Origin of the sequence: Shewanella gelidimarina (genome assembly GCF_023283945.1) — a bacterium.
Taxonomy (GTDB): Bacteria; Pseudomonadota; Gammaproteobacteria; order Enterobacterales; family Shewanellaceae; genus Shewanella; species Shewanella gelidimarina.
The window spans coordinates 57,672-173,014 of record NZ_JAKIKW010000001.1; the positions used below are offsets into that span (position 1 = coordinate 57,672).

101 protein-coding genes, 1 pseudogene and 1 riboswitch (1 of these 103 only partly in view) are annotated in these 115,343 nt (G+C 43.0%); of the genes and pseudogenes, 59 read left to right on the top strand and 43 right to left on the bottom strand.

The features are described 5' to 3' along the window. Positions 1–278: 278 nt before the first annotated feature. From L2729_RS00265 to L2729_RS00285, 5 genes are all read left to right on the top strand, one after another. Positions 279–476: a twin-arginine translocation signal domain-containing protein gene (locus L2729_RS00265; protein WP_101090110.1), complete on the top strand. Its 198-nt coding sequence runs from the start codon at positions 279–281 to the stop codon at positions 474–476. 18 nt (positions 477–494) lie between these two features. Next, positions 495–3,350 carry a molybdopterin-dependent oxidoreductase gene (locus L2729_RS00270; protein ID WP_248986435.1) on the top strand — a complete coding sequence of 952 codons (2,856 nt, stop codon included), beginning with the start codon at positions 495–497 and terminating at the stop codon, positions 3,348–3,350. 29 nt (positions 3,351–3,379) lie between these two features. After that, entirely contained in the window at positions 3,380–3,949 is a 570-nt protein-coding gene (fdh3B, locus tag L2729_RS00275) for a formate dehydrogenase FDH3 subunit beta (protein ID WP_248986436.1), read from the top strand. Between the two features lie 81 nt (positions 3,950–4,030). After that, positions 4,031–5,014 (top strand): formate dehydrogenase subunit gamma, encoded by a 984-nt coding sequence (locus L2729_RS00280; protein WP_248986437.1) that lies wholly within the window; start codon positions 4,031–4,033, stop codon positions 5,012–5,014. Between the two features lie 277 nt (positions 5,015–5,291). Next, complete coding sequence (locus L2729_RS00285) at positions 5,292–6,620, top strand: coproporphyrinogen III oxidase family protein (protein WP_248986438.1); 1,329 nt, start codon at positions 5,292–5,294, stop codon at positions 6,618–6,620. Positions 6,621–6,746: 126 nt separating this feature from the next. Here L2729_RS00285 and L2729_RS00290 read toward each other — a convergent pair whose 3' ends face one another. Continuing rightward, positions 6,747–6,926, bottom strand: coding sequence for a hypothetical protein (locus L2729_RS00290; protein ID WP_101090105.1), 180 nt, complete (start codon positions 6,924–6,926; stop codon positions 6,747–6,749). A 372-nt stretch (positions 6,927–7,298) separates the two neighbouring features. Here L2729_RS00290 and L2729_RS00295 point away from each other — a divergent pair, with 372 nt between their 5' ends. The 4 genes from L2729_RS00295 (at position 7,299) to L2729_RS00310 (ending at position 11,179) form a co-directional block, all read left to right on the top strand. Then, positions 7,299–8,162 (top strand): PfkB family carbohydrate kinase, encoded by an 864-nt coding sequence (locus L2729_RS00295; protein ID WP_248986710.1) that lies wholly within the window; start codon positions 7,299–7,301, stop codon positions 8,160–8,162. 239 nt (positions 8,163–8,401) lie between these two features. Continuing rightward, positions 8,402–9,859 carry a sensor domain-containing diguanylate cyclase gene (locus L2729_RS00300; RefSeq protein WP_248986439.1) on the top strand — a complete coding sequence of 486 codons (1,458 nt, stop codon included), beginning with the start codon at positions 8,402–8,404 and terminating at the stop codon, positions 9,857–9,859. Between the two features lie 229 nt (positions 9,860–10,088). Next, a complete protein-coding gene (locus L2729_RS00305) occupies positions 10,089–10,787 on the top strand; it encodes an MOSC domain-containing protein (protein WP_248986440.1) in 699 nt (232 codons plus the stop codon). Positions 10,788–10,831: 44 nt separating this feature from the next. Next, positions 10,832–11,179, top strand: coding sequence for a DUF4870 domain-containing protein (locus tag L2729_RS00310; protein ID WP_248986711.1), 348 nt, complete (start codon positions 10,832–10,834; stop codon positions 11,177–11,179). A gap of 57 nt (positions 11,180–11,236) precedes the next feature. Here the strand turns inward: L2729_RS00310 and L2729_RS00315 are convergent, their stop codons facing one another. Together L2729_RS00315 and L2729_RS00320 are read right to left on the bottom strand one after the other, a co-directional pair. Beyond that, a complete protein-coding gene (locus L2729_RS00315; RefSeq protein WP_248986441.1) occupies positions 11,237–13,153 on the bottom strand; it encodes a methyl-accepting chemotaxis protein in 1,917 nt (638 codons plus the stop codon). A 327-nt stretch (positions 13,154–13,480) separates the two neighbouring features. After that, positions 13,481–15,130, bottom strand: a complete 1,650-nt coding sequence (locus L2729_RS00320) for an electron transfer flavoprotein-ubiquinone oxidoreductase (protein ID WP_248986442.1) — start codon at positions 15,128–15,130, stop codon at positions 13,481–13,483. 251 nt (positions 15,131–15,381) lie between these two features. After that, positions 15,382–15,518, top strand: a riboswitch (molybdenum cofactor riboswitch). On the opposite strand from L2729_RS00320, the gene moaA (L2729_RS00325) reads away from it, so the two are divergent. The 16 genes from moaA (L2729_RS00325) (at position 15,506) to L2729_RS00400 (ending at position 27,845) form a co-directional block, all read left to right on the top strand. Beyond that, positions 15,506–16,486, top strand: a complete 981-nt coding sequence (moaA, locus tag L2729_RS00325; RefSeq protein WP_248986443.1) for a GTP 3',8-cyclase MoaA — start codon at positions 15,506–15,508, stop codon at positions 16,484–16,486. (Overlaps the previous riboswitch by 13 nt.) Positions 16,487–16,572: 86 nt before the next feature. Then, on the top strand, positions 16,573–17,097 hold the full coding sequence (gene moaB, locus L2729_RS00330) for a molybdenum cofactor biosynthesis protein B (protein ID WP_248986444.1): 525 nt from the start codon (positions 16,573–16,575) through the stop codon (positions 17,095–17,097). A 143-nt stretch (positions 17,098–17,240) separates the two neighbouring features. Then, positions 17,241–17,672 (top strand): cyclic pyranopterin monophosphate synthase MoaC, encoded by a 432-nt coding sequence (gene moaC / locus L2729_RS00335; protein WP_428848205.1) that lies wholly within the window; start codon positions 17,241–17,243, stop codon positions 17,670–17,672. A gap of 6 nt (positions 17,673–17,678) precedes the next feature. Beyond that, a complete protein-coding gene (gene moaD / locus L2729_RS00340; RefSeq protein ID WP_101090097.1) occupies positions 17,679–17,930 on the top strand; it encodes a molybdopterin synthase sulfur carrier subunit in 252 nt (83 codons plus the stop codon). 1 nt (position 17,931) lies between these two features. Beyond that, positions 17,932–18,381 carry a molybdopterin synthase catalytic subunit MoaE gene (gene moaE, locus L2729_RS00345; protein ID WP_102044905.1) on the top strand — a complete coding sequence of 150 codons (450 nt, stop codon included), beginning with the start codon at positions 17,932–17,934 and terminating at the stop codon, positions 18,379–18,381. A 35-nt stretch (positions 18,382–18,416) separates the two neighbouring features. Beyond that, positions 18,417–19,196: a molybdate ABC transporter substrate-binding protein gene (gene modA / locus L2729_RS00350; RefSeq protein WP_428848204.1), complete on the top strand. Its 780-nt coding sequence runs from the start codon at positions 18,417–18,419 to the stop codon at positions 19,194–19,196. Next, positions 19,196–19,876: a molybdate ABC transporter permease subunit gene (modB, locus tag L2729_RS00355; RefSeq protein WP_101090094.1), complete on the top strand. Its 681-nt coding sequence runs from the start codon at positions 19,196–19,198 to the stop codon at positions 19,874–19,876. The genes modA and modB overlap by 1 nt, the downstream gene beginning before the upstream one ends. Then, positions 19,857–20,972, top strand: coding sequence for an ABC transporter ATP-binding protein (locus tag L2729_RS00360; RefSeq protein WP_248986445.1), 1,116 nt, complete (start codon positions 19,857–19,859; stop codon positions 20,970–20,972). Before modB ends, L2729_RS00360 begins: the two co-directional genes overlap by 20 nt. 111 nt (positions 20,973–21,083) lie before the next feature. After that, positions 21,084–21,434, top strand: a complete 351-nt coding sequence (locus tag L2729_RS00365) for a NirD/YgiW/YdeI family stress tolerance protein (RefSeq protein ID WP_248986446.1) — start codon at positions 21,084–21,086, stop codon at positions 21,432–21,434. Positions 21,435–21,477: 43 nt separating this feature from the next. Continuing rightward, on the top strand, positions 21,478–21,999 hold the full coding sequence (locus L2729_RS00370; protein WP_248986447.1) for a PepSY domain-containing protein: 522 nt from the start codon (positions 21,478–21,480) through the stop codon (positions 21,997–21,999). A gap of 3 nt (positions 22,000–22,002) precedes the next feature. Beyond that, positions 22,003–22,680, top strand: a complete 678-nt coding sequence (locus L2729_RS00375) for a response regulator transcription factor (RefSeq protein ID WP_248986448.1) — start codon at positions 22,003–22,005, stop codon at positions 22,678–22,680. A gap of 49 nt (positions 22,681–22,729) precedes the next feature. Next, positions 22,730–23,986: a sensor histidine kinase gene (locus tag L2729_RS00380; protein WP_248986713.1), complete on the top strand. Its 1,257-nt coding sequence runs from the start codon at positions 22,730–22,732 to the stop codon at positions 23,984–23,986. 56 nt (positions 23,987–24,042) lie between these two features. Next, a complete protein-coding gene (locus L2729_RS00385; protein ID WP_248986449.1) occupies positions 24,043–24,717 on the top strand; it encodes a TIGR01621 family pseudouridine synthase in 675 nt (224 codons plus the stop codon). 431 nt (positions 24,718–25,148) lie between these two features. Then, a complete protein-coding gene (gene coaD / locus L2729_RS00390; protein ID WP_248986450.1) occupies positions 25,149–25,631 on the top strand; it encodes a pantetheine-phosphate adenylyltransferase in 483 nt (160 codons plus the stop codon). A gap of 10 nt (positions 25,632–25,641) precedes the next feature. Further along, complete coding sequence (locus L2729_RS00395; RefSeq protein ID WP_248986451.1) at positions 25,642–27,135, top strand: capsule assembly Wzi family protein; 1,494 nt, start codon at positions 25,642–25,644, stop codon at positions 27,133–27,135. A gap of 35 nt (positions 27,136–27,170) precedes the next feature. Then, complete coding sequence (locus tag L2729_RS00400) at positions 27,171–27,845, top strand: TVP38/TMEM64 family protein (protein WP_248986452.1); 675 nt, start codon at positions 27,171–27,173, stop codon at positions 27,843–27,845. A gap of 28 nt (positions 27,846–27,873) precedes the next feature. Here L2729_RS00400 and mutM read toward each other — a convergent pair whose 3' ends face one another. Then, positions 27,874–28,689, bottom strand: coding sequence for a bifunctional DNA-formamidopyrimidine glycosylase/DNA-(apurinic or apyrimidinic site) lyase (gene mutM / locus L2729_RS00405; protein WP_248986453.1), 816 nt, complete (start codon positions 28,687–28,689; stop codon positions 27,874–27,876). A 55-nt stretch (positions 28,690–28,744) separates the two neighbouring features. Continuing rightward, positions 28,745–29,197, bottom strand: a complete 453-nt coding sequence (locus tag L2729_RS00410; RefSeq protein ID WP_248986454.1) for a hypothetical protein — start codon at positions 29,195–29,197, stop codon at positions 28,745–28,747. Between the two features lie 585 nt (positions 29,198–29,782). Here L2729_RS00410 and L2729_RS00415 point away from each other — a divergent pair. Beyond that, positions 29,783–30,304, top strand: a complete 522-nt coding sequence (locus tag L2729_RS00415) for a DUF4823 domain-containing protein (RefSeq protein ID WP_248986455.1) — start codon at positions 29,783–29,785, stop codon at positions 30,302–30,304. A 163-nt stretch (positions 30,305–30,467) separates the two neighbouring features. Here the strand turns inward: L2729_RS00415 and L2729_RS21590 are convergent, their stop codons facing one another. After that, on the bottom strand, positions 30,468–30,590 hold the full coding sequence (locus L2729_RS21590) for a hypothetical protein (RefSeq protein ID WP_283104077.1): 123 nt from the start codon (positions 30,588–30,590) through the stop codon (positions 30,468–30,470). A 729-nt stretch (positions 30,591–31,319) separates the two neighbouring features. On the opposite strand from L2729_RS21590, the gene L2729_RS00420 reads away from it, so the two are divergent. Continuing rightward, entirely contained in the window at positions 31,320–32,009 is a 690-nt protein-coding gene (locus tag L2729_RS00420; RefSeq protein ID WP_248986456.1) for a hypothetical protein, read from the top strand. 210 nt (positions 32,010–32,219) lie between these two features. Here the strand turns inward: L2729_RS00420 and moaA (L2729_RS00425) are convergent, their stop codons facing one another. The 6 genes from moaA (L2729_RS00425) to L2729_RS00450 form a co-directional block, all read right to left on the bottom strand. Beyond that, complete coding sequence (gene moaA, locus L2729_RS00425; protein WP_248986457.1) at positions 32,220–33,206, bottom strand: GTP 3',8-cyclase MoaA; 987 nt, start codon at positions 33,204–33,206, stop codon at positions 32,220–32,222. 20 nt (positions 33,207–33,226) lie between these two features. Next, entirely contained in the window at positions 33,227–35,023 is a 1,797-nt protein-coding gene (locus tag L2729_RS00430) for a bifunctional molybdopterin-guanine dinucleotide biosynthesis adaptor protein MobB/molybdopterin molybdotransferase MoeA (RefSeq protein ID WP_248986458.1), read from the bottom strand. After that, positions 35,020–35,634 (bottom strand): molybdenum cofactor guanylyltransferase MobA, encoded by a 615-nt coding sequence (gene mobA / locus L2729_RS00435; protein ID WP_248986459.1) that lies wholly within the window; start codon positions 35,632–35,634, stop codon positions 35,020–35,022. The genes L2729_RS00430 and mobA overlap by 4 nt, the downstream gene beginning before the upstream one ends. Before the next feature lie 94 nt (positions 35,635–35,728). Beyond that, positions 35,729–36,457: an ABC transporter ATP-binding protein gene (locus L2729_RS00440; protein WP_248986714.1), complete on the bottom strand. Its 729-nt coding sequence runs from the start codon at positions 36,455–36,457 to the stop codon at positions 35,729–35,731. Beyond that, positions 36,457–37,164 (bottom strand): ABC transporter permease, encoded by a 708-nt coding sequence (locus L2729_RS00445; protein WP_248986460.1) that lies wholly within the window; start codon positions 37,162–37,164, stop codon positions 36,457–36,459. The genes L2729_RS00440 and L2729_RS00445 overlap by 1 nt, the downstream gene beginning before the upstream one ends. Then, entirely contained in the window at positions 37,161–37,973 is an 813-nt protein-coding gene (locus tag L2729_RS00450) for an ABC transporter substrate-binding protein (protein ID WP_101090078.1), read from the bottom strand. Before L2729_RS00450 ends, L2729_RS00445 begins: the two co-directional genes overlap by 4 nt. A gap of 279 nt (positions 37,974–38,252) precedes the next feature. Here L2729_RS00450 and L2729_RS00455 point away from each other — a divergent pair, with 279 nt between their 5' ends. Together L2729_RS00455 and L2729_RS00460 are read left to right on the top strand one after the other, a co-directional pair. Then, entirely contained in the window at positions 38,253–39,635 is a 1,383-nt protein-coding gene (locus tag L2729_RS00455; protein ID WP_346347748.1) for a sigma-54-dependent transcriptional regulator, read from the top strand. Positions 39,636–39,657: 22 nt separating this feature from the next. Next, on the top strand, positions 39,658–41,793 hold the full coding sequence (locus L2729_RS00460; RefSeq protein ID WP_248986462.1) for a sensor histidine kinase: 2,136 nt from the start codon (positions 39,658–39,660) through the stop codon (positions 41,791–41,793). A gap of 1,016 nt (positions 41,794–42,809) precedes the next feature. Here the strand turns inward: L2729_RS00460 and L2729_RS00465 are convergent. Together L2729_RS00465 and L2729_RS00470 are read right to left on the bottom strand one after the other, a co-directional pair. After that, complete coding sequence (locus tag L2729_RS00465; protein WP_101090075.1) at positions 42,810–43,469, bottom strand: 7-cyano-7-deazaguanine/7-aminomethyl-7-deazaguanine transporter; 660 nt, start codon at positions 43,467–43,469, stop codon at positions 42,810–42,812. 219 nt (positions 43,470–43,688) lie between these two features. After that, complete coding sequence (locus L2729_RS00470; RefSeq protein WP_248986463.1) at positions 43,689–45,047, bottom strand: isochorismate synthase; 1,359 nt, start codon at positions 45,045–45,047, stop codon at positions 43,689–43,691. 430 nt (positions 45,048–45,477) lie between these two features. Here L2729_RS00470 and L2729_RS00475 point away from each other — a divergent pair, with 430 nt between their 5' ends. From L2729_RS00475 to L2729_RS00515, 9 genes are all read left to right on the top strand, one after another. Continuing rightward, entirely contained in the window at positions 45,478–47,538 is a 2,061-nt protein-coding gene (locus L2729_RS00475) for a TonB-dependent receptor plug domain-containing protein (RefSeq protein WP_248986464.1), read from the top strand. Between the two features lie 17 nt (positions 47,539–47,555). Then, a complete protein-coding gene (locus L2729_RS00480; RefSeq protein ID WP_248986465.1) occupies positions 47,556–48,929 on the top strand; it encodes an ATP-binding cassette domain-containing protein in 1,374 nt (457 codons plus the stop codon). Continuing rightward, complete coding sequence (locus L2729_RS00485; protein ID WP_248986466.1) at positions 48,919–49,605, top strand: energy-coupling factor transporter transmembrane component T; 687 nt, start codon at positions 48,919–48,921, stop codon at positions 49,603–49,605. The genes L2729_RS00480 and L2729_RS00485 overlap by 11 nt, the downstream gene beginning before the upstream one ends. Then, positions 49,602–50,147 carry a core component of ECF transporter gene (locus tag L2729_RS00490; RefSeq protein WP_248986467.1) on the top strand — a complete coding sequence of 182 codons (546 nt, stop codon included), beginning with the start codon at positions 49,602–49,604 and terminating at the stop codon, positions 50,145–50,147. The genes L2729_RS00485 and L2729_RS00490 overlap by 4 nt, the downstream gene beginning before the upstream one ends. Before the next feature lie 40 nt (positions 50,148–50,187). Next, positions 50,188–50,943, top strand: a complete 756-nt coding sequence (locus L2729_RS00495) for a DNA-binding protein (protein ID WP_248986468.1) — start codon at positions 50,188–50,190, stop codon at positions 50,941–50,943. An 8-nt stretch (positions 50,944–50,951) separates the two neighbouring features. Then, positions 50,952–51,176 (top strand): hypothetical protein, encoded by a 225-nt coding sequence (locus L2729_RS00500; protein ID WP_248986469.1) that lies wholly within the window; start codon positions 50,952–50,954, stop codon positions 51,174–51,176. A gap of 259 nt (positions 51,177–51,435) precedes the next feature. Beyond that, on the top strand, positions 51,436–52,632 hold the full coding sequence (locus tag L2729_RS00505) for an HD-GYP domain-containing protein (protein ID WP_248986470.1): 1,197 nt from the start codon (positions 51,436–51,438) through the stop codon (positions 52,630–52,632). A gap of 253 nt (positions 52,633–52,885) precedes the next feature. Continuing rightward, positions 52,886–53,587, top strand: a complete 702-nt coding sequence (locus tag L2729_RS00510) for a DJ-1/PfpI family protein (protein ID WP_248986471.1) — start codon at positions 52,886–52,888, stop codon at positions 53,585–53,587. A 118-nt stretch (positions 53,588–53,705) separates the two neighbouring features. Beyond that, positions 53,706–53,855 carry a hypothetical protein gene (locus L2729_RS00515; protein ID WP_248986472.1) on the top strand — a complete coding sequence of 50 codons (150 nt, stop codon included), beginning with the start codon at positions 53,706–53,708 and terminating at the stop codon, positions 53,853–53,855. 17 nt (positions 53,856–53,872) lie between these two features. Here L2729_RS00515 and L2729_RS00520 read toward each other — a convergent pair whose 3' ends face one another. The 4 genes from L2729_RS00520 to L2729_RS00535 form a co-directional block, all read right to left on the bottom strand. Continuing rightward, positions 53,873–54,805: a YeiH family protein gene (locus L2729_RS00520; protein ID WP_248986473.1), complete on the bottom strand. Its 933-nt coding sequence runs from the start codon at positions 54,803–54,805 to the stop codon at positions 53,873–53,875. Positions 54,806–55,201: 396 nt separating this feature from the next. Then, on the bottom strand, positions 55,202–58,012 hold the full coding sequence (locus tag L2729_RS00525) for a TrlF family AAA-like ATPase (RefSeq protein WP_248986474.1): 2,811 nt from the start codon (positions 58,010–58,012) through the stop codon (positions 55,202–55,204). A gap of 344 nt (positions 58,013–58,356) precedes the next feature. Further along, positions 58,357–59,775 (bottom strand): UvrD-helicase domain-containing protein, encoded by a 1,419-nt coding sequence (locus tag L2729_RS00530; protein WP_248986475.1) that lies wholly within the window; start codon positions 59,773–59,775, stop codon positions 58,357–58,359. Then, positions 59,775–61,520, bottom strand: a complete 1,746-nt coding sequence (locus tag L2729_RS00535; protein WP_248986476.1) for an ATP-dependent nuclease — start codon at positions 61,518–61,520, stop codon at positions 59,775–59,777. Before L2729_RS00535 ends, L2729_RS00530 begins: the two co-directional genes overlap by 1 nt. 391 nt (positions 61,521–61,911) lie before the next feature. Here L2729_RS00535 and L2729_RS00540 point away from each other — a divergent pair, with 391 nt between their 5' ends. From L2729_RS00540 to L2729_RS00550, 3 genes are all read left to right on the top strand, one after another. Continuing rightward, positions 61,912–63,525: an AAA family ATPase gene (locus tag L2729_RS00540; protein WP_248986477.1), complete on the top strand. Its 1,614-nt coding sequence runs from the start codon at positions 61,912–61,914 to the stop codon at positions 63,523–63,525. A gap of 1 nt (position 63,526) precedes the next feature. Next, positions 63,527–64,408, top strand: coding sequence for an HNH endonuclease (locus L2729_RS00545; RefSeq protein WP_248986478.1), 882 nt, complete (start codon positions 63,527–63,529; stop codon positions 64,406–64,408). Between the two features lie 515 nt (positions 64,409–64,923). Beyond that, positions 64,924–65,301: a hypothetical protein gene (locus tag L2729_RS00550; protein WP_248986479.1), complete on the top strand. Its 378-nt coding sequence runs from the start codon at positions 64,924–64,926 to the stop codon at positions 65,299–65,301. Here the strand turns inward: L2729_RS00550 and L2729_RS00555 are convergent. From L2729_RS00555 to L2729_RS00565, 3 genes are all read right to left on the bottom strand, one after another. Then, positions 65,294–65,632, bottom strand: a complete 339-nt coding sequence (locus tag L2729_RS00555; RefSeq protein WP_248986480.1) for a hypothetical protein — start codon at positions 65,630–65,632, stop codon at positions 65,294–65,296. The two genes, L2729_RS00550 and L2729_RS00555, sit on opposite strands and share 8 nt — an antisense overlap. 250 nt (positions 65,633–65,882) lie before the next feature. After that, complete coding sequence (locus tag L2729_RS00560; RefSeq protein WP_248986481.1) at positions 65,883–67,283, bottom strand: DEAD/DEAH box helicase; 1,401 nt, start codon at positions 67,281–67,283, stop codon at positions 65,883–65,885. A gap of 5 nt (positions 67,284–67,288) precedes the next feature. After that, positions 67,289–67,828 (bottom strand): response regulator, encoded by a 540-nt coding sequence (locus tag L2729_RS00565; protein WP_248986482.1) that lies wholly within the window; start codon positions 67,826–67,828, stop codon positions 67,289–67,291. A 129-nt stretch (positions 67,829–67,957) separates the two neighbouring features. Here L2729_RS00565 and L2729_RS00570 point away from each other — a divergent pair, with 129 nt between their 5' ends. Beyond that, positions 67,958–68,164, top strand: coding sequence for a helix-turn-helix domain-containing protein (locus L2729_RS00570; protein ID WP_248986483.1), 207 nt, complete (start codon positions 67,958–67,960; stop codon positions 68,162–68,164). A gap of 378 nt (positions 68,165–68,542) precedes the next feature. On the opposite strand, the gene L2729_RS00575 is transcribed toward L2729_RS00570, so the two are convergent. Next, on the bottom strand, positions 68,543–68,761 hold the full coding sequence (locus L2729_RS00575) for a hypothetical protein (protein ID WP_248986484.1): 219 nt from the start codon (positions 68,759–68,761) through the stop codon (positions 68,543–68,545). Positions 68,762–69,125: 364 nt separating this feature from the next. On the opposite strand from L2729_RS00575, the gene L2729_RS00580 reads away from it, so the two are divergent. Next, positions 69,126–69,620, top strand: a complete 495-nt coding sequence (locus L2729_RS00580; RefSeq protein ID WP_248986485.1) for a hypothetical protein — start codon at positions 69,126–69,128, stop codon at positions 69,618–69,620. 412 nt (positions 69,621–70,032) lie between these two features. Here L2729_RS00580 and L2729_RS00585 read toward each other — a convergent pair whose 3' ends face one another. The 8 genes from L2729_RS00585 to L2729_RS00620 form a co-directional block, all read right to left on the bottom strand. Further along, on the bottom strand, positions 70,033–70,356 hold the full coding sequence (locus L2729_RS00585; protein ID WP_248986486.1) for a hypothetical protein: 324 nt from the start codon (positions 70,354–70,356) through the stop codon (positions 70,033–70,035). 136 nt (positions 70,357–70,492) lie between these two features. Continuing rightward, complete coding sequence (locus L2729_RS00590; RefSeq protein ID WP_248986487.1) at positions 70,493–70,951, bottom strand: hypothetical protein; 459 nt, start codon at positions 70,949–70,951, stop codon at positions 70,493–70,495. A gap of 2 nt (positions 70,952–70,953) precedes the next feature. After that, positions 70,954–72,993: a hypothetical protein gene (locus tag L2729_RS00595; RefSeq protein WP_248986488.1), complete on the bottom strand. Its 2,040-nt coding sequence runs from the start codon at positions 72,991–72,993 to the stop codon at positions 70,954–70,956. Beyond that, positions 72,993–74,744: a hypothetical protein gene (locus L2729_RS00600; protein WP_248986489.1), complete on the bottom strand. Its 1,752-nt coding sequence runs from the start codon at positions 74,742–74,744 to the stop codon at positions 72,993–72,995. Before L2729_RS00600 ends, L2729_RS00595 begins: the two co-directional genes overlap by 1 nt. Further along, a complete protein-coding gene (locus tag L2729_RS00605) occupies positions 74,737–76,059 on the bottom strand; it encodes a tyrosine-type recombinase/integrase (RefSeq protein WP_248986490.1) in 1,323 nt (440 codons plus the stop codon). The genes L2729_RS00600 and L2729_RS00605 overlap by 8 nt, the downstream gene beginning before the upstream one ends. A 152-nt stretch (positions 76,060–76,211) precedes the next feature. Further along, complete coding sequence (gene gorA, locus L2729_RS00610; protein ID WP_248986491.1) at positions 76,212–77,570, bottom strand: glutathione-disulfide reductase; 1,359 nt, start codon at positions 77,568–77,570, stop codon at positions 76,212–76,214. Between the two features lie 320 nt (positions 77,571–77,890). Continuing rightward, entirely contained in the window at positions 77,891–78,358 is a 468-nt protein-coding gene (locus L2729_RS00615) for a hypothetical protein (RefSeq protein ID WP_248986492.1), read from the bottom strand. A gap of 112 nt (positions 78,359–78,470) precedes the next feature. Then, a complete protein-coding gene (locus L2729_RS00620) occupies positions 78,471–79,256 on the bottom strand; it encodes a hypothetical protein (protein WP_248986493.1) in 786 nt (261 codons plus the stop codon). Positions 79,257–79,529: 273 nt separating this feature from the next. Here L2729_RS00620 and prlC point away from each other — a divergent pair, with 273 nt between their 5' ends. Beyond that, positions 79,530–81,569 carry an oligopeptidase A gene (gene prlC, locus L2729_RS00625; RefSeq protein WP_248986494.1) on the top strand — a complete coding sequence of 680 codons (2,040 nt, stop codon included), beginning with the start codon at positions 79,530–79,532 and terminating at the stop codon, positions 81,567–81,569. A 496-nt stretch (positions 81,570–82,065) separates the two neighbouring features. Here the strand turns inward: prlC and L2729_RS00630 are convergent, their stop codons facing one another. The 6 genes from L2729_RS00630 to L2729_RS00655 form a co-directional block, all read right to left on the bottom strand. Continuing rightward, positions 82,066–83,073, bottom strand: a complete 1,008-nt coding sequence (locus tag L2729_RS00630; protein WP_248986495.1) for an FAD:protein FMN transferase — start codon at positions 83,071–83,073, stop codon at positions 82,066–82,068. Positions 83,074–83,172: 99 nt separating this feature from the next. Beyond that, complete coding sequence (locus L2729_RS00635; protein WP_248986496.1) at positions 83,173–84,927, bottom strand: flavocytochrome c; 1,755 nt, start codon at positions 84,925–84,927, stop codon at positions 83,173–83,175. A 29-nt stretch (positions 84,928–84,956) separates the two neighbouring features. Continuing rightward, complete coding sequence (locus tag L2729_RS00640; RefSeq protein WP_248986497.1) at positions 84,957–85,703, bottom strand: outer membrane protein OmpK; 747 nt, start codon at positions 85,701–85,703, stop codon at positions 84,957–84,959. Between the two features lie 354 nt (positions 85,704–86,057). Continuing rightward, positions 86,058–87,269: a sensor histidine kinase gene (locus L2729_RS00645; protein ID WP_248986498.1), complete on the bottom strand. Its 1,212-nt coding sequence runs from the start codon at positions 87,267–87,269 to the stop codon at positions 86,058–86,060. Further along, positions 87,259–87,933, bottom strand: coding sequence for a response regulator transcription factor (locus tag L2729_RS00650; protein WP_248986499.1), 675 nt, complete (start codon positions 87,931–87,933; stop codon positions 87,259–87,261). Before L2729_RS00650 ends, L2729_RS00645 begins: the two co-directional genes overlap by 11 nt. 2 nt (positions 87,934–87,935) lie before the next feature. Next, a complete protein-coding gene (locus L2729_RS00655; RefSeq protein ID WP_248986500.1) occupies positions 87,936–88,682 on the bottom strand; it encodes a response regulator transcription factor in 747 nt (248 codons plus the stop codon). A 477-nt stretch (positions 88,683–89,159) separates the two neighbouring features. Between L2729_RS00655 and L2729_RS00660 the strand changes: the two genes are divergently transcribed. After that, the gene (locus L2729_RS00660) at positions 89,160–89,690 is read left to right on the top strand and encodes a thioesterase family protein (RefSeq protein ID WP_248986501.1); all 531 of its coding nucleotides are present in this window, start codon (positions 89,160–89,162) and stop codon (positions 89,688–89,690) included. Positions 89,691–89,776: 86 nt separating this feature from the next. On the opposite strand, the gene L2729_RS00665 is transcribed toward L2729_RS00660, so the two are convergent. Continuing rightward, a complete protein-coding gene (locus L2729_RS00665) occupies positions 89,777–90,403 on the bottom strand; it encodes a glutathione S-transferase family protein (protein WP_248986502.1) in 627 nt (208 codons plus the stop codon). Between the two features lie 228 nt (positions 90,404–90,631). On the opposite strand from L2729_RS00665, the gene L2729_RS00670 reads away from it, so the two are divergent. The 3 genes from L2729_RS00670 (at position 90,632) to L2729_RS00680 (ending at position 95,989) form a co-directional block, all read left to right on the top strand. After that, on the top strand, positions 90,632–91,321 hold the full coding sequence (locus L2729_RS00670) for a DNA-3-methyladenine glycosylase I (RefSeq protein WP_248986503.1): 690 nt from the start codon (positions 90,632–90,634) through the stop codon (positions 91,319–91,321). A 345-nt stretch (positions 91,322–91,666) separates the two neighbouring features. Next, positions 91,667–92,824, top strand: coding sequence for an efflux RND transporter periplasmic adaptor subunit (locus tag L2729_RS00675; protein ID WP_248986504.1), 1,158 nt, complete (start codon positions 91,667–91,669; stop codon positions 92,822–92,824). A 9-nt stretch (positions 92,825–92,833) separates the two neighbouring features. Continuing rightward, on the top strand, positions 92,834–95,989 hold the full coding sequence (locus L2729_RS00680; protein ID WP_248986505.1) for an efflux RND transporter permease subunit: 3,156 nt from the start codon (positions 92,834–92,836) through the stop codon (positions 95,987–95,989). A gap of 371 nt (positions 95,990–96,360) precedes the next feature. Here L2729_RS00680 and L2729_RS00685 read toward each other — a convergent pair whose 3' ends face one another. Beyond that, complete coding sequence (locus L2729_RS00685; RefSeq protein ID WP_248986506.1) at positions 96,361–97,980, bottom strand: AbgT family transporter; 1,620 nt, start codon at positions 97,978–97,980, stop codon at positions 96,361–96,363. Positions 97,981–99,642: 1,662 nt separating this feature from the next. Between L2729_RS00685 and L2729_RS00690 the strand changes: the two genes are divergently transcribed. The 3 genes from L2729_RS00690 (at position 99,643) to L2729_RS00700 (ending at position 102,004) form a co-directional block, all read left to right on the top strand. Continuing rightward, the gene (locus L2729_RS00690; RefSeq protein ID WP_102039933.1) at positions 99,643–100,212 is read left to right on the top strand and encodes a LemA family protein; all 570 of its coding nucleotides are present in this window, start codon (positions 99,643–99,645) and stop codon (positions 100,210–100,212) included. A gap of 83 nt (positions 100,213–100,295) precedes the next feature. Next, entirely contained in the window at positions 100,296–101,318 is a 1,023-nt protein-coding gene (locus L2729_RS00695; protein WP_248986507.1) for a DUF3137 domain-containing protein, read from the top strand. After that, entirely contained in the window at positions 101,315–102,004 is a 690-nt protein-coding gene (locus L2729_RS00700; protein ID WP_248986508.1) for a lytic transglycosylase domain-containing protein, read from the top strand. The genes L2729_RS00695 and L2729_RS00700 overlap by 4 nt, the downstream gene beginning before the upstream one ends. 4 nt (positions 102,005–102,008) lie before the next feature. Here L2729_RS00700 and L2729_RS00705 read toward each other — a convergent pair whose 3' ends face one another. Beyond that, the gene (locus tag L2729_RS00705) at positions 102,009–103,400 is read right to left on the bottom strand and encodes an MATE family efflux transporter (RefSeq protein ID WP_248986509.1); all 1,392 of its coding nucleotides are present in this window, start codon (positions 103,398–103,400) and stop codon (positions 102,009–102,011) included. Between the two features lie 96 nt (positions 103,401–103,496). On the opposite strand from L2729_RS00705, the gene L2729_RS00710 reads away from it, so the two are divergent. Together L2729_RS00710 and L2729_RS00715 are read left to right on the top strand one after the other, a co-directional pair. After that, positions 103,497–104,378, top strand: coding sequence for a LysR family transcriptional regulator (locus tag L2729_RS00710; RefSeq protein ID WP_248986510.1), 882 nt, complete (start codon positions 103,497–103,499; stop codon positions 104,376–104,378). A gap of 172 nt (positions 104,379–104,550) precedes the next feature. Then, positions 104,551–105,937: pseudogene (locus tag L2729_RS00715) on the top strand (M28 family peptidase). Positions 105,938–106,064: 127 nt separating this feature from the next. Here the strand turns inward: L2729_RS00715 and L2729_RS00720 are convergent. Continuing rightward, positions 106,065–106,907 (bottom strand): 23S rRNA (adenine(2030)-N(6))-methyltransferase RlmJ, encoded by an 843-nt coding sequence (locus tag L2729_RS00720; protein ID WP_102039929.1) that lies wholly within the window; start codon positions 106,905–106,907, stop codon positions 106,065–106,067. 140 nt (positions 106,908–107,047) lie between these two features. Between L2729_RS00720 and L2729_RS00725 the strand changes: the two genes are divergently transcribed. Beyond that, positions 107,048–107,809 (top strand): class I SAM-dependent methyltransferase, encoded by a 762-nt coding sequence (locus tag L2729_RS00725; protein ID WP_101090162.1) that lies wholly within the window; start codon positions 107,048–107,050, stop codon positions 107,807–107,809. A gap of 127 nt (positions 107,810–107,936) precedes the next feature. On the opposite strand, the gene L2729_RS00730 is transcribed toward L2729_RS00725, so the two are convergent. Continuing rightward, on the bottom strand, positions 107,937–109,139 hold the full coding sequence (locus L2729_RS00730; protein WP_283104090.1) for a dicarboxylate/amino acid:cation symporter: 1,203 nt from the start codon (positions 109,137–109,139) through the stop codon (positions 107,937–107,939). A gap of 727 nt (positions 109,140–109,866) precedes the next feature. Between L2729_RS00730 and L2729_RS00735 the strand changes: the two genes are divergently transcribed. The 5 genes from L2729_RS00735 (at position 109,867) to L2729_RS00755 (ending at position 113,411) form a co-directional block, all read left to right on the top strand. Then, on the top strand, positions 109,867–110,193 hold the full coding sequence (locus tag L2729_RS00735) for a hypothetical protein (RefSeq protein WP_248986511.1): 327 nt from the start codon (positions 109,867–109,869) through the stop codon (positions 110,191–110,193). Positions 110,194–110,278: 85 nt separating this feature from the next. Next, positions 110,279–110,881: a hypothetical protein gene (locus L2729_RS00740; protein ID WP_248986512.1), complete on the top strand. Its 603-nt coding sequence runs from the start codon at positions 110,279–110,281 to the stop codon at positions 110,879–110,881. A gap of 55 nt (positions 110,882–110,936) precedes the next feature. After that, positions 110,937–111,620, top strand: a complete 684-nt coding sequence (locus L2729_RS00745) for a metallophosphoesterase (protein WP_248986513.1) — start codon at positions 110,937–110,939, stop codon at positions 111,618–111,620. An 82-nt stretch (positions 111,621–111,702) separates the two neighbouring features. Beyond that, positions 111,703–112,290 (top strand): ECF-type sigma factor, encoded by a 588-nt coding sequence (locus tag L2729_RS00750; protein WP_248986514.1) that lies wholly within the window; start codon positions 111,703–111,705, stop codon positions 112,288–112,290. Beyond that, positions 112,287–113,411: a serine/threonine protein kinase gene (locus L2729_RS00755; RefSeq protein ID WP_248986515.1), complete on the top strand. Its 1,125-nt coding sequence runs from the start codon at positions 112,287–112,289 to the stop codon at positions 113,409–113,411. Before L2729_RS00750 ends, L2729_RS00755 begins: the two co-directional genes overlap by 4 nt. A 402-nt stretch (positions 113,412–113,813) precedes the next feature. On the opposite strand, the gene yidZ is transcribed toward L2729_RS00755, so the two are convergent. Both yidZ and L2729_RS00765 read right to left on the bottom strand, forming a co-directional pair. Continuing rightward, complete coding sequence (gene yidZ, locus L2729_RS00760) at positions 113,814–114,767, bottom strand: HTH-type transcriptional regulator YidZ (protein WP_248986516.1); 954 nt, start codon at positions 114,765–114,767, stop codon at positions 113,814–113,816. Beyond that, a protein-coding gene (locus L2729_RS00765) for an MFS transporter (RefSeq protein WP_248986517.1) crosses the window boundary here: on the bottom strand, positions 114,742–115,343 show its end. It continues 613 nt past the right edge of the window; only the last 602 of its 1,215 coding nucleotides appear in the window; its start codon lies beyond the right edge, outside the window — the gene reads right to left on this strand; its stop codon occupies positions 114,742–114,744. The genes yidZ and L2729_RS00765 overlap by 26 nt, the downstream gene beginning before the upstream one ends.

Consider the following 115,343-nt stretch of genomic DNA (forward strand, 5'->3'; position numbering starts at 1 on the left):
GTCTAAACACCGCCATTATATAAAACATGATTAAGCTAACACTTTAGTGGTATTGATGATGTTTTCCGCAGCTGAATTGGATTCAGATCAATTTTTCTGCTGCCTTTTTCTCATATATTGTCCGCGAAACTTATGGATGTTTTTAATAACAATCACCTTATTTTGACTAGCTCCTTTAATGATAACACTTGAGTAACAAATGCCCGTGTTATGAGTTCGTAGAAAAGGTGCCCTGATAATTTCTAATAAAAAATATTCCTTCCATACCAGGAGCAAAAATGAAGAAGCAACAGCCTGATCTGAACCGCAGATCTTTGCTGAAAGCGCTCACAATTGGTGGCACCGCAGGTGTCGCAATCGCCGCAACAGGCGTGAGTGTAGCTCAAGCAAGTGAAAATAATGTCAGCACTAAGAGTGCTAATGGCTATCAAGAAACTGCTCACGTTCGCAGTTATTACAATAGCTTACGCGGCTAGTTTAGGAGAATTTAAGCGATGCAATTAACTCGTAAATCCAACGCGGCACCTACTGTAGAGAAAAAAACTCTAGGTATTAGCCGTCGTCAATTTATGAAGCAAGCTGGTATCACATCTGGTGGTATTGCTGCAGCTTCGTTGTTGGGTACAGGCATGATGCGCCGAGCAGAAGCCAAAGATGTCCCACATGATGCACCCACTGAAATCAAGCGTACAGTATGTAGTGCTTGTGCTGTTGGTTGTGGTTTATACGCAGAAGTACAAAATGGCGTATGGACAGGTCAAGAGCCTGCTTTTGATCACCCATTCAACAACGGTGGACACTGTGCTAAAGGTGCTGCGCTACGTGAACATGGTCACGGTGAGAAGCGTCTTAAGTACCCAATGAAACTTGTTGATGGCAAGTGGAAGAAACTATCTTGGGAACAAGCTTTGAACGAAGTTGGTGACCAGATGCTAGATATCCGTAAGGAATCTGGTCCAGATTCACTTTACTTTATGGGTAGTGCTAAGTTTTCGAACGAAGGCTGCTACATGTATCGTAAATTTGCGGCAATGTGGGGCACGAACAACGTCGACCACTCTGCACGTATTTGTCACTCTACCACGGTAGCCGGTGTTGCTAACACTTGGGGCTACGGTGCGCAAACTAACTCTTTCAACGATATTCAGAATGCAAATGCAATCTTCTTCATTGGGGCAAACCCTGCTGAAGCGCATCCTGTTGCAATGCAGCATATCCTGATCGCGAAAGAGAAAAATAACGCAAAACTTATTGTAGTTGATCCACGTTTCTCTCGTACTGCTGCGCATGCTGATTTACATTGTGATCTGCGTCCGGGTACTGATATTCCATTCATCTACGGTATGCTTTGGCACATTTTTGAAAATGGCTGGGAAGATAAGACGTTCATTCAAGAGCGTGTTTTCGAGATGGAATCAATTCGCGCAGAAGCGAAAAAATTCCCACCAAAAGAAGTGGCGAACATCACTGGCTGTCGAGAAGAAGATGTTTACCAAGCAGCTAAACTGATGGCGGATAACCGTCCAGGTACTGTTGTTTGGTGTATGGGTGGTACTCAGCATCACGTGGGTAATGCTAACACTCGTGCTTACTGTATCCTTCAACTTGCCCTTGGTAACATGGGTGTTAAAGGCGGCGGAACAAACATCTTCCGTGGACACGATAACGTACAGGGCGCGACTGACTTAGGTCTATTGTTCGATACGCTACCTGGTTATTACGGTCTAAAAACGGGTTCTTGGAAACATTGGAGTCACGTTTGGGATCTAGATTTTGATTGGGTTAAGAGTCGTTTTGACCAAAACTCATATCTGGGTCGCATTCCAATGAATACTCCGGGTATTCCTTGTTCTCGCTGGCATGACGGTGTGTTAGAAACGCCTGAAAAACTCGCACAGAAAGATCGTATTCGTATGGCATTCTTCTGGGGACAATCAGTTAACACTGAAACTCGTCAGCGCGATGTCCGTGATGCACTTGATAAGATGGATACGGTTGTTGTTGTGGATCCATTCCCAACAATGGCAGGTGTAATGCACCGTCGTAAGAATGGTGTTTATCTTCTTCCTGCAGCCACTCAGTTTGAAACTGAAGGTTCTGTGTCTAACTCTGGCCGTAGCCAGCAGTGGCGTGAGAAGGTTATCGAGCCATTATTCGAATCTAAGACTGACCTTGAGATTATGTACCGTCTATCTCAAAAGCTTGGGTTTGCTGATGAGTACACTAAGCGTATCGCTAAAGACGAAAAAGATGTTCTTGTCATTGAAGACATTACTCGCGAAATTAACCGCGGTATGTGGACTATCGGCATGTCAGGCCAAAGCCCTGAGCGTTTGAAGCTGCATACTCAAAACTGGGGCACATTTAGCAACACAACTCTTGAAGCTCTTGGCGGTCCAGCTAAAGGCGATACTTATGGTCTGCCTTGGCCATGTTGGGGTACACCAGAGCAGAAGCACCCTGGTACACAGATCCTTTATAACACAAGCAGACATGTTCTAGAGGGCGGTGGTAACTTCCGTGCTCGTTTTGGTGTTGAGTATAAAGGTAAGAACCTATTGGCTGAAGGTAGCTTCTCTAAAGGCGCTGAAATTCAAGACGGTTACCCAGAATTCACCGCTGACATGCTTAAGCAGCTTGGCTGGTGGGATGACCTAACAGCAGAAGAGAAAGTAGAAGCTGAAGGTAGAAACTGGAAGACTGACGTTTCTGGCGGTATCCAACGTGTAGCAATGAAGCACGGTTGTATCCCATACGGTAACGCTAAAGCTCGCTGTATTGTTTGGACATTCCCTGACGAAATACCAATTCACCGTGAGCCGCTTTATACGCCACGTCGTGATCTTGTGTCTAAGTATCCAACATATGATGACATGCAAGTTCATCGTCTACCGACGCTGTACAAGTCAATTCAAGAGAAAGACTCAGCAGCTAAGTACCCGCTAGGTCTGACTTCTGGTCGTCTAGTAGAGTATGAAGGTGGTGGTGAAGAGTCTCGTTGCAACCCTTGGCTTGCGGAGCTTCAACAAGAAATGTTTGTTGAAATTAACCCTGCTGATGCTGCTGATCGCGCAATTCGCGACGGAGACACTGTATGGCTTGAAGGTGCTGAAGGTGGCCGAATCAAGATTAAGGCTATGGTCACTCCACGCGTTAAGGTTGGTGTTACTTGGATGCCTTACCACTTCGCGGGTCATATGCACGGTGAAAGCCTTGCAGCTAACTACCCAGAGGGCACTGTACCTTATGTTCTTGGTGAGTCTTGTAACACAGCATTGACTTATGGTTATGACCCTGTGACTCAGATGCAGGAAACCAAGGCATCGTTGTGCCAGATCGTTAAAGCGTAATTGCAGTATTAGCTAGGAGAATTGCCAGAATGGCTACAATGAAATTTTTATGTGATACCAAGCGCTGCATCGAGTGTAACGGTTGTGTCACAGCATGTAAGAATGAAAACGACTCTGCTCTTGAGTGGGGAATTCAACGTCGTCGCGTAGTGACAATCAATGATGGTGTGAAGGGCGAAGCGTCAATTTCTGTCGCTTGTATGCACTGTAGTGATGCACCTTGTATGGCTGTTTGCCCTGCAAACTGTTTCTACAAGACTGAAGATGGCATCGTACTGCACGACAAAGATACTTGTATCGGTTGTGGTTACTGCTTGTACGCTTGCCCATTTGGTGCTCCTCAGTTCCCTCAAGGCGGCGCTTTTGGTGCTCGCGGTAAGATGGACAAGTGTACTTTCTGTGCCGGTGGTCCTGAAGAGAACCATTCTGACGCAGAACGTCAGAAATATGGTTCTAACCGTATCGCTGAAGGTAAGCTACCTATGTGTGCCGAACTGTGTGCAACTAAATCGCTACTAGCGGGTGATGCAGAGATGGTTTCTGCTATCTTCCGTGAGCGTGTTGCATACCGTGGTTCTAAAAACGCAATTTGGGGTTGATCAACTTAGGTTGAACATCTTCCAACATACTACTTGTTGGCCTGTTTAGTTGGGCCAACAAGCGGTAACAGAGGACGTATTATGAACAAATGGTTTAAACACATAGGTATTGCTATTGCACTGTTATTCAGTGTGACGGCTTTTGCTCATGATGGTGCTGATCATGCTGATGATGCCAAAGCTAATAATGGCCAAATTTGGTCACAGCTTAAAGCGGGTGCAGAAGGTCGTACAACATCGTTAAGTGAGTTTCATGCTCAGCCAATCAATACGTATGATTTACGTGTCCTTGAGCTGCGTAGTGACCTATTAGCGCCAGCGTTAATGGCTGCGCTATTTGGTATGATCATTATCTTTATCCTGTTTATCAAAGTGAATGGCATCTCCAAGCTGCACGGTGGTTTCTCAGGTAAGTTAGTGTATCGCTGGTCTAAGTTTGACGTGTCAATTCACTGGTTAGGCGCAATTCCATGCCTACTATTGATTTTGACTGGCCTAACACTATTGGCGGGACGTTTCTTCTTCCAGCCATATATCGGTGAAGGTATATGGTCAAACCTTGTCTATGCTGCAAAGCAAGTGCACGACTACATGGCGATCCCGTTCATGCTTGGTTGGGCGTTAATGACAACGCTTTGGGCTAAAAATCAGCTACCAAAGATGTACGACGTTAAATGGATGATGGTTGTTGGTGGTTACATCAACTTCGGTCCATTTAAAGGCAAGCATCCTGATGCTGGTTTCGCTAACGCGGGTGAGAAGTTATGGTTCTGGGCCTTTGCTTTATTTGGTCTAGTGATCTCTGCTTCAGGTATGTTGCTGCTATTCCCGAACTTGTTCGAGCCTAGCCGTACATTGAGCTTGATTGCATTGGTACTTCACTCTATCAGCGCTATCATCATTACTGCTTTCTCAATCGTACATATCTTTATGGCTACGGTTATGTCTGAAGGTGGTATGGAATGTATGGTTTCAGGTTACTGTGATGAAACTTGGGCAAGTCAGCACCACAATCTTTGGTTCGATGAGATCAAAGAGAATGGAACGCTTAAATACAAAGAGTAAACTCTTTGGTATTTAAGGCTTGAACGGCAAACACCTCAGTTGATTTATTCACTGAGGTGTTTTTGTTTTAAATGGACAAATGACAAGTTGGTCGATTTATGCGCTTTTGCTAAAACATGACTTACTTAACAAAATGCTCTACATTTCCTTGATAGGAAACGTTAAGTTATAACCAAATCACGTTTTACTGCGATTTAAAGTGTTAATTTTGCTCTCCGCTGGTTCATTTTGATATTTCTCTTTTACTTTTGAACAGCCATCTTTGATAGGAATCTTTATGTCTTCAATTATTTTGCCCGATAGTGCTCAACCTTATAAAGCAAATATCACCACGCCAGATTGGATGATTAGCGGTATGGAAAAGGTGATGCAGTTCTATGTCGATCGCAATCTAAGGTTAGATACGGTTTCCGCCGAGATGATGCCAAATCCTGTTGAAGGTAAGAAATACATGCTTTATGCGCATGTGCCTTTCTGTCATACCTTGTGCTCATACTGTACTTTCCACCGCTTCCTATTTAATGAAGACAAAGCCCGCAGCTATTTTGTCTCTTTGCGTAAAGAGATGGATATGGTGAAAAATCTCGGTTACGACTTTGAGTCTATGTATATCGGCGGTGGTACCACCACGGTATTAGAAGATGAATTAGCTCGCACCATTGAGCACGCTAAAACCTTGTTCCCAGGCATTAAAGAGGTGTCGTGTGAGTCAGATCCACAGCACTTAGATAGCCCCGGCTTTAAACAGTTGAAAGGGCTGGTCGACAGAATGTCTATCGGGGTGCAGAGCTTTAATGATGACATCTTGACCATGACTGACCGGATTGAAAAATTCGGTACGGGTCAGCAGACGTTCGACAAGATCATGGCGGCTAAAGAGCTGTTTCCTATTATTAACGTTGATCTTATTTTTGGCTTTCGTGGTCAAACAGATGAAGTTATTCAGCATGACTTAGATATGGCGGCAAAGTTAGACCCACGTCAAATCACCACCTACCCCTTGATGATCACTCATCAAACGCGTAAAAGTGTTAAGGGGACATTGGCTGCACCGCATGGCGACATGGCACGTCAATACCGTCAGATCCTAAATAGTTTGAATGGCCAATATAATCAGCTTTCTGCTTGGGCATTTGGAAAGACGCACAATGAAGGTTTTGATGAGTACGTTATTGATTATGATGAATATTTAGGGGTTGGTTCAGGCTCTTTCAGTTTCTTAGATGACACGCTTTACGTGAATACCTTTTCGTTGAAGAAGTATCAGGAGCGTATAAGAAATGGGAATATGGGTGTTGAACAGCAAAAAAATTATGGTCGTAAAGAGGTGATGCAATATCGCTTTTTATTGGGCATGTTCTCAGGGCGTTTATCACGTAAATACTTCCGGGAGACGTTTGGCGTCAATCTTGATACTGCGTTATTTAAAGAGATGACGTCAATGAAAGCCATGGGTGCCATCAAGAATGACCCTACCGATCCAGACAACTTAATCGTGACTGACAACGGCAAAATGATGGGGCTGTTGATGATGAAAGAATTTTATTCAGGCATGGACAATGTACGAGCCCAGCTGCGTAAACCATTAAAAGAGTGTGATATGTAATCAGTTAATATTGGCTAAGCTAATATTATCAATTGGTTTGATTAGGTCCACTAAACTCTCCCCACAACAAAGGCGGTAACTACTTTAGAGTATTTACCGCTTTGTTTTTTCACCCCGATAAATTTCTTATGTCTGCAGCGAAATTAGGTGCTCTAAACGAACGATATCTTCCCTAATTTGTACGATATACGTATCGGTATATCGCATTTTATCAAACTCATAAAGACACGCTTTATAACGTTTGAGACGAGTCTCGAGCGACTCCTGGAACTCCGTGAGTTCATCCATACTAATAATTGAGTCCATTCAACTATCCTATTCCGTTGGGATGTGGCCATAATATACGCAGTCAAGCCGTGACTGTGTAAGTGTTTTAAGTATAGTCAAAATGGGTGGAATAACAGAAAAGATTTATAATTCATTATTACGAGGTTTTTCTGAAGCTTAATACTGACGGCAAATGCATATTTAGTTATAAATGTCGTCAAGTCTCACAACTGCTTGAGATATGTCTTACATGAAACGACTATAAAACGCCCAAAAGTACGCTAGAGCATTCTCGGAAATGTAAAATTGAACAGTTTCTCAAGATAAAAGCTAATGACTTACGCATTGGGCTTGGCGCACGAATACAAATCTCTTACTATCAATGTATCGCACTCTATTTATCGGGTTGTCATGGGCAGTATTTTACTTGTTGCAAACTTAAACTGTGATCGTATCTTTAACCTCAATAAACCGCTGAAAACAGGAGGTCGATTTCATTATCAAGATGGCGGCCAGCGGCTTGGTGGCGGTGGTGCTAATACGGGGATCGGCTTAGTTTGGGCTGGGCATCAAGTGACGTTAGTGACTGAAGTCGGGCGTGACGACGTCGGTGATTGGTTGTTAGCAGAAGCGAGTACTCAGGGAATTAATTGCAGCTTAGTGCAGCGTCGAGCGGGTCCTACTAACGAAATGCTATTGATGATGACGCCTGATGGTGAGCGAACCATCATTCGTCCCGAGCGACCAACATTTGAGTTACCCATTCCGCCTCAATGGGGCACGATTGATGCTTTTTATATTAATTCATCATCTGAAGGTGCTGCTAGCTGGGCGAAAACGGCGATTAAGCATTGTTGGGTGATAGCCCAATTGGCTAAAGATGAGCGAGCTCGACCTTGCCATATTTTATTAGCCTCCTTAAGTGATATGCATGGACGTTGCGGACAGCTGCCATGGGAGTTTGCCAAGTCGATAGCGGGCGAAAGTTTGCAATATTTTATTGTGACGGATGGTGAGAATGGCGCCACGCTCTACAGTGGATCTGAACCCGTTGATGTGGCGGCGGTGCCGAGTGTGGTGGTTGATACCACTGGCGCGGGGGATGCCTATGCTGCAGGCCTTATTAACGGTCTGGTTAACAACTTGACCATGGTTGAGTCGATGCAAGAGGCTTCGACTTGGTCTAGCTACGCAGTGGCCTGTGAGAGTTCAATCCCAGGAAAAGGCTTAAAAGAGTATTTAACTGCAGGAGCTCAATCTAAATCGTCATCTTAATGTCACTATTATCAAGTAGCTTTAGCTATGGATTGGCGTTTTCTTTGGTTGATTAACCTCTTTTTAAACTGCTTTTTGCCCTGTTATCCTACAGGGCCATTTTTCTTCAATAATCCCCTCTCTTATCAATACTAATAATCAATGCGAGCCAATCGGATTTCAGTTAATATTAACACTTAGTTAACAAGTCAGGCTTGTTTGAGTGAGTTCAATTTAATGGCGTGAAGTGAGCATCATATATGGGTCATAAAGTGTGGAACGATAAAAAACGGTTTATTTGGACCCTGACGGTTTTGTTACTAGCAGCTTTTGTTGTCACCAGCGGTATCAGTTATCAAGTGGCACATGATTCATTAAGTCAGCAAATCGAAGAAAATACTCTACCGTTAACCAGTGATAATATTTATTCAGAAATACAACAGGATCTACTCAAACCTATCTTTATTTCATCGCTGATGGCGCAAGATACTTTTGTACGTGATTGGACCCTAGATCAGGAGAAATCACCAGATAAGGTAGTACGCTATCTTAAAGAGATCCAAGAGAAGTACGGTACTGTCACTAGCTTTTTTGTTTCTGAAGCTAGCCGCAACTACTACCATTCGAGCGGTGTGCTAAAACAGATCGATGATCTTGACCCAAATGATGCTTGGTATTTCAGGGTGCGCTCGCTGCCTAAGTCTGAACATTATGAAGTGAATATCGATCAAGACACGGCTAACCGTAATCGAACCGTTATTTACGTCAATTATAAGGTGTTCGACTTTGACGGTAACTTCATAGGGGTCACAGGTGTTGGCTTGGCAGTTGAAAGTGTAAAGAAAATGGTTGAGCTCTATCAAACCCGATATAACCGCAGTGTCTATTTTACCGATAGGCAAGGCAACATCACTTTGCATAGCGAAGGTTTCTCTGGCGGCGATACTTTACAAACTACCCCAGGGCTAGAGATGCTCGCCACCCGCATTTTAACCAGTCCTAGCGCTGCTTTATCATATGAACGAGATGGTAGAACCATTTTTCTTAATAGCCGTTTAGTCGCAGATTTTAAGTGGTACTTGCTGGTGGAACAAGATGAAAGCTTAGGGAAACAGAAACTGCTTACCACGTTCTGGGCTAACTTAGGGCTGAGTATCTTTGTGACGTTGGCCATTTTGATAATAGCCAATATGACTTTGGGTAAATATCAACGAAAACTAGAGTTGATGGCGTCGACTGATAAGCTGACGGGAGCTGCCAATCGTCAAGCTTTTGAAGAGTACTTTGCTAAATCTCTGGCTCGTTCGGTGTTGGATAGTACTCCAATGTCGGTGTTGATTTTTGATATCGACTATTTCAAACGCGTTAATGATCTCTATGGCCACAACATGGGCGATTTGGTGATTCAGACCGTCAGTAACATGGTTAAATCTCAACTTAGGGATGAAGATATGCTGTGCCGCTGGGGCGGGGAAGAGTTCCTAATTCTACTGCCAAATATCGATTTGAGTCGTAGCCACGATATTGCTGAGCGAATTAGAGAATCTATAGAAGCTCGGGTTATTCGAGTTAATGGCAATGAAATACGGGTAACAGTGAGCGTTGGTGTTGCAGAACATCGCACTTCAGAAAAGCCTGAAGAGTTGATTAACCGTGTTGATGTGGTGCTATATCAAGCAAAAGAACAGGGCAGAAATAGAGTGGTATTGTCCTATTAACCCGCCATTGTCAGCACCAGCCGAGCATCTTATTTTGTGTGAGTTTACCTTGTCTGATGCAAGGACGGTTATCTGCTTAATCAAGATCTAGCAGCCCTAAAATATACTGGTAACAATACTTTATTTTAAACCCGCCCGGATGATATTCATCATTGTTGATGAAGCTAGGGTATCGCTATCACAATAACGAATGATAGGATAAAAGCACGATAATTAAGAGCATTTTTTGATGACAGCGCAAATACTCATTAAGCAAATTTCAGGTTTATATCGCGGCAATGACCGGACAGAATTTGGCGCCGTGCAAAGTGGCATTAATCAAAAACACGATTGTAAGCAGCTGATTGTCGCTGAAGGAACGGTTGAAGGCGATAGCCAAGCAGATCCCAAGCATCACGGTGGGCTCGACAGAGTATTGCACCATTTCCCTCGAGAGCATTATGGTCAATATCGCCGCTGGGATATGATCACCGGCTTTAAAGATGCTCCTGCGATGGGCGAGAATATTAGTACTGTCGGACTGGATGAAACCCAAGTCAATATTGGCGATATTGTCCAAATAGGCGAGGTGATATTACAAGTGACACAGCCTAGGTCGCCATGTTTTAAACTCAATCTGCAGTTCGGTCACAATGAGTTTGCGTTAGCGATGCAACAGAGTGGCCGTTGTGGCTGGTTTTATCGAGTACTGAAAAGCGGCACAATTGATGATGCTGACACCATTACGCTGATTGAAAGGTGTTCTGATATTAGTGTTGCAGAAGCGATGCATATTTATTTCTTGCCCGAGTTCGATGCAGTGCAATATCAACGTTTAGCGAATTGCCCTGGACTTGCGGCATCTTGGGTTGGAAGTTTACAGCGTCGAATGGCAAATAATGCCATTGAAGATTGGCAAATGCGTTTATATGGCGTACAACAAGCTTAGTTTTTTAACTGACTATTTAATAAGTATTTTCAAGGAATGGAATGATGACTCGAGATGAGAAAAACATGGGGATCGTTGTACATGTGGCCAGTTTTGCCGGCTATTTGATCCCGTTTGGCAGTATTTTAGGGCCATTGATCGTGTGGTTGATGAAGCGAGATGAATTGCCATTTGTTGATAGTTGCGGCCGCAACTGCCTGAACTTTAAGATCAGCATGGCGATCTACGCGATGATCAGCGCGGTGTTGATGTTAGTGGGTGTGGGCTTCATTTTACTCGGGATTTTGGCGATCGTTGATATTGTGTTTACGATTATTGCAGCGATGAAAGCCAGTGAAGGCGAAAGTTATAAATACCCAATGTCGATTAAATTTATCAAGCCACGTACATAAGTTTAGCGGTTAGAGTTGCCTACCGAGTGACCTCGGTAGGCAACGTCATTACTCAGGTTAAACCTTAAAGTTAGCCACTAATGAATCGAGTCGATGCGCAAGCTGGCTGAGTGATTGGCTGGCTTTAGCAGCATCTTCAGCGGTATCTGCAGTGCGCTGGGTAATATCGTTAATATCACTCACGTTACGATTAATATCTTCAACGACGGTTGATTGCTCTTCAGTGGCGGCTGCAACTTGTATATTCATGTCACTGATTGAACCAATGCGCTCACTAATGCCGGTCAGTGATTGACTCGCTTCGTCCACAGCATTAACTCCCTCAATAGATCGAGAGCGGCTTTGTTCCATCGCTTCAACCGCACGACTCGCTTCGGCTTGCAGCTTATCAATCATCACCTGTACTTCATTGGTTGAAGTGGCTGTGCGTGATGCTAAATTACGCACTTCGTCGGCAACCACTGCAAAACCACGACCGGCTTCACCGGCTCTGGCGGCTTCAATTGCAGCATTTAGCGCTAATAAGTTTGTTTGTTCAGACACCGCTCGAATCACATCGAGGATACTTTCGATAGATTTAGTGTGAGTTGCTAGTGACTCAACGACTTCACCGACTTGTTCGACATCATTGGACAGTTGACTAATGGTTTCGCGTGCTCGAGTCACAACGACTTGACCGTTAGTTGAATCCGTATCTGCGGCTCTTGCTGTATCTGCTGCTTGCGCGGCATTACTGGCAATTTCATTAACCGTAGCGCCCATTTCATTAATAGCGGCAACGACCATAATGGTTTGGTCTTTTTGCAGCTGGCTGTCTTCTAAAGTGCGCTGTGCCTGGTGAGATACATCGATGGCAGAGCAACCGAGTTGTTTACTGGTTTCAGCCACTTCAATCATCGAAGCTTGAATTTTGCTGATAAAACTATTAAACCCCTTGGCTAGCTGGGCTAATTCGTCTTCTCCTTCAACTGGCAGTCGTTGACGCAGATCGCCTTCACCTTCACCAATATCGCGCAGCATGTCAGCCACTTTGGCGATGGGGCGGCTAACTGAGCTGGCGACTAAGCTTGATAAAGCGATGAATATCGCAGCAATAATAATGGTCCAGATAAGGATTTTATAGGCTGACTCTTCGAGCAGTGAAAAAATCTCGCTTTCAGGTACTTGCGCAATTAAGTACCAATCCATTGACGGAATATAGCTGCTAGCAATGAACATAGCTTCGCCATCGATATCTGTTTTCAATAGGTTGAAATCAGTACGCCGCATTAGGCTTGAAGTGTCGGTGCCACGATATAGATTGTTTAAATCCGCCTTACCTATTTGTGCCGTGTCTGGGTGTAATTTTACTTGCCCCTTGCTGTCGACCAAATAGACAAATCCTGATTGTTCAATTTTAAATGAGCGTAATAACTGCACCATATCATCGAGAGATTTACCTAAACCGACTAAGCCACGACCATTGGGCTGCTGATAGTTAATAAATAGCTTCACATCGCCATTGTCTTCAGTGAATACATTCAACATCGTCTCTTGGCCGCTGTTCTTGTAATCGAAGAACCAAGCATCTTGAGTCGGGTTTAGCTCTCGCAGAAAACCATCTTGAGTATAGTAAGCCGCGCTTTCTTTATCCGCAAAAGAGGCTTGGGCTAAATCATATTGGCGGGAGATCTCGTTTAACTGGCTCACCAGCAAAGGTTCACCGGCTGCGGGGCGCTCCTCTTCTAGCCATTGGAGTAGCATTTTATTGTTGGCGAGTTGCTGAGCTGCATTCATTAATGTCGAAATGTTGAGTTCGAGCTTATTGCGGATCTGCGCCAACATATTGGGCATCTCCGAGGTCAACATGCGTTGTTCTACCACTTGTTTAGCGCTTTGTTGGCTAAGCATGCCGACAAGGGCTGTGGAGAGTAATACTGTTAGGGTCACAGTAAGCAGAATTTTCTGTTTAATGGTGAGCATATTCAATTTCATAAAAATTAGATTGCCTAATACAGCCAATATCGATGGCCGAAAGTAGTGGATTGATAACAGACTCGGCACAGTGGTCGAAAAACCTATTTTTAGGCTGAGCTTTGTGAAGAGGGATCTGTTTTGTAACGTGTAGGAATAAAGGCAGGTATCTGAATTTCAGTCTGAAATCTGTACTCTTATATTAGCGCGGAGGATTATGTCTATTTTTTGTTATTGGTGCAACTAAAAATGCACACCTTGTGGCGTGCATTTAGTTTTAATATCGTAATCTACACTGATATCAATTCATTAAGAAGTTGCATTTTATGAATTGAGTTTCAATGGCATTTACATGTTTGGATAGTTAGGACCGCCACCGCCTTCAGGCGTTACCCAAGTGATATTTTGGCTTGGATCTTTGATATCGCAAGTCTTACAGTGAATACAGTTTTGGCTGTTAATCACAAACTTATTCTCGCCAGCCTCTTCAACAACTTCATATACCCCTGCTGGGCAATATCGCTGTGCGGGTTCATCAAATTTAACCAAGTTGAAATCGATTGGGATCCGCACATCCTTTAAACGAAGATGGCACAGCTGATCTTCCTCATGGAAAGTATTCGACAAATAAACCGACGACAGCTTATCAAAGCTGAGTTTTCCGTCTGGCTTAGGGTAATCAATTTTGCTGTAGGCGCTTGATTCCGCCATCTGTGCGTAATCAGGTTTTTCATCTCTAAGGGTGACCGGAAACTTACCGCCAAACCAATTTTGGTCAATAAAGTTAAATGCACCGCCAAGGTATGTTCCAAACTTGTGCATAGCAGGGCCAAAATTACGTGAACAATAAAGTTCCTCTTTTAGCCAGCTCTCATCAAATCGCTCTTGCAGACAAATAAGATCTTTGCCTCCATCCACTCCCGCTAGCATCGCTTGTGCTAGCGTTTCAGCTGCTAACATTCCGCTCTTCATCGCGGTATGTGTGCCTTTAATTTTGGCAAAATTTAAGGTGCCAGCATCACAGCCAATGATCATTCCACCAGGGAATGAGAGTTTTGGTAAAGAGTTCAAGCCACCTTTGGTGATAGCTCGAGCACCATAAGAGACACGTTCGCCGCCGGTGAGCGTTTTAGCAATGACAGGATGAGTCTTATAACGTTGGAATTCGTCAAACGGACTTAAATGCGGATTCTTATAGTTGAGATCAACAATCAAACCAACGGCAATTTGGTTGTTTTCGAGATGATACATAAAGCCACCACCCGACGCGCCTTCAGTTAAAGGCCAACCACCAGTATGCACCACTTTGCCGAGCTCATGTTGTTCGCTGGGAACGGTCCAAATTTCTTTAAAACCAAGGCCATAATGCTGTGGGGTTTTACCATTTTCAAGTTGGTATTTTTCAATGAGCTGTTTGCCTAAATGGCCACGACAACCTTCTCCAAATACGGTGTATTTAGCGTGAAGTTCCATGCCAGGCTCATAGCTACCTTTTGGCTGGCCATCTTCGCCAACACCCATGTCACCGACTTGGATCCCTTTAACGCTGCCATCAGCATTAAAAAGCAGTTCGCTTGCAGGGAAACCTGGGAACACCTCAACACCAAGCTCTTCAGCACGCTCCGCTAACCAGCGGCATAGATTACCAACACTAATGATGTAATTGCCTTCATTGTGCATGGTCTTTGGAACCAAAGCATTCGGCATAATACGGGCGCCAGTTGCTGAGCTCAACATGTGGATCTCGTCGTGAGTTACCGCAGTGTGCAGCGGTGCGCCGGACTCTTTCCAGTCGTGAAAAAGCTCACCTAATACTTTGGGTTCAAAAACGGCTCCAGAGAGAATGTGGGCGCCGACTTCAGAACCTTTCTCTACTACACAGACAGTGAGTTCTTGACCACTGTCCTTGGATATCTGCATTAAACGACAAGCTGCTGCTAATCCTGAGGGCCCGGCACCCACGATTACAACATCGAACTCCATTGATTCGCGTTCCATCAGTTCATCTTCCTTTATTTCCCCCGATGATTACAGTGGCAAAAAGCTCACGCACTATAAACGGGTGTTTTAATCTTTAACTTCACTTTACCTCAAAATAGGGCTACGGCACAGAGTTTAAACTGTTCTAGTGCAGCTATTTTAAGCACATTTTTGGGTGATGGCGGTCACACATATTCCACATGCGCTGTTTTTTAATGCGAATAGTGACGATGAAGCTATGGTTTGTCGCCGAAAAACGCCTATAATCAAGTTTGACGGTTCTCCGAGCTTCTAATCCTACGTCGAGACAGATAAGGGTTTTTAGCCGTGGCAATAACGCCACCGGGGTGAGAAAAGAAATGATCTCACCTCCCCTTACTTGGAAAGGTGATCATGTCCCAACTACAAGACAATTTTGGTCGACGGTTTCATTATCTGCGTATGTCAGTGACTGACGTATGTAACTTTAAATGCACTTATTGCCTCCCTGATGGTTATCGTCCCGACGGTAAACCCAAGTTTCTCGATCTCAATGAGATAGAACATTTAGTTTCTGCCTTCTCTGAAGTCGGCACGCAAAAAGTTCGGATCACCGGTGGTGAACCCTCTTTGCGTAAAGATTTCACCGATATTATTCGGATTGTTAAAGATAACGAAAAAATCAAAACTATCGCCACCACAACTAATGGTTATCGCTTAGCTAAGCATGCCCAAGAGTGGTATGACGCTGGGCTCAGACGCATCAATATCTCTGTCGACAGTCTCGACCCGAAGATGTTTTATCAAATTACCGGTGAGAATAAGTTTGATGAAGTGATGCGCGGTGTCGATGCAGCGCTAGAGGCGGGCTTTGAGCGCGTAAAAATCAACGCTGTATTGCTTAAGGGTCTCAATGATAAGGACTTGCCACGCTTCCTGCATTGGATTAAAAGTACGCCTATTGATTTGCGTTTTATTGAGCTAATGGAAACAGGTTTAGGCCACGACTACTTTAAAGCGCATCATTTAGCTGGCGCCGATATCAAAACTCAGCTGCAACAAGAGGGCTGGCAGTTTGATACTCCTTCGGCGGATGATGGTCCTGCACAAAACTTTAGCCATCAAGACTACCAAGGTCGTATTGGGCTTATCATGCCTTATGCTAAAAACTTTTGTGCCAGCTGTAATCGCTTACGTGTTTCAGCCAAAGGTAAGTTACACCTGTGTTTGTTCACTGAAAATGGGGTCGACTTACGTGATTTGCTGCAAACACCCGATCAACAAGCTGAGCTTATTGAGCGTTTGCACGGACAGCTCGCACAGAAAAAAGAGACGCATTTTCTGCACGACGGTATCACCGGCGTGACGCAGCATCTTGCTTCTATCGGTGGCTAAATTTAGATCTGACGCAAATCTATTGCGTCAGATCCCCGCTATAATCGCCGCATTGACTGCTATTTAGTTAAATTAAAGAGACCGTTATGGGACATTGTACTCAGAGCCAATTTTTGCCACTCAATATTGCTGTATTAACCTTGTCAGACAGCCGTAATATCGACAACGACACCTCCGGTCAGTTTTTAGAAAGTGCACTGCTTGAAGCGGGGCATAACTTGGCCGACCGCCAGATAATTAAAGATGACAAATATCAGATCCGTGCAGTGGTCTCGCGGTGGATAGCCTCAGATAACGTCCAAGTGATTATCACGACAGGCGGCACCGGTTTTACTGAAAGAGACAACACACCTGATGCCGTCAAGCCACTCTTTGATCGCGATATCGAAGGTTTTGGTGAGCTATTTCGTCATATCACCTATACCGAGCTCGGCACTTCAACCGTGCAGTCTCGCGCACTCGGTGGCATTGCTAATAAAACCGTTATATTTTGTCTTCCTGGTTCAACCGGAGCATGTAAAACCGGTTGGAATAAAGTGCTGAAAGAGCAGTTGGACGCTACGCATCGCCCTTGTAATTTTGTGATGCACGTTAAGAAAATAACAGACTAACTTGTAGATAACGCCATGTGTTAACGCAATATATTGCGTTAACAGGCTATTCTATAAGGTGTTTTGATAAATATGTTGATTAAGAAGGTTTAACCCTAATGACAAATGCTTTTACCCATATCAATGCAGACGGTAACGCACACATGGTTGATGTTACTGATAAGTTAGTAACTGAACGTGAAGCTAGAGCAGAAGCTTATATCGAGATGGCGAGTGAAACGCTCGACATGATCATGAAAGGCAGCCATCACAAAGGTGATGTATTTGCCACGGCGCGTATTGCTGGTATTCAAGCGGCAAAGAAAACATCTGATTTGATCCCACTGTGTCATCCTTTGATGCTGACGAAAGTTGAGGTTGAGCTTGAAGCGCAACCTGAGCATAACCGTGTTTGGATCCGCAGCTTGTGTAAGCTTTCGGGTAAAACCGGTGTTGAAATGGAAGCGTTAACCGCGGCATCAACTGCAGCACTGACGATTTACGATATGTGTAAAGCGGTACAAAAAGATATGGTGATTTCTCAAGTGCGTTTACTTGAGAAGCGTGGCGGTAAATCTGGTCATTTTAAGGTATAGAAAGAGATGATAAACGTACTGTTTTTTGCGCAAGTAAGAGAGCTACTTGGCACCGCAAGCATCAAAGTCGAAGCGGCCGAAAATACCCAAACAGCTGAAGGGTTGCGAGCAACATTAGCGGCTACAGATGATAAATGGGCCAAGATTATGGCGTCAGACAAACTATTGGTGGCGGTTAATCAAACCATTAGCCAGTGGGATAGTGCTATTGAAGATGGCGATGAAGTTGCCTTTTTCCCACCAGTGACTGGAGGCTAAAATGATCCGCGTACAAACTGCAGATTTTAGTGTTCCAGAAGAGTATCAGTTAATTAGCCAAGAAAATGGTGATGGCGCAGTGGTCACTTTTGTGGGTAAAGTACGTGACTTCAATGATGGCAGCGCCGTTACTGATCTTACACTTGAGCATTACCCTGGCATGACCGAAGCGGTATTGAATCAAATAGAAGCTGAGGCGCGTGAGCGCTGGCCACTCAACCACGTTACGATTATTCATCGTGTTGGTCGAATGGCTTTAGGTGAGCAGATTGTATTTATTGGTGTTACCAGTGCGCATCGAAAAGCAGCATTTGCAGCGTGTGAGTTTTTAATCGACTTTTTAAAGACCAAAGCCCCATTTTGGAAACTTGAAGCGGGTGAAGAAGGTGCAAGCTGGGTTGAAGCGCGTGATTCCGATGAACAAGCGGCGAATGTGTGGAATAAAAAGTAATAGTATTTAAAATTAAGTGTATAGGGAGTTACTTGATGAAGCTTAGCGTGGTCTTGCTGTCGGTTCTAATGCCATTGTTGCTACTAAGCAAAACGGCGGTTGCGACTGAGGATGTGCCGGCAATAGCGGCAGCATCGAGTATCAAATTTGCCTTAGATGATGTGGCGAAGCAGTTTAATCAAGATACGGGTGGAAAAGTACGGATCACTTATGGTTCGTCGGGTAATTTTGTTGCCCAGATAAAGCATGGAGCCCCGTTTGAAATTTTTCTTTCGGCTGACGAGCGCTACACCAATCAACTTGCGAGTGCCGGCCAAACTCAAGGCGAAGGGATCGTTTACGCGGTAGGCAAGCTTGCGCTTGCAGCCCCTAAAACCTCACCGCTGGTCTTAGATGAAAATCTCGATGGACTTAAGCTGCTCATCGACACTCAAGCACTTAAGCGTTTTGCTATTGCCAATCCTGACCATGCACCTTATGGCGAACGAGCCAAAGAAGCGTTGCAAAACTTAGGTTTATGGCAAAAGATTCAACCACAACTTATTTTTGGTGAGAATGTATCGCAAGCGGTACAGTTTGCGTTAAGTGGCTCTACTCAAGGTGGCTTAATCGCATTATCGCTGGCGTCAGCAGAGCGCTTTAAGAGCCGAGCAAATTATGTGGTTATCCCCCAATCTTTATATAGCCCACTGAAACAACGCATGGTGTTGACCCTAAAAGCGGGTCAAACAGCGAAAGAGTTCTATCACTATATTCAAACCGATAAAGCGCAGCATATCTTTGCTGAGTATGGTTTTGGCAAAGCGGTTAACTAATGGATTGGGAAGCACTTTGGCTATCAATTAAACTCAGTACTGTCACCGTCGTCATATTGGTGCCAATGGCTATTTTAGCCGGACGTTTCTTGGCTTATCGTCAATTTCGCGGTAAGTCTTGGGTCGAGGCTTTGGTTATGGTGCCGTTAGTGTTGCCACCAACAGTGATTGGTTATTATCTATTGGTCGGTTTGGGCAGTGAGTCCTGGCTAGGACAAATGCTAGAGCAGTTGCTCGGACATCAATTAGTGTTTCATTTCTCAGGGTTGGTAGTCGCTTCTATTTTTATCAATATCCCGTTTGCTATTCAGCCTATTCAACGTGCTTTTGAAGCCGTACCCGAAGATGTGCGTGATGCCGCCGCTTGCTGTGGTATGAGCCGTACTAAAGCGCTATTTAAAATTGAGTTGCCTATGGTGTGGCCGGGCGTATTAACGGCAATGGTGCTGTGTTTTTCCCATGTATTAGGGGAATTCGGTGTCGTGTTAATGATGGGTGGTAATATTGCGGGTGAAACTAAAACCATTGCCATCTCTATTTATGACAGCGTACAGGCATTTGATTTTGCCAGTGCGGGTAATATGTCATTGGTGCTATTACTATTTGCGATTACGGTATTGGCACTGACCACCAGTTTGTCACGACGAGTCGGAGGTAAGCATGTCTCAAGTCGTCGCTGATCTATTTTGTCGAATTAAACAAACCGAGCATATCACTATAGATGCCGAATTTACCTGTAAAGCGGGTGAAGTGCTGGCTGTGGTTGGACCGTCGGGTGGCGGTAAGTCAACATTGTTGCGGATGATAGCTGGCTTAAATAAGCCGCAGTCTGGTGAGATCCGTTATGGACAAACCAGCTGGTATTGCGATAAAAAGTCGATTCAGCTAAGTCCACAACAACGGCATTTAGGCTATGTGCCGCAGCACTTTGGTTTGTTTCCCAATCTAACCGCGTTAGAAAATGTGATCGCAGCATTAGACCATATTCCCAAATCTGAACGTGCGCCGCGGGCTAAAGATTGGTTAGAACGGGTGAATCTACATGGGTTACCCGACAGGCTGCCAGCGCACCTTTCTGGCGGTCAGCGACAACGGGTGGCATTGGCGCGTGCATTAGCACGTGAGCCCTCAGTTTTGCTGCTTGATGAACCCTTTTCTGCTGTGGACAGAGAAACTCGTGAGCGTTTGTATTTAGAGCTTGCTCGCTTGAAAGAGCAGTTAGCGATCCCAGTCATTATGGTCACTCATGATCTTAATGAAGCATTGTTATTGGCTGATAACATGATTTTGATCAGCCAAGGAAAAATGTTACAGCAAGGCCATCCACGAGAAGTGCTGACTCGGCCGCGCGACGAAGCCGTAGCAAAACAGATGGGATTGCGTAATATCTTTGATGCCTATGTTATTGCACAGGAAGAGGAGCGGCAGATCACTTGGCTTAAGTTTGGTGATCATCTTATCGCCAGCACTTACTTTGAGAGCCTAAATGTTGGCGCAAAAGTGCGCTGGGTGATCCCCAATCAAGGCGTTAGATTTAATTCGATTAAAAAAGGCCGTTTGTGTCGTAGCTTTAATAAGCTCGATATTACCATTGATTCGATGCTGGTGATGGGCGAAACGGTACGTATTCTGGCGAGTGTTGTGGGCGTAAAGCATAAAATTAACGCCGAAGTGCCATTACATTTAGTCCAAAAACTGGAACTTGTAGAGGGTGGCGAAACGACGGTGGCGCTAAAATCCGAATTGATCCATATTTTGGAAGCTCATACGGAATAAACCGCTGAGCAATAAGCGCCAACGTATGATCAAAGTTTAATCTTTACGTCACCTTGGTGTTATGTGTTTTGTCATAGTATGGGCTCCTAATCTAAACGAGGTGTTTATCTGATGACAAAATGGTTAACCGGTTCAATTATTCTTTCTGCTGTATTAACCTTGCCTGCAGTGGCTGCTTATAATGGTCCTGGAGTGGCAAGTCATGCTACAACGGCTGCTGATGCAGCTAAAGCAAAAGACGATACACCCATTGAGTTGACGGGCTATCTAGTTAAAAGTTTAGGTGATGAAAAATACCTATTTCGTGATCAAAGCGGCGAAGTAGAGGTCGAGATAGACAATGCATTGTGGCGTGAAATAGAAGTCACTAGCGACACTAAGGTCACATTGATTGGTGAAGTTGATGATGAATGGAAAGGCATTGAAATAGAAATTGACAGTATGCGTCTGGTTTCTCAATAATTGTTTATTAGTATGATTTAGCGTTTTATTTTTCGGAGGAGCCATGGCTCGTTGGCTGGTGGGATTGTTATTAGTATCAGGTAGTGCATTGGCAGGCCAAGGTCTGTATCCGCTCATGTCGACGGGAGATTACCCATCGCCGATAGAAATGATGCAAAAGCTAGAGCTACAGCACCCTGGCGTGATCTCTGAATTTGAAGCTGAACTCGATAATGGAGAACTCATTTACGAGTTTAAGATGATCGATCCGCAAGCAAAAACAATTACTGAATATGAATACCGTGCAATTGATGGCAGCCTTAAAGAGCGTGATATCGGGCGCTTAAAGAATGATGATAAGGACGAACTTGCTGGCATAATGATGCTACAGCAAAGTGGACTAACATTTTCTGAAATGTTAACCCTTGTGTGTAAAGACAGCACGGGGCATTTGGTGAAGGCTGAGGTCGATAATGACCTTGGAATAAGCTATATCGAGTTGGAAATGTTAGATGCCGAGGGTAAACGAAAGTTAGCCTTCGATATGGAAAATAAGCAATTACTACCACTGCTCAAATGGGATTAAAGCATGAAAATACTCATGGTTGAAGACGATGCGACTACCATCGAATACGTTGTAAAAGGATTTATTGAGCAGGGGCACAATATTGAAACGGCCACCGACGGTCATCAAGGATTACTGCTAGCGACCAGCATGAAGTATGACTTGATCATTTTAGACCGCATGCTACCCCAACTCGACGGGCTTAAACTATTAGCAGCATTGCGTGCGACGGGCAGCCAAACACCAGTACTTATTCTATCGGCGTTGAGTCATGTGGATGAACGCGTTAAAGGTTTACGCGCTGGTGGCGATGATTATATGACTAAGCCGTTTGCGTTTTCTGAGCTATTGGTGCGTGCTGAAAAGTTGATGCAACGTGGTGAGTCACAACCCATGGTGACCAACTTAAATGTTGGCCCATTAGGGATTGAGCTGCTGACCCGAAAAGTCACATTGGACGGGCAAGAGATCTTGCTACAGCCTAAAGAGTTTCAGTTACTAAAATACCTTATGGAACATGAGAATCAAGTTATCAGTCGTACACTGTTATTTGAAGCGGTATGGGATTATCACTTTGATCCACGTACCAATGTTATCGACGTACATATTGCTAAGCTTAGACGTAAATTTGAAGAGTTAGGCCATGGTGAGTTGATTGAAACCGTCCGAGGGGCTGGTTATCGCCTACGCCAAGGGCATTAAGCCATACCAAAGTAGTGCGTGGCGCATTACGATTATTTTCTCTGCATTGGTGACGGTGATTATTGGTACCTTGCTATTGGGGATGTATCGTCAGTTGATTAATGAACAAGAGTTTCAACTCGATCAACACCTCAATGCCGAGAAAACCCGCTATCAACAGATGGCACTCACGCTTGATAGGCACAGTTTTGCTACGCAAGTCCGCAGTGCCGACCCTAAAGTCGCCTTAATTGTATGGCGCAACTCCTTAGATCTTATCGGTTCATTAAGTATGATCCCCAAAGACATGCCTATGCTGCCTGAAAAACGTGAGTTTCCCGTTTTTAAGGGCGGAGCCGATAAATTGCACATTCTTACTGGTGGCATGGTGATGACACGTTATGGCCCAGTATTGGTTGCAACTCGAGTGGATCAGTTAGGGACGTTAATCGACAAATTCACCAATGCGGCGATTACCGCGTTAATGTTAACGGTGGTATTAACGTTAGCGCTTGGCTATCTGTTTTCTAAGGCTATTTTGCGGAGATTAGTGCAGTATAATCGACTGAGTGAACAGGTGGAACAAGGGCAATATTCGACACGATTACCTGTCAGTTGGCGGCAAGATGAGTTCGATATGCTGGCACAACAATTTAACCGAGTGTTAGATACTTTAGAAAAAAATCTCGCGGCAGTGCGCGGCGTGACGGACAATATTGCACATGATCTGCGTACACCGCTATCTCATTTGCGTATCGGCTTAGAGCAGTTGCCAGAAAAGTCTGAAGAGGAATTAGCTGAGGGTTGCGCTATCATCACTGAAGAACTTGATCACTGTTTGGCGACATTCGACGCCATGCTGTCGCTCACTCGAATAGAAGAGGGCCAGCAAACATTAGAACTACAGTCGCTAAGTTTGCAACATATCTGCCGAGATCTATTCGAGATGGCAGAGGTGATGGCCGAATATAATGGCCAGTCGCTTAAATTAATGGCCGGTGAGGAGTTTAGCGTTAGCGGTGATAAGTATTTACTTTTCCAAGCATTATTTAATTTGGTCGACAACGCGATTAAATACTCGGGTGAAGGCGCAACGATCATTATCTCGCAAAACCGCAATGTCATTTCAATTCAAGATAATGGTCCAGGGATCCCCGCAGGCTCACGCGATAAAGTCTTTGAGCGTTTAGTCCGCTTAGATCCAAGCAGACATCATAAAGGTACCGGTTTAGGTTTATCTATGGTTAAGGCGATTCTGTCGCGCCATAATGCTAAAATCGCCTTAATGGATAACCAACCGGGGCTTAAAGTACAAATTACTTTTTGATACCCGTACCTCTTGGTTGTTAAAGTACTTTGTCTGTTTGGTAGGGTTTTCTCTTTATGTATCAAGTTATTGCTGACGAAGCCGATTTTATTATTATCAATAAATCGGCCAACGTCCATTTCCACAGTCAAGATGGTTCCGCTGGGGTTGTTGCTCAAGCTGAGTTAGATCTGGGTATAAAATTGTATTCGGTACATCGCTTAGACACCTTGACGTCGGGCTTGCTCATTTTAGCCAAGTCATCGGCAGCAGCAGCTGAATTTACCCGTCAATTCAGTGAACACAAAATTCAAAAATACTATTTGGCACTGGCACAAGGCAAACCCAAAAAGAAGCAAGGTTGGGTTATTGGCGATATGGCCAAGTCACGCCGCAGCATGCACAAATTACTACGCACCACGGTTAATCCTGCAATCACTCAATTCTTTTCACAATCGGTAGCTGACGGTTTACGCCTCTATTTACTCAAACCGTTAAGCGGTAAAACTCACCAACTTAGAGTGGCATTAGCCAGTATTGGGGTGCCTATTTTAGGTGACGAACTCTATGGTGGTGCGGCGTCAGATAGAGGTTATCTGCATGCCTACAGTTTGTATTTTAACTATAAAAATAAAGCCTACCAGTTCAGTGTGCCTCCTCAATCCGGTGCTGCCTTTAATAGTGAAGCGTTTTCTAAGCAGTTAGCACTGTGGGCGCAGCCCGGGAGTTTGAACTGGCCTAAGGCGAAGTAAATTTACTTGTCTTTCAACGTTAAGTTTGAAATATGCAGGACTTAAGGAATATCTAAGCTTACACATTCACAATCTAGTGGATTACGAGTAGGATAGTGCCCTGAAAAGTTAAGCCTTAATACCAATTGCATTAAAAGTTTGACCATTCAGCGGGAGTTCAAAGCCCTGTAGGCGAGATGGGGGATTGAAGCTAATAGTTATTCTATATCAAAAGCCCACAACGAAGCTTAAAGGGCTTTGAAACCCGCACTACGTGAGCGACTCAGACTTTCCACTTCTGCTTTGCATTGGCTTAAAAGGGAATAGCCATTTCTTCACCAATGCGCCTTGAATTGAAAAGTCTGAGGCGCTCTGAATTGGTCAAATACTTAATGCAATTGGTATAATAGGCGTATAACGAAGATTTTTGACTAAATTATGAGTAAATAATTGTGCATAAACGAGCCATATACCCAGGAACATTTGATCCCGTGACTAATGGTCATGCTGATCTTATTGAGCGTGCTGCCAAATTATTTAAACATGTCGTTATTGGCATTGCTGCTAATCCGTCTAAGAAGCCGCGCTTTACGCTGAGTGAGCGAGTTGAGCTGCTTAAAACCGTGACTGCACATTTGGATAATGTGGAGGTGATTGGTTTTACAGGGCTATTGGTGGACTTTGCCAGAGAGCAGCAAGCCAGCGTGTTAGTGCGAGGACTGCGAGCAGTCTCCGATTTTGAGTATGAATTCCAATTGGCGAACATGAATCGCCGTCTTAGCCCAGATCTAGAAAGTGTATTTTTAACCCCAGCAGAAGAGAACTCGTTTATCTCTTCGACGCTGGTTAAAGAGGTTGCCCATCACGGTGGTGATGTGAGCCAGTTTGTCCATGCTGAAGTTGCTAATGCACTAATGAATAAAGAAAAAGGTTAAGACTCAGACCATGATAAAGCGTGTTTTATTGATCAATATTAGGCTGTTGGCACTTTTTGCCGTTTGTTATTCTGCCATCATTAGCGCAGCCCCTTGGGTGGATACATCCGACATCTATTTACGAGCCGATATTCAAGCATTGGCCGATGCCGGTGTGATTACCGTCCCCGTCAATACCTATCCATTAATGTGGTCGGGTATTGGTGATGATTTGGCTAACATTGAGCCATCAACACTTTCGCCAGCCTTGGTGGATGCTTTTTCTCGGGTGAACTTCAACTACCGTAATGCCGTCGGCAATCGTGGCAATACCAGTATCAAGTTTGCTGCTGCCAGTGATGCAGCGAGATTCCAACATTTTGGCTCTGATTATAGAGAACAAGGTGAGGCGACTGCATCATACGAGTATTTAGGTGATAGATTTGCTTATAAAGTTTCCGCGTCAGCAAACTACGATCCTGCCGATGATAAATCGCTACGTTTCGACGATTCCTATCTTGCGATGGTCATGGGTAACTGGATGGTGACACTTGGCGCTGTTGAGCAGTGGTGGGGACCTGGATTTGACTCTTCACTGCACAAGTCCAACAACGCCAGACCGATGCCTTCGCTTATGTTGAGTCGCAATAACGCCCAAGCGTTTGAAACGCCGTGGTTGTCTTGGATTGGGCCGTGGAACTTTACTGCGGGTGTTAGCATGATGGAAGAGGAGCGTGCTGTCCCCAATACACTGATGTGGAACTTGCGCGGCTCAGTGCGTCCGTTTCGTCAGCTAGAGCTTGGTGTGTCTTGGACAACGCAGTTCTGTGGTGATGGGGAAGAGTGTTCTTTTGAAAGTGCCTTTAAATCGATTACGGGTCAAAAAGATTGCCGTAATGAAGGCGCAGGTGGCTGTACCAATTATGGTAACCAAATAGCGGGCTACGATATACGTTTCAGTGATACCTGGTATAACGTTCCGTTTGGCCTTTACTACGAAAGAACTTGCGAAGATTCAAAGGGCTCAATGCCTTGGGATATCGTCGACTGTGGCTCTATGTTTGGCGCAGATACGCGTTTCAACTTAGATGGTCAACAGTACAAATTATTTTTTGAATATACTGACACCATGGTTTTTTGTGGTGAAGATGAAAACGCATTTAACTGTTTTTATGAGCATTCAACTTACAAAAGTGGTTCACGTTATTATGGCCGTGCACTGGGTAGCACTTATGACAGTGACGCCAACGTGTATGTATTAGGTTTAATTGGCCAATTCGCCAATAGCAAAGGCTTTACCTCGTTATTACGCTATGCACAACTTAATAAAGATGGTGCTAATGCGAATATCGATTGGGCTCCTCAGCCTCCGAAAGAGGATCTGCTGATGCTAGAGCTTAGCTATCGCATGCCTATGTGGCAGGGCATGATGAGCGTAGGTGGAACGGTATCTCAATCGGAATTTGAGACGCAAGACAACGACACTGACGCGACGGTATTCGGCGCTTATGAATACCGTTTCTAGCGGTATGACTGACGTCTGTTGCATTGCGAAAAATCGTGAATATTAAACTGGCCGTCAGGCTGCTTGGACTGTTATTTATCGCCATTTTAATCGGCGTTGCAGTGCAGCAAGGTTTTTTTCAGCGTTTAAGCGATAGTCAGTGGGTGACTGATTACGTCGAACAGCACGGTTCGACGGCTGTCTCTGAGCTGGTATTAATGGGCGCGCTGTTCTCCTGTATTGGCGGGCCTAGGCAAGTACTGGCATTTGCTTTCGGTTATGCGCTCGGTGGTATAAATGGTGCCATCTTTGCCACAATCTCGGCCTTAATGGGCTGCATTATTTTATTCTATTTTTCCCGCTTTGTTTTTCGCGAGCAGATTAAACGTCGCTTCGAGCAAAAATTAGCACGGCTTGAAGCGTTGATCATCCACAAAACCTGGCTTAAAGCATTGATGTTCCGCTTGTTGCCACTCGGCAGTAATTACATTACCAACCTCTTAGCTGGCACCACTTGTGTTAGTCCATGGCAGTTTTTTGTTGGCAGTGGCATTGGTTTTTTACCACAAATGTTCATTTTTAGTTTTGCAGGTGCTGGGGTTAGCCTTAGCGATGAACATCATCTGCAATTGAGCGTGGGTTTATTTGTCGCGGCGTTGTTGATCGGCATATACCTTTATCGCACACGCCTAGGCAAAGAGCTTAATCAGGCGGTAAAAGGGCAAGACTAAGCGACTCGGATACCCAAGTCGTTTGGTATTACCGCTGCTGGCAGATGCTACAAAACACCGTGGCCCGCTGGCCTAAGCGCACTTCACTCAGCAAGTGACCACAATGAGTACAGGTTTTGCCCCCTCGCCCATAGACATGTAGCTTTTGCGCAAAATATCCTGGTTTGCCATCGGCATTAGTAAAGTCTTTTAAGGTGGTGCCACCTTGCTCAATGGCTTTAGCAAGGATCTGTTTCACTTCAGCAACGAGAATGGTGATACGTTCAGGATCCACTTTACCCGCTTCAGCTTGTGGGTGAATACCCGCAGCAAATAGCGCTTCATTGGCATAAATGTTACCCACACCCACTACAATATGATTGTCCATCAAACACAGCTTAATCGCTTTTTTCTTATTCTGTAACGCCGCGATTAAATAATTAGCATGAAAGCCTGACTCAAGCGGCTCAGGCCCTAATTTTGATAACAACGGATGGGCCTCTTCTGGTAGTTCGCTCCATAACCAGCAACCAAAACGCCTTGGGTCGTTATAACGCAGTACTTTACCGCTTGCGAGCACCAAATCGATATGGTCATGCTTTTCGACCGGACTGTTAGCGGACAGTATGCGTAAACTGCCAGACATACCTAAATGGACGATGGTGGTGCCTGCGTCGGTGTCGATCAGTAAGTACTTTGCCCGACGGCGAACATTACGGATGGTTTGGCCAATAATCTGTTTAGCAATCTCAGGCACTGGCCAGCGAAGTGATGCATTTCTGATAATTAAGTCGGTGACTTCATTATCAACTAAATAGGGTGATACACCTTGTCTAGTGACTTCAACTTCAGGTAATTCTGGCATTTAGGCTCTCTTGTTTTACGCTGTGAGGTCTCGATGAGTGATTATACTCATCGTATTAATGAGCTTGTGCACGAATGATGGGGCTGAGTTGTTCTCGTAAGCTGGCAGGAATTTGATACCAGTTGCCTGCGGGAGACTTTAGTAAGCCTTGGCTGCTAAATAGCACCCAGACCTGGGCTGTATCGATATCGTCGATTTGGATTACTAACTCTATTGGTTCACCTACCGTTTCAGGCTTATCAACGAGAGCAGATATATGCACCAGCTCCCATGCGTTAGCCCATTCGAGGCAATTGAGTATCTCTTCGCTACATTGCCAACCAGATTGACGTTTCTGTAACCAATACTGACCCAGCTGTAATTGCGATAATGGTGCAGATTGATCGAATAGCGCTTGGGTTTGCAACGGTTTCACACGGCTATTATCTTCGACCACAGTCAGTACTGAGATCATAAAAATAGAAGCTAGAATGATAATGGTATTCCATTTTCTTCTGGATAGGGCCATGGCGATGTAATTCAATTGGTTATCTGATTATTAAGTGTATCTGCAAGTTGGTATAACCACAAATTTGGCTGACTTCTTGATCATCAGGCTGCGCCTGACCTCTAAGTTAGACTTCGTCTAACAACTAACGTCGTGGCGCTTCGCCCACACCCGAGCCAAGGGGCAAAGCGCTTGCGCCCCTTGACAATCCCTCAGCGCCCCGGCGAAATGTAAAAAGCGAAATTTCCAACGGGGGAGATTTAATTCTGCACATTTGGTTAATGTCATTAAGCCATGAAGTTTGCTGAATGATTTTAATTTTCAATTTGAAATCTAAAACACAAATGTCGAGATTTTGCGCTTTTATAACCCTGTGTTAGTACGGGCACATTTGCACTTACGATTTTGCTGTAGGCAATTAGAACCACAAGTACTAGAAATTGCGGTGAACTACTTTCAGTCGATAAAGATATGCCTTTCTTAACTTTTCTTGTAAGAGTATAAAGAGTGAAGTTGAATACTTGGCTGGCATTTAAGCTAGCTAATTACTGCTAAGCGTTAATCACACGGTATGCGGTCGTTATCAGTAAAAATGGAGTGATCTATATGAGTCGTAATATTCTATTTATGGGAACTGCCTTACTCGTTTTAGGCGGGTGTAGTTCTTCATATCAGCATAATGAATTTCAAAAACCAGAGGTGAAGCTCGACAGAAGCGTTGGTGTTTTAATTTCAACGCCTGAAAACGGGTGGTATAGCGATAGAGAATATAATAACTCCGGACGCATGACAGCTAATGCGGTTAGAAATTCATTTTCGAAGAACTCTCGTAAAGTCGCAATCACGACCAAGTGCAAGGGAGAAAGTTGTTTGGATACTGTCGACGCCAATATTTATGGATATTACGTCCAACCTATTATTCTCCATTGGGAGGATCGAGCGACAGAGTGGTCAGGTAAGTCAGATAAATTAGAAATTCAAATCATTACTTATGACACTAAAACTAAGAAAGAAATTGGAAACTCAACATATTCAGGCAAAAGTAAGTGGGCTTCTTTTGGTGGTGATCATCCCCAAGACCTTTTAGAAGAACCAACAAATGCGTACGTAGAAAGTTTGTATAAATAATGATAAGTGAAGGTATTAGGCACCTGAGCTGATACACCAGGCTTAGCTTTCTGATCAGGCTACGCCTGACTAACGTCGTGGCGCTTCGCCCACGTCCGTTTGGGCCTTACAGTTATTTCTTCAACTTACTTCGGCAACTTCGATGGGGAATCGGTGTTTTATGTTAGTTTTGCGGTGCTTTAGCGTTTTTAAGGTTAAGCACAAATTCTGAGAGTGTAGGCTTTTCGAAACCAGTGTAGATGCGGTAGTGACCATCCATGACATGGATGTCATGGCGAGCTTCCATGGATGGACTTGCAGCGCGTCACTGCAGCATCTGCACATACGCCTGCCGCAGGCAATTGGAACCACTTTAGCTTAAAGGTAACCTCATCGTTTGTTAGTCTGCATGCAAATTTATCAAACTCCGTTTGACCAAGGTCGTGGCGCTTCGCCCATTCTGGTAATCAAGAGCAGAGCCAAGGGATAAAGCGCTTGTACCCCTTAGCAAACCCTCAGCGCCCCGGCGAAATTTATAAAGCGAAATTTCCAACGAGGGAGATTTATGTCTGTAAGTTTGGCTACTTAAATGCAAATGTGATGTTCACTGATGTGTGGTTAGCTAATTAAAAAGCATTTATTGGTAACTGGAATGCCAAATTAATACGCTTTTATAACCCAGTGTAGATGCGGCTGAGGCCGTCGAAAACAGGGATGTTTTCGTTGAGCCCACAAGGATGTGCTTGCGGCGAGCCTCAGTAGCGTCTGCGCATACGCCTGCCGCAGGCAATTGGAACCGGAGATGCCACAAGGTACTAGTTAGTCTCAAGAAAAGTCAAAGTCGTGATACTTCGCCCATTCTTAATTGACCCATAGGGTTATGGTTAATGAAGCTAAGATGTAATCTTTTAAAACAATAGGTTATATTCAAATAAAGCACATTATTAAGACGCACTGATAATATTTAAAAGTGCAGCACGGATAACAATGTTATCGCTGCTGCTGTTTAATAGGCTGTAAAATTGCTAATGGAGTTTTGAGTATCCAAAATATTTTAGTAACTGATCGCTCAGTAGCAGAATTCTGCTCAACTTTCGATTCAGAAATAACTGTGATTACTAATTTACTTAAGCAAAGTGAATCATGCTTTGAACATTACTTTAGTGAACCTGAAAAACAAAAATATAAATGGGTGCAGGAATTCACATTTATGACCATAGAGTCCCTTGTGACAGCAACAAGGCTTTTGATTGAAGGGCATATTAATGCCTCTGGAAATACTATGAGAATTTCCTATGAATCTCTATGTTTAGCAATACTTCTTAGTGCAGAGAAGAATGTAATAATTGATAAGGGTAAAAATGCAAAGCCAGTCAATTTTTACAAGTCCTATGAACAAGGAAAGAATAATACAAAGGCTCATAGAGCCATCGATAATGTTTTATTGAACGCTGATACTTTAGGTTTAATAGAGGGGCATGAGTGGCTCAAGCAAGCTAAGAATTTTTATAATGGTTATAGCCACGCATCAATAATGACAATGGGTTCATTGATGTTACCTTCTGGCAAGCCAATTATTGCAGGTGGTTTTTATAAGGAGAAATTAGACCTATATAAAGACCATCTAAAGTTTATTGTTCGATACGCAAATCATCTACCTAAACTTGTTGAGGTAATCGCGTTGCGCAATTTAACAAGTGCATTAAATGGAACAAAAAACAGTTGATTCGGTTCAGCTTCGTTCCACATTATAACCAACAATTTTAGTCCGCTTAAGTGGGCGTTAATGCCACGTACTCAAACAATCCAAATCTGCACTCCAGATAAACAAAACCCGACGCTTTTGACGTCGGGTTTCGGTTTGATAACTCATCGAAACGGCCAAACACTAACGGCGAATACAAACACCATCAGCGACATTGCTGTTCAACAAGGGTTATCCGCCTGTAGCATTCATAAACCGCAGGATCTGGGTTTCACCATTGGGATCAAAATGATGCTCTTTTGGCTTATGTTGTATGCCATCTAGAATCGCTGTTTTGAGTTTTTCGATATCACCGGGAAACTCTCGCAAAATGGCTTTTAAATCAACAGAGTTCTCATTGCCTAGGCAGAGTAATAAGCGGCCTTCGACGGTAACGCGGACGCGGTTACATTCGTGGCAAAAGTTATTGCTATGCGGTGAAATAAAGCCAACGTGAATATCACTACCCGGCGTGGTGTAATAGCGAGCTGGGCCGCCAGTACGGCGATTAGATATGTTTAACTCGTAACGCTCTCTAATGAGCTTTTTGATTTCATCACTGCTGCAATGACGACTGCGTTTGCGCTCATCAATGACGCCTAAAGGCATCTCTTCGATGAATGCAATATCGAGTTCCCGTTCGCGGCAAAACTCAATCAAGTCGAGTACTTCGTCATCATTTTGGCCACGTAAAATAACGGCATTGATCTTAATCTTTTTAAAGCCTGCAGCGCGTGCGGCATCAATACCTGCAATAACGCGGTTTACCTTGCCGTTACGCGTAAGCTCAGTGAACAGATCCGGTTTTAGCGTATCGAGACTGATGTTGAGGCGGTTAAGCCCTGAATCATGCATCTCTTGGGCAAAGCGGGTCAATCGTGAGCCATTGGTGGTCATCGAAAGCTCTTCAAGACCAGGCAGTTTACCTAGCAGTTTGACCAACTTGTCACAGTCGGTTCTTACCAAAGGCTCACCGCCAGTTAAGCGTATTTTCTTAACGCCTAGCTCGGTAAAGGCTTGTCCAATCCAGGCTAATTCTTCAAGACTTAGCACATGTTCTTTGCTTAAAAAGCAGGGATCTTCACTCATGCAATAGACACAGCGAAAATCACAGCGGTCAGTTACAGACAGCCGTAAGTATTCGACTGTACGGCCAAAGTTGTCAACGATCAAACTCATACTACTTACCTATATGACCCTTAAAGAAGGTCGGAAAAAGGTTGAATGTAAACTGTGTCACCTGGATTCAACTGGTCATCTTTTTCACCTATTACGATGAGACAGTTTCCTTTTACCATAGAGCTGAGCATCCCTGAGCCTTGAGCACCTGTTGTGGTTACATGTAACTTACCATCTGCTGCCAGATGGTAGATCCCGCGCATAAATTCGGTTCGACCGACTCGGCTGCGCAGTGGTTTTTCTGTGATTGCTGGCACCATAGTAGGTGTCCAGTTTTGCTCTCCAGCAAGTTTGCGGATAGCAGGTTGTACAAATTGTAAGAACGACACCATTACCGCGACAGGGTTACCTGGCAAGCCAAAGAACAGGCTATCGTCGATTTGTCCGAAGGCTAATGGACGACCCGGGCGCATGTTGATACGCCAAAAGTTTATCTGACCAACTTCTTCCAATACGGTTTTGATGTAGTCGGCATCACCAACAGATACGCCACCTGAACTGATCACGATATCAGCTTGCTTAGCAGCACTGGTTAACGCCTCTGCCAGTGCGGCTTCACAATCTTGAATAATGCCCAGATCGATGACTTCACAACCGAGCTTCTTCGCCATCGATTTGATGGTGTAGCGGTTGGAGTCGAAGATGCAGTTTGGCTTTAACGGTTCGCCTGGCTGGCAAACTTCATCACCGGTAGAAAATACGGCAATGGTTGGACGTTTGAAAACGGGGAGTTCGCCAAAGCCTAATGACGCGAGTAAACCTTGTTCGGCGGCATGCAGGCGAGTGTTAGCGGCCAGTGCGGCTTCGCCTTGCGCTATATCTTCGCCCGCTTGTCTTACGTGTTGGCCTAACGCCATTGCACCTTCAAACTCGACTTGGCCATCTTGCTCGTTGGCCAATTCACGCAGTTGAATGGTATCGGCTCCAGCAGGCACGGGTGCACCTGTCATGATACGCACGGCTTCGCCGTCTTGCAGCGTGCCAGCATAAGCATGGCCGGCCATGACTTCGCCCATCATGGTATAGGCCTGGTTCTCTTCGCCTAACTTAAAGGCGTAGCCGTCCATTGCCGAATTGGTGTGTTGTGGCACGTTTACAGGGGAGATAGCATCGGTCGCCAAAATGCGATTTTCGAGTTCGTCTAAATCCACTGATTCAGTGGCACTGATCGGCTTGACGTAAGAGAGAATTTTATCGATGCCTTGGCGTACAGACAAGGTGGTGCTGTTATCGAGTTCGCAACCACAAGTTGGTGCCATAGGCAGGTCAATTGGGCATGGTTTCCACGCCGTAATGTAGTCACTGACATAATCAGCAATCTGTACCACATTATTAATATCTAAGCGCTGCAGCTCACTCGGCAATTTGGTGTCATCGCAACACGCCACGGCAAGAATATTTTCATCATGGGTGTGAATAAAAGGCTTACCATGCGCGGCGCGGTGGAGTTCAATTTTAGGCAGTTCTAATTTTTTGAAACCTTCAACCAACACAATATCAACACTGTCTGTTTCAATCTGCTTGAGCAGGTAAGGCAGTTCAGGATCTGAATCTCTGGCATCTTCGGTCATCAACGCCCAGCGTATATGAGAGGCGACTAACATCTGCTTGGCGCCGGCTTTACGCATCTCAAAGCTATCTTTACCCGGAATATCAACGTCAAAGTTGTGATGAGCATGCTTGATGACGGCAAGTCGAATTCCACGGCGATTAAGCTCAGGGATTAATTGCTTTAATAATGTGGTTTTACCGGTGCCACTATAGGCACAAAATCCGAGAACAGGGATAGGTAGCGGATTCGTAAAAGGTATGCTCATTTACACCTCTGGTTGTTCTTTTCGCTGGCGATGGCTTCGCTAAGCTGCTGTTTTTGTTCTGGCGTATTCACGTTAATAAAGGCATTTGGTTGGTCGCTAAAGTCTGTCACAACATAATTGTGTTTGGCGTACCAAAAATCTATCTTGCGTTCGCCAGCATCTAAGAATGCTTTCATTGACGTGCGTAAGCTGGGCTTTAATAACATGACGACGGGTTGCTCACGTTTACCGTCACTAGCCACTGCAAGCTCTGCATCTTCAGCGATTAACTGCGCTAGCATTCTGGCCACCAAATCTGTTGGTAGCAATGGGCAATCACAGGGAACAACCATCAAATAGTCTGCTTGAGTGTGACTCATCGCAGTGATCATACCTGCTAATGGGCCTAAGTAACCCGTATCTTGATCACTTATCACCTGAAAGCCAAATTCAGAATACACCTTTTGATTACGGTTTGCGTTGATCAGGATCTCCTTAACTTGAGGTCGAATCCTATCAATTGTATGTTTAATCATCGGTTGGCTTTCTAATTCAACTAAGCCTTTATCATTGCCACCCATACGTCTGGCCATTCCGCCGGCGAGGATCACTGCATCGATCTTTGTCATCACATATTCCTGTTATTAGTTGCAGCTTACGTAACAATAGCAATCATACTCCGTCGCTCCATAACTTAATGCTGGCGCGGTAGCAATTTTAGCAAGGCTATTTGACCATACTGTTTAACATGTTGGGATTGATATGGACTGCTAAAGTCGGTGCTGCGGCATGCACCATGTCATTGGTGCTAATTTTGTTATTGTCGATTAGCCATGCATGATCGCAGATTTGCGTCAGCATACATGATTGATGGCTACTAATAATCATTCCTGTGCCTTGCTGTTTTAGATCTGAGACCATCTGCAACACAAGTCGTTGAGAATGCTTATCCATATTTGATGTTGGCTCATCGAGCATCAACAGCTTGGGTTCGACAATCCAGGCTCGAGCTATCGCCAATCGTTGTCGTTCACCGCCAGATAAACTAGAGGCAGATTGGCCTAATAGATGGCTTAACTGGGCCATTTCAATTGCTTGTTCAGTGCGTGCACTCAGCTTTGCCTTATCTTCGCTTGAGAATGCTAAAGGATAAGTCAGGTTATAAAGCACACTCCCATCAAAAAGGTAGGGGTGCTGATGCAGATAAAGCGCTTTACCAACAATAGCATTACTACGCCACCATGGGGCCAGTGAATAACCGACGGCCTGTACTTGGCCGTGACTGGGTTTAATCAGTCCTGCAAGTAATTTCATTAATGTGGTTTTCCCGCTGCCATTATCACCCTGTAGGTGGATCACTTGCTTCTGCGGAAAAATAAGCTCTTGAGCGCTAAACAGATGCTTATCATCGAAACGCATCTCAAGATCTTGTGCAATAATTTTTGCCATGCTAATTAATGACTCCTCGGCTCGGCCTTGCCTCTTAAGCTTCCTAAGGCAAAGTTTAGCACTAGTGCTAATACTAACAGTACCAGCCCAAGCGCTATCGCTTGAGCAAAGTCGCCTTTGCTGGTTTCTAAGGCGATAGCGGTTGGAATATTTCGAGTGACGCCAGCAATATTACCACCGACCATCATCGAGCAGCCTACCTCGGTCAGGATGCGGCTAAATGCGGCGATTATAGTTAATAATAGTGGCACTTTAAGCTCTCTGCAGACGGCCCAAATGGCGCTGTACCAAGGCGCACCCAATGTTCGAGAGGTTTCCCAAGCGCGGCGGTCAACACTGGTGAAAGCGGCTTGGCTCATGGCGACAATCACGGGTGCACAAATCATCATCTGCCCTAAGATCATGCCTTGTTGGGTAAAAAGCCATTTTAGATCGCCAAGCGGTCCCATCCTCGTTAACAAAAGATAGACCAATAATCCGATGACAACAGTAGGAATGGATTGCAGGGTTTGAATCAAGTTAGTGACGAGCCAGCGACCACGGAAGCGAGAAAAGGCCAATATGAAGCCGAGCACCATTGAAGGCAGCAAAGTAATCACTAATGCTGCCAATGATACTGAAAAGGATACCGATATAATGGACCAGACTTCTGGATCCAATGAAAACAGCAGGCTTAACGCCTGCTGTGTTAGGGCTAACCAGCCTTCATTCATTCGCTATATGTTGCCTTGAACAATTGCTCACCTTTAACTTTATAGTTATTGATCATTGTTTGCGCTTCAGCGCCGATCAGCCAGTCGCTTAATGCTTTAGCCCCTTTATGATTTAAGTCAGGGTACTTGTCAGCATTAATCAGCATGATTTGGTATGGATTCGCTAGAGCTTCACCACCATCAAAGTCTACTGCAAGACCTATTTTACCTGAGTATGCTACGAAAGTACCACGGTCAGATAAAGTATAACCTTGTAATTCGTTTGCCATTAATAGCGTTTTACCCATACCTTGGCCTACAGAAGTATAACCTGCAAATTCTGGCTTAACATTGGCTTTTCCCCAAAGAATAAGTTCTTTCATATTGGTGCCTGAGTTGTCACCACGTGAAATGAACGGTGTATCTGATTTAGCTATCTTGGCAAATGCCGCTTCTGCTGACTTGCTAGAACGGATGTTAGCGGGATCGTTTTTTGGGCCTAGGATAACAAAATCGTTTTCCATTATCCCGCGTGGAAGTCTGCCATAACCTTCAGAAACGAACTTGGCTTCTGCTGCAGGGGCGTGTGTCATTACAACATCAACATCACCTTGGCGAGCAAGCTTAAGGGCTTTACCCGTTCCGGTTGCAATCACCTGTACTTTATAACCGCTTTCGGCTTCGAAAGTCGGTAAAAGGTTGTTTAACAAACCTGAGTTTTCAGTACTGGTTGTGGTTGCTAGCTTAATAACTTCATTGGCTTGAACTGGCATTCCAACAAACAATGCGGCAGTCACAGCAAGACCAATAACGCGTTTAAGGTTTAACATTTTTACTCCTTGGCAAATATATATGGGTCACTCTATACCTGAGTCACCGCTGGGAAGTGAAATCACTTGTCTGTTTAAGAGCAAGTTTAATGCCATTTTTAAATTCGAGTATTTTGTATCACATCAGTCGCTTAAGTGTGAGCTTGCTCCCATGCTTATCCAAAATCATTCAGACAATATGTCCCAACATCACTAAACCGTGGTTCATAGTGACCTATTTTTACCACTTAGGTGTTAGACTTTATTCATTGTGAGTCAAAATGTCCTGTTTAAGACAAGATGAACCAGAGAGTAAATGATATGAAGCCAATTCCTTCCGCTGTATCGGTACTAATTGTTGACGATGAGCCTGGTATGCGCAGTTTTTTGAAAAAGGCACTCGCCAAGAAATTTGCGTTGGTAGAAACCGCTTCCAGTGTTGAGGATGCAGAGCAACTGCGCTCGCGTTGTCATTTTGATCTGCTGATTGTCGATATTCGCTTGCCTGGCCGATCAGGTATTGAATGGCATGAAGCGCTCGATGATCAAGAGAGGCGTTCTGACATCATCTTTATGACGGGTTATGCCGATATGGACGTAGCCATCAAAGCGCTTCGTGCTGGCGCGTCAGACTTTATTATGAAGCCCTTCCATCTCGAGCAGATGATGAAAGCGGTTGACCGCTGTATTGAGCGACGCTTATTGAAGCGTGAAAACTTAATGCTGCGCCGTGAAGTCTCCTTCAATCAGTCGTCCACCATTATTGGCCAAAGCGATGCCATGACTGAGGTAAAAGATGTTATTGCACGCGTAGCACCGACAAATGCCGTGGTGTTAATTGAAGGTGAGTCGGGAACCGGCAAAGAGCTGGTGGCTAGACAATTACACATCTTAAGCGGACGCCAAGGGCCATTTGTACCGGTCAATTGTGGTGCGATTGCGCCAGAGTTGCTTGAGAGTGAACTCTTTGGTCATTCTGCAGGCGCGTTTACGGGGGCAAAAGGGAACCGTGAAGGATTGTTTAGTTTTGCTTCGGGTGGCACTCTTTTCCTTGATGAAATCGGTGAGATGCCGTTAAAAATGCAAACGGCTTTACTGCGCGTATTAGAGCAAAAAACCATAAGACCCGTGGGCAGTGAGAAAGAGATTAATATTGATGTCCGAGTGCTTGCGGCGACTAACCGTAAGTTATCTGAAGAGGTCGAGGCGGGTAACTTTAGACGTGATCTCTATTATCGCTTAAACGTCCTCGATATTGTCATTCCGCCACTACGAGATAGACCCGAAGATATCGTTGAGCTGACACATCACTTTACCTGCCAATTGGCCGCGGAACTTGGGGTTAAAGAGGTGGTTTGGAGTCATGAAGATTTGCTTAAACTACAGCAACACGAATGGCCTGGTAATATCCGCGAGCTGCGTAATATGATTGAACGCTGTATATTACTCGGCAAACCACCTGCCGAGTACTGGAAAGCCCAGCCTAAGGCTGAGATGGTTGTCGAATCAGGCTATCCGCTGCAATGGGCCTTGAAGGATGTTGAGCGTGACCACGTGACTCGCGTTGTGGATATACACGGTGGTAATAAATCAGCGGCAGCCAGAGATCTTGGCGTGTCGCGTAAAACGCTAGACCGCAAGTACAAAGAGTGGTTTGGCGGCGAAAAGAACATTGAAGAATAACGCGTTAGTCAGGAGAGTTTAGGTGTCATTTTTTTCCAATATATTCGGTGTTAGCTGGCAGCAGATGCAGGCAAAGGTGCGCTATCGCATTCTTATTCTGACCCTGCTACCGATTTTGTTAACACTGGTTAGCCTAGTGTTTATTACCATCTATTGGAATATAAGCTACACAGGAAAGCAGCTCTTTATGAAAGTAAAAGCTGATTTAACGGTGGCTAACAATACCCTTATTTCAGTGCAAACCATTCAAGAGAAGCAACTTGAACTGGTAATGGAATCCTGGGCATTTCAAAATGATTTCAGAAAGCTAAATTTCAATGGAAAATTGACTAGAGAAGAGCTGAGACAGCAACTCACTTTGGCTAAAGTTGATATCGATTTAGACTTCTTACGTTTGATCACTGTCGCTGAAGCGGCGGCAGACCCTGACATACGCCAAATGTTACCTCATATTGAGGGTCACGAACCATTTTCTGGGTTAATGGTGTTATCACCCAGTCACCTTTCTCGCATTGATCCTGTTCTGGCGGAACAAGCCAAAGTGACGGTGATGAAAACGCAAAGAGCGATGGAGCCAGTCAAGACGGAAGAGAAGCGCGGTTTATTAAGTCGTTCATTGCTGCCTATCCCGGACGCATCAGGCAATGTGGCTTGGTACTTAGATGGTGGTATTTTATTAAATCGAGATAGTCGTATTGTCGACCATATTCGTGATCTCGTTTATGACAAGGGAACATTGCCCGAACGTTCCATCGGCACAGTAACCATCTTCCTCGACAATATCCGTATTAGCACTAACGTCCCGTTGCACTTTTTCCCCAAAGGAGATGAAGAACGTGGCAGAGCACTAGGCAGTTTAGTGTCATCAGAGGTACGTGAAAAAGTCTTAAATCAAGGCCTGTTATGGGTTGATCGCGCCTTTGTATTTAATGATTGGTTTATCTCGGCTTATGCCCCTTTAAAGGATGTGCAAGGTAAACGTATCGGTATGATCTATACCGGATTTTCTGAATCTCCCTTTATCCATAACTATTTACTCAATATTATCGAACTCGGCACTATTTTAATGTTGGTATTATTGGTTTCTGGCTGGTTGGTTTATCGCGGAGCCTACAGTTTATTACAACCCATTGAGCGCATCCACCATGTTGTAAAAGCGGTGCAATCTGGGCGTGATTTACGTATTGGTTCATTGGGCCTAGATAGCGGCAATGAACTGTCGAATCTTGCAGAGCAATTCGACCGAATGCTGGATCTATTACAACGACGCAATACTCAGATCCAAGCCGCTGCAGAGCAGCTGGAGGTCAAAGTTGAAGAGCGCACTCGCAGCCTGCAGGAAAAAACGGAAGAGCTACAAGCGAACGTTGCCTTGCTTAATGAAACCCGCCAGCAGCTGGTGATCAATGAAAAATTAACCGCGTTAGGTGAGTTGACTGCGGGCATTGCCCACGAAATTAATAACCCTACCGCCGTGATCCTCGGCAACATGGAGCTATTAAAATACGAATTAGGTGATAAGGCTGAAGCCGTCGAAGAAGAGATCGAATTGGTGATTCAGCAAGTAGGACGTATCAGTACCATTATTCGTAGTTTGTTGCAGTACAGCCGCCCTGGAGAGTTCAACGCACCGCTGGAAATGCATCAAATTACCCCGATTATTGAAGAGATGTTAGTTCTGGTGCGTCACTCTATACAAACTCAAAAAGTAGTTCTAAGGCAGGAGCTTAATGCGAGTTACCCTGTTCAAGTTAACCGCCCACAATTATTGCAGGTATTAATTAATATTGTGGTCAACGCCGCCCATGCAATTGATGATAAGGGTCAAATATGGATCCGTACATACGACTGGGTACAACGTGGTGAGCTTGTTGGAGTTAAAATAGAGATTGAAGATGAGGGTAAAGGTATTCCTGAAGAGGAACTTAATCGCATTTTTGACCCTTTCTACACCACGCGTAAAGATGGTACTGGTTTAGGACTATCATTAAGCTACGGTATTATTAAGCGTATTGGCGGCACTATTGAAGTGAGTTCAACGGTAGGTAAAGGCAGTTTGTTCACTATTGGTTTGTATCATACCGCGGTAGAAGAGCAGACAAATACCCCCTACGAAGGTTTGCAATTACACGGCCATCGCCCCGAGTTAGAGGAATAATCTGCTCAGAGCCAGCATTAAATAATGAAAGCCGGGATAAAAATACTGGCTAATCAAAAGTGTGTAGCAATGTCGTGCCGTTTCGGCCCTGTTGGGCTAGATATTGCGTTGGAATAGGGTGTAAGTCGTTATTCACATAGCCAGATAGAAATTTGAGACAAAAAAGCCGGGATAAAAATCCTGGCTAATAAAAAGTGTGTGAGCAATGTCGTGCAGTTTCGGTCCTGTTGGGCTAGATGTTGCGTTGGAATAGGGTGTAAGTCGTTATTCACATAGCCAGATAGAAATTTGAGACAAAAAAAAGCCGGGATAAAAATCCCGGCCACAAAAGAGTGTGTGAGCAATGTCGTGCTTTGCAAACTCGAGCTCAAAGGAGATGAGATTCCTTATCGCTTAATGAGTTCTTGGAACGCATGTGAATAATAATCATTATCACTTAGGTCTGCAAGCTTTATTTCAACTCTGTGGTTAATTAATTTAGACAACCCTACTGCACTCTAACTATATTTATAATTAACAGTGGTTTATGTAAGTATTGGTAGTCAATGTATTAACACATAAGAATTTAAGGCAAAAAAAAGCCGGGGAAAAATTCCCGGCCACTTAAGAGTGTGTGTGAGCAATGTCGTGCTAAAAACTAATAAAAAACTCGTTGCAGTATAAAGATGATGAGAACTTTATAGATTAACCTGAGTTTTGGAACGCACATTAATAGTAATGATTCTCATTTGTGTTTGCAAGTTTTATTATCAATTTTTATCTCCGAGCCGTTCTTGCAAGTGGGTTTTATTTTACTCAATACCGTTATCTGAGATCCGCTGGCAACATTCCGCTCAGTCGACTGTAAAATATACCTGCAATTTACTCGTCAATTCAAAGTCAGCGACTTCGCCATCGAGCGAGCATATTATCCACACCCATTCATTGAGCCTGTTCACCGATAATATCTCTCAAAAAATGAGGCGAAGGTGAATTAGCGGCTAAATGATAGTCAGCCTGCTGAGCCGAAAGTGGCGCTATAGCAGGGTTTTACGACCCGTCTCTTGCAAGATTTTCTCTTGTAGTACTTTTAATAGCAGACCGTAAACCGGTAAAAATAGACCCAGGCTAACGATGAGCTTGAAACCATAATCAACACTGGCAATCTCAGGCCAGTTAGCAGCCATAAAGCTATCTGTTGAGGCGTAAAATGCCAGAGAGAAAAAGACGATCGTATCAACAAGGTTGCCTATGATGGTTGAGGCTGCTGGCGCAACCCACCAAGACTTCGTTTGTCTTAATTTGGCAAATACAAAGATATCCATAAGCTGACCTATAAAATAGGCTGCAAAGCTTGCAAAGGCGATACGAAATACAAAGCTGTTGAATTCTAGCAAGGCTGCTGCACCTTGAAAGCTGCCTTGATGGAACACCACACCCATCAAGTAAGAGATGACGAGTGCGGGCAGCATGGCCAGAAAAATAATCTTTCTGGCAGCCTGCTGACCAAAAATTCTGACGGTAAGATCGGTCGCAAGGTAAACAAATGGAAAGCTAAAAGCGCCCCATGTGGTATGCAGTTCGAAGATCTGAAAGGGTAATTGCACCAAGTAATTACTGGTACAAATAATCACTATGTGAAAGCCTGCTAAAAGCAGTAACGCGCGGCGAACCTGCGTCGGAGATAACATCAACATCTTGTGGCCTTTTTTAATAAATCGGGCGGGGTGAGGGAACCCGCAATAGCGATAATCGCTATAATTTTACAATTTTTGGTTAGTAAAAATAGTGCGAACCCATAATATGGGGCGGCAAATTATAGAGCAGAATTTTTACAGAGCAAGCAGAAAAGTAATGTGGCGGCTAATTTCCTGCCACATTCGTTGTTAAGTCACTACTTTTGGTTGGCTGTGGTGTTATAACTCGGTCAATATTGACAAAATAGTGGCTAACTTGTTTTCAAGCTCAGTCCACTCTTTATCCGGTTCAGATCCTGAAACAATACCCGCACCCGCAAATAGGTTAATGCGCCCTGGTTCGATAAGTGCACTGCGGATAGCGACGGCAAACTCACTTTCATGCTTATTGAAGTAACCACACGCGCCAGCATACCAACCTCTAGCATAGCCTTCTTGTTGACGAATAAAGTTCATTGCCGGTTCTTTAGGGAGGCCACCAACAGCGGGGGTGGGGTGTAGCGCTTGGATCAGTTGAAAGTCATTAACGCCCGCTTTTAACTCCGCTCTAATTGAGCGGTGTAGATGCTGGATATGACTTAGCTTAAATATGGTTGGAAACTCTTCTGCGCCAACGTAATGGCTTAGTGGACTGAGTACATCCACAATTTGCTGTCTAACCAACTGGTTCTCGTGACTGTTCTTGGTATCGTCCAACAACTCTTGTGCCAGTGCCTTGTCCTGCTCTTGATTGATCCCTCTCACTGTTGTGCCAGCAAGCGCTTCGGTAAACAGCTCTCGTTGTCTGCGTCGATATAGGCGTTCAGGTGTACAAGAAATAAAGGCACTTTCAGGGGTAAATTGAAAACCAAATTGAAAACTATTTGGGTTTCTTCCCTGCCAGCAGGCAAGTAGCATCCAAGGGTCGACTGACTCATTAATTTCAAGTTGAGTTTGACGAGATAGCACGACTTTGGGAGTGTCTTTAATAAATTTTGGATGAGTAACTTGATTAACGAGCTCATTCCAGCGATAGCGATCAGGTTTATCGCTGCGACTCATTAACGCCACTTTATTGGGGGGGGTTAGTGGTTTTGGGTTATCAAGCGCTGCAACCGCTTGCAGTGCAATCGCAATCTCTTCTTCGAGACTGTTATCGGTAAAGCTAAGATTAATGAGTAGCTTATATTCATTGCCGCTGCGGCGTAATTCAATGCGTGGCAAGATAAAACGTGCCTTGCCAAATTCTGGCCAACTCTCATTTTTGCGATCAAAAGCGACGCCACCGTAATAACGAATGTCTTGATTACTGGTGAGGGCACGTTGCTTTTGGTATTCCGCTGACATTTCCAGATCATCAACATCATCACCAAAAAAGAAATCTTTACAGCTGCCAATGGCGGCGACTTCCTCTTCGGTGTCACGCCCTTTCCAATAGACTCTAGGATAAGTTGATTGCGCTGCTAGCCAAGCAATAACAGGGATCGCCGAAATCGTCACCGACAGCTGAATAATGGGGTCGCTGTGTGGTTGAAGAGTAAAAGATGAAAGCTTGTCTGTTAAAGACTTAATAGCATGAGACAGCAAAGGGGCGGCCAATAAATACTCCAAATAGCATTTCGTGTGGGCTGTTTAGAGGTGCTGACCTCTACTTATTAATTAACCCAGTTTCAAATTGGTAATAAGAATCTTTACACAAAGTAATATCCAGTGGGAAGAGTGTCAAGTCGGTTGCTCTACTGCTGTGAGCTATCACTGACTATTTAATCATCATGCTTTAGTTTAGCACTCAAGACTTGCCTTGGATGGAGGGTTAGAGATCCTAGTTTATTCCATTTATGGGATTTGCTGCGTCTTTTTGTCTGACTCATCATTAATCATGGTCAAAATGTCACAAGCGGCTTCCGCGTTCTTTTCTATTTGTTCCAATTAGTCGATCTAGGTTGCTATTCCCCTATCTGTCACTTGTGTACGCAGGCCCTCTTTCTGACAATAGGCGCCATTAATGTCGTTAGGATAATGAAAACCAATGAGAAACAAAAATAAAGCCCTGAAACTATCTTCTATTGCACTGGCACTTAGCGTTAGCTATCAAGTGCAAGCAGATGAGATGGAGCGGGACCCTATTCTGAATGTGACCGAAGTGATTGTGGTTCATGGAGAGAAAGCTGCGGTTACAGAATCGGCAACAACTCATTGGAGTCTTAATGAAGATGACATCAAGGCAACTGGTGCTCAGAGCTTAGATCAATTGCTAAAAAATGTACCAGGGTTATATGTTCGCGTTGGCGGACAGGGCACTCCTCGTGTTGATGTTCGCGGTTTTAAAGCGCGGCATGTTATCTACCTGATTAATGGTGTGCCAGCCAATGGCGCTGAAGATGGTCAGTTTGATCCTAGCTTAATTCCAGCAAGTCAGATTAGCTCTGTAGAAGTATCTGTTGGGCCAACATCAGTACTTTATGGCCCTGGTGGCGCGGGCGGTGTGATTAACATTATTACCAAACAAGGTGAGGATGCTCCTCGTTTATCAGGACGCTTAGAAGCGGCCCAAGACAACACGTTCAACGGTGACATCAGCGCTGCAGGCAGCGGTGACAACTGGCAGGGATTAATCAATTACAGTCGGCAGCAAACTGATGGTTGGTCTATGTCGAGTGATTATGATAATACCGAGTATCAACAAGGTGATTTACGCGAGAATGCCGATAAAACCTTAGATAATCTCTATGCTCAAGCGAGCTACTTGCTTAATGATAATACTCAGTTCATGGCGAATATGAGTTTTCGTCAAGGTGAGTGGGGTAAGCCTAGTCGAGACGGTACCGGTACTGGCAGTGTAAAATTCGAAAGAGTTGATGACTATCAAGCTAAGACATTCCAACTAGGTCTAGCACATAAATTCAATTCAATGTTCACATTGCGTGGCTTTGCTTATCACAATCAGAGTGATGTATTAGAAACCCAATACAAAGATGATAGCTATCAAGCAGTCAAAGCTCAGCAAGATGGCCGATCTACTGTCCAAGGGGCTAATCTGCAGTTTATTTCTAATTTTGACGAAGCGGGTATTTTAACCACAGCATTCATTGCTGAGAAGCAGAGCTGGGAATCGAGTGCGATCAAGAGTAGCAAAACGGATAAAGCCACAAGGAGTGGCGGAAATGGTGGTGGCGGTGGCAATGGCGGCGGTAACGGCGGTGGTGGTAACGGCGGTGGAAATGGCGGAGGGAGCGGTGGCAGTAGTGATAATTTCGATGATGAAGCTTGGCTATACACCACAGCACTAGAGTATCAATACCAAGGTGATAATTACGGCGTCACATTGGGCGGTGCATTTCACGACCAAGACCGTGTCTCAGAAGTTGAAACGGATTATTCGGGACAATTATCAGGCTATTGGCAGGCGCTAGAGCATACTCGTATCAATATGGGTATCGCCCGCAAAGTACGCTTCCCGTCTATGCGCAACCTGTATGCACAATCATCAGGTAATGCTGATCTCGAAGCCGAAGTGTCAAAGCATCTAGAGTTGGGGCTACAGCAAGATCTTGGATACTCAACAGAGCTCAATATTGCAGGCTTTTACACCGATACTGAAGACTATATTGCCAAAGATTTAACCAGTGTTTATCAAAACATGGGCGATTATAACTTCAAAGGGGTCGATCTGGAGCTAAAGAATAATAGCGTTGATGATCTCTCTATCACCTTTGCTTATAGTTTTTTAGATACAGAAGATAAATCGGCAGTTGATTCGATGCAGACTCTGGAGTATCGACCGCGCCACAAGCTGCGTTTCCAAGCGCAATACGAGTTGCCTTTTGCGATGCGGATAAATCTTAATGCCGAGCGGATCATGGACCAAATCTACTACTCACAACAAAAAGTGGCTGGTCAGAAAATCTTGGTTGAGCAGTCTCTAGGTGATTACACCTTGGTTGATATCAACCTCGTTCAACCTTTGCTTGATGACAAACTGGAGCTTTACCTAAGAGCCACCAATCTACTCGACGAGAATTACTACCAAAGTGAATCTTTACCGCAGGCCGGTCGCCAAGTGTTTATCGGCATTAATTGGCAGATCTAGGTAACGGGAGCAAATAGATGAATTTAATCGAGCTGAAAGGGATCCATTTTGGCTATGACACTCACCAAGTGGCGATCTTGGATGATCTTCATTTGTCAGTAAATCACGGAGAATGCCATTGTATCAGCGGCGCAACGGGCTGCGGTAAGTCTAGCTTACTGCATCTCATTGCGGGTGAGTTATCGAGACCCTTTGAAGGAGAGATGATTCGGCACCCGGCGCTAATGGTGGGGTTAGTGATGCAAGACCCCAATGTGCAGGTGTTACGCCAGAGTGTAGGAGCTGAAATTGCCTTTGCTCTGGAAAACCTCGGCACGCCATCGGTAAAAATGTTAGAAAAAGTACAACAAGCACTCAGGCGCGTGGGGCTATATATCAGCATCGACACGCCTGTCGATGTGCTGTCCTTGGGGCAAAAATACCGTTTGATGTTGGCTGCGCAGTTAGTATTTGAGCCAAACTTACTGTTACTCGACGAGCCTTGGACTCAGTTAGATAACCATGGGGTACAAGAGCTGTATTTTGTGCTTAAAAGTTTATTGAGTGACGGGGTAGCCATTGTGATGGTAGAACATCACCCCCAAGCCTTTGGCACGCTAATTTCTCATCTATGGCAGTTAGAACAGGGCAAATTGGTGGCGGGTTTATATTTACCGTCGGTACCACGCGAACACAAGCTCAATGTGACAGCAGCAAAAGCGACGACAAGTGAGAGCTGCGCAGAAGAAAGGGTGCGTATTTCACCGCATCGTTTTCAATTTACTGGCCGTGAAACCTTGTTCCGTTGCGCCAATACGTTAAGCCTTGCTGCAGGCGAAATCGTGGCATTGGTGGGGGATAACGGTAGCGGTAAAAGTAGCTTATTAAAAGCGCTTGCAGGGATCCAAGCTGATATCGGTCAACTGCCGTTCTCGGTACTTGGCAAGCGCCCTAAGCTGGGCATATACGGGCCTAACCTATCCTTGCTGCTGCAAAGACCGAATCGACAGCTGTTTGAACAGACGGTGTTGACCGAAATGCAATTTAGTTTACGTCGATTCAAGCTCCCACTGACTCGTGCAGAGCAGATGTTAGCGCAGCTCTCTTTAATGGGGTTAGCCGCGGCATCGCCTCATAAACTGAGCTACGGACAACAACATATCATCGCCCTAGCTTCGCTTGCATGTTTAACGCCTAAGGTGTTGCTGCTTGATGATCCTTTTGCAGGACTGGATAGCGTGCATTGCGAGAAAGTGTGGCAACTGTTGCTGCAATTGCGACAACAGGGCTGTGCCATCTTACTGTCGAGTCACCGAGAAATGTCATTGGATGATGTGGATCGAGTCTGGCACATCGAATCAGGTTTTTTGTTAGACAGGTCTGAGTCGATGGAGCAGTCCTATGCGGGTTAACCCCCTAAGAAGGTTGGCGGTGGGTAAGCGCCGTCGATTTTTGGGGCGGCTGAACAAAACCCACTATTGTGCGCTGGCATTACTATTGAGCTTATTGCTTTCGACCTCAGCATTTCTGCTGCCAAGCAGTGCACTGTGGATATTGGTGGCCCTTAATGGGGGCTTGGTCGTTCATGGACTGCTGCTTAAGAAAAAGATCAGCGCGTTACTGAAAATAGCGACAGTGCAATTGGTCACTACAATGGGACTTTACTACTTGTTTCACGGAGAGAGCCAGTTACTTGAAGGCGCCGTTGTGGTGCTGCGGGTGTTATTGGCAATGTTACCCGGCTGGTGGCTTTCAAGCACTCAACCTCCTGAGCGGCTTGGAGAAGTTTTAAGTTGGGGTTTACCCCATCAATGGGCATTTGTCGTTGCAGCGTCACTCAGCTTACTGCCTTTTATGTCACGAGAGCTAAAAGAGATCTATCAGATCCAATGTATGCGTGGTGCAAGGATCACCCCTAAAGCACTGCGTAATCCCAAGAACTGGCCGGAGTTTATTTATTGCGTGCTACTGCCGCTGCTGATCCAGTTATTAAAGCTTTCCAAGCAGATGGCAATCTCGGCAAAGCTGCGCCATTTTGGCAATGCTGCTAAAGCCACCCATTGGCCATCAACAAGAGACTCAGAATGAAATCGCATTTCGAATTAGAAGACGCGCTGTTTATCGGATTTTGCGCCACCTTATTGGTGGTCTTAAAAAGCATGTTACGACTCAAGTTAGGGCTAAGTGGTCACTCGATGTTTTTGATGACCTTTTTTTACCTACTTTGTTATGGCGCTGTCGGTAGAGTCGGTTGTATCACCGCTTGCGGATTACTGGCTGGCATTGTTGCCATGATGCTCAGTGTTGGCAAGGGCGGTCCACTCATTTTGCTTAAGTTTGGCCTGCCAGCGGTGGCAATGGATCTTACGTTATTGATGATTGCAGGCGTGTTTAAACTGCGCTGGCAATGCGTGATTGTGGCGTTAATTGGCTGTCTTGCTTGGGCGAGCAAAGGCTGGGTTGAGAATATGCTCGCAGGCATGACACACCAGATTGCGTTAACCAAGTTTGCACTTAATTTTCTACAAGGTGGAGTGTTCGCCATCGGCGCCGCACTCATCGTTCCCACGGTACTTCGGCGCTTGCAATCCCATGACTTATTGCAAGACCACCACAAACAATACAAGTAACAAACCGCCATTTAAAAATGATTACAGCTTAGGAGCATAAATGAAAAGTTGGCTAATCTGCATCGATGATACAGACGATATAGCAACCAAAGGTACGGGAGAGATAGCGGAAGAGATCGCAAATCTGTTAGCGCAAGCGCATTTGAAAACAAAGGCAAACAGCGACAGATGCTGGGTGACTCGACATCAACTATTTGTGCATCCAGATATTCCCTACACCTCACACAACAGTGCCATGTGTTTTCGCATTGAAACCCACCTTAGTGTTGAAACCATTAAACAAATATGTGTAACCCATTTATTGAGTGAATCAGCAGCGGCGGCAGATCCGGGTCTTGCGATTTTGGATATGACCTCAATGTATGACATTAACGCTCTGATTGCTTTTGGTCAGTCCGCGAAAGTGGCGGTTAAAACTAAACAACAAGCGTATGAACTCGCGGCTGAGCTAGGCATCGATTTAACGGAACACGGAGGGACAGGTCAGGGCGTTATAGGGGCATTAGCGGGATTAGGCTTACGCTTAAGTGGTCAAGATGGACGAGTAAAAGGGCAACTAGATCTCGGTAATTATGCTGCTGGAGTGGCCGCAGAGCTCAGTGTTGCAGATATTTTATCAATGAGTTCGCTGCAAGCGGTATTAAGTGACAATGGCGATATCTTAGCCATTGATGAACGTGTATTACTGAGTGGTAAGGTTAAAGCCGTTTATCGCCAGCATATGTTTGCCTTGCTCGTTAGCCAGCATGAGAGTGGTTGGGTGAATGCCTCTAAACAAACTCTTAAAGCATATTAGAGGCGAGTATGGATAAGTGGTTTACCTATATTGATGGCGTGTGGCGATTTAACTTTGATAGTGAAGCATATTTAGTCTCCCGTGAGGCTGCGCAACAATGTAACCTCTTTTTGGAAGACGATGAAGATGAGCAGATCGATGACCATTTACGTTCGTGCTACAACTGCCTTTATCGTCGTTGGCGTCAAAATGGGTTCGATTGTTATAAAAAAGACTACGCAACTAAGGAGTGATATGTACTAATTTCAGTTCGATATATAGCGTATCTAACTAATTAATAATTGTTTTTGACTTCACCCCATATTACCCGAGTGTTTTAGTTGGCTTTAACTGTGGTGCTTTGTTAGCACTCAGAATAGAATGTGCGCCTCTACGCAAAATAATAATTATAAGCTGAATGTGACTTCAGCAACATTCAACCAACAGTCAGTAGAGGAAGCGCTTTTAAACTCGAGTGCTTTGAACATTTTGTCATCCGGGGACGAAGAGATAATGGGTGATTCAATTGAATCAAAAAACCTAATTAAAGTAGCTGTCGCAAAATTAAGCGTAGGTATGTTTGTCGAGTCTATCGACAGCGACAAAGGACACGTGAGTATTGCTAACGCAGGTCAAATCCGCAGCAAAGAAGCGATTACCAAATTGCTACGCAGCGGCATTACCCATGTGTGGGTTAATGCTGAGCGTTCGTCAGTTGAATGTGGTTTGAATCGGCCAAATTTGAAGTCGACTTCCGTGGTCAAGCCGGTCGCTAAAAGAGTCATTAAAGACCGAGCTAACACTCAAAAGAAAGCAAAAGAGTTAATGGTTGAGGCTAAAGATCTCATCCAAAAAGTGCTGTCTGAAATCTTTGAGGGCAAAGCGGTAGAGGTTGGGCCTTTTGAAGTGCTGGCCGACAACATGATTGAATCGGTATTGCTCGATGCCGATGCTTTAAAATGCGTATCAGCCCTTCGTTCAAAAGACGCTTATCTGCTAGAACATTCCATCAATGTAGCATTTTTGCTGGTGACGTTTGGTCGTTATCTGAAATTCGATACTGACATGCTACGTAAATTAGCAGTGGGTGGTATCTTGCATGATATCGGTAAAATCAAAGTCGATAGCGCCATTCTCAATAAGCCTGGTAAGTTAACCGCCGAAGAGTTTGAGCACGTCAAATTACATCAAACGTTTGCGGTCGAGATCATGAATAACACCGCTGGCCTTTCGCAGGTGAGTAAAGACATCAGCTTGATGCACCACGAAAAACTCGACGGTAAGGGGTATCCGCGCGGACTTAAGGGCGATGAGATCCCAATTCATGGCCGTATGAGTTGTATCGTCGATATCTTCGATGCGTTAACTGCGACTCGCTGTTATAAAGAGGCGATGAGTCCGGCTGCTGCGTTTAAAATTCTACTGAGTTTAACGCCGTTCCATTTAGATCAAGCCCTAGTGTACGACTTTATTCGTTGTGTTGGTGTCTATCCCGTAGGCTCATTGGTTGAGTTATCCGATAGTCGGATCGGTATTGTATGGGAAGCTAAAAACCGCGATGCACTGCATCCAAAGGTGAAGTGTTTTTATTCAAATAAACATAAGCACTACACTGGAGTGACGATGGTTGATTTGCTTAAATCCGATCTCAATATTGAGAAAGGGCTCTCGCCAAGTAGCTTAGAGATAGACCCAACGCCTTTCTATTAAGCGATGCCCCACTTTTAAAGAGCTAAAAAAGCGCCATTAATGGCGCTTTTTTGTGACCAGAGCTTTACTTAGCTTTCGGCTTTTTTGATCTACCTCCGCTATTTGTTATTTAAGCCATTCTTTACTTAACGATCATTGAATTAAGTCACAAGCCGACATTCTAACAAAAAGAATGGATAGCAGCGGGTGGCAAACAGATGCTTAAACGTAAAAATATGTACATCGATCTTTTTGGCTTTAGGGTGATAAACAGATGCTTAAACGTAGACAATTTCTAAAGATGAGTTCGGTGGTCGTTGCGTCGAGTTTATTCGCTTTTCCAGCGGCAGCAACCACGACAACAGCGCTATTTCAAAAAAACCGCTATCGTGTATTGGCCTTGGTATTTGACGATTATGAAACACTAGACCTACATGGCCCCATCGAAATGCTTGGGCATATGCCAAATGTAGAGATAAAGCTGGTGGGGCCGACTGAGTTGGTTAGAAGTTATCAAGGGCCAAGGGTGGTGGCTGATGCTTTAATAGATAGCACTTATGATTGTGACTTGTTATTAATCCCTGGCGGACTAGGTACGCGAAAATTAGTTGATGATGAGCCTATGCTCCAATGGCTAACCGCGCAGTTTGCTTGCAGTAAAAAAGTATTTTCGGTTTGTACGGGGTCAGCATTGTTGGCAAAAACATCAAGCTTAGATGGCGTTAAGGCGACCACTAACAAAATGGCCTTTAAGTGGGTGACCTCATTGGGCGATAAAGTGCATTGGCAGCCAAAGGCGCGTTGGGTCGATGACGGGAAGTTCTTAACTTCGTCAGGCGTCTCCGCAGGTACTGATGCGGCTCTGTATTGGGTAAAACAATTACATGGCGAAGCAGAGGCTAGACGCATTGAAACGCTAACCGAGTACCATTGGGTTGATGACAGTGAGAATGATCCTTACGGTGTTACTTTATAAACAAATGATATAGCCTTAGCTGAAAAAGCTATTAAATAGTAATAAAGGATATTGGCAGGAATTGCGAACGTCCTCAATAATTGCGATTGGTTCAGAACGCAAATTGGGGGGAGTTCGCATGAATAAAGGGTTAATCTTACTGTGTTGTCTGCTATTAATCAGTGCTTCACTCATGACGTCTGGGTTGACGCGAGCACTCATTGATCTCGGTGCTTTTAGTGGTCTACTTTGGATTGTATTTCGCCGTCAAAATAGTATGCCGGACTAATATCATCTGCGATGGGCTTAATAGAGAATATATCCTAACGAACTCGCACCAATTGCCAGCCATAACAGTGACCCCAACACCAATGGTTTTGGGCCTGTGGCTTTCATCTTCTTGACCGTAATCCCCGCACCAATTAAGAATAAGCACACCACCAATAAGCGTTTCGACGCCTCAAAGGCGACCTCATAAAAAGCCTCTCCTTGAGGAATCCAATAAGCTATTGAGATGGTTAAACAGTAAAAACCAATGAAATAGGGAATGGTAATTTTTTTCTTATCGCCACTAAAGAACATTGCGCTGAGTAATGCGATAGGAACGATCCATAAGGCCCTAGCAAGCTTAATCGTTGTCGCCGTCGTGAGCGCTTCATTGCCATAGGCGGATGCCGCACCAACCACTGAAGATGTATCGTGTATCGCTATTGCACTCCATACGCCAAACTCATGTTGCGTCATCGATAATGCATGGCCAATGGCAGGAAATAAAAATAGCGCAACAGAGTTAAGAATAAACACGGTAGCCAACGCTATCGCCGCTTGTTCGTTCGTTGCTTTAATGGCGGGTGCAACTGCCGCTATCGCACTACCGCCACAAATTGCCGTGCCTGAGGCGATCAAATAGCCGGTTTTACTGTCCATCTTGAGAATGCGAGTCAGCGCAACACCTAATACTAAGGTGAAAACAATCGAACCTATAATCAAAGGGAGATTGTCTAAGCTGACCGTCATCGCGGTATCGAGTTGAATACCAAAACCTAGGCCGATAATGGAATAGGCTAATAGCTTCTTTGTTAAATTAGCGAGAATAAGCTGATTGGGTGCCCAGCCAATACTGGCAAGGGTAAAGCCCAGAATAAGTGCAACAGGAGATGAGATAATTGGCAGTAGGCATAGTAAGGCCACTAGAATAAATAGAGCGAGTTGTGCTCGTGGCTGATTTAAGAGGGTCATTAAGCAGAACTTACGTTAGGTATCAGTGGTAATTTAGCCGCTGAGTATAACGCTTATTTTGATTTTGATAAATTAAATACTACTAAATGTCAGTTTAGCAACGTTGAATGTAAGTGTGTTGGGGCCATAAAAAATCCGAAGCTGTGGTCAACTTCGGATTGTTATTTATAGGTAGTGGTAATAGCGTTGCTATCTTGTTATTGCCTTTTTATTCAGTAGGTTATCGCATAGTAATGAAGTACTGCCACACGTGGAATCTGGAAGATTTCTGCAAAGCCTTTAACAACAAGGTGCGTGTGTACTTTCCAGAAAAATGAGTTTTGGCCGTCATTATTCCTAAAAAAGTAGATATCAACATATCATTTTCCAGAGTTTCAATCATGCACAAAACTCAAATTAAAGTAAGTTATATTTCAGCTCTCGCTCTTTGAAGGCATTAATACCGCCCTCAAGGATATGACAAACATGCTGTCGAATACCTAGCTCATTAAGTGATTGGTAGTTGTAACAGTTATCAAACTTCAAGCTATGCTCTAAACTACCGCCTAGATATTCAAACTGATATGTTCCCGCTAACCCAGATTGATCGCGTTGGTTTGCAACTACTACACACTCAGCATCTGCTGCGACTACAAGGTTTGCATTATGCGTTACCATAATAATTTGCCGCTTATTCTTACACTTGCGAACGAAGTCTTTAAGTTCTGAGTATATCGTTCTGTTGTCCAAGTTATCTTCTGGCTGATCAATCAATATTGGGTGCGTAGAATTACTTAACTCAAGCATCAAGCTAAGCAAGACTAAGCCACGCTTGCCAGGCGACATATGTACAATACTGTCATTCTTGTAGGTAACAATGAAGTTGATACTAAAGTAGTCAGCATATAGGTACCTGTATGCGTCCTTAAGGTCATGATTTTTACGCAGAGTTGGGGCATTTTTACCCTTAATTATATTGGCTGTTGTCTCTACAAAATCTGCATGGGTGTCTGTGTCAAACTTGTAGTCGCCGTTGTCGTTTTGAACGTCACTAACAACTGAACGAATAGCTCCGGATTTGTGGTAGCAACTTACGAACGAATCAAACTTTAGTGGATCAACAATAACCTTTGCTTCAATCTTTATGTCGTCATCCATTTGATGTTTGCTGATTTCATCACAGTGGGAATTATATAAGCTTATCAATAAACAATATTGCTCATTAAGCTCCTTGATGCATTCTTCACCTTTACCTTGGATTGACTTAAGCTCTTTCAGTTTCACGTTTATTTTTGCAAACTTATCTCTCTCGAACTTGAGTTGATTGTTTAGTTTTTCTAGCGCGGCCTTGTCTTTTACGCCTTCTTCAAGAGGGGTAAGCTCTCGATCTATGGACTCTAATTTGTCACCTAGTGCTTCTAGTCTCTCTGGAATTGATTGTAATTTTTCATTTGCTGTATGTTTGGTCTTGTCAAACCCGATAGTAATCTCATTTTGCATTGAACTTAAAAGTTGATTGAGTACTGTTGAATGAGCAGTTAGCCCTGAGTCCTGTGCGAGTTGACTTTTAATTGATTCAAGCCACTGAGCTTGTCGATTATCAATGCTTTCCGTGAATTTTATTAAACCAGATTGAATGTACTTAAGCTTGTTTATAGCCCTAACAGTGCACTGCCTTTTATGGGTTAGATTTGAGTAAATGCTCTCTTGTTCTGCTGTCCATTGAGATTTGTCTCGAATTCCCTTTGATTTTGCTTCAAGTGAAGCAATCTCACCCTTAACAGATGTCAGATTACCAATTTCATTTAGTTCGGTAAGAGTCTTTTGGAATTCACTAACTAATAAAAAGCGAGTGTCGATCTTGTCATTAATTGATGAGTTTACTGTGCGAATCCTGTTTTCTACAGCGTTAACGAACTCTTGATAGGTTTCACCTTGTAGAAGTGTTTTCGACACTAATTCGTTTAAGTCATCTCTACCGTCTATATCTGCTAGTTGGTTGATATAGAGTTGAGGTATATAGGTAATTGCCTTAATTTGATTTTCAGCATCAGAAAGCGTCGATACTTCGTTGTTTGACCACTCAACCTCGAAATCTAAATATGGAATATCGCTGTATGTAGATGATTTCGATAGCTCAACTCTAGTTGATACTTCGTTGGGATTGATAGTCTTTGCAATGTGGTACAGGAGCATCGATTTACCAGAAGATTTACCACCAATAATCGTATTCAGGTCTTTGTTAAGTGGTATCCATTTATTAGGGAATTTATTCTTGCCTGAATTATCAATGTATCTTACTCGCTTGATGGTCTGATATTCAGACTTTGTTTCGGGGGAAAGTTCACCAATAAATGCTCTGTCAGGCTCATAGACAACCTGTTTAAGACCATTGAATGTAGGGTCTGCTTTAATCCAACAGTATCTCTTGTGGTCAGGCTCAAATAATTTATCGATAGAGTGTGCATCTGAACCGTGAACACAAGGAACTAGACGGCCAATCTCTCTTACAATATCCTTTTTGCTTTTAGTTCCTTGACCTGTAAAGTAATTAATGTCGCTTGGTGTCGCAGAAAATACCATATCGATAAACTGGTAGATGTCTTTTTTTGTTCCAGTAAACCCACCATCTTTAATGCCAGAAACTCCATCATTAGAGCCATTTGCTGCCACAACAATAGAGTTTTCCTTCAGCCATTTTTCTTCGTTGTACCATTTCTTAAATACGTCATATGATGGTTTAAAGTTATTGATTCCAACCTTGAGAGAAGCGACTTTGCAACTTTCCGTCTGTGGTGATATAGCTTGGCCATATGCCCTTAACTGGTCTTCTACACAAGCATAGTTCTGGCCGTGGTAATTGATAATTAATCGACTTAATGCGATTTTAATATTGTCCACGTGGTTAGGATCATCTGGATCAATCAGAATATGGATGTTGATCCCTTTGTTTTTATCTGTGGTAGGTGTAATCCTGAATTCAATATTTGGGATGACTGTTGTGATGTTACCCATTCTTCCAGCTTGTCGGTATGCAAGAACCTTTTCATAGCCAGATATGGAGTAGTAATCAGTGATACCAATTACAGAAATATCAGAGTCATTGTCTTCGATTGCTGTTATATAGGCATCCCAATCGCTTTTAAATTGTGTTTCTAAAACTGAATCAGGAGTGTGAACATGAAGGTCCCATCGCCTCCATTCCGAACCATGTTCAAATAATTGCATATATCAACCGTGAGAATAAAGTATGTGCACATAAGTTACATTGAAAAGCTATTGATTAAAATGCAATTTCCCAATGATTGTATGCGATATTGCACTGTTATCTAGGCTTATAGCTATTCTTGGTAATAAGGCATGAAATTAGCAATTAAATCAGTCGCCTTAAGGTTGGATCGAACAGATAGTTTAGTGTTTGTTGAGTGACACCATTTCAGTCCAACAAGCTTAGTACGACCTGATTAAATGTTAAGTTGGACGCACTCGCCTTTAGCTTCAGTTATTTTGGTTTTTACCATTCTATCTGATAAAGAGATTTAGCCATTAAACATCACTACATTAGTGAGCTATTACGGAATATAAACATCCCGAGAGAATATCGTGACGGTTTTAGCCCCGCGTGAAAGTGCTACATATAAATGGTTGGCGTTCATTCCTCGAGCTTGCGCATCAAGAATCATGCAATGATCGGCCTCTAGGCCTTTGAGTAAAAGGGTCGAACCAATCGCTCGACTTGGTATCCGTTTATCTCCTTGCTGGCGTAAGCGTTCTCTTATTGAAGAAGCTGCTTCAAACATACTTACTGTTGGAGAAGTGACTGCAAGAGATAAAGAATCTTTTAAAGCGTTGTATGCGCCTTTACGGTAAACACGAGTACCAGTTTTTAGCTCTAGTAGCTGTAGAGCTTCAAGGATATTTGATCGAGAACTATCAATAACAACGTTACAAAGTGCTTGCTCACTATTGGTTACAGCAGTCCTGCTTCTACCATTGAGAATACTGTCTACTCGTTGCGATGTTTTTGCCATTTCGACATGAGTCATCATGGTACTAGCAACCTGCATAATAGTGGTTGAAAGAGCTAATCCTGTATTGTCATCAAATTGGCTAGCAGCATTGGTAACACTGGCAAGCTGTACAGGTTCAACGACCTCTATTCTAGAATTACTTTGAGCATAGTTGTGCCTTGAACGGTCGCATACTGAACTGCCAATGACTAATAATGAGTCCGTTGGGTGTTGGTTTAGAATAGTGTGTTGAGCATTATGCTGATTTGTCAGGTCAGATTGAGCAATGTCTGTTAGTGGGTGTAATGTTATATGTGCAGGACAAGTTCGCAGATCAACCCTTGCTCCCTGTTTTAGAGTCTCTCTTGCTGCAAGTATCCACTCACCAAGAGCTGGCGCTCCAACATTATTCCAACGCCATGGCGTATCTAATTCTTCGATAAGTGGAAAGTGCTGAAGGACTCCATTGTCCCAATCGGGCATTGGGCCTCCGAAGTTAAAAATACATTGCATTGGGTCGCCAAAAATAACTGTCGGAAGTACTTCTGAAAGTGAAGTAATTAGATTGTGTTGGTTAACGTCACAATCTTGATACTCGTCAACAAGCAGCCTTGAATAAGATGCTCGTAGAATGTCACTAATGCTACCAGTAATGAGCAACCTCAATACTGATTGCCTGATTTCTGGATAGAAAAGTCGAGGAGTTTCTGGTGAAGAATGAATAGGACAGGTTACAGGGAAACTATTGGCTATACGCAATGCCCAGCCATCAATGGTAGTTACAACGTAGTGCGACGTTGGCACTGAAAGCTTACGGAGTCTTTTCTTTAGTGCGGAAACACCAGCAGTAGTGTGAGTGAGTACTAAAATAGGCTTGGTGTTTTTTACGGACAATGTTTCCGTGATTAAATGTGTTTTACCACAGCCCGCGGGAGCAACAATTGCACCTCGCTCGGTATCAAGAACGGCTTCTACTCTCATTATGCCTCACCTTGGCTACTAGCCCATAAGAGAAGGTTGGTTAGATTGCTAATGAGTATCGGGGAGAAACCTTGAAAGTTAGGGCCGATTATATATCGAGCCATATCCTCTGCGGGTTCAATGTCTTTAAACCAACCTTTTTTATTTGCCGCTTTTGCTAATACAGACCTATGGCTATCATTGAAGCGTTCTCGACAGTCATCTAAGGTAATTTGGTTATTTGAATAGTTACTTATGTTTGCTCTAACAGAGTCTTCGCCCTTACGGCTGATTGCTAACGCTAAGAGGTTTGGAATTATGTTTAATGGGCATGCTAAAAATAGAGCATCTTCAGTTGCATTGTCGTTAAGCCATTCAAAAATAGGTATTCCTAGACCTACCATTTCAGTGGTTAGTAGCTGGTGTTGTTGTGCTTTATCGGAATCTTTAAAAAGAGACGTCGGATAACCAAGAGATTTGAACACTCTTGCTCTTGCGAACATACTATCGCCACCGCCATCGGCACAATAGACTCCTTTAGCAATAATTGTGGGGTAACTGTAATCTTGATTGTAGAGATCAATTCCTCTTACTAATCCAATTTCAGTTTTACCTTCACAAACGATTACAGCTTTACTCAAAAAAGCTTCTGCACAGACTCTTAGTGTTGATTGCTGGTCTTCTCCACTGTTAAGAGAGAAAATATAGTGCGAATATATCGGAAGTGGTGCAGTCGGATTTGGCAACGGTGGCGGAGGACTAAGCTTACGAACAACATGCAACTGATTAGCCTGTAACTCGCGCAAGACGTAAGGTGAATGAGTTGTAATAAAAACTTGCTGTGTTGGTTCAGTATCTTTTGAACCTAGCTCGTTAAGTAATCTAGTAATACGGTATGGCTCAAGACCATGTTCGGCTTCATCTACGATAAGAATGCTAGAACAACTGGCAGCCTTTTGTAGACCGCTAATGAGAAGGCGTGATGATCCAGTTCCTAATTGTCTTAGAGGTGTTCCATCACTATTGTGAAGGCTTATAGCACCATTGGACATGGATATTCCATTTACATCGAGAAGCGCGCTAAGTTGTCCAACCGGTACACCAAGTCCGTTGGCAATTTGCTGGACTTGAGTCAAAACCTCTGTGACGCCTTGTACTTGTTGTGTAGCAAAGGCTTCACGGGTTTGCCGTCCCAATTGAGCAAGAACTGAGGATACATCTAATGTCTCTTCAGAAAGCTTGTTCAACACAGACCGATTTCCCCATGCGAGGTTTTGATGTGAGGTCGTGCCAAGTCGGGCAGGCGATAATAGCTCTCGGTGTTTCCAAGGTAATCTACGTTCGAGACCATCAGCATCAGCTCGGTCAGAATATAATTGCCAATCAGGCGCTAAGTCAGCATCTACGTGAAGCTTAACAGTAAGAACCGTTTCCCAATTTGGTTGTGGCTCATCGGAGATATCTTTGGTCTCAGAATTGAAACCTCGAAGAAAAAAACCGTATCGCTCAACATTTTTTAACTCATCATGAAGCTCGCCAATTGTGACCGTGATAGTTAATGGTGATGAAGTGTCTAGTTGATAGAAGTCAGCATCGTTGAAAGAGTATGAACGCCTTGCACCTAGAGCAAGATCGATAGCATCTAAAATTGTCGACTTACCAGAGTCTCCTGGACCTATTAGGCAATTAAGCCCTGGCTGAGGTTTCCAAGATAGATTTTTAATAGATCTAAAGTTTTGTATTTCTATGTGGCGTATAACCGACATGTCAAATCCCTTTGCTCAATAAAAAATATGAAAACATCGATATAACATAACAGTTAATTAGTGCTAAAAACATGCTGTAGAGCATTGTTTTATAGGTTGTCAATATGATTAACTACTATCAACAGTCGTTGCAATTGTGAAGAGAATGGGTCGTGAATCTAGTCTGTAAGATGATTGTCTTATATTTTAAGATAAAAACAAATTCTGACACTATATTTTTGAGAAAAATATGTCCGGAATCATAGCTTACATGTATCAATTATGGTTATCTATTGAAAATAGGTCAGCTTTAAATGTCTATTGTGAATCAGGAGGATGTATCAGGTAGAACTTTATAATTTTCATGTGAATAGTGTTGCTAGTTATTAATAATTTATTCGGAGAACCTCCAATGGAAGGTCAGAAGTTAGAAGTGGTTTTTGGGAATTATGGAACGTTTCCTTCCCCTGGTCAAATCACTATTGATATAGATAGCTACGAGAAATCAGATGCTAGCCTATACCGTTTTATGTTTTGCTATCCCGATAGTGAAAAGTTTATAGAGGGTTATCTAATGATAGGTTTATTACCTGCGTTAGATGTTCCCCTCGAATCTAAAAAGCTGCACATTGAAAATGATCGTATGTTGTTTGAAGGTTTATATAAAAAAGATAAGGAAAAGAGAACTCGTTTCTTTACTCTTTTACCAAATATGCAAGAGTATCGTAATATTGTAAGAGAAAGTGGTCCAGAATTAGCTGGTTTATTTTTAATGTCTATCAATGACTTGGTTTACTATAAGCAGTCACAAACAGATTGGTTTGATGAGGCGTTAAGTAGCAGAGTTTTTAAACAAAAATTTATGCGTAAATCTGAATCATTTTTTGCATTTCATAATGCTGATACCTTACTCTCAGGCCTAGAAGATGAAGATGTCTCAGTAATATCGAAAAATTTATTACTGAATTTTAAATTGGATGGTTTTAATAACGAACATGAAATTAATTTACGCTATGAATCAGACAGTTTAATACCTAAGCGTATTAATGTATTAATAGGGAAAAATGGTGTAGGTAAGAGCCAAGCACTTAGGAAATTTAGTCGGTTAGCGTTGAAGATGACTGACGAAACTGGTGTGTTGCGAGATATAGACCAAAATTTTGATAGACCTATGATAAATAGAATGATTGCAATTAGTACTCCTGGTGAAACAAGAAATACATTTCCTGGAGAACGGATTAAACAGCAAAAACTATTTTATCGCCGTCTAAATTTTACTCGAAGCACTAAATCTAAATTATCTCGTGGGATTGCAGAAACATTAATTCAATTGGGGAGAAATAGAGATTCGGTGAAAGAAAAAAGCCGATGGGACTTTTTTTGGTCTGCTATATCTATGAGTTTACCGGTCGAAAAAATTGCTTTTAAAACTAAATCTAATACTGTTGAAATGATTAGTAAATTTGGAACTTTGGATGATAGCTTGTCCACTGTCGAGTTTATTGATCAATTTGATCGAAATGAAGAGCCTAAATTTTATGCAGAAGAAAAACTTCATCCTCTAAGTAGCGGACAATTAACATTCTTCAAATTTGCTTTGCAGTGTAGTTTATACATTGAAAATGGTTCATTTGTCTTAATGGATGAGCCTGAAACACATCTTCACCCTAATATGATTACTGATTTTGTTGGTATGCTTGATAGCTTACTTGAAGCTACTGGTTCACAAGCGCTAATAGCCACACATTCAGCATACTTTGTAAGAGAAGTTCCGAGAGAACAAGTACATATTTTTAATAGGAGTGACGATGGTAATATTGAAATCATTTCTCCTCGACTCCGCACTTTTGGGGCCGATGTTGACTCGATATCTCAATTTGTTTTTGAAGAAGATATTAATAGTAAATTAACAAAGAAAATATACAAAAACATAAAACATCTAAGTTTTGAATCTGTTAACGAAAAATTGAACAAGGAACTGTCTTTATCAGCGTTAATGGATTTACAGACAATGATGGATGGTTAGAATGAAAAAATTACCAATACCTGTACAAAATGATGATAGGCATTTAATAAGGCTGACGAGTAACGATGCTCTGACATCTATCAACCCTTGTTTGAGAATCAACCAAAACTCAATAAAAATGCAGTATAGAAATTATATACAAGAGCGGGGGAATGCTTGGAACATCATACCAAATGTAGTTTCAGAAGAACTAAAAAAGTCTCTTATAAATAGCTACGAAAATAGGCAAGAAGATGAATTAAAATTTATTAAAAACATGAGAGATACGCATGATGAAATCTGTTCAATGTGTGGAGGGAAGTTCCCCTGGTCTTTAGATCATGTGTTGCCTAAATCTGATTATCCTGAGTGGGCTATTTTCTCAAAAAATCTAGTTCCAGCATGTAGGTGTAATATTAGACGTGGCACTGCTTTAAAAGGGAATCCAATTACCAGAGCGCGAGTCCTTCATCCTTATTTTGATGATGCATTTGAAACAAGGCAAATTTCATGTTTAATCTCTACTAATAACGACTTCCGTTGGGTAAAAGTTGAAATAGTATATCTACAACCAAATCACCCAGAAATTAATTCAATAAAGTATCATGTAGAAAATATCGTCAAACGATCTGGAATTGAAAAGTATCTATCTCGTACTCTGTGGTGCAAATTAGTGAATCAACCTGGATTAGCAATAAGAGGCCTGTTTGAAAAAGGATCTTTGACGGAGTTAAAAATAAAGGAGTTGATCGAGCAAGATTTAAGGTGGAATGATTCTAGTTCTGGAACTTTAAATAACTGGGATTCTATTTTTTTATATGGAATATTGAACTCACCAAATGTACTTGCTTTTATTACTCAACATCACAACAAATTTGTTAGAAATGGTGGTGTCCCTACTTGAACTTTGTTGTCCGATGGTATGTTAAATGATGTTTAAATGGAGTCGATTTTAAACATATTCCTTAAATTTAATAGTAGTTTAAAGCTTATTTGTGGTTATACCATGAATAAGCATTAAACTTCAAAATGGCGAATCGAAAGTCGAAATAACCTTCTCCCTAAACTTTCCTAAGATCTCTATTGAGAGTGAGATCGCCCTTGGAGATTGAACGTCTTCAATTTTTCGATGCTGTAAAGAACTTGCCAGTTTTTTATCGAATATATCGCCGAAGTTAAGCGTAAAACTGTGAGATTTGTTTAAAAGCATACTTGCTCTTTTATCGGATAAAGGGGTTGGAACTAATTAGGGGTTTCTGATAATTTAAGATACTTTTCTAATCATAGTCAGGCTTATTCGACTCAATGATCTAAAACTTTTCTGTCCAATAATTTGTTGATTGAGATATTATGATAGCATTTAGTTATAGTTGAAGTTTTCTCTTAATTTATAGTGTAATTTGCTGGCTATGAGGTTCTATGAAACAAGTTAATTTACAAGATCCTCATGTTGTAAGAATCGGAGTGACAACTGTTCTAAATATCTTGGCTAAATGGCAATGTAGCAAACAGCAGGTTAGATGTTTGCTATTACTACCCGCTGGTTCTGAGTTTCAAGACATAGAGTCAATGATCTTTAGTCATGAACAACAAGAGCGGGTTAGTTACATATTGAATATCCATGCCGGTTTAAGGACTGTTTTTAACAATCCCAAAAACATTTATGGTTTCATGAATATGAGTAACCATAACAGTCCATTCAATGGTGAGAAGCCAATCGATTTTTTAACTAATGGCGAGAATGCAGAATTTGAACCTGTTATTAGCTCCATTGATAGTCTAGGCATACCTAAGTGAAACTCGGCTTTTTCTGAAGTCCTGATATGACAAATGTAGTATTTTGTTTTAATAGGTTCATCAATAGCTCAGAGTTTTGTACTATCACGGTTTGATCTTGTTGTGTCTTACCGAATTGATTGAGAAATTCAGAGTCGACTACCTCGTAAAGTCTCTTTAGCCAAAAGCGTTTTGTTTCAGGTCGTAGCTGCTGACTACCAACAACCAAGTAGCCTTTGAGAGCTAAATGCGCTATTAAACTACTTGATATGCCCTGCAATGCGGGTTCATGTTTGCTAAATAGAGTTCGGTACACTCCAGTCGTGATGTATGGGGTTGTATCTTGATTCATATAATATTTTTCAGTTATCAGCTGGTATATAAAATCTGTATTTCGATAAATAAGCGAGATATTGGAATGTGATTTATCAAGATTTGAAAGCAATAATTTATACTCAGGTGTTGCTGAATATCCAGCAACAGTAATGTGCTCATGGCTTTGTAGTAAGACCTGCTTACCGGCTTCTCTATTGATTACTGGTAGATGTAACTCTATAGCCGAATCAACCTGTTTAAGTGTTTTTGTATACGCATATTCCGTGTCAAAATGGTGAGTCGAAGGTTGAAACGACTTGCTCTCTAAATCCGCCTGAAAAATCTAATGAATCGAAGCGTGGGCTGTTGTTACTTTGAGGGTTGGGATCTGACTCTTTGTTATTGTGAAACTCCGTAAAGGTGATTGAGCTGTCATCAAAGGCGGCGGATGCCTTAATCGTTTCGAGTTTAGACTCTTTCTTTTGACGTGATTGATCAACTGATTTAACTGGATCTCTTATGATCACATTTGAATCTGGTAGTTCGATATCAATTCGATATGCATAATTTACAAGCTTTGGTTCTGCAAAGGTATAGAACCAAGCCTCTTGATTAGAAGCTTGGCTTACCCGTAAAGTCCGACCTAATACCTGTCTAAAATAGAGCTCAGTTTTAACTCTACTAAGGTGGCAACAAACTTGTAAGCGAGGGATATCTGTACCTTCGCTAATCATTCCTACACTGACAATCCAGTTCGTTGTACTGCTTCTAAATGCATTGATTTTGAGCGAAGCTCGGTCTTCTTTATAGGTAACTATTTGGACGGTTTGAGCATATTCATTCCTGAGAATATTTAGAATATATGAAGCGTGATTTATCGATGATGCGACGATAAGCCCTGCGGCATTAGGGTTGTCCTGTCTTATATCTTCAAGTTTTCTTGTCGCTAGGGTTAGGATATGTCTAATAGCTTCATCATTTTTGATTACCGACAGGTAAGACACTGATGAACCTTTAAGTAAATCTTCCAGACAATTGAACATTTTGGTTTCATTTTCTTCGTCAGTAACTGAAATGTTTTCATTATCAATCAACACTATCTTAGGGCTGCGACATACACCGTCTGTTATTGCTTCTCTTAAGCCGTAAACATAGTCGCACTGTATTTGGTTGTCGGGATAAACATATCGAGATAGGGCAATTGGTGCCTTATCTGAGCGCCAAGGCGTACCAGTCAACGCTAAGGTGTAAGCTGCTTGATCTTGTATGTTGAGTAAGATCTCTTCCCCCCAAGCATTGGCATCTTCAAGAGTACTACCAGAGCAATGATGGATCTCATCAAAGATTACCAATACTCGATTTCTTTTAAGTAATTGCCAGAAATCCCCTTTAAAAGAAAGCATTCCTTGATAGGTATAAGAACAACCTACAGATCCAATTACACCATCAAAGCGGCACTCCAACCGGTGTGAAAATGTTTTTTGAATACCTTGCGAGATGTTTACTGAAGGTGAAAAGCACAATACAAAATCGATAAGGTCTTGCTCAAACAATTCAGCTGCGACCTCTGCCCCCATAATCGTCTTACCAGCTCCAGGAGTTGCTAGACAGAGGAAGTGCCTTTGATTGGCATTAAAGTGTTCCAGAGCGCGATTGACGCACTCTGATTGCCATTGTCTTAATTGCATTGGAGTTACTTCTGCTGATGCGTGATTACGGACTTGATAGCTTTGATCTGCCCAAGTAGTTTTGAGCTGTTTTCACGAGCAAGCATGTATTGAGACTCAAGGTGTTCCTTCATCTCTGGGAAGGATTTGTATAGCCGCATATATTCTTCTGACTCTCCAATGCAGGCTAGCAGATCAACTTCAGATTGCTTGAGGCGTTCTTTTAGCAACTGGATAGCGTTTTTTTCGACACTATTAATCACCTTCGGTGTTTGCCCGACTTGACTGTGATTGGGTTCGATAGAAAAATTTGTTTGGTAGAACTGTTCTGACTTCTGGTATGTCGCAATTTTTGAATTAGCGCGTACATTTTTTTTCAGGATGCCTTTCTTAGTGAATCTGGTTACCTGTCGATAAATATATTTATAAGTTTCGCTAACACTTTGTTTACTCGTTGACGCAGTTTGAAAGGCATCGCGTAACTGCACCACTTGGAAATTATTAAAGCTCTCGTCCTGGAGAATAGTATGCAACGTAGCGCATATTTTGATTGAAACTTTCGGCATGACTTTCTCACAAGGGGGTTAATCACTAGTTCTTAGGTGTAGAAGAACATTATAAACTAAATGCGGATTATAATCCGTGGCTTTATAAGCCGCAACTTTGGATAGTCTTTATCTTTAACGAGATGATAAATGAAAGACTTAGCGATCCAATTTGGCTTGAAATTACGGAGCAAACGTAAAGAAATGGGAATATCTCAAGATAAATTGGCACTTTTAGCTGAGATTGATCGTAGTTATGCAGGAAGAATCGAACGTGGTGAAGTCAATATCACGCTAGAAAAAGCATACCAGTTGGCTGAAGTATTGGAGTGTGATGTTAGAGTGCTCTTGCCTTAAGATTTTTACACTTGTATGTACCCAGATAGTTGAGCTAGATGCTGAGATATCGAAATGAATCTAGCTGATTGAATTTCGCAAACTCCCGAGCTTCACCTTTTGTCCTGAAAGGATGTATATCAAGCTCTCGTAATTGTTCAATTGCTTTTCTTGGGCAAGAAACCATCCAATCATTTTCACCACTCATGAAGCTTGTGGATGCTAATTTTACTGTACGAACTTCACCGTTATGAATAAACGTCTTTGTGAGCGATTCAATGTAATCTAATTCAGGGAGAACTTGCTGGCATTTAAGATCGTAGAATCTAGGGTCCGAGTGCATAGTAATCAAGAAGTACATAAATTAATTCTCAGTTACTATATCGTTATCCAATGATCCTACCGCGATTTGCTTACCCTGTTGGCTTCTAATACTTTTTTGAATGGTTTTGCTTGGTCTGGGAGTTTATGCCATCCCTTAAGAACACGTTCGGATGAGATGTCGAATTTTGCTAAAAACTCATCTGAATCTGCGCGGTAAATCAAGTAACCAAAGAATGGAGTATGTTCATCCACACCTAAGTTTTTTCGTATCGTCTTAATATTCGGTTCGTCCATAAAAACCTCTCAAAAATTCAAAAGTTTGAGCTAGCAAAGTTACATTAATTGGTTGATGTGAATGAGGCAAGCTTTAAGTGGTAACCTCCGTTTTCTAATTAATTTAAAGATTAGTGAGATTTAATGCTCTAACAAGCTTTTGCACCAAAACGAGTAAGAACGACGACTCTGCTATACTCAATGTGTTTTAGTAAAATCTGGCTAATCAATTAGTATTTCCTTTAAGTACACTTGTATTTTGATAATCCGCAGTGGTAACTAAAGCTATATCATTCATAGTATTAACATAAGATTAATTTTGTTGACTAATTTTTTTTTGTAAATAGACTGAATAAATTCAGATCAACGATCTATAGAGATATATATGACATTATTAGAAGCCTTAACAGACTTAGCTGGCCTAGAATTGTTTATCTTAAATACTGCGTTTGAAATTGGTGTAAGTGAGGAATTCGAATCTAAGCCATTCAAGAGGCTCGATCTATTAGATAAGCTTGCCGAAGATCCGAGTTTTGCCATTGATAAATATAGAAACTTCAATTTTTTCAGAACTTTGATTGAGCTCGAAGTGTTAAAGAAAAGTAAAGGTAAGGATGTGTTTAAATTCACTAATAAAGCATTACGTATAATTTCAATGTTAAAAAATAAACAGATTATGTCTGAAAACAATTATCTTCATGAAGAAATATCACGAAATGAGGATCGTATTAAAGAGCTCCAACAAATACCCATAGAGTATAATAAGTTGTTAGCTCGACTGGGAGGTATGTTGAGTACTGAAAAGGCTAATATTAAACCTGTTGACTATGACCGCATCATGAACATTTTTAAACCATATGAAGGGGGGGCTCCGCAGTAGTAAATAAGCTCTATAAGATTGTACTAGATTGTTCAATCAAGACTCTGAGGTCGTTACTTTTGTAGCTTACGTAATTGTTTGCATGTGTACAAATTGCATACAAATAAAAGTGAGCGAATGAGGCAAGCTAAGATTGCTTTTAACACCGTAATCTCTTTAATGATTATTGGTGTTTTAATGATATTTTCAAGTTTGGGTTAAAGATAGAATTGAGTATAAAGATATAACCTCTATGTTTAAATTGCTTAGGTTTTTCATGTGGATTAACAATGGACCCGATAACTGTTCTTGCTCAACTTCGCGAAGTGGTTAACCAGAATGTTACAAAAAGATGAGGGTTACCCTTTAATATCAATATGTTATATTGATATGTTCGTAAACTCCTAGCAAGGGTGCCAAAACTACGCGAGCGTTACAAAATTTGATTTAAGCGACCGTTGTTTAATGAAGAAAGATCGACCTGCAAACGTTCTACACCCAACCCCATTCGTTTCTTGTTAACACGTAACGTGGTCACTAATCGCTGTTGGCTAATCTTTGAGAGGTGAATAAAGATAAAGTGTTCTAAATCTGCATCAGCAATAATGAGACCCGAGTTTAATTTATCGAAAGCCCGTTCAACCACTTCATTTTTACTACTGAAAGAACGATTGTTACGGCTAATGTTATCTAGCTGATTGCTCAACCACCGTAGCTGAACAGAGTGTTCTGTTTTTAGTAATTCAGCTTTTTTCATATAGTCTCTAATAAATAGTTACACTGTAATTAATGATTTAGTACTAACACCCCTAGTTACACTGTAACTATAAGCCATTTCTATTGAAAATCTTTTTAGCCCACCTTAGATTCTCCAAGTATGGGCTTCAGTTATGTTACTTAATAGGTACAATGATACTTCGCTTTAATTTAACAAGCCCATCCCTAAGACTCGCATTTTCAAATTCTAAGTCATCAATTCTTGCTAAAGATTGCACTAACTTATCATTGAGGTGATGCTGTGCAGCAGCAAAGCTGGCGAGCTGTTCTCTTACTGCTAAGTACTTCTCTTTGTAGTTTTGTTTAATACGCTTCTGTTCATTGAGTTTAAGGCGTACTGATTGAATTTCAGGTTGAACGTATTCGCCTTTTGCTTCAGCAATATCAACTTTGACCTGTTTAACTTTATCAACAAACTCAGGGTAGTAATAACCACTGCCATTACCTAGGTTCGCTTCTTCTTCAACAGCTCTAACACTTAGCTTTCGTGTAGCCAGAATGCGCTTAGGTTTACCCTGCGAAATACGCTCTAGTGCTGCCTCTAATAACAGTAATGTGTTTTCGCTCTTATTCATAATTAAGTGACCTTTAATTCAGCCTCAAAGGGTGTAAATTCCATATCAAAATCGGACATCACGATCTCAGCGGCTCGAATTTGGGTGATGTAATGGCTTCTATCTGTCACCGAAATATCATCAGCTAACCCCATATATGCAACTAAACTTTTGTGTTTTTTCTGCCACCATCTAGCTTGTTTATCATCAATAATGCTGCTACCTGATGAACAATCAACGCAGAATTGTGGAGTGATAATGCCATCCATATCGCAGTCATATCCAGCCTTACAATAACTGTGTGCAGTACTATGTAAGGTTAATCTTCCACCTTTTATCGCTTGATAGATAACTTCCCAAGAGCTGTAAATGTGTGGGACATTATCACGCATTTTTATAATAGTTTTGCCGTGAGAACCAGATAAGTGAGCATCTGAGTGCCATTGATTAAAAATCTTATTGGCGGTTGTTTCTGCATTAACAATATCCAAGGCTTTTTGAATTTTATCATCGACCCTTAAACCTCGAATACTAGCCAATTTACCTCCATTGGTGTACCACTCAGTCATGGCTAAATATAAATGTTTAAATTGTTGCTTTAGGGCAATGGCTGTGCCGAATCTGTTCTTAATACAATAGAACGCTAGAGATCTCCTAAACTGATGTGTTGCTATGGGCCAAGGCTCTCCTACGTTAACAATCTCTTTTATCTTGTTGAGTGATGCTGGGTTGGAATCTATGCACTCCTGATAGTCCTCTTGCGTGACGACAAAATCAAACTGCTTGCAGAAAAGTTGAAGGCGTTTGTTCCAATAGTTGATGAGACGAGGAGCTTTAGATCTGTAAGGTTGATTTACCCAAACTGTATTGTTGTACTTTGTATGAGGGTAACTAACCTCTTTACGCCAATATTTTGTGAGGGTTGTTACTAACTCGATAGCCTGTTGTGCTGCCGGTGCTACTACCCAGGTTTCTCGCTTTTCACCTAGCTTAAAGGTGTGTGATTGCAACATGTGATAGTCTCGACCCTCAAAGGTATCCTTGTAGTAGCTATCCGGTGTTAACTTATCAAGTTCGGAATCTCGCATCCCACTAAACCCACCACAAATGATGTAGCATGACGTGATTAGTTGCCCAAGGTAACGATGAAAGTCATTTCCATTATTAAGCTGTGTATTTTCTACTTTCCTTGCCAGTGGCGCAATGATATCACTTAGGGTTTGTGGTAGGTTATCTGCAATTGCCATGACATATTTTCGGTGATCGACTATATTTTTACTTTCGCCCAAAAACGTAAATGTGGAGCCGTTCTTAAGTTTCTCATCAAGGGTTCGTTTACCCTCAAGGTAGTTGTCCTGCAATGCTTTTTCTGTTTCCGCAATTAACTCTTTGTGAGGAAGTGCCTCATTAACTAATTTAATAGCTTGACCGTAAATTACATCAGAAAGGCGTTCAGGAATAACCAGTGTTTGTTGGAGTATTTTGTCACTTAATTTTGAGGATAATGCTTTTTTTATTGGGTTGAACTCTAGTTTTAAATGGTGCCAGCCTGATAGTTTTAGTAAGTTATTTATCGCTACAAACATTGACTCTAAAGTACGTTGAGCATACGAATTACAGATTAAGTACTCTTCAAATTTCTGCCAAGTCTTAGGATTTGATAGTTGTGATAAAGATGTGTAATGGTTTTCTAGTAAAAAACGATAGGCTATTTTATTTTTTGACAATTCACTCTCTATTGCAGAGAAAGAACAGGCTTTGCGCCCTTGTGGGTTTTTATTAAATAACCGCCCGTAGGTGACTAATTTTAGTTCATTCATTAATCTAGGAGAATGTTTGAACTCACTAAAGTCAAAACTATTCTTAATTTTTCGTCGAGCAAATGGCATTAATTTCCAAGTCTCTTCCTCAAATGTTGCGGTTATATCGCCGTTGCTGTCTCTGCAAACGGTAACCGCATCAAGCTCCTCAAATCGGTTTTGATGGTAAAGCGTCACAATATCAAGGTCTTTTATTTTGAGCTCTTCAGGAAAGTCGACAAGATAAAGTTGTGAAGTATCCATTATGAATGCCCCTTATTGGATTGTGATGGGAGTAACTCAAGAATTGAGTCCGAATCAGACCAAAGAGGATGTTGGCCCTCATTACATATGCGTAATTCAGCTTGTTTAATAAGTTTTTTCTTTAGTTTTGGAAGGATTTTATTTTCAATAAAATGAATGACACTCTCAAAATTTTTACGATAGTGGTGAGCATCTAGGTGTAGATACATAGCCTCTTCAATACAAAGCTTAAATGAGAGCAAACACCAAATATTGTGAACAGATTGAACAATTACTTGTTCTGGGCAGCCAAAACAAGCTAGTAAATCCGCACAAGCAAGCCTCTCACCTTTTTTAGCTAGTCCGTGACGTAAAGCCTTTCTTGTATACTTTTCGGCTTTTTTATTAAAGGGGTTGGCGCAACTTCCGCCATTTGGAGTATTACTGAGATTAGGTATATGGGCTTTGTACTCTTGCTCGATGACTAATACTTTAATAGCTATGTTTTGTTGTGCTTCTTTTGTACTGACCTTTGCTTGTGCTTGTTCTTGCCTTATTGAAAGCGTATCTTGCATCATGCCAATATTGGTGTATTTATTGCCCGTTGAGTAGCTTTTTTTGCGGGTATTAGGCGTATTATTCAGCATAATATCATTAGCCAACTTTCCCTGCCGATAAGCTGTAAGTTGAGAACCGGTTTCACGAAAGCGACTTATTACGGGCCTAAGTCGTCTTCCTGTTTGGTCAGTAAAGGTAAAATGTTTTTCTATCCATAGTCTTATAAAGTCCTGGAGTGTCGTTGCCTTCATAGGCCTTAGTTGTTTATCGGCGATAGTTTTAAGCAGCAATGCGTCATCACCTTTATTTAAAATTCTTGAAGCTTTTAGTAACCTGTCAAAAAAGGTTGTTGAATGCTTAGGTATTTCTAAGACACCATGCTCACCCATTTCAACCTGAATCATTTTAAATGCTCTACGCTTATAAACTGGCATGGTGTACCAGGTTTCGCCTACAGAGAATGAGGTGTTTTTAGGTTGTTTTAATTTGAACAAATCACTTGTATTAGTGTATGTGTAATAAGCCAGTAAAAAGGTTGCCGAGGACATCATTTTCGATATGCCACTACGCAGCTTGAATGTATCTCCTTTCCACCGAAACACCATTGTTTGAGTGAACTTGTGTGCTTCAATGTGTTTGCTGGGGTTTTCTATAAATTGTTCATAAGTTTGATTAAAAAGCTTTATTAAAAAAGGAAGTAATTGATTTAAATCGCTTCGTGAGTATGCTTCAAAGGATTCTGTATCACTTGAATCCAGGACTGTAATGTTCACGAACCAATTTGCAGGTAAATCAAGGTTTTGTGTAAAGGTGGTAAATAATCGTGAGCGATTCTTTTTATAAGTACTTTTCTTTAGTGAACCTAAAAGAACTTTTTGATACAACGCACCCATGTACTCTTCAATGGATAATTTTGTAAATGCTCTAATGTTTTCTTTGTCGCACCATTTAAGGTATTGATAGGTCGTATTAAAGGTAAAATACAGTGAATAATGGCTACCCCCTTCATCAATGGATTCTTGAAACCGGTCTCTCATGTTAAGAACAATTTCTTTTCGATTAGCATCGATAAAATAATTTTCTTGTTGTAACTCCTTAGTGCTTGGTAGGTTCTTCACTAAGAAGCGGTTAAAATCGGCTCTGCGATTATGATCGTCATGCAGCTGAATACACAACTCTGGTTTCCATCCAGTCAAGTAGGTTATCTCAGTCATCACAACTTCCTAGTGCTTCGTGCATGATGCTATCTAAGAGGCCAAACTTAACTTTGAAGGCTTCTTTGCGCTTTAAAAACTTTAGATATTTCCAGGTTGTACTCTCATTATTATGTCCCATCCACCCCATTAAGAGTTCCATGCAATCGGCTACAGGTAGTTTCGCCTCTAGCAAACCACTCATACGATATGTTCCGTAAGTAGAACGCAAGTCATGAAACCGATGTGTAAATATGGACCCAGCACTTACTAAGTTAGCTCTGAATTCGCCCCATCTAGCTCCTAAGGACATGGAGGAGACAGGGTTGCCTTGCTGGCTAACAAAGAGTGGTTCGTGACGTTTACTTTGCTCTAATAATTCAACTAGAGCTTGCTTAAATTGGTGGTTTTCAGTGTTAAGCTTTCTAATTTTTTCATTTAACTTACTCACACGATTGAGCCTACGTTCTGAAATTTTGTAATCTTTTAATGAGTGCAATAATTGAGCTGAGATTTCAACATGTCTAGTTTTACCGTATTTTGTTTGAACCCCTGTCATTTGTGGGCACAACAATATTTCAAAGCGGTGCTCGCTTTCTGCAATGGCTGTAGCGGTCTCCAAAGCATCAAGTGTTAATGTTGCTATTTCTTCAATTCGCATGCCTGAATCAATTGAAATCAATACCTGTAGGCGTAATTCTTCTGAGACTTCTGGGAGGAATTGAGTCAGAAGTGATAAAGAATCGCGGCTAAGAGGGGATAACGGACGTATATTCTGACAATTGGCATTTCTTGGTGCTTTTATGCGCAAGTCGCTGGTTTGTATAGCAAAGGTTGGGTGGATATGTGCTAATAGTCCTTGGTTTTTTACTTGTACGAACTCTATTTTAAAGGGGGCTTCTTGCTCTCGATGAATAGTTAGATATCTTTCGTGCATCGTCCACAAGTAAAAATTTTTAACGTGATTCATGTATGCGTTAGCAGTGCTATGTGCCAGATCACCTTGTTTGACTAATTTAAGTAAGTGCGATCGGAACAGATAGGTGGGTTTTAGTCTTTTTATAGGAGGGGTATGATCCCATGCTAGTAGTTCATCTTCTAGGAACTGATAGTATTTGAGGAGAGCACGACTGGATGGGCTGAGGTCTTTAGCTCGTTTTATGGCTTTTAGATAAAAAAAGTAGCTGTTTGGTTCACAAAGGAATAGGCCATCCTGACTAAATAAAGTTGGAAGGGAACCAATGTTATGTTCAGATGGAAGGCAATGATATGAACCATTATTATGGATTTGTAAATTTGTTTCTTTAAAAACAGAACTGGAATGGATTAATTTCACTATAAAACCTCTTTATTAAAACGAAGAAGACCCCTGTTCTTTAAAAAGAACACGAAAACACCTCGTTTTAAAAAAGCTGTCGCATAGCTTTAATATGCGATAGCTTATAAGATTTTCCTGAAAAGTGAAAGTAGTTGGGTAGCTTTTCTACACTAACGTGTCATAGTAACGAATTCTTCAGACCCTGTTGGATGAATTGCAACAACAGAATCAAAGTCTGCTTTGGTCGCGCCCATCTTCATCGCGACGCCGAATCCTTGAAGGATTTCATCCATACCAAAACCAATGCCATGAATACCCACAACCACTTCATCTTCGCCGGCACAAATAAGCTTCATCTTACATGCTTCACGGTGAGCGGTAATGGCAGTGTACATTGAGGTAAAGCCAGAGGTATAAACGGTGATGTTATCTTTACCAAATTGCGCTTCAGCTTCAGGTTCTGTTAATCCCATGGTACCAATTGGCGGATGACTGAATACTACCGTTGGAATAACGCTGTAATCCATTTTGGCATTCGGCATATTGCCAAATAGACGCTCTGATAATAGGCGGCCAGCTTTTACTGCCACTGGAGTCAGCTCTACGCCGCCTTCCATAATGTCGCCAACACAATAAATACCTTTAGCGGTGGTATTTTGCTGATCGTCAGTGACGACATAACCTTTCGGGTTTAGCTTTACGTCAGTGTTTTCTAGGCCGATATTTCCAGTAGAAGGTGAGCGTCCAATCGCCCAAATTAGACTATCAACGGTAATACTCTCACCATTTTCAAGCTCTAGTGTTAGGCTGCCATCTTCATTTTTAAGCACTGCTTTTGGCGTGCTGTGGGTATGTAATGTTGGCCCGTTGATATCCATTGCTTCAACAAGGGTATCAATTAAAATGGGATCAAAACTACGTAGCGGCGCATGTTTACGCACTAATAAATGGGTTTCGCTGCCTAATGCGTGTAATACGCCTGCGAGCTCAACGGCAATATAACCAGCGCCAACAACAGCAACACGTTTAGGTTGTTCGCGCAGTGCAAAGAACCCGTCTGAATCAATACCGTGCTCGGCACCAGGAATATTCGGAATGGTTGGTGCGCCACCAGTGGCAATAAGGATATGGTCAGCGGTGTAATGCTCGCCATCCACTTCAATAGTGTTCGCATTAACGAACTTACCGTAACCATTTAGCAGTGTGACGTTATTACTGGCAAAACCGCGTCCGTAGGCATCATGTATGCGGCTAATATAAGCTTCGCGGTTATCAACTAATGTGTTCCAGTTAAAGCTATTGACGGTAACGTCAAAACCATAATCTTTAGCAAATAAATGCATAGATTCAGCGATATGAGCGCCATACCACATCACTTTTTTAGGTACACAGCCTACATTTACGCAGGTGCCGCCAACGTGCTTTGCTTCAATAACCAATACTTTTGCGCCACGCATAGCAGCACGATTACCAGAAGCGATACCACCACTACCAGCGCCGAGGCAGATATAGTCAAAATGTTGAGCCATGTGTATCTCCAAAAAAGTTACTTACTGACAAAAGCAAAATAGGGTAGAGGCTTTTGTTCTTGTGTATACGACTAGGACTAACGTCGAGTGAAAAGACCCTCGTTTATCTAAGGTTTATAGGCTGTCGTATTGATATGGAAGCTATTGTAGATTGAAATATTTATTTGAACCAGATCAAATATTTCAACTTTTTAGCTTATCAATTGATATGGGGGCTGATAAGTCATATTTCAATCTATTGTCGCCAGCTCAAATTTAACTGATGAAGTGTCGCGAGTCGCTGACATCGAACAACAAGGCCTGCATGATTACCGCGACTCCTAACGCCGATATTGGCAGCTATGATGATCACTTTGATTTGGCCCTTCGATGCCACACTTCAGGCATTCCCATTCATCTTGCCTAGCATTCAGTTCTTGCTGGAGGTGCATATTACGGTGATTGATACCAAGGCTTACGTTTTTCTCTAGTAAAGTCATGCGGCTATGCAGCCAGCGACAACCGGCGTCATTAGCCACCTTTTTACGGCTCGCCAATTGTTGCTTGCGGCTAACCTTCTTGGTTTTAGCTTTCGATTTTGGTTTTGATGGTTGACTCACGCGAGTTGTTTTTGTTTGCTTAACCGGCGTATAGCTCAGTGCTGTTTTAGGCTGTGTGGGGATTAATAATGGCTGACCTTTATCGTCCAGCACTGCGCCTAAAGGCAGTGGTGGTGAGTCATTAGCAAAACAATAAGGGCTGAAAAGGATGAGTGCACAGGCGATGTGTCGATAGGGGCTGAGTAACATTCCTTGTCCTCTGAGTTAGACACCATTTTCAATCCTTTGAAGATGGTCATTTAGGTTGGTTTTTATCGGGTCATTAGCAACAAACTATAGTTCAACTTTACGCTTTCAGGCGTTAGAAGCTCCAGCTTAAATGAATACCTGCATAGGTTTCGTCTAAGCTAGCAGTTGTATTGTTATTTCGTGCTTCGAGTTTTATGTCTTCTTGAGCAATACTGTGGCTGACATGGCCTGATAGCACCCACTGATTAGGCAGCTGATACTCAGCTTCAATACCCAATTGGAAGTGATTAGCACCGTCATGTTCTTCGCTGACATATTGAAAATCAAATCCTTGGCTGATGTATGGAGACACGCTGAAGTTTGGTGTCAGCTCCCAATTACTGTGTATGCTGACTTCGACAAAATAGCCCGCAGCTTCTGTAGAATATGTATAGCTCACCGAAGGCACTAACCAATCAACGGCGGCGTACTCCAATATGCCAAAGAGTTCGTTATCATGGGCGCGTTCGTCACCGTAAAACTCTAAACGTTGGTAACCGACACTGCCGCCTAGGTTATCGGTTAAGTTGAAAGCATACTCTACACCCACGTTCCACTCGGTATAGTGCTGGCTATCACCACGCCCGACGGTTGCGTATAGGTTAAAATTGTTTCTTTGTACTGCAGCGGTTGCCCAGTAGATACCGCCTTGGTCGAGATTATTTCGACCTTCTGAAATGTAGCTAGAATCCCAACCAAGATCAAAAAGCGCATGCACTTGTCCACTATCATCTAACGGCAGTTTTTCAATAATCTTAGTATTGTGTGAGTCATCGATATTAGACGCAGCATCGGCTAATACAACAGATGATCCGATTAATAATGGGATCATGGTGATAAGTTGCAGTGCTTTTCTCATTACAAGACTCAGTATTTAGCAGGAAGTGGAAATCCCGTACATCATAATTTTTACGCTGTAAATGTAAATGATAACAAGTTGTATTTGCGAAGTGGTTTGCAATACCAATACAGAGCGGTGTTTATACGGTTGGAATATGACCTTCATCAAGGAAATGAGTGTTTTTTACTGCTAGAAAACCCTCGAAGCATAAGTTTTATTGCCAATTCATTGAATATTGCCTTCTTAACCCCTATCTCTTAACTATCAACATAGAATGTTAAGGACTCAACCATGAGCAACCCCTTGCTAAATAGCACTAAGCTTCCGCCTTTTTCTAGTCTTAAACCTGAGCATATTCAGCCTGCTATTGAACAAGGTATCGCGAACTGTCGAGCGCAAATAGAACAAGTGTTAAAGAATGAGGGTAACTATTGTTGGGATAATTTAGTTGCTCCACTTGATGACACTGATGATGAACTAGGAAAAATATGGTCGCCTATATCGCATATGAATTCGGTTGTCAGTAATGATGCATGGCGCGCTGCACATGATGCATGTCTGCCTTTGTTATCTGAGTACGGCACCTTTGTCGGCCAGCATCAGGGGCTGTATCAAGCCTATAAGTCACTTGCGGCATCAGCAGAGTTTGCTGATTATTCACAAGCGCAAAAGAAAATGATTGAAAATAGCCTGCGTGATTTTGAACTATCAGGTATTGGTTTAAGTGATGACGACAAGCTGCGTTATGGTGAATTGGTTAAGCGCATGTCAGAACTGACTAGTGGTTTCTCTAATCAACTATTAGACGCAACTCAAGCCTGGAGCAAACTGATCACTGATGAAGCAGAGCTAAAGGGTTTACCTGAATCTGCTGTGGCGGCTGCGGCGGCGATGGCAGAAGCCAAAGAGTTAACCGGCTGGCTGTTTACCTTAGATTTCCCCTCTTACCTACCCGTGATGTCTTACAGTGAGAATCGTGCGCTGCGTGAAGAGTGTTATCGTGCGTTTGTCACGCGAGCATCTGATCAAGGGCCCAATGCCGGCGAATTTGATAATGGTCCATTAATGGATGAAATTTTATCATTACGCCACGAGCTGGCTAATCTATTAGGTTTTGACAGCTTTGCCGACAAGTCATTGGCAACGAAAATGGCCGAGACACCGGCACAAGTATTAGCGTTTTTAACGGAGCTTGCAGCGCGTTCTAAAACGCAAGGCGAAACCGAACTTAACGAGCTTAAAGATTTTGCTGCCAGCGAATACAGTGCAGTCGATCTTGCGGCATGGGATCTTGGTTTTTATGCTGAGAAATTGAAACAGCATCGCTACGAGATCTCCCAAGAGCTACTGCGTCCCTATTTTCCAGAAGATAAAGTCCTCTCTGGGCTGTTTTATACCGTATCGCGCCTATTTGGCCTTAAAGTCGAAGAGCAAAAAGAGTTTGATAGTTGGCATAAAGATGTCCGTTTCTTCCATATTAGCGACAGTAAAGGCGAACACCGTGGCAGTTTCTATTTAGATCTTTACGCCCGTGAAGGTAAGCGCGGTGGTGCATGGATGGATGATTGCCGTGCTCGTCGTGCCACTGTCGCAGGTTTGCAAGATCCGGTTGCTTACCTAACGTGTAATTTCAATGCGCCTGTGGCTGGTAAGCCCGCGTTATTTACCCATGATGAAGTGACGACTCTGTTCCATGAGTTCGGCCATGGCATTCATCATATGTTGACTAAGATTGATGTTGGCGGCGTTTCTGGGATCAGCGGCGTACCTTGGGACGCGGTTGAACTGCCGAGTCAGTTTATGGAGAACTGGTGCTATGAAGAGGAAGCTCTGGCTGAGATTTCAGGCCATTTCGAAACGGGTGAGCCGTTACCAAAGGTGATGTTGGATAAAATGCTGGCGGCGAAAAACTTCCAATCAGGCATGATGATGTTGCGTCAGCTTGAGTTTTCACTGTTTGATTTTAAGATGCACTTAGAGTTTGACCCTGCCAAAGGCGCAGAGATCCAAGCTAAGCTAAATGAGGTCCGTGAGTTAGTGGCGGTCGTTAAAGCACCTGAATTTAACCGCTTCCAACATGGCTTTGCGCATATCTTTGCTGGTGGCTACGCTGCAGGTTACTACAGCTATAAATGGGCTGAAGTGCTCTCTGCTGATGCGTTCTCTCTATTTGAAGAAGAAGGGATCTTTAACGCCGAAACGGGCAAGCGTTTCTTAGAGAATATCCTTGAGATGGGTGGCAGTGAAGAGCCTATGACCCTGTTTAAACGTTTCCGCGGGCGAGAGCCTAAGACTGATGCTCTGCTAAGACATTGCGGTATTCATGGCTAATTGTTAAGTCAATTTTTATCATTTTAAAGGCGCCTAGTGCGCCTTTTTTGCTATTTGATATAGTCTTGATGCCTAAATAGAGTGAAAATTTTATCTTTTAGTCGCTGGATCTTTTAGTGTCATTTTGGCTAAATCGAAGCATAAAAGACTAATGGATCTGAGTGCAATAAGGCATTCGTTAACTGGAGAGTGCTAACCTTCCTCGAATTATACTTGTCCCCGTAAACGCTACTGACAATGAAACTCTGCCTACATTGTTCAACCGGTAGAGAATAGTATTAAGCCTGTGCTATGTTGATTATGCATATTATAAGCTGCTTAGTTCGCTGGAATGCTTAGTATGATCACATTCCAAGTTAGTCTTTGGTCGCCAGCACCCTGATTAACCTAGGGCAGTTAGCAGGATTAGAAATATACAGCATAGTAGTAACACCAGAGAGCTGAGGCCAACAATCATACGCATTGTTTGTTCAAACTTCATGACAGCCTATCACCCTCATTGAGATAGATACTGATAAATACTGCCACTGTAATGGGTTTGAAGGCCGCTATCTGTCTGCTCGATTAATATTACAGGAAGGTCTAGTGTATTGGCAATTTGCATCGAACGTTCCACACTTAAAACCATCATGGCAGTCGCAAAACCATCGGCGACGGCACATTGCTGGTGCAGCACTGTTGCTGAGATCACACTACTTTGAATAGACTGCCCGGTGGTGGGATCGATAATGTGACTTAACCTTTTACTACCACTGTCGATATAATTGACGTAACTCCCTGATGTCGCCATCGACATATCTTTGAGTTTTATCAACGCCTGTATTTCAAGGCTAAACTTCTCTGGACGAGTTACAGCAACCTGCCAATCTCGACCTTTTTCAGCTACTCCTCGAGTTCGCACCTCTCCGCCAATCTCGACCAGATAATGTTGTACACCTAGGTTGTTGAGCAGCTTGGCGATACAATCAACACCATAGCCTTTCGCAACTGCAGAGGGGTTTATCTCTAGCCCCGGGATCAGTTTTGTCACCGATGTTGATGCTAAACTAAATCCGTTCATACCTGTTTTAGAGCGGGCAAGTTCTAACTGACCACGATTTTTATGCTGTAAATCTCGTTGTTTAACGCCAAAACCCCAGAACTCGATCACTGGCCCCAACGTCACATCAAGCGCGCCATCTGTTTGCGCCGAAATACATTTAGAGATCTGTAACACATCCCAAAGATAGCTAGATACGGGGATAGGCTCACCAATGTCATTAACGTTAAGGGTCGATATTTCGGAGTCTGCGCGGTACACCGATAGAGAATCATTAACCCGCTCCAACTCTTGCTTTACTAATGCTGTTATCTCTGACTTCGTTGCGATCGTATCCTGTAACCGTAACTGTATGGTGTAAGTAGTCCCCATGGTATTACCGGTTATCAGCCCTATGTTGATATGAGCCCAAGCCTTGGGGACGCATAACAGCAACATTAGCCAGATCATCGTCAGGCGTTTCATAATGGACCTCATGCTAAAGTTAAAAACTATCTCATTAGTACTAATAAAAAGCCGACCACATCAGTGATCGGCTTATCATCTTTATATAGGGATTACTGCTTATTGTGCCGCAGCTTCTTTACCCGCAATTCGTCCAAAAACTGTAATATCTGTAATCGCGTTACCACCTAAGCGATTAGAACCATGAGTCATACCAGTAACTTCACCTGCAGCAAACAAGCCTGCTATAACTTTACCTTGAGTATCTAGCACACGAGTATGAGTATCAGTGACCAAGCCACCCATAGTGTGATGAACCGATGGCTTAGCAACCAGCATATAGAAAGGGGGCTTCATAATAGTCTTGAGCCCACCACGATGGTTAAACTCCTTATCTTCACCTGCCGTTGCAAACTGATTAACACGCCCAACCTGAGCCATTAGTGCCTTTTCATCGATACCAAACTTGCCCGCAAGCTCTTCGATCGAATCAGCCTTGAACATCATGCCTTTACGATTAAGCTCACCAAACTCATCTTTGTGGACACCGACAACACCAGCAATATCCTCAATCTCGCCGCCCCATAGTACATAAGCTTGCTGCTCAGTCTGGGCTAAGATTGCACGACTGATCACATCACGACGTTCCAGCTCTTCAACAAATCGGTTACCCTCTTTGTTGACAACAATTGCGCCAAAGAAACGTGAATCGGCGATTAAAGAGATCACGCCAGTATCAATATGACAGATAGGGTAAGTCTGAATCGACTCCATGTTATGCGTGCCAGCGTTGAGCTTTTCAGCCATCACGATACCGTCACCCATAATTCCACGAGCATTAGTGGTGCCATAACGGTTATCCAGTTCTGGGACATATTTGGTACGCATTTCAACGTTTGCACCAAAACCACCGGTTGCCATGATCACGCCACGCTTGGCGTAATAGGTGATGACCTGACCATTCTTTTCAGCTTCCACACCGATGACACGTCCGTTCTGATCTTTAATCAACGCAGTGGCTGTAGTACGAGTATGGATCGGGATCTGTAGTTCATCGGTTTTAGCCATAAACTTGCTGATCCATTCGGCACCAGTGTGGTTACGGGGGATTAAGGCACGCTTAACGCTGTGACCACCAAATTGAAACAGTTGATCTTGGTAAAAATCGACCTTGATATAGTCTCTAAGCCACTCAGCTGCAGGCAGAGCTTGCTCGGCCAAGATCTGTACCATCTCAGGACTGCCTAGATAGTCGCCCCCTTTAAGGGTATCTTTAACAAACAGTTCGATACTGTCTTCAATGCCCATCTTCTTCTGAACCCAGTTACCCGGCACGTTCATCTGACCGCCAGTGATTAAACTGTTGCCACCAACCGTTGGCATCTTCTCAATAATCACCACGTTAGCACCGGCATTTTTTGCCGTTATTGCGGCACTGAAACCGGCGCCACCAGAACCAATGATCACTACATCGAAGTGCTGTTCACTTGCTAGTAGTACTTGTGGTTTATCATTACTTTTGCTCAAGCCTGCGACCAGGGTGACACCAGCAGCAGCCAAGGAGCTTTCAACCGCCTCTTTGAATGCACTACTTGTGACAGTCGCGCCACTGATCCCATCAACCTTAGTACTGTTATTAGCAATCATCGCATCTTTCATTTCGGTAAATACTGATGCTGCCAATACCTTATTTTCGTTTTGCTTAAGAATACTGATATCAACCAACTGACCATTTTTAGTCTCGGTCTGAACTTGAATTTCACCATGTTTACCGAATGCAGATCCTTCAGTCTTAGTTAACTGATCGTTCTCTTTTACTGAGCAGCCCATAACCAATGCCACGATTGCACTGGCAAGTATTGTTTTTTTAATCATTGTGTTATTCCTATTTGGTCACTCTGATGCTAGAAGGTAAAGCCAACCGCTACGCCATACTCGATGCCATCATTGGGCGTAGAGCCCCAGCTATCGAAATGCGTCATATGTAATTTGGTATAGAAAGAGTCGGTTATACTTGTTTTCAACGTTGTGATGATCTGATGACCATAACTGGCGTAACCTAAGGTACTCATATGCTCCTCATCACGATCAAATTGCCCTTCATAATTTACCGATAAAGAGTGTTTAAGTCCCATGGCTGAGAAAGGATAGCGGGCATTAATAACCGCGGCATAACCACTGATCCCATCGAAGTTAGCCCCGGTGGGTGCTAGGCTTGCAGCGGTATAATTCACACCTACGCCAGCATTGATAAAGAGGCCGCCATACTTACGATTTGTTGTCACACCCAGATATAAATTGTCTTCCATCACCGTACGGTTAGAGACAAGAAAGTTTTGCATCCAGTAATTATATTTTGAATCTGAGATTTGTTTATCGACAATAATTAAAGACTTAACCGTTAGCTTGCCATCAGCATCATTCTGGGCATCTTTTATCTCTCCGGGATTTTCTAATTTAATATACGCAAGCAGCGTTCCCCAATCTGCTTTTTCGAAATGAGTTAATTTAACAAAAGGCTGATCGTAAGCGCCGCGATTATCATCCTTAGTATCTGAGGTATAGGCTTTATAGCCAATATCCAATGAGGTTGCAGACATCGCTGGTGCCGCCAGAAAAACTGAGAGGGCCGCAATAAGTTGCTTATTCATATAAAAATTCCTTAATCATATTATTTAGCAACAGATTAAAGAACCGAGCAATATACTTTGTGAGCGGTCTCTCCATCTGCTCAATATTTAATAAGTACTGTGGTTTAAGGAAGGATAAATATAAAAAAACAAATAAAAGATTAGAAATTGATGAAAATAGATATTCTTCAAAGTGAAAGTCACGTCAAAATATTTTTTATATAAAATTTTAAACGTGAAAGATACGTCAAATATTATAATGGTAAAATAAATAATGGAGTAAAACTGCAAAAGTTATAAATAAAAAGTGGTAGATGATATTAAAATCATCTACCACTTTAAATTATCACTATAAAAACAGAACAATAATATAACTTAAGAGTTAATCTTCAATAATGCTCTAAATTGGTTATCCTCCCTAACCGAGTGATATGTCCACCCGAGCTGGTGTGCTAAGCGCTCTACAAGCATTAAGCCTAAGCCAAAACCACTACTATTTTTAGGTGACATTGCATTAACGATTTCAATGGTATTATTTGATTGTTCTATCCTTATGCCTCGAGCCCCATGTTCTAGGCTATTACGCACTAAATTGTTTAAAATAATGGTGAGTGGATCTTTTTGCACTGTTATCTCTGTGTCGTCACATATTAATTCTACGGGTAAATAATCCCCTTTAGCAGTTTGTTGATCATCGACAACCTGCTGTAATAACTCTGCCAGCTTCACTTTGCTGTGATGTATCGATGTAAACTCTGAGCTCATTAACCACAGTAAGGTTTCTGTAATAGACTTCATCTGCTGAGTTGCCAGACTAGCATGTAAAGTCGGTCCTTCAAGTTGGCCATGTTGCAAGGTAAGAATATCGAAAGACGATTGACATATCGCTATAGGTGTACGCAATTCATGGCTAGCAAAACGCAAGAAAGATAACTCTCTTTGCTGCGCTTCTTTCAACTGCTTAATGGAGATATCTAGAGCATCGACAATCGATTGTAATTCGGCATAACATTGCTGGGGGAAATTAAGATTTTGCATTTTTAACCAATCATGCTGTTTAATTGCACGACTGATTTGATGAACAGGAGAAATTACTCGACTCTGTAGATACAAAGCGAGGCTTGCAACCACACCGAAAGTCATCGTGATCAATAAGCAGATGGCTGCCATATTCTTAGGCGCAAATTCCAGATCATGAGTGGCATTATAGTTTAGCCAGACATATAAATTCTCACCTGAGTGCTGCTGATATACCATCAATGCATCGATAAATTGACCATTATGGTGATGATATTCAACTTCATTTAAAGCCGTAGGTTGTACACCATCAGTAATCGATTTAACTTGCTCCGGAGCGCTATTCCAATCTGTGTATATTTTAATATTATCTGTTTGATAGAGATTACCTGTCTCTGCTAAATACTGCTCAGCCGCCTGGGCTGCACTTTTCATCGTGATGCTATGCATACTAAACATACCTGTACACATCATGCATAGCGGAATAAATATGTTGATCAGTAAAGTGACCGCTAAGAACACCACTCCATAACATTGGTAAACACGCTTTAAACTCATCTTATGCTTCATTCACGCCAGCCTTCAAGCATAAACCAACGCCTCTTATAGTATGAAGATATTGATGCTTAAAAGGCTTATCAACAACTTTCCGCAAGAGGTGCATGTGACTTCTTAAACTGTCACTATCAGGCAGGCTATCTGGCCATAATATGCGCTCAATCTCTTCACGTTCAACTGTTTCAGGACTCCGTCTAGCGAGCAAAGATAATATCTGCCAACCGGTTCGGGATAACGGTAACTCCTCACCTAAACGGTGAACACGGTGGCCGGCAAAATCAAACTCAAGTTCACCAATTTTTAGCAATTTAGGTGCAGGTCTGCGCTCTGCAACGACTCGTAATCTGGCAACCAATTCTGGCATCGCAAATGGCTTTACTAAATAGTCATCCGCACCCACTTCAAAGCCTGACAGCTTATCTTGTAATCCACTGCGAGCCGTAAGCATGATCACCGGCGAAATTACGCGCTGATCCTTCCATCGCTTGCATGCTTCAAGGCCATCACCATCAGGTAAGTTAAGATCGAGAATAATCGCGTCGTAGGGGCGGCTATAAACTTGACTATCAGCTTGAACTAATGTGCTTGCGTAATCACATTCGATATCGATGAGATCTAGGTAATGAATAATATTTTTTGCTAGTAAATGGTTATCTTCAACGAGTAATACCAACATGTTTATATAATCTCCAACTGATGCGCAATATGAACTAAGTTCGCACGGTTACTTGCCGACAGCTTATTTCTCATAGACTCTAGATGATATTCCACTCCACGAATAGTTATGTGAAGCTCCTCCGATATCTCAGCATTCTGTAATCCACTAGCGACCATTTTTAGCGCTTTTAACGCAGTCTGGTTAAAAAGTGTCGTCTGCTTATAGGGATTTAAGTCGCAATGGAAATGTTCAAATAAGGTCGACTGGACTAGCTTTAGTGAGGTTTCTAGATTGGTAAGCTTTGGGTGTAGATCCTCATCTTTAGCCAACAATGTAAAACGTCCGGACCAAGCCTCTGATGCATAATGGAGCACCGGATAGCTGAGCACTGTTTTTATACCGTAAGAGCTAAACAGTTTATTTGCCTTATTGGCCTGTCCGCGTTCAGATAATTGATAATAATAGGGCTGATCTAATTTCAAGGCTAAGCCAAAATTAACATCTTTAGCGGCAACTTGAGCGATGTAATGGCGTTGTATTTTTTGGACGGTATTTGATGAGCTATAGACCCCATCAGAGCTATATAGCATGCGTCTGGTTAAGATACTTTTCTTACTATTATGTAGATAATCTGGATAGGCCCTATTTGGGATCCCTTGGAACCAAAATCCATCAAAACCGTGCTGCGATATCTCAGACTTTATTGACTGTAATATTAAAGGGGAAATGACAAGTTCAGCTGAATCATTGCTGTCTAAATTTTGCATGCGTCAATGAGCCTTTCATCGAAAATCTTGAGTAATACGGTTATATAAACCACATGAAAAGCTGTCGTAAACGTTATATAAGCCATAGCAGGGGTCATCAAGATCGTCCTTTCATACGCCTTCGATCTTTGTCGCTCACCATACTCAAAAGCGTTACATTGTTAAACTTTGATGAACAAAATATTCCAAGCAGTTAACAAAGTGACAAATTATTTTAATCTAGCTGTTTTTTTGACGTAACTTTGACGAGGACTTAGATACACTTCCCTAGATTAACCCCAAATTTCAGTAATTCAGGCTGTTAAAGGTCTACTGTGCAGGTATTAATATCGTTATCATTTGGATGGAATTCATCGTAGCGACATTCTGCGTTGTTATGTCACTAAATAATATGAGATATGAGTCGCGCTTGTTATCTGGTATGACCTCTGCTAGCCTTTCGGCTCTTATTTATCAAGGATGTGGGTTGAGCAGTAAATGAATCTTTATTTTAGGCTTTTTTGGTTGTTTGCTTGGCGCGTACGTCACTGTAATAAAATCGATTTTTTAGGCAAAAGTACACTCAGTTATCGTGCATTACCTTCCGATTGCGATATCAACTTTCACCTGACTAATTCGCGTTACCCAGCGTTTATGGATCTGGCTCGAACTTACATGTTGTCCGAAATGGGCTTGCTAAAGCGTTTTATAAAACTGGGATGGATGCCGATTATTAATGCCGCTGAGTTCACCTATATTCGTGACATCAAGCCATTTGCTAAGTTTGATATTGAAAGCAAAGTGGTCGGTTGGGATGAGAAATACTTCTATGTCGAACAACGATTTGTCAGTGAGCACGGTTTGCATTGCATTGCCCATGTGCGCGGCGTTTTTGTGTGTAAGAGGAAGCAGGTGCCGATTTTAAAGATGTTAGCAGAGATCCCCTTTAATGATGCTGCACCAGAACTGCCAGCTGAAGTTGAAAAGTGGAAACGCTTCTTACAGTTAAAGAAAGCGCAGAACATATAATCGCCATTCTACTCACTGACTAATCTTTCTGTGGGTGTTTAATCTCCGGCTGGCTATTGCTGTGTTTGCTCGGATGCATAGCGGTGTCATGACGTACGAGCAAGAGTGAGCGCCACTTCCTCTTGCACTTGATTGACGGCTCCACGCAGTGTTGCTTGGATCCAATAACGGCCGAGATGTTCATAGTCGAGTAGCTTAAAGTCGGTTTCTAATGTCAGTAAACATGGGATCGTCGCGCAGTCGGCTAAGCTAAAGCTGTCACCACATAACCAATGATATTTGGCGAGGCGTCGGTCTAAACTGTCCAGCGTTGTCAGCAGTTCATTTTCAAGTTGCTTGACCTTAATCTGATTACTCATTTTTTGATGTTTGGCGAGTAGCCAATGGTCGATCACTTTGTCGAGCCGTGTATCGCTGAGTCTATCGTAAAGCCTCACTTGCAGTGCATCCTCGGTTAGCGCTGGAATGAGTTGAGTACCTTGCTCTATGTTGGCATCAAGGTATTCTACGATAATACTTGCGTCGGGAATGACCTCACCTGATGCAATTCTGAGTAAAGGCAGGTGGCCGCTAGCATCAATTCGTTGCAATTCCCGCCTCGCGTAAGGATCCGCTAAATTAATAATATGCGGATAAAAGTAGGCTTGTTTTTCATAAAGGGCAATGAGTACCTTTTGTGATTGTCGTGACAGTGGATGGTAATACAGATCCATGGTCGTTACAGACTCCAATCAAAAGCATTTGTGTTAACTCTAGTTGCTAAAACGGGTCCCCACAATGTGCTGTGTTGGCTGCGTGAGTGCCTTACACTATGAGTTATCTTGATAAAGTAATGCCTCTCAGCAGGTTAACGGTTAACTACCGCAGAATATTACCCATACGACTTCGAATTGCAGCATCGAGTATGTCGAACAGTGGCTTGGGTATCGACAGGAGAACAGATGAGTCGTATTGAAACGTTTGCATCAATTTATCAGCGGGCATCAGAGCGTAAAGGCGGCAGTGCAGGACTCGAACAGTTAATGTCTGCCAGCCTGACGGAGGACGAAATTGGTCAATATAGCGATGCTCCGTTGTTGTCTGAGATGAGTAAAAAGGTATTTCAGAGCGGCTTTGTGTGGCGAATAGTCGAGGCTAAGTGGCCAGCATACCAAAAAGCATTTTTTGATTTTGAGCCTTTTAAGGTATTGATGCTGTCGACTGAGCAGTTGCAAGAACGGGCTAATGATGTCGCATTAATCAGGCATCATAAGAAAACGATGGCGATCTATGACAACGCGCATATGGTTAACGACCTTGCGCGTGAGCATGGCAGTTTTGCCGAGTTTTTGGCAAGTTGGCCCAGCGAAGATATTACCGGTTTATGGGCAAGCTTAAAGCGTAAGGGTACACGCCTTGGTGGTAACACAGGGCCCTATTTTTTACGTGCTATCGGCAAAGATACCTTTCTATTGACTAGCGACGTGCAAGGCTATCTCAAGGCACACCAGCTAGTGGATTATGGCTTTAGTTCAAAAGCGGGGCTTAAGCAGGTCCAAGCCGTCTTTAATCATTGGCAACAGGACTCGGGCCGCAGTTTGGCTGATATCAGTCGGATTTTGGCCTGTAGCGTCGGTGATAATCGGATTTAATAAACAATATTATGGGCCTTGATATGATGCTTTATTTATATTTGGCATCGGCATTGCTTGTTAATTTTCAGCATCTAATGTCAGCTGTTCTAAACTTAGGGCTAATACGAATGCTGAAATATATTTATTGTTAACAATAGTTAAACATATGTGGCTGATTTAGCGCGAAAATTATTATTAACTTACAAATTAATCTAGTATATTTCCTTGTTGACAAGCCTGTGTTGTGAGATAAAGGCACGTTAAATAATCAGACAAAAATTTATGCTTTCAAAGGTTCAATTGGCGGCATTTAATGCTGTAAATAATTCAATTACCGAGTAGATGGCTTTTATAGGAGTTCTCATGCGGCAAATAGTGAAAATTGCCTCTGTGTTAAGTGTGGCGTTATGGATAACTGGATGTGGGCAAAAATCTGATCAAATGGGACCTCAAGAAAGAGGGCCTATGGAGGTGGGTGCAATTACTATTGCGGCTCAATCTCAATCTATTTTGGTTGAACTACCTGGACGAAGTAAGGCGTATTTAGAAGCAGAAGTACGCCCTCAAGTCAGCGGTATTATTATAAACCGCGGCTTTGTTGAAGGAAAAGATGTTGAGAAAGGTCAATCTTTATATCAGATTGATTCAGCAACCTTTAACGCTGCACTTGTCAGTGCTAAAGCAGATCTTAAGAGCGCAGAAGCGAGTTTAGTGTCAGCTAAAGCCAAGGCTTTACGTTTTAAGAAACTGGTAAAATTAAACTCAATCAGTGAGCAAGATTATGATGAAGCTGATGCGGCCTACAAAGAAGCGTTAGCGCGCGTCACTGTTGCCGAAGCTGCTATCAATACTGCCAAGATTAACCTTGAGTATACTGAAGTACGCGCGCCTATTTCTGGTCGTGTAGGTAAGTCTTCTGTTACCGCAGGTGCTTTAGTTACGGCAAATCAAACTCAAACGTTAGCCACCATTCAACAGCTTGATCCCATCAATATTGAGATCACTCAGTCGAGTGCGCAGTTATTGCGTTTAAGAGCGAAGTTAAAAGATGGCCAACTTAAGGCGTCTGATAATGCAGGAGTGCAGTTGGTGCTAGAAGACGGCACTACCTATGCTCATGAAGGTTTGCTTCAATTTGCCGAAGTCAGTGTAAATGAAAATACAGGTTCAGTGATTTTACGTGCTGAGTTTCCTAATCCGGACGGTTTGTTAATGCCGGGTATGTATGTTCGCGCTATCTTGAATACTGGTACCGATCCACAGGCTATTCTTGTGCCTCAGCGTGCGATTACACGTAATACTAAAGGCCAAGCGGTCGCGATGGTGATTGCCGACGGTAAAGTTGCGTCGCGCATTGTGACCACTGCTGAAGTTATTGATAACAAGTGGCGTATCACGGATGGTTTGAATGTTGGTGATCAACTCATTGTTGAAGGCCTACAAAAAATTCGCCCTGGAGCGCCTGTTAAAGCGGGTCCTTTAGTCGCGGATAAAAAACCTCAAGCACAACAACAGAAATAGGGTAGAGCTATGGCACGTTTCTTTATTGATCGCCCTATTTTTGCTTGGGTAATCGCCATTATTGTGATGCTGGCTGGGGTGTTATCTATCTTCGGCTTACCAGTGTCTCAATATCCTAATATAGCACCGCCATCGGTAGTGATTAGCGCTGTTTATCCTGGTGCGTCGGCTAAGACGATGGAAGATTCAGTTACTCAGGTAATTGAGCAGCGAATGACGGGTCTTGATCACCTGCGCTATATATCTTCAACTAGTGATAGCTTTGGTAATGCTGAAATTACCCTAACCTTCAATGCCGAGGCCGATCCTGATATTGCTCAGGTACAGGTGCAAAACAAGCTTCAGCTTGCGATGCCACTGTTACCGCAAGAAGTTCAGGCCCAAGGTGTTAACGTCGCGAAGTCGAGTGCTGGCTTTTTAATGGTCGTGGGTTTTGTATCTCAAGATGGCTCTTTAGATAAAAATGACATTTCAGACTATGTAGCCTCAAATGTGCAAGATCCTATGAGTCGTGTCCCTGGTGTGGGTACGATTCAGCTGTTTGGCGCGCAATATGCGATGCGTATCTGGTTAGATCCGCTTAAGTTGACCCAATATAATCTGACCAGCATGGACATTATCTCCTCTATACAAGAGCAGAATGCCCAGGTTTCTGCCGGTCAGTTGGGTGGTTCGCCATCGGTTGCAGGGCAAGAGCTTAACGCCACTGTGTCGGCGCAAAGCCGTTTGCAAACGGCGGAGCAGTTCAAGAAAATTATCATTAAAGCCGATTCTTCCGGTGCAACAGTCTTCTTAGAAGATGTGGCGCGTGTTGAGTTAGGCGCAGAAAGCTACGCGGTAGAATCTTACTACAACGGCAAGCCTGCAGCTGGTCTTGGTATTCAGTTAGCGACGGGTGCAAACGCGTTAGCAACGGCTGAAGGTGTTCGTAAAAAAATTGCTGAATTAGAGCCATTTTTCCCTGAAGGCATGGAGATCGTATATCCCTACGACACCACACCCTTCGTTGAAAAATCGATTGAAGGTGTAGTGCATACACTGCTTGAAGCTATCGTACTGGTCTTTTTGATTATGTACTTGTTTCTTCAAAACTTTCGAGCGACGCTCATTCCAACGATTGCTGTCCCGGTCGTGCTACTCGGTACTTTCGCGGTTTTATCAGTGGCTGGCTTTTCGATTAATACCCTGACCATGTTTGCTATGGTATTGGCGATTGGTTTGCTGGTGGACGATGCGATTGTAGTGGTCGAAAACGTCGAACGTGTGATGCAGGAAGAGGGGTTGAGCCCCGTTGAAGCGACTAAGAAGTCGATGGATCAGATTACTGGTGCCCTAGTGGGTATTGGTTTGACGCTGTCTGCGGTATTCGTGCCTATGGCATTTATGTCTGGTTCAACCGGTGTTATTTACAAGCAGTTCTCTATCACGATTGTGTCGGCAATGGCATTGTCGGTCATGGTAGCAATCATCTTAACTCCTGCACTTTGTGCAACCATGCTTAAACCTATTGCAAAAGGGGAGAGTCATGCTAAAACGGGGTTCTTTGGTTGGTTTAACCGTAAGTTTGATGCCTTAACGTCGCGTTACGAAGCAAGTGTTGCTGCGATGATTCGACGCGTTGGACGTACTATGATGGTATATCTTGCCATTACGGTTGCAGTCGGCTGGATATTTATGCGCATGCCAACGGCTTTCCTTCCCGATGAAGATCAGGGGATTTTGTTTACTCAGGCAATCTTGCCGGTGAACTCAACCCAGCAGGCGACACAAGACGTGTTGGACGATGTGACAGACTTTTATTTGAATGCTGAGGGCGAAAACGTTAAATCTGTATTTAGCGTATCGGGTTTCAGTTTTGCAGGTAATGGTCAAAACATGGGTATTGCGTTTGTGAGCCTGAAAGATTGGTCTGAACGTCAAGATCCAGGTCAAGATGTGCAATCAGTTGCTGGACGCGCCATGGGCATGTTTATGCAGATGAAAGAAGCCTTTGTATTTGCGTTCGTGCCGCCCGCGGTAATCGAACTCGGTACCGCCAACGGTTTCGATTTCTATCTGCAGGACAGAAATGGTCAAGGTCATGAAAAGCTTGTTGAAGCACGGAACATGCTATTAGGCATGGCCTCGAAAAATCCAAACCTAGTGGGTGTTCGCCCGAATGGTCAAGAGGATGCGCCGCTTTATCAAGTGCATATCGATCATGCGAAACTGCGTGCGTTGAGTGTCGACATTAGTGCTGTTAACAGCGTGTTGGGTACAGCTTGGGGTGGTAATTACGTCAATGACTTTATTGACCGTGGCCGAGTGAAGAAAGTGTATGTCCAAGGTGAAGCGGATTATCGCATGCAACCTGAAGATATCGATTCTTGGTACGTGCGTAACAGTCAAGGCGAAATGGTGCCATTCTCGGCATTTGCGACGGGTTCTTGGGAGTATGGTTCTCCTCGTCTAGAGCGCTTTAACGGTCTCCCCGCGATGAATATCCAAGGGGGTGTGGCAGATGGCTTTAGTACAGGTGAGGCGATGAATCTCATCGAAGAGATGGTCAAGAAGCTACCGCCAGGATTTGGTGTTGAGTGGAATGGTTTATCTTATGAAGAGCGTCTTTCTGGTAACCAAGCCCCTATGCTCTATGCATTGTCGGTTGTGGTGGTCTTCCTCGTACTTGCGGCATTGTATGAAAGTTGGTCGGTACCATTTTCGGTGATATTAGTGATCCCGCTGGGTATTATTGGTGCACTGATAGCGATGAATGGTCGTGGTTTACCTAACGATGTATTCTTCCAAGTGGGTCTGTTAACCACGGTGGGGCTTGCAACCAAAAATGCCATCTTGATCGTAGAATTCGCCAAAGATTTCTACGACAAGGGCGCAGGCTTAGTGGAAGCAACGCTGCATGCGGTTCGAGTGCGTTTGCGTCCTATTTTGATGACTTCACTTGCATTCGGTCTTGGTGTTGTACCACTCGCTATTAGTAGCGGTGTGGGCTCTGGTAGCCAAAACGCTATCGGTACTGCGGTTCTGGGCGGAATGATGAGCTCAACCTTTATGGGCATCTTCTTTATCCCAATCTTCTTCGTGGTAGTTGAACGTATCTTCAGCAAACGAGAGCAGAAAGGGGCTAACGTTGAGGCTGCAAAAGTCGAGACACCTAAAGCTGAATAACGTTAAGGTTATTAGGTGATATAAAAAAGCCCAGCAAATGCTGGGCTTTTTGTTGGGTGTTTATCGGTGTTGTTAGCCGCGAATCAGCCCGCAGGAGCCTAGCGGTAAAGATGCACTATCAGGGCTAATAATCTCTCTATTGGAGATGCGATTTCACTTATGGTGGCAGGCAAAGTGCTTATTAATAAGGGGGCATCACTCAATACTGACCTAAACCTCAGTGGTTATGATCGCCAGCAACCTCTAAATGCTGGATGCAGAGCAGTGACAAGTTATGCTGCTAATCCCAATAAAAAGCCCTTATCAATTGAAGTGACAAGAGCGATTTTTTTGAGTTCTATTTCTAAGCCATTTGAGTATATTCCTGTACTTTAAGGCGTGTAATAAGTCTCTGCACCAGGTCCTACTGGTAGGCCAAAGACGAACACCCAGATGAAGAAGAAACAGGTCCAGCCAACGAAGAAGACTATCGAGTAAGGCAGCATGGTTGCGATGAGTGTTCCTATGCCGAGGTTCTTTTTATATTGCGACGCAACGGCAAGAATCAAGCCGAAGTAACTCATCATCGGCGTGATAAGGTTTGTCACGGAGTCGCCAATTCTATACGCCGCCTGAATGGTTTCAGGAGCATAACCGACCAGCATTAACATGGGCACAAAAATAGGCGCTGTGACCGCCCACTGCGCTGATGCACTGCCGAGCATTAAGTTGATAAAACCGCACATCATAATAAATAGCACAAACACTAATGGCCCGGTCAGGCCAATAGTGGTTAACGCATCGGCACCTGATACGGCCAATACCGCGCCTAAGTTTGTCCACTTGAAGAAAGCGACAAATTGCGAGGCAAAAAATACCAATACTATGTACATCCCCATACTGCTCATGCTGTGAGACATGGCATTTATCACATCAACATCGCGCTTCATGCTGCCAACAACGCGACCATAAACCAGCCCCGGAATAGCGAAACAGACAAAGATAAAGGCAACGATTCCTTTTAGGAACGGTGAGCCCGCAACAAGGCCTGTATCAGGGTTTCTTAATGGTGCACCTTCAGGTACAACCGTTAGCGCTAATAACAGCGACATTGCGAGTACCGTAAGTCCGGCAACTTTGAGCGCTTTCTTCTCTAGTTTTGTCACGCCATCCATCTTTTGTTGACTGAGATCGGTGGCCGCTTCGCTAGGATCATATTTGCCGAGTTTGGGCTCCACAATTTTCTCGGTTACTAACGCCCCTAGAATGGTGATTAAAAAGGTAGAGACAAACATGAAGTACCAGTTTGCTTCAGGGCCCACTAGATAATCAGGGTCAATCATTTGCGCCGCAGTTTCGGTGATCCCAGAGAGTAACGGATCGACAGTACCGAGCAGTAGGTTGGCGCTGTAACCTCCCGACACGCCGGCAAACGCAGCGGCTAAGCCCGCCAATGGGTGTCGTCCCAACGAATGGAAGATCATGGCAGCCATAGGGATCAGTACCACATAGCCAAGTTCGGCAGCGGTGTTAGACACAATCCCGGCAAATACAATGGTCAAGGTGACTAAACGTTTTGAAGCGCCCATCACCAATAAACGCATGGCAGCGGAAAGTAATCCGGAACGTTCAGCGATACCCACGCCCAATAGCGCAACCAATACCGTGCCTAATGGCGTAAAGCCTGTGAAGTTGGTGACAAGGTTTGAAACTATCATCCGTAAGCCTTCAGCATTCATTAGGCTTACCACATGGATGAGACCATCTGCACTGCGTCCAGATGATCCCTCTGGGCGAGGGTCAATAACGGTGAGTTCAAAGTAGCCTGCAATACCACTGATAACGACGACGGCGGCACAAAAGAGCGCAAACAGTGTAATAGGGTGTGGCAGTAAATTACCGAGTCGTTCAACAACGTTGAGGAAGTTTACGAACCAACCGCTCTGCTGCTTTTCAGGGCTTGTGGGTGGATCATTGGGTAGAGGCAAGCTCTCACCTTTATCGGTGCTCATTTCATCATCCTTCAGTTGTGGGTATTTATTTGTTTTTATATTTATTAAACATCTGTTTATGTCGAACGAATGTTAGTTGCATAGCGTGTAAGCTGATCTCTCTTGCTAGGAAGATGCATGATGGATAACAAAAATTAATTGAACCTTAAAAGGGGCCATGCTGCCTATAAACTCAGCAGTAGACTTTGGCCCAAAGGCCATTATAAATGTGGAAGGATTATCAAATTTTAGGTAAAAAAAAGGACTCATAAATTATGAGTCCAAAAGGGATTGATTGGTTAACAATGCTCGTTGAATGAATGTCCGCTAGGGATGACACCAATATAGCGCGCTATAGCTGTATCAACGCTGAACATGAACAGCAGATTGGATGAACAGTTATTCATGTTAACTAATGACTTAGTAGCCCGTGAAAGTGTGCTGGTATTGTCAAATTTCAGGCAAAAAAAAGGACTCATAAATAATGGGTCCAAAAAGGGATTGATTGGTTAACAATGTCCGCTAGGGATGACTCCAATATAGCGCGCTATAGCTGTATCAACGCTGAACATGAACAGCAGATTAGATGAACCATTATTCATGTTAAATAATGACTTAGTAACCCGTGAAAGTGTGCTGGTATTGTCAAATTTCAGGCAAAAAAAAGGACTCATAAATAATGGGTCCAAAAAGGGATTGATCGGTTAACAATGTCCGCTAGGGATGACACCAATATAGCGCGATATAGCTGTATCAACGCTGAACATGAACAGCAGATTAGATGAACCATTATTCATGTTAACCAGTGGCTTGGTAACCCGTAAAAGTGTGCAAGGATTATCAAATTTTAGGTAAAAAAAAGGACTCATAAATTATGAGTCCAAAAGGGATTGATTGGTTAACAATGTTCGTTGAATGAATGTCCGCTAGGGATGACACCAATATAGCGCGCTATAGCTGTATCAACGCTGAACATGAACAGCAGAGTAGATGAACCAGTATTCATGTTAACTAATGACTTAGTAACCCGTGAAAGTGTGCTGGTATTGTCGGATTTTAGACACTAAAAAGGACTCATAAATAATGCGTCCAAAAGAGATTGATGGGTTGACGATGTCCGTTAAGGGGGGCGTTCGTATATCGATGCCTCGCAGGTTATAAGCTGAAAATAAGTAAGCTGGTTTTTGGTTAACATCTTGAGTTTGCGAGAGTTCAAGTGAGTATTCTGGCTAATAGTATCGAATTGACCAGCAACAAGTCATAACAATAGCTTTAGCGGTAAATTATTGGCAATAATGGTAATAATAATTGTGAGGTTGTACAAAAAAACACTAAAGATAAAACACCTTTAGTTATTGAAGGATAAGTTAATAAATTATATCACTGCTGATAAAGTAGTCGCTTAATTTAATCTGGTGAAGTTTAATCATTAATGGTGCTAAACCCTCAGATTACAACGTTCTAATGTGACTTTTCTGCGATAAAGGTAGCAACTTGGTGAAATATGCGTTAAAAAACACCACGAAAAATGCTGGCAAGTCGCGCTATTAGGCTGGATTTTGGTCGCTAAATGAGTAACAGTGTGGCTACTAAAGCCAAGAGTAGCGCCAAAAAATGATTATTTTTCCTGCGCATTGGCAAAGATGCCTATAAAAAAGGGCACCAAAACAATAAGGATATACAATGGAAGGTATTATGTTGGGCTTAGGGTTGGTGGTGATTATTGCCTACCTCTGGTATGTCAGTTTAATTAAAAAACGTAATGCAGGCCGAGAAGCATTATCTGGCATCGATGTGCAGTTGAAGAAGCGCTCGAATTTAGTCCCAAATATATTAAAGATTGCGCAGAAGTACATGGATCATGAAAAATCACTGTTAACTGAGATCACAGCGCTGAGAACCCAAGCAATAGAAAGGTACAGCGATACCGATCCTGATGCGGTTAAAGCGCACTTAGAGGTATCAGAGCTGTTGAATCAAAAAATGTCACAGCTTATGGTTAATGTCGAAAACTATCCTGAACTTCGCTCCGACAACACCATGTTGCAAGCGATGCAAACCTATAATGAAGTCGAAGCCCAGCTTTCAGCCGCACGTCGCTTTTATAATAGTGCGGTTTCAGAGCTCAATACTGCCGTAGAGATCTTTCCGGGGTCAATCATCGCATCCATGGCGAGTGTTAAAGTGATGCCCTTTTATGAAGCTGACGAGGTGTCCAAAGCACCCGTGGATGCGGCTGACTTTTTAAAATAGTAAGGGTCTTTTAGCGGTGCTGGTGTCAGTGCCGTTACCTGACTAGAGTGAATTATCGGGCAGTTAGTTAACATTATGATTATATGAATATCATCGGTTTTATTTTAGGTGCGCCGATCAAGGCATTGCGTGGCGGCGATAGACTCAAAGCACCCGCAAGCGAACAAGATGCATTTAAAGCACATTATCAACAGTGTATTGAACCGCTAAGCAGTAAATTTGAAAATGCCAGAGTTTCAAGTCTTAAAGCATGTCGTGGCAGGCTCTATTTGAGTGGCGCTATTTATGTTGGCTTGGTTACTCTGGCTTTAATGTTCAAGCCCATGCTTGCTCCAGTCTCAACACCTGAAATTTTCTATCTGCTTTTGGCAGGTCTTTTACTCCCTTTTTTGTGGTGGACAAATCGACCGATTAAACACTATAAGCAAGATGTAAAACAACGGGTCTATCCGCAAATATTCAAGTACTTTGGTAGTGATTTTATCTTTAGTCGCGATCATAAAATGAGTCTTACAGGACTAAAATCTTCAAAAATATTGCCTCATTATGACAGTGCTAACTTCGATGACTATGTTCAAGGAACCTATAAAGGCGTTGAAATTGCGCTAAACGAACTGCATCTGACTAAGCAGGTGCAGCGTGATAAAAATACCGATACCGTCAGTGTTTTTAAGGGGCTGATGATCGAGCTAAGCAGTCATAAAGCATTTCAAGGCCATACAGTGGTTGTTAAAAATCGTGGTGGGCTGATGAACTTTTTATCAGGCAGCTTTAAAGGGTTAGATCGGGTAAAGCTGGAAGATCCTATTTTTGAAAAACAGTTTGATGTGTTTTCGACCGATCAAATAGAAGCAAGGTACCTACTTACCGTGACCTTTATGGAGCGCTTACAAGCACTGTCATCCAGTTTTGATAACAAGATCCAATGTGCTTTTTATCAAAGCCGATTACTGATTATGTTAGAGAGCAAAGATAATCGATTTGAAATGGCATCAATATTTAAAGGGGCGACTTTTGAATATGAATTTAGCCAGATTAATAAAGAGATGAAGCAACTGTTTGCCATTGTTGACGTGCTTAAACTCGATAAATCGATAGGATTATGATTAAAGCCTTATTGCTCTGCCTTGCCGCTTTTAGTGTATGCAGCTGGGCACAAACCAGTAAGCCGCATTTTGTGGCTAAACCGTCAGATAAAAGCGTGTTGGGTAGTCAGAGAGATAGCAGTAAGTCGAAGCAGGTAAAAAGCGCTCCGAATCAGGTTTACCATTATCAGAATGCTGATGGAGTGGTGGTTTTTTCCGATAGGCCGCCAGAGACAGGGCATTATCAAGTGCGTATTTATGACTGCTACGCCTGCAAACCCAGTTCAAATATTAACTGGCAGTCTATCCCGTTATTTACCCAGCAGTATAACGAGGACATTCGGTTAGCCGCGAGAACCTACCAGTTAGAGGCCGCGTTAATCCGTGCTGTCATTCATGCTGAATCATCATTTAGGCCTGCTGCAATTTCAAAGACGGGTGCACAAGGATTAATGCAGCTAATGCCAGCCACAGCTAAAGAGCTCGGCGTGACAGATGCTTTTAAACCGAGTCAAAATATTCAGGCGGGTAGCCGTTACTTAGCACAGCTGTTAAAGAGATTTGATGGTGATATTACCTTAGCATGCGCCGCATACAATGCCGGCGCTTCAAGGGTTGAGCAATATCGAGGCGTGCCGCCATTTCCCGAAACAAAAGCCTATGTTGAACGGGTCAATATCCTGTTACAACGCTATCGTAAAGCCTAGGGACTTAAGTTGTCAGGGGAACGAGAGTATTGACGGCCTTTAACTGACAATTACCCAGCAAACGACGTTTTTTAACATCAAAATATACTAGCGGTATTACCACGCTGCACAGGGCAATATTGGACAACGGCATGGCTAACCAGACACCATCGACACCCATAAATTTAGGCAAAATAAATAAGAAGGGTAGCTGGACCAGCATATTGCTGCAGGCGACGATAAGTGCCTTTTTACCTTGATTAGTCGCCATAAAATACACCGACGCTAATGCAATAAACCCATCTAATGGCATCGCAAACAGATGCATACGTATTCCGTCGACTGCGGTTTTGACTAATGTCGGATCATCATTGGTAAATAGGCCCACCATCATTTCGGGAAAAAAGTTAAGCAGTAAAGTCCAACTTATCCCCGCGATTAAAGTGACTTTAATCGACAGCATTAACATCTTATTGATATTTTCATGCTGCTCAGCGCCATAATAGTAGCTCACGGGTGGCTGTAAGCCTTCAGCAACACCTTCGGCGACAAAATAATACAGCACCATTAAATAGCCAACAATAGCAAAGGCTCCGACGATTAAGGGCGAGCCATATTCCATAAAGAGTCGGTTATGCAGCGCAAATACAAAGCTAGTGTAGAGGTACATAAATAAACTTGAAGAGCCTAGTAAAAGGATCTGTCGACTAAAGCTCAAATTGAACAGGGTAAATTTGGCTGGCCACTTTATGTTGCTATAGGGCGATAAAAAATAGCCTAAACCAATCACACAAATAGTGACCTGAGCGGTAATAGTTGCAATGGCGGCTCCCTCTAATTCCATTTCCCACACCGCGATAAACAGGTAGTCCAATACGATATTAATCACCGCGCCCATCACCATTAATATAGTGGCCAAATGAGGGTTTTCATCATTGCGGATTAAGAAAGGTAGCGCTGCTGCCAGTACGGTAGCGAGACCGCCCCAGGTAAAGACTGCAATATAATCCTGCCCCATCCGTAAAGTGGTTTCGACTCCGCCCTGAGCTTGCAATAAGTAGGTACTGCTCGCCAACAGAATGAGGGTGGACGCACCCGCTAATGCGAGCATGATAATCATGCTGCTGGTCAATATTGTCGGCGCTACCGTAGTATCGCCTTTACCGCGTTGAATCGATAGCAAGCTGCCGCTACCCATTCCCACCATAATGCCAAAGCCCACCATAAAGTAGACCACAGGCCAAGCCATGTTGATCGCAGCCAGTCCTTCAAAACCGATGTAGTGACCGATAAAAATGCCATCGACAATCTGATACAAACCATTGACTAACATGGCCGCAATGGCGGGCAGGGTATAACGCCAAAACGTTTGTTGGATGGTTTTATTTTGGTCTGATGTTGGGGGGAGTGCTGACATAAAATTTACAGTGTTGAAGTACGTATGCGGGCAAGTTACTCTGTTATTAAGATTGAACCAAGTTGGTTTCTATCTGTTTTTGATATAGGAGTGGTTGTGAACTGGACTTTAGATGAACTAAACGCATTTGTAAATTCGGTCAAGCTAGGATCATTTTCGGCGGCGGGTCGGCGCATGGGCAAGGCACAATCACGGGTGAGTACCGCGGTAAGTAACCTTGAGGCTGATTTGGGTTTTGAACTGTTTGATCGTAGCGCTAAATTACCCATACTGACGCCATTAGGTGAAGAGATGTTTATCGAAGCGCAATCGGTATTAGCGCAATGCCAACGCCTACACGCTCGCGCTATGACGGCAACATTAGGCGAAGAAGTTGCGCTTACGGTGGCGATTGACGAAGCCGTGCCGGTGAACGCGTTTGAAACCTTTTTCTTGCGAGTATCGACGCAATTCCCGCTGCTTAAACTGACGATTATTAATGGTTCCCAAGAAGACATTGCACTCTGGGTAGACGAAGGGCGTGCGGATATTGGCATTATGTTTCACACGGTATCGCTACCAGACGCACTAGAATTTATGTCAATTGGTCAATTCAAACATAGTTTAGTGGTATCAGCACAGCACCCTTTGGCGCAAGTGTCCGTGCCGACGCTGGAGCAATTGATGCAATATCGGCAGTTAGCGATTTGCGATCGAACCGGGCAGTCACAAAGTCAGCCATTATCGGCAAACCATTGGTATATCGACAGCTATTACTACATGGTGGCCTTAGTGCTGCAAGGTGTTGGTTGGGCGTTAGTGCCTGAGCATGTGGCCAAAACCGAGTGGTATTCCAATGAACTACTAGAGCTATCGACAGAATATATTCCCGATCCGCTATTAGTTGAAATCGGCGTGGTTAATCGACGTGATAAAGAAATTGGACCTGTGATGCGTTGGTTCTTTGCAGAACTTGATTCAGTGCTAGATGATGACTGATTTACAGGTGTTAGATCCTCGATCTCTAGTGGAAGATAGCTATCGCTATTATAAAATGAAGCGATGTCTTTCAGTCGACATACCTACTAACAATTGAGGGTGGCTTAATTACCCGTAAGGGCTGCCGTTTTGCTAAAGTGGTGCGCAAAATAACAACAAAAAGAATCATCAGATGAATACTCACCCGAATACGTTGTTTGGTAAATTGTCTCTCAGCGCTAAGTGGCCTTTGGCTGCGCTTGCGTTATCGGTAGTGGCAGCAAGCAGTGTTGCCAGCGCAGCTAATGTTGCTCCCTCTGCAGAAGACATGCGCTTATACACTATCGCGACTGCGCCAAGCGCTAGTCACTTACGCAGTGATGTTGAGAAACTGGTGAGTTTTGGTACCCGGCATACGCTGTCTGAAACAGCATCCGATACTCAAGGTATTGGCGCGGCAAGACGTTGGATAAAAGCGGAGTTTGAGCAGATATCGTCAGCCTGCGGTGGCTGCTTAGAGGTTATAACACTTGCCGATACAGTCACGGGTAAGCGCATTCCTAACCCCACCGAAGTGGTCAATGTCATTGCTATTCAGCGTGGTAGTACAGATCCTAAGCGGTGATATTGATTCCAGAGTGACAGATGTGATGAATGCAACGTCACTCTCCCCTGGCGCAAACGACAATGCATCGGGTGTGGCAGGCGCAATAGAAGCGGCGCGAGTGTTATCTCAGTTCCAGTTTAACGGCACCATTGTTTACGCGGCGTTATCGGGCGAGGAGCAAGGTTTATACGGCGGCGCAACGCTAGCGCAATACGCTAAAGATAAAGGCTGGCAAGTTCAGGCTGTATTAAACAATGACATGATAGGCAACATTGAAGGTATTAACGGAGTGATCGATAACCACTCTGTGCGGGTATTTTCTGAAGGGGTGCGGATTGCAGAAACCACAGATGAAGCCACACAACGTTATTTTAGTGGCGGCGAAAATGATTCCGCATCACGTAACCTTGCCCGTAAAATTAAGACGTTAGCAGACCAATATATGACTAACTTAGATGTCATGTTGGTGTACCGTTTAGATCGCTTTGGTCGTGGTGGCCATCATCTGCCTTTTAACAAGGCGGGTTTACCTGCCGTGCGCATCATGGAAACTAACGAAAACTACAATCGCCAACATCAAGATATTCGCGTTGAAAATGGCATTGCTTATGGTGATGTAATTGAAGGTGTTGATTTCAATTTTAATGCAAAATTGACCGCGTTAAATGCCATTAGCTTAGCCTCAATGGCATGGGCACCCGCACCGCCAGCAGATGTCAGTATTGAAGGCCAAGTGTCAGCCAGCACCACGCTAAATTGGCATGCTGCTAAGCAAAAAGAAGTGGTGGGATATCGAGTTTACTGGCGTTTAACCACAGAGTCGGAATGGACGCATAGTCGTTATGTGGGCAAGGTCAATTCGTTCAAACTGGAAAACATGGTGATAGACAACTACCTATTTGGTGTTGCGAGTGTGAGTGCTAACGGAAACGTCAGTCCGGTAGTCTTCCCTGGGGCAGCCGGGGCATTTTAAAGACGACAGCTAAGCTCTAGGATTAGGGGTTAGATAAAACAAAGCGCAATATTTGCGCTTTGTTTTATGGGTTGCAGAGCTAAGGCCGTTCGACTCAATTCTACGAATAAACTAACTTAAGGTCTGCTTACTCAGGTACTTCCTGCTTAACCACTGTTTTACCACCATTTTGGCCAATACGGCGCTCAAGATAATCGAGCATCTCTTTAGCAATGGTGTCTAATTGCCATGGTGGATTGATAATCCACAACCCAGCGGCCGTCATACCAAATTCATCACTGTCTGGCTTAATCGCTTGTTCAATACGCAGCTGGTTCTTAATACCGCTTTCGGCCAAAACTTTAAGCATACGCTCGGTTTGCGCGCGATCAACGACCGGGTACCAAAGCATAAATACGCCGCTAGAAAAGCGTTTATGCGCCTTGATAATTGCTTTAGCAACATCTTGATAATCCGTTTTCATTTCGTAACTCGGGTCAATCAAAATAACCCCACGGCGTTCAAGTGGTGGTACAGCACCAATCATACCTTTGAGGCCGTCACCCTTGATGACGTTAACGTGTTTGTCACCGGCAAATTGTTCTTCCAGTGTTAGAAAGTCAGTACCGTGCAGTTCGTGCAACACCATGCGATCTTTCTGACGCATGTTCATATCAACAAAGGCAGGTGAGCCTGGGTAAAACTCGAGATCTTTCTTACCTTGGTTAAAATGAGTCACATCGGTAATGTACTGTACTAAAGATTCAGGTAAATCACTTCGCTCCCACAGTCTTGCGACGCCTTCTAAATACTCGCCGGTCTTTTTTGAAAAGTCGTCCGTGAGTGCATAACCTCCAGCGCCAGCATGGCTATCAATGTAGGCCATTGGCTTATCTTTTTTATGCATTAATTTCAGCACTTGCACCAATATTGCGTGCTTGAGAACATCGGCATAATTGCCAGCGTGATAGCCGTGACGGTAACTTAACATGAGGATTCCAGACTTAAATGGACAGTCATAAACTGTGTAATAGCGTCATTATAAGTTTTATGTGGCATCAGGTATAGGTATTCACTCTCGCTGGCTTTTGGCATAATGTGACTGAGCCTCTTAAACACCTGGAATTACTTTTGCAAATACCGATTTTTTTTAATCCGCAATACCCGTCTCTCGCTGATATTAGTGAACGCTGGGGACTGGTTTGGGATAAAGAAGCGCAGTTTGAGTTACGCTTTGAGCACAACACCTTAAGTCTGTATAAGCGTGATGAACCAAAATTGGACGGTATTAACGTTGATTTTGTTTCAGGTGCGGTAGCACACCGACGTAAGTTTGGTGGCGGTCGAGGTCAATCAATTGCAAAAGCGGTCGGCCTTAAGCAGGGCGTAATGCCCACCGTGGTGGACGGTACCGCTGGCCTAGGTCGCGATGCCTTTGTGCTTGCAGGTCTCGGGTGTAAAGTGATTATGGTTGAGCGTCACCCTGTGGTGGCCGCTTTATTGGAGGATGGTTTACGCCGAGCCTACGACGATGCTGAAATTGGAGAGTGGATGCGAGAGCGCATGAGCTTATTCCATGGTTCAAGCCTTAATGCGTTAGCCGATGCCGCTAAATCATCAGGCACCGAAATTGACGTGGTCTACCTTGATCCTATGTACCCACACCGTGAGAAATCGGCGTTAGTTAAAAAAGAGATGCGCGTCTTTCAAACCCTTGTGGGCGCAGATCTAGATGCTGATGGTTTGCTTAAACCGGCTCAAGCCTTAGCGACCAAACGTGTGGTTGTTAAGCGCCCTGACTACGCTGAAGACCTCGACGGTGTAAAACCGAGTATGGTATTGGCGCAGAAGAAAAATCGTTTCGATGTTTACGTTAAAGCGGCGATGAAATAGATTTTATAGCTTTGTTTAAGGCTCTTGAGTTGCCGCTATTGTGCTGTGGAGCGTTCTGACTTCTAATAAAAAGCCCTTTTACATTTCTGTAGAAGGGCTTTTTTGTCAGTCATTTTTGTACTTAAGACTACTTGTGTTGCGGATTAAATCGATCCATCACCACAGCACAGACAGCGTCGCCTGTAATGTTCAATGAGGTACGGATCATGTCAAATATACGGTCCAGCGCAAACAGCAGTGGCAGACCATCAATCGGGATCCCTGCTGCAAGTAGCACGGCGACAACCAAGAACGACGGCCCTGGCACACCGGCTTGGCCGATGGCGCCCAGTGTCGAAGTGAAGATAATGGCTGCATAGGCGGTGGTGGTCAGATCGATATGATACATCTGGGCGAAGAACATGGCGACTAAGCCATAATAGATAGCGTTACCCGTCATGTTGATGGTCGCGCCCAGTGGTAATACGAAGGCCGTGGTCGCCTTGGAGATATTGAGTTCCTGTTCACACGTTTCCATGGTGACAGGCAGCGTTGCCATAGATGAAGCGGTAGATAACGCCATCGCCTGAGGTTTCTTCATCGCAGAGATAAACTTCATCGCCGGAACGTTTGAGAAGAATTTCACTATCAACGGGAAGAAGATGAAGGCATAGATAAGAATCGCGACCACGAAGACCACGAATAACTTCAATACGACTTCCAAAGCTTGAAAGCCGAATGAGCCCACAGATTCAGCCATTAGACCAAATACGCCGAGAGGGGCAATGATCATCACGCAATTGATCATCCATACAAAGGCTTCGACTATGGTATTGAGGCTCTTGATAACCGGTTTGGCACCATCGCCTTTCACTTTACTCAATGCGATACCGAAGAAGATACAGAAGACTAAGATCTGCAGGATATTTCCCGACGTCATCGATTCAAATACATTGGTTGGGATCATGCCAATTAGAGTATCCATTGCACTGGGAAGTGCGCCTTGCTCTGCGGTGATCTGGGTGAGTGATTGACCGTGTGCACTAAAGTCAATTCCGGCACCGGGTTTGAAAATATTGCCCATGACCAGTGCGAGTGTAACGGCAATGCCCGAGGTGATAATAAAGAAGGCAAAGGTGCCAATACCCATCTTACCCGCTGAGGGGCTGTTACCTAGGCTGGCGGCGCCGGCGATAATGGATACCACGACTAAGGGGATGACGAGCATCTTAACCAGATGAATAAATATGGTGCCCAAAGGTCCAAATATAGCGGCACCTTCTCCCATGTAAAGGCCTACTAATGCCCCTATTATCATGGCAATAACGACCTGAAGACCTATATTATTCATTAATTTTTTATCTGAAATTCCCACGCTCGCTCCGTTGTTGAACTGTTTTATTAAGCATTTGCTGAAGAGGCGTAAAGCTACCACATCAGCGTATGAGCCACTGTGAAACAGCACTTAACTAGGGACTTAACTCATTCTTCTATAAATAAATCGATCTCCCATTGAATTATCCTTAAAAAGTATAGGTAAAAATCAGCATATCGCTAAATTGAATTCAGAATTAATAGGGCAGATTCTTATATCTGTATTTGATGTTCGTTATTTAAGCATGTGTTTGACGCTTTTTCTTTACGGAGTGAATGAACGAGAGTTTATGGTGTTTGCTTAATGACCATTCGGCTTCGAATGAAGTGGATTACATTTTTTGTTTCAGCTTTCTCCGGGATCGAGAATATGGACTGCATCGTTAATGTACTGACTTTCTCAATCCAGTCCTCTTCGGTAGATAGCCGCATGAGGATGTTGAACACTTTTCAGCGGGTGAGTTGATGGGGCTGAGCGTTGAGGTCGGGTAGAAAGCTAAGTATGTTATTGATTATTTACTCGCGATAATTGCCTCACTCTAATCTGACCCTCAGTAATCAATTCTTCAAAATATAAAAATCTTCAATCCCCTTTGCGTAAATATAATTATTTTACGTCACTCATCGTTTTCTGTTGTTTCTTTAAACTCATTCCCTATTAGCTCATTGATATAAAAACATATACCCAAAATTAAGGAATAACGATGAAATCGAATACTGGAAACAACATTAAATCTGGAATGTTATTTGGATTGGCTGCGATCATATTAGTCGGTTGTGGAAGCTCTGCAGAAGAAGATCAATTAGCTTGGATCCAAGATTGGAATTCATCAGGTGATTTCCAACAGAAAATGAAAATGATGAATACTTGCTTTAAGGAAGCGGGAGTGAGAAGCCTGACTAAATCGATGACCAGTGAACAAAGTGACATCGTGAATGCATGCGAACTGTCGTACATCATTGAGCGTGCAGAAGATGATGATATTAGTTTAGATCGAGAGTTATTAGCCGCTAACATTCTCCAACTTTAATCAGTAGGCAGCAACCACCAAATACTCTTGAGGTGTATAACCTTCTTGGGTAAAAAACAGACCGAAATAACAGGGATAACAAGACATGTCATTAAAGAATAAAGCGTTAGACTTGGCTAGTGAGGCCAGAAATACCGCAGGGCAGTTAACCAGTGATTTACAGCAGTCGCAAGCTTTTGAACAAGCTAAGGTAACCCTTACCAATACTAAAGATAGAGCGTTAGCTGTTGATACTGCAAGCATTAAATTAATGAACTTTTTCGCGGTATTTAGTTTGGCTTTTATGCTGCTGAGCACATTTTTCCCCGTGATGACATTTATGGGAAGTAGTATGCCGCTGAGCGAGCTAACACCGTCTTGGTTATATGTGATTGTTATTCTGGCTTTGTGTAGCCACCTATTGGGTGCAAAGCAGTTAATTTCACGCAGTTTATTGCTTATATTACTTGTGTCTATTGGTTATACACTTTACCAGCAATTGGCAGAGATGTTTCAGATGTTTCAGATGACTCAGATGCTAGGTGGATCAAGAACAAAAGACATTATGCGTGGGTTAGGTGAGGCTCTTAAGTATACCGATATTGGCCTTTATCTTTTCTTGGTAAGTCTTGTGTTAGTGGTCATTACAACGATTAAGCCTGGCTATAAAACCAACCATGCTCTGTGGGCTCAATTGGTTCAAAAGTAGATTGTCATTTTTGAATGGCCAGTTGATGACTGGCCATTTTTTAAGGTTCAAAGTAATGCATTTTAAACCTAGAAAACAGCATGTGTTTAATACTGCCAACGTCTTGGGCAAAGATTATATTGTCGGTGATATTCATGGGCAAATTAAACGACTCTATGAGCAATTGTTTACACTGGGGTTTAACTTTCAGATTGACCGCCTTTTTTGCACTGGGGATCTCATCAGTAAAGGTACAGAAAGTATTGAATGCTTAAATTTATTAACTAAGAAGTGGTTTTTTTCAGTAATGGGGAACCATGAACAGCTGTTTTTATTGGGCTTTCAGTCCTCTGACTATTGGGATGTATTACAGCAAAAAGGGGGCGAGTGGTTGTCACAACACTTAGACCGATTTGATGTGTTAATACGTTGGAAAACCTTGATTGATATCGCCATGCCATTGACCCGGACTATTAGTGTCAATGGAAAAAGCATTGGTATTAGCCATGCATCAGCCACACCTGACTGGCAAACGCTACAAAGGGGTGAGTTGTCCGATGAAGATATTTGGCAAGTGTTATGGAGTCGACCTTTACATAATAATGAATCATGTAAAGGTATCGATATGATCGACTATGTGGTGCACGGACATAGCCCTGTTAATCGTATTACTCAGTTCGATAATCGCTATTGGATTGATACGTTTGCATTAAAACAAGAGCTGACCATTATAAACCTAAATGATTTTAATATGGATTAACTTAATTAACTGTAATAACTAGTAATTGACGCATAAATAGATGACTATCGGTTGTCTATAAATGGCGAATAGAGGGATTTACGTGTCAATTAGAGAGTTAAATAATGCCACTGAATTATTGGTGGGTTGGCAAAATAGGGATAAAGATCAAAGTGAGGAATTTCTCACTTATGCCTATCAAGATATTCGCGCGATAGTTGGAAAGTACCTCTCACAGCATCGCCCAAATGAAACTATCCTGCATGGTGCTTCGATTACTGAGTTAGCGAGTGAGTCTGTGGTGAAATTACACCGCTGGCGTAACGATGAGCTGCCTTTTGAAAACCGACAAGACTTTTTTGACTATGTACGCGTGTCAGTATGGCATTTACTGTTTGGTAAGCCTCACCAGTCGTTAATTAACAAGCAAAAAGCTAAATATGAGTTTTTGAATTCGCAATTATCCGATTCGGATGTGTTGTTGCCTAATTGGACTGAAAATCTCGCATTGGCATCCGTATTAGAGCAGTTACAACAAACTTATCCAAGACAAGCTGAAGTGTTTGAACTGAAAAATTTTGCCATAGTGTCGCATCAACAAATTGCCGATATTTTAGGGTTGTCTCCTAGAACCGTCGATAGTGATTTAAAATTTGCCACAGTATGGCTGAGAGCTAAATTAAGCGAATGATAGATATTGTTTCCCTGTACAGTGAATTGGCGAGTTTAAGTAAAATAGAGCAAGAAAAGCGGTTGTTACCGTTAAAGAAGGCCTATCCTGCCGCGGCCATTGAGCTTGAAAAAATGCTCTTGGTGGACGACATTCCGCTATCGAGTAGCCAATTATTATCTCAGCAAATTTCTAATCAAAATCCGATGGATCAAAATACCTTTATTGGTCAGCAGGTGATGGGGTTTACGATTACCCGACTAGTGTCAGAATCAGGCGGTATGGGCTTGGTGTTTCAAGGTGAACAACGCTTAGTGAGCCATGACTGCGAGAGTGAGAGAGTACATAAGGCTGCGGTCAAAATTCTACGTACCAATAAGCTTAACTCAGGCCAGCAAAGGGCGATATTTTTTAATGAAGCGTCTATTTTGATCGCGTTAGACCACCCTAATGTGTGCAGTATTTATGGGGTGTCTGAGGTACAAGGTCATGCCTGCATTGTGATGGATTACATTGATGGTCTAGGATTAGATAGCTGGATAGCCAATAATAACGTTAGCCAAAGTGAGAGGCTAAATGTGTTTGATCAATTGATGCGAGCTGTCAGTTATCTTCATTATGAACAGCTTTTCCACGGTGATATAAAACCACAGAATATCATTATTAATGAGCAAGGCCACTTGGTGTTAATCGACTTGGGTCTGGCCAGTAAATATCAAGCGAGCGCTAGTGACAAAAGCCAGGATAGCATCCAGGCTTTTACGCGGTATTGGAGTGCGCCAGAGCAAGTTTCAGGTCAAAAATGTACCGCGCAATCAGATGTTTTTTCATTGGGGGTCATATTACATTATTTGCTGACGGATAAAGTGGCGACAAAAATGGATGTGGATAAACTTAATAATACCGAGCTTAATGCGATTATAAAAAAAGCCTTATCAATTAGGCCTGAGCATCGTTACCCAAATGCAGAAGCACTTCAGAAAAGTATCCGCTATTACCAGCAAGGTTTACCGGTTCAAGAGTTTTCACAAAGCGGCCCTTATCTGTTCCAAAAGCTATTAAAGCGTAAGCCCTTTACCTCACTTGCTTGTGTGTTGTTGGTTTACTCCGTTGCGACCAGTTTGTGGATTGTATTTAACTAAGGGGTGTTGATCTTTCGAGCTTAGTTTTTGTTCGATTCTTTACCGTAAGGAATAATGATTTTAGTACAAGGCTTGAGCGATGATTTAGCAACCTAAGCGAAAAGCGCGTAACGCATTCTAATCATAAAAGACTAAAAGCATTGAAACGAACCCTAAGGGCCGCGCTTCTTGGCTATTTTTACTGTGTTGTAGGCTATTTGTGGAGAATAACTAAACGACATAGCCTCCGCCTTGTCAAAATAGCCAATAAACTGCAGCAAAAAAAACCGTGAAAGATCAACAGCCCCTAACATTTATTGATTAAGACAAATACGCATCGCTAGCTCATTCGTATTTTAAACTCTTTCCAGTTCACCTATATAGCAATACAGATCGAACCACAGATCTAGTTTGGCATTAAACCTAGGTGCAATAGAGGCTTTTTATGGTGTCTCTGAGCCACCTGATTTTGGGATTATGTCCGTTGCGTTTGTGCCACAGCATGGTGAAGGGGGTGAGTAGTTTGTCGAGATACTCCTTATCTAAAGGGATCGGCAGGCTGACTAAATCAAAACGCATATGCTGAACATATTGTTGGCAATACTTAGGCGCCGTTGTGAACATATTATGCCCGGGTTGAGCCGCCATAAAGAGAGACTGTTCAAAGCTATTCATGGTCAGGGCGACATTGCGAGTTAACCCTATCTCCATTAGCACTTCGTCGAGCGCCCAGGTCTCACTTTTTTCCCAAACAATATTAATATGAGCGTATTTGAGAAACGTATCTATGTTCCACTCTTCTTGCAGTGCGGGATGATCTTTATGCAAGTACACCATGGGTAGGTCGGTAAATAACACTTCAAAGTCAATAAAGTAGGGCAGTAAATCCAGCAGTTCTTTGGATCGTGGGTGGCTCTCTCTACCCGAAAAACCGATGTCAGCGTCACCGCAAATAATCGACTCTAGCGAATCATAATCCCAAGTTTGCACCTTCACTTTTGCATCAGGATACTTTTGGTAGATTGACTGTGATAGCTGATTAAACATGATCAGCAGTAAAGGTGATTCCATCACTAGATTAAAATGCACCCCATTGGGTACTTCATCTCCGCGTTTTTCTAGGATCTGGCTGCCCATTTGCAGCCACTCAGCGAGATCTTCCTCGATACTTTGCGCTAGAGGGGTTGGCCTCAAGCCTTGAGGTGTTTTAACAAATAACGGATCGTCAAACCAATCTCTAAGCTTTTTAAGCGCTTTACTTACCGTAGAGGGGGTCACATTTAGCTTCTTAGCGGTTTTAGACACATTTTGTTCTTTGAGTAAAATTTGTAGCGTGAACAACAAATTAAGATCAAGCCGTGCTAACGATTTTTTCATTTGAACCACTGTGAAGGGGAGAACCCAATAATAGTATTAGAGTGAGGCTAATAAGGCTACCTAGCAGCAATATTATCAGCAACATATTTAATGGGCTCACACCAAGTAGCCCCATAATCCATATGTATAAGCCTGAACTGCATACTTGGGCGATACCGAGCAAAGAACTCGCCACACCTGCCCGCTGGGAGAATGGGCTGAGTGCTTGGTTCATTGCAACACCAAAACCAATGGCGAATCCACTGCATGTCAGCCCGAATCCAACAAGGTACAAGCTGTCATTGTCGACACCGAAATAGGAGGCACCTAGAACGAGCGCCGCTGTCATTAATACGCATTGTGAGATCAGCATTAGCGTGCTTTGTTTCAGCCAAGATAATGCCAATGGCGCTAAGAATGATGAGGTCATGCTCACCAAGGCGGTTAACGCCATCACCGATGAGTATTCGCCACGATCAAAGCCCATCGTTCCCATGATCAGCATGGGTGAAACATTGACGTAAGTCAGAATGGTCGTCACGCCCATGGCGGTGATGATTAATCGGCTGATGAAGTAGCGTTCGAGAAACATCTCAG

Bases quoted from the DNA above. Each gene is read 5' to 3' on its own strand.
- L2729_RS00265 (WP_101090110.1), top strand. From the start codon at position 279: ATGAAGAAGCAACAGCCTGATCTGAACCGCAGATCTTTGCTGAAAGCG.
- L2729_RS00270 (WP_248986435.1), top strand. From the start codon at position 495: ATGCAATTAACTCGTAAATCCAACGCGGCACCTACTGTAGAGAAAAAA.
- fdh3B (WP_248986436.1), top strand. From the start codon at position 3,380: ATGGCTACAATGAAATTTTTATGTGATACCAAGCGCTGCATCGAGTGT.
- L2729_RS00280 (WP_248986437.1), top strand. From the start codon at position 4,031: ATGAACAAATGGTTTAAACACATAGGTATTGCTATTGCACTGTTATTC.
- L2729_RS00285 (WP_248986438.1), top strand. From the start codon at position 5,292: ATGTCTTCAATTATTTTGCCCGATAGTGCTCAACCTTATAAAGCAAAT.
- L2729_RS00290 (WP_101090105.1), bottom strand. From the start codon at position 6,926: ATGGACTCAATTATTAGTATGGATGAACTCACGGAGTTCCAGGAGTCG.
- L2729_RS00295 (WP_248986710.1), top strand. From the start codon at position 7,299: ATGGGCAGTATTTTACTTGTTGCAAACTTAAACTGTGATCGTATCTTT.
- L2729_RS00300 (WP_248986439.1), top strand. From the start codon at position 8,402: ATGGGTCATAAAGTGTGGAACGATAAAAAACGGTTTATTTGGACCCTG.
- L2729_RS00305 (WP_248986440.1), top strand. From the start codon at position 10,089: ATGACAGCGCAAATACTCATTAAGCAAATTTCAGGTTTATATCGCGGC.
- L2729_RS00310 (WP_248986711.1), top strand. From the start codon at position 10,832: ATGACTCGAGATGAGAAAAACATGGGGATCGTTGTACATGTGGCCAGT.
- L2729_RS00315 (WP_248986441.1), bottom strand. From the start codon at position 13,153: ATGAAATTGAATATGCTCACCATTAAACAGAAAATTCTGCTTACTGTG.
- L2729_RS00320 (WP_248986442.1), bottom strand. From the start codon at position 15,130: ATGGAACGCGAATCAATGGAGTTCGATGTTGTAATCGTGGGTGCCGGG.
- moaA (WP_248986443.1), top strand. From the start codon at position 15,506: ATGTCCCAACTACAAGACAATTTTGGTCGACGGTTTCATTATCTGCGT.
- moaB (WP_248986444.1), top strand. From the start codon at position 16,573: ATGGGACATTGTACTCAGAGCCAATTTTTGCCACTCAATATTGCTGTA.
- moaC (WP_428848205.1), top strand. From the start codon at position 17,241: ATGGTTGATGTTACTGATAAGTTAGTAACTGAACGTGAAGCTAGAGCA.
- moaD (WP_101090097.1), top strand. From the start codon at position 17,679: ATGATAAACGTACTGTTTTTTGCGCAAGTAAGAGAGCTACTTGGCACC.
- moaE (WP_102044905.1), top strand. From the start codon at position 17,932: ATGATCCGCGTACAAACTGCAGATTTTAGTGTTCCAGAAGAGTATCAG.
- modA (WP_428848204.1), top strand. From the start codon at position 18,417: ATGAAGCTTAGCGTGGTCTTGCTGTCGGTTCTAATGCCATTGTTGCTA.
- modB (WP_101090094.1), top strand. From the start codon at position 19,196: ATGGATTGGGAAGCACTTTGGCTATCAATTAAACTCAGTACTGTCACC.
- L2729_RS00360 (WP_248986445.1), top strand. From the start codon at position 19,857: ATGTCTCAAGTCGTCGCTGATCTATTTTGTCGAATTAAACAAACCGAG.
- L2729_RS00365 (WP_248986446.1), top strand. From the start codon at position 21,084: ATGACAAAATGGTTAACCGGTTCAATTATTCTTTCTGCTGTATTAACC.
- L2729_RS00370 (WP_248986447.1), top strand. From the start codon at position 21,478: ATGGCTCGTTGGCTGGTGGGATTGTTATTAGTATCAGGTAGTGCATTG.
- L2729_RS00375 (WP_248986448.1), top strand. From the start codon at position 22,003: ATGAAAATACTCATGGTTGAAGACGATGCGACTACCATCGAATACGTT.
- L2729_RS00385 (WP_248986449.1), top strand. From the start codon at position 24,043: ATGTATCAAGTTATTGCTGACGAAGCCGATTTTATTATTATCAATAAA.
- L2729_RS00395 (WP_248986451.1), top strand. From the start codon at position 25,642: ATGATAAAGCGTGTTTTATTGATCAATATTAGGCTGTTGGCACTTTTT.
- mutM (WP_248986453.1), bottom strand. From the start codon at position 28,689: ATGCCAGAATTACCTGAAGTTGAAGTCACTAGACAAGGTGTATCACCC.
- L2729_RS00410 (WP_248986454.1), bottom strand. From the start codon at position 29,197: ATGGCCCTATCCAGAAGAAAATGGAATACCATTATCATTCTAGCTTCT.
- L2729_RS00415 (WP_248986455.1), top strand. From the start codon at position 29,783: ATGAGTCGTAATATTCTATTTATGGGAACTGCCTTACTCGTTTTAGGC.
- L2729_RS21590 (WP_283104077.1), bottom strand. From the start codon at position 30,590: ATGGAAGCTCGCCATGACATCCATGTCATGGATGGTCACTACCGCATC.
- moaA (WP_248986457.1), bottom strand. From the start codon at position 33,206: ATGAGTTTGATCGTTGACAACTTTGGCCGTACAGTCGAATACTTACGG.
- L2729_RS00430 (WP_248986458.1), bottom strand. From the start codon at position 35,023: ATGAGCATACCTTTTACGAATCCGCTACCTATCCCTGTTCTCGGATTT.
- L2729_RS00445 (WP_248986460.1), bottom strand. From the start codon at position 37,164: ATGAATGAAGGCTGGTTAGCCCTAACACAGCAGGCGTTAAGCCTGCTG.
- L2729_RS00450 (WP_101090078.1), bottom strand. From the start codon at position 37,973: ATGTTAAACCTTAAACGCGTTATTGGTCTTGCTGTGACTGCCGCATTG.
- L2729_RS00455 (WP_346347748.1), top strand. From the start codon at position 38,253: ATGAACCAGAGAGTAAATGATATGAAGCCAATTCCTTCCGCTGTATCG.
- L2729_RS00465 (WP_101090075.1), bottom strand. From the start codon at position 43,469: ATGTTGATGTTATCTCCGACGCAGGTTCGCCGCGCGTTACTGCTTTTA.
- L2729_RS00475 (WP_248986464.1), top strand. From the start codon at position 45,478: ATGAGAAACAAAAATAAAGCCCTGAAACTATCTTCTATTGCACTGGCA.
- L2729_RS00480 (WP_248986465.1), top strand. From the start codon at position 47,556: ATGAATTTAATCGAGCTGAAAGGGATCCATTTTGGCTATGACACTCAC.
- L2729_RS00485 (WP_248986466.1), top strand. From the start codon at position 48,919: ATGCGGGTTAACCCCCTAAGAAGGTTGGCGGTGGGTAAGCGCCGTCGA.
- L2729_RS00490 (WP_248986467.1), top strand. From the start codon at position 49,602: ATGAAATCGCATTTCGAATTAGAAGACGCGCTGTTTATCGGATTTTGC.
- L2729_RS00495 (WP_248986468.1), top strand. From the start codon at position 50,188: ATGAAAAGTTGGCTAATCTGCATCGATGATACAGACGATATAGCAACC.
- L2729_RS00500 (WP_248986469.1), top strand. From the start codon at position 50,952: ATGGATAAGTGGTTTACCTATATTGATGGCGTGTGGCGATTTAACTTT.
- L2729_RS00505 (WP_248986470.1), top strand. From the start codon at position 51,436: ATGGGTGATTCAATTGAATCAAAAAACCTAATTAAAGTAGCTGTCGCA.
- L2729_RS00510 (WP_248986471.1), top strand. From the start codon at position 52,886: ATGCTTAAACGTAGACAATTTCTAAAGATGAGTTCGGTGGTCGTTGCG.
- L2729_RS00515 (WP_248986472.1), top strand. From the start codon at position 53,706: ATGAATAAAGGGTTAATCTTACTGTGTTGTCTGCTATTAATCAGTGCT.
- L2729_RS00520 (WP_248986473.1), bottom strand. From the start codon at position 54,805: ATGACCCTCTTAAATCAGCCACGAGCACAACTCGCTCTATTTATTCTA.
- L2729_RS00525 (WP_248986474.1), bottom strand. From the start codon at position 58,012: ATGCAATTATTTGAACATGGTTCGGAATGGAGGCGATGGGACCTTCAT.
- L2729_RS00530 (WP_248986475.1), bottom strand. From the start codon at position 59,775: ATGAGAGTAGAAGCCGTTCTTGATACCGAGCGAGGTGCAATTGTTGCT.
- L2729_RS00535 (WP_248986476.1), bottom strand. From the start codon at position 61,520: ATGTCGGTTATACGCCACATAGAAATACAAAACTTTAGATCTATTAAA.
- L2729_RS00540 (WP_248986477.1), top strand. From the start codon at position 61,912: ATGGAAGGTCAGAAGTTAGAAGTGGTTTTTGGGAATTATGGAACGTTT.
- L2729_RS00545 (WP_248986478.1), top strand. From the start codon at position 63,527: ATGAAAAAATTACCAATACCTGTACAAAATGATGATAGGCATTTAATA.
- L2729_RS00550 (WP_248986479.1), top strand. From the start codon at position 64,924: ATGAAACAAGTTAATTTACAAGATCCTCATGTTGTAAGAATCGGAGTG.
- L2729_RS00555 (WP_248986480.1), bottom strand. From the start codon at position 65,632: ATGAATCAAGATACAACCCCATACATCACGACTGGAGTGTACCGAACT.
- L2729_RS00560 (WP_248986481.1), bottom strand. From the start codon at position 67,283: ATGCAATTAAGACAATGGCAATCAGAGTGCGTCAATCGCGCTCTGGAA.
- L2729_RS00565 (WP_248986482.1), bottom strand. From the start codon at position 67,828: ATGCCGAAAGTTTCAATCAAAATATGCGCTACGTTGCATACTATTCTC.
- L2729_RS00570 (WP_248986483.1), top strand. From the start codon at position 67,958: ATGAAAGACTTAGCGATCCAATTTGGCTTGAAATTACGGAGCAAACGT.
- L2729_RS00575 (WP_248986484.1), bottom strand. From the start codon at position 68,761: ATGGACGAACCGAATATTAAGACGATACGAAAAAACTTAGGTGTGGAT.
- L2729_RS00580 (WP_248986485.1), top strand. From the start codon at position 69,126: ATGACATTATTAGAAGCCTTAACAGACTTAGCTGGCCTAGAATTGTTT.
- L2729_RS00585 (WP_248986486.1), bottom strand. From the start codon at position 70,356: ATGAAAAAAGCTGAATTACTAAAAACAGAACACTCTGTTCAGCTACGG.
- L2729_RS00590 (WP_248986487.1), bottom strand. From the start codon at position 70,951: ATGAATAAGAGCGAAAACACATTACTGTTATTAGAGGCAGCACTAGAG.
- L2729_RS00595 (WP_248986488.1), bottom strand. From the start codon at position 72,993: ATGGATACTTCACAACTTTATCTTGTCGACTTTCCTGAAGAGCTCAAA.
- L2729_RS00600 (WP_248986489.1), bottom strand. From the start codon at position 74,744: ATGACTGAGATAACCTACTTGACTGGATGGAAACCAGAGTTGTGTATT.
- gorA (WP_248986491.1), bottom strand. From the start codon at position 77,570: ATGGCTCAACATTTTGACTATATCTGCCTCGGCGCTGGTAGTGGTGGT.
- L2729_RS00615 (WP_248986492.1), bottom strand. From the start codon at position 78,358: ATGTTACTCAGCCCCTATCGACACATCGCCTGTGCACTCATCCTTTTC.
- L2729_RS00620 (WP_248986493.1), bottom strand. From the start codon at position 79,256: ATGAGAAAAGCACTGCAACTTATCACCATGATCCCATTATTAATCGGA.
- prlC (WP_248986494.1), top strand. From the start codon at position 79,530: ATGAGCAACCCCTTGCTAAATAGCACTAAGCTTCCGCCTTTTTCTAGT.
- L2729_RS00630 (WP_248986495.1), bottom strand. From the start codon at position 83,073: ATGAAACGCCTGACGATGATCTGGCTAATGTTGCTGTTATGCGTCCCC.
- L2729_RS00635 (WP_248986496.1), bottom strand. From the start codon at position 84,927: ATGATTAAAAAAACAATACTTGCCAGTGCAATCGTGGCATTGGTTATG.
- L2729_RS00640 (WP_248986497.1), bottom strand. From the start codon at position 85,703: ATGAATAAGCAACTTATTGCGGCCCTCTCAGTTTTTCTGGCGGCACCA.
- L2729_RS00645 (WP_248986498.1), bottom strand. From the start codon at position 87,269: ATGAAGCATAAGATGAGTTTAAAGCGTGTTTACCAATGTTATGGAGTG.
- L2729_RS00650 (WP_248986499.1), bottom strand. From the start codon at position 87,933: ATGTTGGTATTACTCGTTGAAGATAACCATTTACTAGCAAAAAATATT.
- L2729_RS00655 (WP_248986500.1), bottom strand. From the start codon at position 88,682: ATGCAAAATTTAGACAGCAATGATTCAGCTGAACTTGTCATTTCCCCT.
- L2729_RS00660 (WP_248986501.1), top strand. From the start codon at position 89,160: ATGAATCTTTATTTTAGGCTTTTTTGGTTGTTTGCTTGGCGCGTACGT.
- L2729_RS00665 (WP_248986502.1), bottom strand. From the start codon at position 90,403: ATGGATCTGTATTACCATCCACTGTCACGACAATCACAAAAGGTACTC.
- L2729_RS00670 (WP_248986503.1), top strand. From the start codon at position 90,632: ATGAGTCGTATTGAAACGTTTGCATCAATTTATCAGCGGGCATCAGAG.
- L2729_RS00675 (WP_248986504.1), top strand. From the start codon at position 91,667: ATGCGGCAAATAGTGAAAATTGCCTCTGTGTTAAGTGTGGCGTTATGG.
- L2729_RS00680 (WP_248986505.1), top strand. From the start codon at position 92,834: ATGGCACGTTTCTTTATTGATCGCCCTATTTTTGCTTGGGTAATCGCC.
- L2729_RS00685 (WP_248986506.1), bottom strand. From the start codon at position 97,980: ATGAGCACCGATAAAGGTGAGAGCTTGCCTCTACCCAATGATCCACCC.
- L2729_RS00690 (WP_102039933.1), top strand. From the start codon at position 99,643: ATGGAAGGTATTATGTTGGGCTTAGGGTTGGTGGTGATTATTGCCTAC.
- L2729_RS00695 (WP_248986507.1), top strand. From the start codon at position 100,296: ATGAATATCATCGGTTTTATTTTAGGTGCGCCGATCAAGGCATTGCGT.
- L2729_RS00700 (WP_248986508.1), top strand. From the start codon at position 101,315: ATGATTAAAGCCTTATTGCTCTGCCTTGCCGCTTTTAGTGTATGCAGC.
- L2729_RS00705 (WP_248986509.1), bottom strand. From the start codon at position 103,400: ATGTCAGCACTCCCCCCAACATCAGACCAAAATAAAACCATCCAACAA.
- L2729_RS00720 (WP_102039929.1), bottom strand. From the start codon at position 106,907: ATGTTAAGTTACCGTCACGGCTATCACGCTGGCAATTATGCCGATGTT.
- L2729_RS00730 (WP_283104090.1), bottom strand. From the start codon at position 109,139: ATGAATAATATAGGTCTTCAGGTCGTTATTGCCATGATAATAGGGGCA.
- L2729_RS00735 (WP_248986511.1), top strand. From the start codon at position 109,867: ATGAAATCGAATACTGGAAACAACATTAAATCTGGAATGTTATTTGGA.
- L2729_RS00740 (WP_248986512.1), top strand. From the start codon at position 110,279: ATGTCATTAAAGAATAAAGCGTTAGACTTGGCTAGTGAGGCCAGAAAT.
- L2729_RS00745 (WP_248986513.1), top strand. From the start codon at position 110,937: ATGCATTTTAAACCTAGAAAACAGCATGTGTTTAATACTGCCAACGTC.
- L2729_RS00755 (WP_248986515.1), top strand. From the start codon at position 112,287: ATGATAGATATTGTTTCCCTGTACAGTGAATTGGCGAGTTTAAGTAAA.
- yidZ (WP_248986516.1), bottom strand. From the start codon at position 114,767: ATGAAAAAATCGTTAGCACGGCTTGATCTTAATTTGTTGTTCACGCTA.